We start from the raw sequence: 113449 nt of genomic DNA on the forward strand, positions 1-113449 counted from the left end.
CACTCGTTCCCGAGTAGGTCAGTGTATAAACGTGGGTCAAAATTCCATGCAAATCTCTATGGTTAGTGGGTCAGTTTTAAACGCAAATCAACAAGCTATCCCAACGAACCGGAACCAACCCAAAACCTTTTTTTGATAAAACAAAGCCGCAGGCCAGGCTGCTTTGCCTGGCTTACCTAATGAGCTAGGTGTAGATACCGAGGGGTGGGAAACATTTCTATCGGTTTTTACTTGTCTATAGTTTTTTACTATCGCCGCTTATGGCAAGGGTTCTAGTTTCATTACTCATCAGAAAATTCATCCAGGCTTGGCCTTCGTCTCTCAGACACCACAAACGCCAGCAATATGGCAACCGCAAATTCGTACCGTGTCCAGAAATCAAGCATCTCATCTTGATTATGGCTCTGCAAATCCTCTGTGAGCCGCTCTTCAACATCAATTTCAAAAAGTGCTAGCAAGCGGTTCAGCCCACCCATCACCAACTGGACATCCGACAACCGTTTTTCCTGCCCGTCCAACCAAAGATCTTTAACCGCGCCCATGCTTTTACTCCTCTAACATGAGCGCGCATCCTAGTACTTTTTCAGGCGCTTTTCCAGCAGACTTCTAGAACCGTTTTTATTAGTATCCAGGTTGAAATCCAATTCCGGATATTTAGATGCTGGCAGCGTCATTTCCATGCTACATTGGATCGGTTTGGCACTGTGGCAACACCGACTGCTACGTGCCAAGAACAGACTCCCAGAGAGATGGAGCGACCGACCGAAATGTATTGAAAGCTGCCCTACAGGGGAGGGCGTTATATGTTTTTGCCGTTACTCGGCGATTTTAAAGCGATTCCTGCCTGACTGCTTGGCCTCGTAGAGCGCCTTATCGGCACGGAGGAGAAGGGAATGGCCATTTTCATCCGGTTTTAGCTGCGCAAGGCCGCCGCTAAAAGTGGCCTCAATTCTTTTACCCTCATAAATCATGGGGGATTTCTGGATGACTTGTCTCAGGCGGTCTATTACGAAATTAGCGCCACGGATGTCGGAGTCCGGCAGGACAATGAGGAATTCCTCGCCACCGTAACGCACCAGGACATCGGCCTCGCGCATTACCGATTTGATTACGGTACTGAGGTGGACGAGCATTGCATCCCCGGCATCATGGCCATGCTTGTCATTGATGCGTTTGAAATGATCGATATCGAGCATCGCCATGCTTAGAGAAGTTTTGTTTCGCTTGGCACGGGCAATTTCCCGCGTAAGTGCCATGTCCATACCGCGCCGGTTTTGTGCGCCGGTCAGTGTGTCTTCCTGCAACCACTGACGCGTTTCCTTCATCTCCTCCTGGATGTGCTCCATGGTGAGGCGGGAGGCGATGATGTCTTCATGCGTATCTTCGACGCAGCTGTTGAGGGCGCCGGTTGCGGTAATGATCGAATTGAGCAACTGCTGGATGCGAGCCTTTTCTTCGGTAGCACAGAGATCCTCAAGCGATTGCTTGATTTCCCGGTTGCCGGTTTGGAGGTCAGACGCCAGACTGCCGGTTTTCTCTGACATGTGGACTAACATTTCCCGAATCATTTCCAGCAAGCCGGTGCAGCGCTCATTACTGACCTTCTCCTGTGGGGGCTGAGTGCCGGAAATTTCGTAGTAAGCCTTGGCGTAATTTTCCGGCGTGGGCGGCAGCGCTTCTTCTGTTAGTTTATGCAACGCTGCCCGCGCAATATCCGCAGGAGATTGGGGAACGCTACCAAGTTTGGAGGATAAGAGTGACATACTGGTAAGCATATTACTACGAGCAGTGAAAGTGGTCGAGCCAGGAATCAGCCGTAACCATCATGGTTGAGATGAACGGAGGTTAAGGAGGTTATAGTTGGGCGGGATTCCGGGCGGGGATTTGGTATTGATTGCTCCACGGATTGTCAGTGGCAGCCAGAGGTGGTTGAAGACAGGCATCCACACGTTTTTTCATTTCAATTCCAGGTTTAAAAAAAAAAACGGACTTGGCTGGAACCATGATCCTCTCACCCGTTTTAGGGTTTCTACCCATTCTTGGATTCTTGTGGTTGAGTGAAAATGAACCAAACCCCCTGATTTCCACCCGGCCACCGTTAGCCATAGCATTCTTGATGGCATCCAGGATAAGTGTCACGGAGACTTCTGCATCTTCGGATGTGAGATTTCGGAATTGGTTAGCGAGGTTGGTGATTAGTTGTGAGCGGTTCATTTTTAATTATTGTGGCCTAACAATTGTCATTCAAATACCTAGTGTGTGTTTTTCTGAAAGTGCGCTTGTAGTTCCAGTGCCAAATCAGGCTACCGCGAGTAACCACACGTAGCAAAACAGTCGTTGCGCCACGGGCAGTCTGGCTGATCGCACTCGCTGTTGAGAGCCGTAGCGAAGCAGTCAGCGTGGCCCTCCGACTGCTGGATTTTTCGGATCAGCTCTGTTTTAGATAAGCCGGTGATTTTTATGCGATGCTTATGCGCGATATCGCGTATTTCTTCTGGCGGCTTCATGAAATCACCATCAATAGTAAAGCCTAGAAAATGTTATGCTGAATTTAATCAGGTTGTATGGTCAGCCAATTCTCGCACCCCGGATCGGTTGCCCGCTTTTTCGATACCAGCGGGTTGCTTGGACTGACTTCGTCTAAAGATATTTTACATTCCCCAAGAAAATGTTGCCAACTCTTCGTGTAACCTTTTTGGATGACTCGATCCCCACCCCAATGAAGGCAGGTGTGGCAAAAAACCGACGTCAGCGACGTGAAGACAAATTGAGTGGAGTGCCCCATGATTCCTCCCGGCATTATTGGATCGTGTTAAAAGCCCCCTGACTCTTAATAACCCACTACGGGGAAACTCTGGAGGAGAGACCGGCCGGTTGTTTTGATTTGAGCCAGGGGGAATCTTCGACCACAGCTTCATTATGCAGATCACACGGAAAAACAATATCGGGGAAACTACTATTTATTTGTTGGTGGCAACCCTAGCTTGCTTTTTTAAGCATGTACAAAATTAGGGTTGATTCACGAAGCATCAGGTTCCCTGAACAAATAGGAAGTCTGCTTACGCTGCATTGGATACGGTGGCGCACCATGTGGTGACAGGCCGCACAGGGTCGAGAGTACTCAGTCATCTTTCTCCAGACCAGCCCTTGGCTTGGATTCCAGGCGCAATGGGTGCTCTGTGCCAAACCAACTGAAACGGCAGCCAAAAACTGCGCCGCTACGATGATATGAATTATCATTAGAAATGAAGGTGTCTACTAGAACTAGGGTAATCCAGAGAGACTTGAATATGCCCAGAAGAGTTCGTGGCACAATAGAACAATGATTCCTTCTTCCCCTCGGCTTACTTGGATATTCTTGCTGGTCAGTTCCCTGGCTTTTTATGGGCCGGGCCTTTTGGCGCCTGCGGCCTGGGACAAGAACGCGACCTATTTGCTGATTTACAATCTATACCAAGGTGTATTGGTGGTGGCGTGGTTCTGGTTCGGGCCAGCTATCTGCCGGGCACTTGTTGTGGAGAAGGTCGTTGCCGGGCCTTTACGCCAAGCGGTGGACCATACCCTGGCAGGGCTACATAAGAGCAAAGGGCAGATCCAACTGACCGAGATACCCGTCATTCTGGCGAAATATTCAGCCCCGTTCATCGTCACTGCCGGGTTGTTACCAGGGCAAAGCCAGGTGTTTATCTCCTCCGCCTTGGCGGAACAACTTGGGGTAAACGGGCTTCGCTTTCTCTTGGCGCGTGCCTTAGTGCATGGCAACTTGTCCCAGCGTCTGGCCTCTCTATTGCCGGTACTGGTTTTGACGGTGATGTTTCCAGATACGCCCTGGGACGCGATGACTTGGCTCGGCTCGGCTGGATTTCTCGTGTGCTGGCTGGCGATTCATTGGTTCTTCGAACTGTGCGCTGATCGTCAAGCGGCTCTAGCCTTGGGGCTTGGGGCAGAAGAGGGGCTGCGGGAAGTTTTGGTGGCCAATGCTTCGCCCGTCGGCTGGCTTTCCGTACAGCCACCCATCCGCTGGCGTTTGCACATGGTGGCGGGTGGATAAACCTGCCATTGGGCCATCGCTCTGGAACGTTAAACGGGGTGCGTTCGCTGGCTCTGCATTGAAATAGGGCGAAGGTGCATCGGGCAGTCAACACAAAGATCACTGTCATCTATTTTGTCAGATAAGCATTGCCCAATCATATTTGCATACTCACTACCCAATTCTTTTCTAAACCTTTCTGAGTGGTTAAATAAGTACACCGTGATTTGGGATTGAAGGCATTGGACGGACTTTGCAGCATTGGCACGAGAATACCTATCCCAGATAAACTCATCTGGTAATGTTGAACCAGTCATCCTCATTTCATCTGTGTAGCCTAATGCCCTATAAAATTCGTCAAAATCACTGATTTGGTGGAACACAACGCCATCTGCAACAATGCACCCAAAGTCCTTTTGCGACGGACTTGAAAGGTTGTATGAAAAGCGCGGTATTTGTTTTGGGCTATTCATAATTTAACTACGCTAGTAATTATGGATACTAATCTACGCCTATTCTGATTTTCTCAAATAGGGAATTCCCCTATATTGGTAGTAAGAAGTGGTCCCGGGAATTCAGGTAGCCGGATAAATGGCAGCCTTGCCAGATTAGGTAATAACCACTTCACCTCACCGGCTTAAGCATCTTCTTGTGCGCAGTAGATCGTCGGCAGTCCCCATCCCTGCCTGTATAATACGATCACTTCAATGTCCTAGCCAAACCGAGCCACATGCCAAAACGCCCAGGGTGGGTGACACTGCAAACGCGCGTCCCCCTCTCCGTCCACCAGCAACTTGCCGTGCGTGCGGAAGAAGCAGAAAGATCCGTCAGCGCCGAGGTCAAGCTGATGCTCCGTGGCGATCCGCCGGCAGAGCTGACCTTCGAGACGCCACGATCTGCAAGGGATCCGGAGTGGCTGAGGGTAAACGTTGAATTACTCCCGGAACAGGCCGAAGCTATCCGAGTTGCAGCTAAAAAGTCTGGGGTCAGCGTGGCATCTTGGATTTATGCAGTGATCCGAGGGAAGCTTCAAGCCTAACCGGTCGTCTGCCGGCCTAGGGTGCATCGTCGGCGCTCCGCCCTACCCTACCCCCTACATCCCCACACAAAACCCTCTCGCCGGCACCCCTGACGCCTACACCAACGCCCCAGGTCATAGGCACCACGATCCTACTCACCCAGACACCTTTGCTTGCCCATCGCAACAGCCAACCTAATCGTCTGATCCTACCCTTCAGCAGCCACCAATTCCGGTCTTTGAACACAACAATCCTAACCATCTGATAACAAAGCAATAGAAGAAAGGCCACCTCACTGCGAGGTGGCCTTTTTCATTTTTCTGTGTTGGTTTTTACAGAAAGAGCCAAATAGCTAAGAAACGGTTGCTATACCGTACTCACTATAAATAAATGTAGCGAACCAACCAACTCGAAAAAGGGTATACAGATGAAAAACGAATGCTCGATGGATGCTGACAAATACTTTATCAAGGCCAACAAACCCATAGAAAAATCACAGCCTCACTATTATGATTTTAGAGATCCTAATGGCCAGACTTTCTACATCTCAGAAGAATGGGTTAAAGATGAACCGGGCGGCCAGCCCTACATAATCCCTGTGAACCTACGCGATATTACCAAGCACTTGATACAGATGCGTGATGAGGTACGTTTATGGACTCCTGAGTGGGTACGCGGCGAGCCCAGCATAGGAGTCGTAAAGGCCATTCTCCTGCTAGATGGTGGCCTCACCGCTGCCGGAAAATTTGGCACTGATGATTGCTGGTGTGAGCAGGCTACAGGGTATCCCATTGAACCCCACGAAACCATCTATGCTTGGTCCCCTATCACCAGCCTGTCTAAACTAGCTTTTTTACCTGCGGGACTGCACTTCGAAGCTTTGACCAATCAATTCTATTGAGAAGACCATGCCCATAAAAACTAATGAAAGATTTCCAAATGGCGACTATCACTACCCGCATGCCTTACGTTAAATGCCTACCGATCTACAGGGACGGCCGCCAGAAAGCATCTGCCGCTATCGATAGCTACTTGCTCGGACTGGTGGATGCAAAAATAGGTGTGGCAGCCCGGATCTCTCTCGTGAAAACAGCGGCTAAAGACTACTGTCAAGCCGATATTGACGCTGGCATTACGATGACCCGGCATGTTATCCGGGCCCTGATCAAAAGCCTGATATAAGAAAATCGGACGCCATAAACAAGAGGGGGCCTGTCCAACGACAAAGCCCCGCCTCTTTTAATAACGATTTTAAAAGATCTTTAAAACCTGACCTTCCAGTCGAACCCATTTTAAACGTGCCGCAACAAGCACCCAACCCCTAAACACCACGTTCAGTTATTGTGCGGTTATTAAGTCATTTCGAGTCTTTTTGTGTCCTCTGCCGTCTCTATGAACTCAGTGTTTACGGCCTTGATAGGCGCCATGCAGGTATTTCGCACGGGACTCAAAAGCCAGCGCTAGAAAAAGCGTGCCGGTTTTGCCTTTGAGGTTCTGGGTAGCCTTGACCCTACCTGGCCAGCACCAGCGGCCAACCCCCATATTTTAGGACAAGTTCTGCCCGAAATTGCATAGACTTTCCGATCATTTCGCTGCCACCTTCCCGCGCCTCCGATTCCGGCCTGCAATTCGCCGGCGCTCTGCATCAACTGCCAATGCCTTGATGTCATCCACGGTAGGTATAGGCGGCGGAGTCAGTACGACATTGAGATAGCAAACTTTGTCGAGTTCGCGCTTCAAGGTCTTAACCCCCGCAATCGAGCCATAACTACCGCCGACACCTGGAGTTTTATGACCGGTGATCGCATCATGGATTTCGGTTAAAAGGGGAACATTCCGCGCAGCGGTTTTAAAAGTGTGGCGAAAACTGTGAATGTCTTGCATGAAGCCATTTTCGCCAATCCGCTTTTTGACATGGGGAATGAACCAATCAGCCAACCCATCCGAACGGACTAAGCCTGGAAACAGGTGTTCAGCGCCTGACGCCCTGACTGCCGCCACGTACTCTGGAAAACCAAGGCGCATAAGTTCAGCGTGCAGGGGGGTCATCCGCTCGCAGGTATCCTTTTTAAGCTTGCGCAGCTTGTTGTCCCTGAAGTGCAGGAAAAAGATTCCCTCAACCTCTCCGACTTCCTCTATCAGGAGGCCAGCAAGCTCTTCCCGTCGTGCGCCGGTGAACAGGGCCAGCAAGGGTATCCAGAGGGCGGCATGCTTGCCGGCCGACGCAGGGATATCGTTGAGTGTGGGAGGGTCGCGGAAGATTTCCCGCAATACGTCCACGGTAAATTCTTTCCGACTGCTCTTCGCCGTTTTTGCGCCCGCAACAGATACGCCATCGAATGGATCACGACGGTCACCCATTTTCTCGTTGCGCAGTCCATACAGATAGAGGGTATGAGCCGCGTTTAGCCGCGTCAAAGCGGTTTTTGCTTGAACCTTCTTCACCAGCAGGTCACGCCATGCGACTGCCTGCGTGCGCGTGAGGACTGAGGGAAGGCATTCAGCGAATGAGCCCAAATCGCGAATTGCCCTACCGTACAGCGCTACGGTACTGGCAGACAAATCCTTGTGGTGATCCAGGTAGTATTCCAGCAGCTCATCCCAAGTGCATGATGAGGTGTCGCTGCCACCCATTACAGACTTGGGCGCAGGAGGAGTCGGGATGGATTTGCCTTCTGCACGCTTGCTCAGGCTTTCGGCCACTTGGCGAAAGGCGGCCACGAATGGAATATAACGGGCATCTACTGGGCCGGCGGGGAGTTTGCCAGTCGCTTGCAGCATGAAAGCGGGAATGAGGGCTCGTAATTGGAGCAGTAGCTCTGCGTCACCCTTTACGCCTGGAGGGGGCAGTTCATCAGCGAGTCTGGCTTCCCGGTCTGGAGCGCGCTCTGCTTCTTTGCCAGATAAAACAGCCTCAAGTGCCGCCTTGTACACCGATTCGTCCGCAGCCAGCAGGGATGACTGCATGGTATCCGTAGCGAGTTGGATGTCCTCAGAGGTGATGGGCTGGCCTGAGGCCTTTTGGGTGCGGTTCAGATGCTCCAAGGCATCATCAACCTCAACAGCGTAACGACGACCGAGGCGTTCCGCCTCGCGTCGGTTACCTGTCCCAAGCGAAAAACGCAGATAGCCGTTCCTTCCGACTAACTGAGTTCCGGAGGCCAGTTGAATAAACTGCCCTGCCAAGTGTTTGAGATTCCGGGAAAACCAGAATATCTGTCCGCGTGGTATCACGTACATAATCTTTGAGTCCTTAGCTACGTTTTTAGCTACAGTATTAGCCACAACGATTAGCTACAACTCATTGATTTAATAAATACTCTCAAACAATACAGGCAGTTGAGTAAACTTGGCGGAGAGAGAGGGATTCGAACCCTCGGTAAGGCTATAAACCCTACGCTCCCTTAGCAGGGGAGTACCTTCGACCACTCGGCCATCTCTCCGAAGTGCGCAAGGATACCGACTTAGACCCAAAAGGTCAAACCGCTAGCAGCCTGTCGGGCAGGCTGCTAGACCCCCTGTTCCAGGCCGAACGCCTTGTGCAACACGCGAACAGCCAATTCCATGTACTTCTCGTCGATCACCACCGAAATCTTGATTTCGGAGGTGGAAATCATCTGGATGTTAATCCCTTCTTCAGCCAGAGTCCTGAACATGTTGCTGGCGATCCCGGCATGAGATCGCATGCCGACGCCAATCACGGAGACCTTGGCGATGCGGTCGTCGCCGGAAATCTCGCGAGCGCCAATGTGGGATTGCACGCCTTTCAGCACTTCCAGCGCTTTTTTGTATTCGTTACGGTGGACGGTAAAGGTGAAATCGGTGGAGCCGTCCGCGCCGACGTTCTGGATGATCATGTCTACGTCGATATTGGCCTCGCCCACCGGGCCGAGGATCTGGTAGGCGATGCCAGGGCGGTCCGGCACGCCAAGTACGGTGATTTTTGCTTCATCGCGGTTGAACGCGATACCCGAAATAATCGCTTGTTCCATGTTATCTTCTTCCTCAAAGGTGATCAGGGTACCCTCGCCTTCTTCATCGAAGCTCGAGAGAACGCGCAACTTGACCTTATACTTGCCGGCAAATTCCACCGAGCGGATTTGCAGCACTTTGGAGCCGAGGCTCGCCATCTCCAGCATTTCCTCAAAGGTGATGGTCTTGAGCCGACGTGCTTCCGGAACGAGGCGCGGGTCAGTCGTGTAGACGCCATCCACATCAGTGTAGATCTGACATTCGTCGGCCTTCAGCGCCGCGGCCAGCGCCACACCGGTGGTATCCGAACCGCCGCGACCGAGGGTGGTGATGTTGCCTTTTTCGTCCACCCCCTGGAAACCCGCCACCACGACCACATAGCCAGCGTCCAGGTCGGCGCGCATGTTGTGTTCTTCAATGTCGAGTATGCGCGCCTTGGAGTGCGCGCTGTCGGTGATGATCTTGACTTGGGAGCCGGTATAGCTCCGCGCCTTCAGCCCCAGTTCCATCAGTGCCATGGAAAGCAGCGCAATCGTCACCTGCTCGCCGGTGGAAAGCAACACATCCATTTCACGCAAATCGGGGTTGGGTTGAACTTCCTTGGCCAAAGCAATCAGGCGGTTAGTCTCTCCGCTCATGGCGGAAAGAACGACTACGACCTGATGGCCGAGCATCTTGAATTTAGCTACGCGCTGGGCAACGTTCTTGATTCGCTCGGGGTTGCCGACCGACGTGCCGCCATATTTCTGAACAATCAGTGCCATTGCACATCCCGCAAAAAATTGATGATTTTAATTGAATTACGGAAAGATGACGAGCACATGACGAATTCCCGCCAAATAAATTGATAAATATCAGGGTCGCCACCTCTAAGGGAACTCCCCATGAAACCCATTGTCATTTTAATGTGTATTATTAAAACAGTCGTGATAATATTACATCCTGAACTAGTAGTTTCCCCTATCTAACGATAGGGGTTTTATTTAGTCCCTTTATTAATAACTTACACTAACGCCATGAAAATATTTGAAAATATCTTAAACCCGAGAGAAATCCGGCGGAAGCTTGGTCTGAACCAGCAGGAGTTCTGGACCCAAATCGGTGTAACCCAAAGTGGCGGCTCCCGCTATGAAAGCGGTCGCAACATGCCGAAACCGGTAAGAGAGCTGCTGCGCCTCGTCCATGTGGAGCAGCTGGACTTGACCAAGGTCAAAAAAGAAGACTTCGAAATCATCAACTTCATGAAGGAAGAGCATTCAGATTTGTATAAAAGTCTGAAAAAAGCGGCTCGTGCCAAGAAAAAAGAAGCTTGACCCGGATAGAGCCTAGCAACTCAGCTTTACCGCAACACCCTGCTCCTCGATCTCAGCCGCGAAATTCAACATCCACTCTTGCGGCAATGCCGACAAGCGCGCCGCTTCGGGTTGCATCGAAGGGCGCGCGAGGCCGTATAACAATACGCCCCGAAACGGCACTTCTTCAGCCTGCAGACGACCGATAAAACTCAAATAAGCCTGCCGCTCCACATCTGCGGGAGGCTGGCCGTCAAACTCAAAAACACAGGTTTGCAGCCAGGTCGGGCATAACAGCGCAGCCGTCCGCAAGTTGTCATGCATTTTTTCTGCCGTCTGGCGAGTATTGTTAATCCTGCTCATCCCATTCGCCGTGGCGCTGTCCAGCTTGAACCACACCTCTCCGCCAAGACCGGCCATTTTTCGCAGACCTTTCTGGACCTTGGCGCGCTGAATCAGGCTGCCGTTGGTGATCAACACCAGCTTGATCTTACCGATCAGGTCGAATTCAGCCATGATCTCACCAATCAAATCGACAACCTGGACGAACTCCTTAGCACTGGTCGGTTCGCCATTGCCGGACAGGGCAATATCGTTAAGCCGCCGCGCCTCGGCCGGCACCCGTCGTTGCATGAAATCGCCCTGGATCAACTCCCGCAAAAAACCGCGCAACTCCCCTGCCAGCTTTTCCAGGTCTACCTCAGGGGCGCCACCGCGCTTGAGGTCGGGCACCTGACAATAAATGCAGCGCCAGTTACAGGCATTGTTGGTGTTCAGGTTGATCCCCACTGAAACGCCACTGGCTCGGCGCGAGATCACCGGATAGACATAGGTCATCCCTGCGCTGTCGCGGTCATGGTCGTAAATGTTCAGCACTTGGGACATAACGCCGATTTTAAGGCTTCGCCATCCCAGGCGCCAACAAATTCAGTGCAATGATATAATCCACCGGGAATCGACCACCACCCTTGGCCCTCAAATATGCTGATCACGCGCAGACTCGAATTCGACGCCGGCCACCGCATCCCGCACCATAAAAGCCAGTGCCGCCATATGCACGGCCATCGTTACGCCATCGAGATCACCCTGTCCGGCAGCATCATCAACACGCCCGGCTCGTCGGAAGAAGGCATGGTCATGGACTTTTCCGACATCAAGGCCATCGCCCAGAAGCATGTGGTGGAACCGTGGGACCACGCTTTTCTGGTGTATGTCGGCGACACCGTCGTTGCCGATTTCCTGCGCACCATCGAAGGGCACAAGACCGTTGTGCTCGACTGCGTGCCCACTGCGGAAAATCTTGCCGCCAAAGCGTTCCAGATTCTGGAACTGGCCTACCGCGACACCTACGGCAACAATCTGCGCCTCGAACGGGTGCGGATTTACGAAACCCCCAACAACTGGGCCGACGCAACAAGAGGTGGGATTTAGCACGTGAGCCGAGCCAGGGCTCCTGCTGATTTCGGCAACTCTCCCGGCTCCAAGGAAGAATGAAATATTTGAACTGGATTCCAGTGCTTATCTTCGGCTTGCTAACGCACGTGGCGGCAGCAGACGAGGTCCATGTCGCAGTAGCCTCCAATTTCGCCGCACCGATGGAAAAGATAGCAGCAGAATTTGCCCGGGATACCGGCAACATGGCGCTGGTTTCCTCCGGAGGAACGGGCAAACTCTATGCGCAAATCAAGAACGGTGCGCCCTTCGAAATATTCCTGTCCGCTGACGAAGCAACCCCGGCAAAGCTCGAAAAGGAAGGGCTGAGCGTAGCCGGCTCCCGCTTTACCTACGCCATCGGAAAGCTGGTGTTGTGGAGCCCGAAGCCGGGCTATGTCGGTCCCCAAGGCGAAGTGCTGAAGAAAGGCGACTTCCGCCACTTGGCCATCGCCAATCCCAAACTGGCACCCTATGGCCGCGCGGCGCAGGAGGTTTTGGAAAAACAGGGCGTGTGGCAACCGCTGCAGTCCCGACTGGTTTTCGGCGAAAACATTGCCCAGACCCACCAGTTCGTCTCCAGTGGCAACGCTGAACTCGGTTTTGTGGCGCTTTCCCAGATTAGGCAGGACAGCGCAGAACACCAGGGCTCGTTCTGGCTTGTACCTCAAACCCTGCATGCACCGATCCGCCAGGATGCGATCCTGCTTGCCAGAGGCAAGGGCAAGACCGCAGCAGAGCAATTGCTCAAATACCTGAAATCGGACAAGGCCACCACGATCATCAAGCGTTACGGCTATGGCCTGCCTGAATGAGGAGTCTGACTTGAACGCCTTCGATTTCGCCCCGGTCTGGCTGACCCTGCGTCTGGCGACAACCACCACTCTGTTTTTGCTCCTCATCGGCACGCCGCTCGCCTGGTGGCTGGCACGTACCTCGTCCTGGCTAAAAATACCCGTAGGAGCCCTTGTCGCCATGCCCCTGGTACTGCCACCAACGGTGCTGGGCTTCTATCTGCTGATGACCCTGGGACCTCAAGGCCCGATGGGGCAGTTGACTCAGACGCTCGGCCTGGGCACCCTGCCCTTCACTTTCGCCGGGCTGGTGGTAGGCTCGGTGTTGTATTCCCTGCCCTTCGTGGTGCAGCCCATCCAAAATGCCTTCGAAGCGCTGGGCACCCGCCCCCTGGAAGTCGCATCCACTTTGCGCGCCGGCCCTTGGGACCGATTTTTCAGCGTAGCCGTCCCTCTTGCCAGACCCGGCTTCCTCACTGCCACCATATTGGGATTCGCCCACACCGTGGGTGAGTTCGGGGTTGTACTGATGATAGGCGGCAACATTCCCGGAGCCACCCGAGTGCTTTCCGTGGCCATCTACGACCATGTCGAGGCAATGGAATATGCGCAGGCCCACTGGCTCGCCGGCGGCATGCTGCTGTTTTCTTTCCTGGTACTGCTGGCGCTGTATGGTTTCGGCCAGCGCACGCAGAGAGTTGGGCCATGAGTAACCTGTCTGCCCGGCTCGGACTGGCCCTCGGTAATTTCCGGCTGGACGCCTCGTTCGATGTACCCGGACGAGGAGTAACCGCCCTGTTCGGCAACTCGGGATCGGGCAAAACCACGGTGCTACGCTGCCTCGCCGGCCTGGAACGAGCGCCAGATGGCTGCCTCACAGTGAACGGCGAGCTCTGGCAGGATGAAAACAACGGTTTCTTCCTGCCTACCCACCGCCGCCCTCTGGGGTACGTGTTTCAGGAAGCCAGCCTGTTTCCCCACCTGAACGTGCGCCACAATCTTGAATATGGCTGGAAACGCATTCCGGCGGCGGAACGACGGGTGAGTTTCGAGCTGGCTGTCGAGTTGGTCGGCATCGGGCAACTTCTCAACCACAGCCCTGCGCATTTATCCGGCGGAGAACGGCAACGCGTGGCGATCGCTCGTGCGCTGCTGTCCAGCCCGCGCCTGCCCCTGATGGATGAACCCGTTGGCAGCACTGGACCTGGCCAGCAAGAAGGACATCCTTCCCTACCTGGAGCGCCTCCACGACGAACTATCGATCCCGGTCATCTATGTCAGCCACTCTCCGGATGAAGTAGCGCGGCTGGCCGACCACATGGTGCTGATGGACAGAGGTAAAACAGTGGCAAATGGGCCACTTCATGCAATGCTGGCGCGCCTGGATCTCCCACTGGCCCACGGCGACGAAGCGGGCGTGGTGGTGGATACCGTGATCGGGGCGCATGACGACGCGTTTCACCTCACCCGACTGGATTACAGCGGCGGCAGCATCAACGTCGCCCGGCAAACCCAAGCACCGGGGCACCCCATGCGCCTGCGCATCCATGCCCGCGATGTAAGCCTCGCGCTTGGGCGTCACGACGATTCCAGCATCCTCAACATCCTGCTGGCCCAAGTAGTGGAAATTGCCGACGAAAATCCCTCTCAGGTCATGGTTCGACTCGATACGGGAGGCGTCCCGCTGCTGGCGCGGATCACCCGCAAATCCTGCACCCTTCTAAAACTTCAGCCGGGAACAACCGTTTTCGCCCAGGTAAAAAGCGTTGCCCTGCTTGGATGAAGGCGTTGCGATAGGCGACTGCCACTCGTAGCGAGTACTACCCGATACACTTCAAGCTTTCCCTCTGATCAACATCAGCCATCCGGAAAGATTAATTTCCCTTCGCGACCCGGAGCGGACGGATGAGGCTTTCGGAATACAGAAGTTCAAGGTTGAGCTAACCGACGCGCGAGGCTTATGCGCGCATCCGTGTTGAACGCGGAGTTGGACGACGGATCACTCGATCAGTGAAATGCCTCGCCTCGTCCACTCATTTTTTCCAAGCGCCTTCTGTCGCCTATATTGGCAACTGCTGGGAAACTACTAAACATGGTAAGCGCTGACCGTGTCCCGGATGGATAGTGCCATATCATTCACCTGTTTTGCGACGGCGGCGGCACTGCTGGCACTCGAACTGTTCTCTTCGGTCATCTGGGCAATACGCTCAACTTGCTGCGCAATATGATCGCTCGCCTGCCCTTGTTCCAATACGGCGTCAGATATTTCCGACACCATGACCACGACATCCTGAGTTCCCGAGCGGATCTGTTCTATGGCCGCCCCTGCGCTCTTTGCCCCTTCGATTCCCTCTTCCACCAGGGCGACCATTGAGTTCATGCTGTCATGGGCATTGGTTGCGCTTGCCTGCACGCCACTGAGTAAATCGGAAATTGCCTGGGTTGAATTGGTCGTCTTTTCCGCAAGTTTTCTGACCTCGTCGGCCACCACGGCAAAGCCGCGGCCTTGTTCGCCGGCTCTCGCCGCCTCGATGGCGGCATTGAGGGCCAGCAAATTCGTTTGATCTGCCACTTCCTTGATGACCGTCACCACCGTGAAAATGCTTTCACTCTGCCTCTTGAGTTCGCTGATTTTTTCTGCGGCGAGCTTGGCCGAGCCGGCGATGTCATTGATCTTGGCAACTGACGAAACGATGACCTTGCTGCCGCTATCGGCCAAGTCGCCCGCTTTACTAGCAAGGGCTCTGGTGTCCTTCGCACGCTCGGCAATATGATTGATACTCACCGTCAATTGCTCGATGCTTGCCGCCATCGATGAAGCCGCCTCGCTCTGCACATTGGAGCCATAGGCAATCTGATCGGCTGCGGTGGTCATCTCCCCGGCGGATCGGCTAGCATGATCCACATCCGCCTTGATCTGTCTGAAGTTGGCGTGAAGGCGTTCCAGGAGCGCGTTGTACGCTTTTGAAGCCGCACCGATTTCGTCCGTGGAACTGGCGTCTATCCGCTTGGTGAAATCAAGGGCAATACTCACTTCCAGCATCGAGTTCTTCATGGCCTGGAAAGGTTTGACGATGGAGCGGCCTACCAGGTAGCCCGACACACCGACGGAAAGAATCATCACCAGCGCAACCACCCCCACCATGGTCAAGGTGAACTTGTAGGCCTTTTCCCCGTCCGCCGCGAGTTCGTCAGCATGTTTGGCATTGAATGTCGAGAGTTTATCCATGACGTCGGTGGCGCCGGAGCGCGTCTTGGTCGCCTCTTTGGCAAAGAGATCTATCGCCGCTTGTTTTTCTCCTTTCGCCGAGAGTTCCATCACCCGTTTAGCCATATCAAAATAGGCATCTAGGGCAGGGTGCAGCTGCGCCAGGTAGCCACGGTCGACATCGGAACTGATCAGGTTTTTCTCATACTCGGCAACGTTCTTCATGACGATGTCGCGGGTAGCCAAGATGCGCTTTTCGACTTCCTGAGTCTTCTCTGCGGGCGTGACAAGATGACGATATACGAGGGCGTGCATCAGGGTGAATTGGAACTGTGTGTTGGAGACATTTTTCATGCTCGGCACGGAATAATTATTGACTTCCTGGAGGTAGCCGTTGAGTTTATTTATGCCATAGACGGATAGCGCGCCGAAAGCAAACAACGCGAGCATCGGCAGCAGAACCAATAAAGCAATTTTTCTGAGAATAGACATGACGTGGGCACTCCTGACGTGCGACGAATATTGAATAAATCCTTTAGTATAACTTAATAGCTAACCTTTAAAGATCATGTTGTACCGACCAGATAATAATGGAGATGCCGAGATGAGCAGGTAAACACAGCTGTGTTCTTAACATGAAAACATTTCACGCTGCATATTTCTGCTATTAAGCATCGCCTTCATCAACAACCGCAACAGGAACAGCCCCTGATCCATCAGGATACGCGATCCATGGATATCAAAGGGTATTTGGGGAGTAGAGGAAGCAGCTATTCATTTCGAGCGATTGGGATAATACCTGTCAGTCCAACAACAGTGATGCGCCAGATTCTAACTCCCAGTTGGGTTGCGCGATTACATATGATGAAGGTCCGCTTTCGGGAATGGCTTGGAGGACCGCTTATGGCACTTTTGAGACTGTTACCTACCACCCAGCTCGGAACTCCTTCGCCATAAATCCCTTTCACCCAATTCCAGAGCCGGTTCCACTTTTTCCTGGTGTGCTCAAAAAAGCAAAAACAGTAGGTAGCATATCAATGAGGCAACCGCCTAAAGCACTGTCAAACCGAAACCACCGAGAAGCTCCGTTGCCTGAGAGCTCGAGATAATTGCACCACGTAACGCCCCTGCGTCACTAAAGTTTAGACTGCCGAGATCACATCCACGCAGATCAGCATTGAGAAACGAAGCTGTCCGTAGCGATGCCTCTCGCAAGCTGCACTCCGTTAACACGGCATCGCGGAAATCGGCGCCACCAAGGTCGGCGTCGGTGAAATCAAGCCCTATAAGTTCACTCTTACGGAATGACACGCCCCGAAGTATTGCGCTGACGAGCAGGCAGCGCTCGAAATGGATGCCAAGCAGACGAGCATCGCTGAAGTTTGCGCCCGTTAGCTTGCAGTCTTCGAAGCATGCAGACGAAAGCCTTGCACCGCGCCAATCAGTGTTTGCGAAATTGCACCGCAAGAAGCTTGCATCGCCGCAATCAGTCGCATGCAGGCTTGCTCCGACCCCTCTACACGCAATCCAGGTGCTGTCGCAAATGCTAGCTCCGCGCAGGTTAGCCCCAGCGATCTCGCAATTGGAGAACCCGATGGCCGACAAATCCAATCGGGACAAATCAGCATTGGAAAAATCGCATTCAGTGAATGTTCGTCGTCCGTCGCGAACCGCCGACTCGAGTGCGTCACGGTCGAAAATCTGCATTACGAAACCACCCCTAGACACCTGTTCATGATTTCGGGATTACCCACCCTTGCGCAGCTTGGCCATTGCCGCTGCCATCGCGCCTCCAACTTGAGGCGCCGGCTCGCGTTTGGCCTGTGGCTTGCGTGAATGTTCGTTGCGCACTGCCGACGCAGCAGGTGCAGTATCGTCGCTGAGGCGCATGGTGAGCGCGATGCGGCGACGGACCAGGTCAATTTCCAGTACCTTGACCCGCACCACGTCGCCTGCCTTGACGATACTGTGGGGGTCTTTGACGAATTTTTGCGCCAGCGCCGAAATGTGTACCAGACCATCCTGATGTACGCCGATATCGACAAAAGCGCCGAAGTTGGCGACGTTGGTCACCACGCCTTCGAGAATCATGCCGGGCTGCAAATCCTTGACCTCTTCCACCCCTTCCTGGAAAGTCGCCGTCCTGAATTCCGGGCGCGGGTCGCGACCGGGTTTTTCCAGTTCGGAGAGGATGTCCTTCACCGTCGGCAGACCGAATTTCTCGTCGGTGAATTCGGTCGGGGCGAGGCGACGCAGGGTGTTGCTGTCGCCGATCAACCCCTTGATGCCTACCTTGAGGCGAGCGACGATGCATTCCACCAGCGGATAGGCCTCCGGGTGAACGGCGGAGGCGTCGAGCGGGTTGTCGCCGTTCATGATGCGCAGGAAACCGGCGGCCTGCTCGAAGGTCTTGTCGCCGAGGCGCGGGACTTTTTTCAGTGCCGAGCGATTGGGAAAGGCGCCGTTCTGGTCGCGGTAGCTCACGATATTGCCGGCGAGCGTGGCATTCAGCCCGGAGATGCGCGCCAGCAGCGGCGCGGAGGCGGTATTCACGTCCACCCCGACCTTGTTGACGCAGTCCTCCACTACTGCATCCAGGCCGCGTGCCAGCTCGTATTGGTTGACGTCGTGCTGGTACTGGCCGACGCCGATGGCTTTGGGGTCGATTTTCACCAGTTCGGCGAGTGGATCTTGCAGGCGGCGAGCGATGGACACCGCGCCGCGTATGGTCACGTCAACGTCGGGGAACTCGCGCGCCGCCAGTTCCGAGGCGGAATACACCGAGGCGCCGGCTTCCGACACTACCAGCTTTTGCAGTTTCAGTTCGGGGTAACGCTTGATCACTTCGCTCGCCAGCTTGTCGGTTTCGCGCGAGGCGGTGCCGTTGCCGATGCTGATCAGCTCGGCGCGGTGCTTGGTGGCCAGCGCAGCAATCACCGCAACGGACTTGTCCCACTCACGTTTGGGCTCGTGCGGATAGATGGTGGCGAAATCGACCAGCTTGCCGGTGGTGTCCACCACCGCCACTTTCACCCCGCTGCGCAGCCCCGGATCGAGGCCGATGGTGGTGCGCGGCCCGGCTGGCGCGGCGAGCAGCAGGTCGTGGAGATTGCGCGCGAACACATGGATCGCTTCGGCCTCGGCGGCTTCGCGCAAACGGTTGGTCAATTCCAGGTCGAGGTGCAGGAAAATCTTCACCCGCCACGCCCAGCGCACGGCTTCGCTCAGCCACTTGTCGGCGGGGCGCCCCCGGTCGGCAATGTTGAAGCGTCGGGCAATCATCTGTTCGCAGCGGTTGGGCGGCGCGGCGCGTCCCTGCGCCTGCTCGTCTTCTTCCAGTACCAGTGCCAGTTGCAGGAAACCTTCGTTGCGCCCGCGCAGCTGCGCGAGCGCACGGTGCGAGGGTATGGCTTTCAGCGGTTCGCGGGATTCGAAATAGTCGCGGAATTTTGCGCCTTCTGTCTCCTTGCCTGCCACCAGGGTGGATTTGAGCACGCCGTTATCCCATAGGTATTCGCGCAATTTGCCGAGTAATTCGGCATCCTCGGAAAATTTCTCCATCAGGATATAGCGCGCTCCTTCCAGCGCGGCTTTGACGTCGGCCACACCTTTGTCGGCATCGACGTAAGCCAGCGCAACCTCTTCCGGCACCTGCATGGGGTCCGCCAGCAACGCCTCAGCCAGCGGTTCCAGGCCGGCCTCGCGGGCGATCATTGCCTTGGTGCGGCGTTTGGGTTTGTAGGGTAGATAGAGGTCTTCCAGGCGTACCTTGCTGTCGGCGTCGAGCAATTCCTTTTCCAGCTCCGGGCTGAGCTTGCCTTGCTCGGCGACACTTTTGAGGATGGCGCTGCGCCTTTCCTCCAGCTCGCGTAGGTAGCGCAGACGCTCTTCCAGATTGCGCATCTGGGTATCGTCGAGGCTACCAGTCGCCTCCTTGCGGTAGCGAGAAATGAAGGGAACCGTAGCCCCCCCGTCGAGCAGATCGACGGCAGCCTGGACTTGATTGGGATGAACGGAAAGTTCCTGGGCGATGCGTTGGGTGATGCTGGTAATCATGATGTTCCGGCTGTTGCGAAGAAAGGCGCTATTCTGAACTTCTTTTCAGGGTTCTGTCGCATTGGCTGAGCCACGCTGAAATCACGGTTGCGCCTGACTGACTGCCTTCAGCAGTTGGGACAGATCAGCTGAGGTTTGCGCTGCCGCTTGCGGCTCCCCTGTTTTCCCCTGGGTCCAGTCCACCGCCTCTCCCGCACCCCATGACACCAGGGAGGCGAATACAAACACCAGTATCCCGCGTGTCATGCCATTGGGGATTTCATGCTCATCCAGATAACGACGGATAGCCCAGGCAGCGATGAAGAACACGATGGTCGAGATAATCAGGTTCCACATGGAGGGCAACGTAAACATTATTGGGATTTCTCTTGGACTTGCTTGGTAACGAAAGGCGATATAGCAGCCCGTATTTACACGGGCCTGAGGACTTTTCTTGACGGCGTTGGATATTAACTTGGCGGAAGGTGTGAGATTCGAACTCACGGATCCTTTCAGATCGGCAGTTTTCAAGACTGCTGCCTTAAACCACTCGGCCAACCTTCCAATGGCCGTCATGATACCGTTTGCCACCAATATTGACCAGTGCTTGAAACTTTTACCCGAATTGCGTAGTCTTACTCATGTCTTTTTTTGTAACGAGGAGTTAACTGAATGCAACCTGAACTGCGAGTGACGTCACAAACAACCGAACTGGCCCTCTCGGCCAACAAGGTATTGCGCAACACCTACATGCTGCTCGGTTTGAGCATGGTTCCGACGGTGATCGGCGCGGTGATCGGCATTAACCTGAACTTCTCGTTCATGGCGCAAAGCCCGTTTATGGGCTTCATCCTCATGATGGCGGTGATGTTCGGCCTGTTCTGGGGAATCAGCAAAAACCGCGACAACGGCCTCGGGGTCGCGCTCCTGCTTGGACTCACCTTCTTCATGGGCCTGATGCTCGGACCGATCCTGCAAGTTGCTCTGCATCTGAGAAACGGCGCTCAGCTGGTCGGCATAGCGGCAGGCGGAACCGGCGTGATCTTCTTCTCCCTGGCGACCCTTGCCACGGTGACCAAGAAAGATTTCAGCTTCATGGGCAAGTTCCTGTTCATCGGGCTGATCCTGCTGATCGTCGCCTCGCTGGCCAACATGTTCTTCCAGATTCCGGTGATGCAGCTGACCATCTCCGCGATCGCCGTACTGATTTTCTCCGGCTTCATCCTGTTTGATGTGAGCCGTGTCGTCACCGGTGGGGAAACCAACTACATCATGGCGACCCTGGCGATTTACCTGGATATCTACAACCTGTTCGTCAACCTGTTGCAGTTGTTGATGGCACTGTCAGGCGAACGCGACTAAGCGTTACACAGCATCATGAGAGGGCGGCCGATTGGCCGCCCTTTTTTATTTCTCGAACAGGGCGATGGATTCGACGTGCGCCGTATGCGGGAACATGTTGACCACACCGGCGGCTTTCAGCGCATAGCCCTTATCGTGCACCAGCACTCCGGCATCGCGCGCCAGCGTGGACGGGCTGCACGACACGTAGACGATCCGATTCGGTCCGTCTTCCGTCAGTGACTTGATCACTTCAGCCGCGCCGTCGCGCGGCGGATCGATCAGCATCTTGTCGAAATGCCCCAATCTTTTCAGGCCGGTGGCATCCGTCTCAAACAGATTCGCCTCGACAAACCGTGCCCGCGCCGATAGCCTGTTGACCTCCGCATTAGCCTGCGCTCGCTGCACCAGGGCGGCGCTGCCTTCGACCCCCACCACGTCGGCGCCGCGCCGGGCGATCGGCAGGCTGAAATTGCCCAGCCCGCAGAACAGGTCGGCGATGCGCTCGCCCGGCTTCGGGTCGAGCAAGTTGATTGCGCGCCGCACCAGCACGCGGTTGATATCCGGGTTGACCTGGGTAAATTCAGTGGGCCGGAACGGCATCACGATGCCGAAATCCGGCAAGGTGTAGTTGAGCTCCGGCGCATCCAAAGGATAAAACGGGTGCACCGTTTCGGGACCCTTGGTCTGCAGGAAGAACTGGACCCGGTGCCGATCCGCGAATGCCCGCAGCAGTGCTTCATCCTGCTCATTCAACGGGTCCATGATGCGCAACACCAGCACGTCGACATCCTGACCCAGCGCCACTTCCACCTGAGGCAAACGCTCGCGGATGGAAAGCTGCTCGACCAATGCGCGCAGCGGCATGAGCAGGGCGGAAATGCGTGGAGGCAGCACTTCGCAGGTCTCCATGTCGGCGATAAAGCTGCTGCGTTTTTCATGGAAGCCGACCAGAACGCGCTCTTTCTTGCGCACATATTTAACCGACACCCTCGCCCGGTGGCGATAACCCCAAGGCGGACCATAGATGGCGGGCAGCATTTCCTCCGCCCGTACCTTGCCGATATGCCACAGGTTGTCTTCCAGGACGCGCTGCTTGGCCGCGACCTGCGCCCCGGCCTCCATGTGCTGCATGCTGCAGCCGCCGCACAGGCCGAAATTCGGGCAGCGCGGCGTGACGCGCATGAAGCTGGGCTTGAGGATTTTCGTTGCCGTGGCCTGCTCGTAACTGGGCTTCTTCTTGAAAGTGGAATACTCCACCGTTTCGCCGGGTAAGGCGCCTTCGATGAAGATGGTTTTGCCGTCGACATGGGCGACACCGCGCCCTTCGTGGTCGAGAGATTCAATGATGGTCTTGGGATTCAATTTGAAAAACCTGTAAATATAGGGTGCAGCACCGGTGCAAAAGATGCGTGAGACGCACCTTACTCCAGCTGCGGTTCAAAAGATTTTATTAGTCATTTCCACAGAGCCAGGAACTCCTGCCAGTGCGGCGCATCGGACTTGCTCAAGGTGGTGCGCACCAGATCGCACTCGGACTGATACGCCTCGCGCGTCAATGCACCGCGCATCAGCTGAAAACGCAGGTAAACCAGGTAAGTATTGGCGACGTCGGTTTCGCAATAATTGCGGATACCGTCGATCTCGCCGTTCTGAAACGCATCCCAGACTTTCGAGCCATCCATGCCGAGCTTGCCGGGCAGGCCGACCAGTTGCGCGATCTGGTCCAGCGGCGCATTGGCGCGCGGCTGGTAGAGTGCGAGCAGGTCCATCAGGTCGAGATGGCGGCTATGGTAACGGCTGATGTAGTTGTTCCACTTGAATTCGCGGTCATCCTCGCCCATGTCCCAGTAGCGCGGCGCCTGGATGCCGTGGATCATGGCCCGATAGTGCAGCACCGGCAGGTCGAAGCCGCCGCCGTTCCACGACACGATCTGTGGCGTGTATTTCTCGATGCCTTCGAAGAAGCGGCGGATCAGCTCTGCCTCGTCGTCCTCGGGGTTGCCCAGCGACCAGATGCGGAAGCTGTCGCGCTCGCGCAGGGCACAGGAGATCGCCACCACACGCTGCACGTGCAGTTGCAGGAAGTCGCTGCCGGTTACCTGGCGGCGTTGGTGAAAGGCCATCTCCGCCACCTGGGCCGAGTCGATTTCATCCCCGAGCCCGTTGAGTTTGCGCAGCCCCTCGATGTCAGGGACTGTTTCAATATCGAATACCAGAACGGGGGTCACTATTTTCGTACCCATGCCCCGGCGTGATTCTGATGCCACCATCCCGACGCGGCCTTCTGCACCCAGCGCTGGGCGAAGGTGGTGCGTATCTCCTCCTCCCATTCCGGATGGCCGTTGGCGCGTGCAATCTCGCGATACAGGGCCTGGCGATCCTGGTTCTCTGCCGCAACCAGGCCGTTCACCGCCTGCCGTTGCGCCAGCGGCACCAAGGCAGCATCGCGCATCGCAATCAGGCCGTCGTGAGTCAGGCCGACCGCGCCGCTGGCATAGTGGCCGGCAAGCTGGTCATGACGCTGCTGCATGGTCATTTTCAGGCTGCCGATGGCAGGCGTGTTGATTTCAAGGTCGGCTGCGGCAAATACCAGAAAAGGCATCCACAGCAGAGCAACAAGCATCCACAAACGAAGAATCTGGCTGTACATTGTGACCTCCTATTTCTGTTCGTCCGGTTTGGCCGGTGCCGGTGCTTCGCCCTGTTTCTTCAGCTGCCACACCTCATCAATGATCTTGTCGGCAGCCTTTTCTGCTGCCGCTGCGGGAAAATAGATGTTGATGGTGACGCACGCCGAAACCGTCGCAGCCAGCAACACGGCCATAGCCATGGGTAATGTTCTCATTAAATCTCCTTTGCTTCTTTACTGGATAACCGGCTTCACATTCTTCTGGGTGACCCGCTTCAGCCGCTCCAGCAACTCGTCCCAACTCACCTCGCGATTGTAACCGATTACGCTGATCGCCGGTATGCCGCCGCCCTTCACGATAACGTAGCCATGCGGCGCCGGCTCGACACCGTCCATCATGCACACCCCATTGCGCAGCACGCAGGAAAGGCCGATCCGGTCATAACCGAACTGCTCGAAGAAGCTCAGAAAGCTGCGCTGTATCGCGGCGGCCGCCCCGGCGCCACCCAGAGACGAAATGCTCTGCACTGCCTTCTGGCTGATCTTCTTCGGATAGTTTCCGGGGCTGCTTGCCACTTTGGCATCGAACTTCACCGGACGCCAGTTCGACAGCTCCAGCCCAGCCACCGCAACGTCGATGCGCCCCTGCATGTTGCCGAAGGAAAAGGCACTTGTCAGCAGATCGAGATCAAGGTTACGCATGTCGAGAGTAGCCGACAGGCGTGGAACGCGACCGAAAGGTTCTAACAGCGAGAGATCTTTGACCACGACAGTACCGTCGAACACCTTGAACAACAAGGCGCCATCCACCTTGAGATTGCCGCCGGCATAGCTGACGGCGGGGATGATGCCGGACAGCGTGCCATGCATGAGCGGCAGTTTCGATGCCTCGCTGAAACGCTCCATCGAAACAGGCGCGAGGCCCCCGCTGAAGCGCCACTGCCAGGCGCCATCGATACGGCTGGCAGTGAAGCCATCGACATTGATCCTGCCATCAAGCAGCGGAATGGAAAAGTCGGGTGTGATGATCTGCCATCCTCTCGTCGTCAGCGGCACCCTTGTTTCGCCCAGAGCCAGGCGCAAAACCTCACCGCTCCGGAAACCAAGCTCCGCCTGACGCTCTTCCTTGTTCGACCACGGAATATGGGCGCTCATGCCATGCAGCGCGAAGCGCTGGTCCTCGTCGACGAATTCGGCAGCGCGCAGGTTCAGGTCGAAGTCGGTGGTCACGCCGTCGCGGTAGAGCCACGCCAGATCGGCGGCGCCCTTGGCCTGCAGCTTGGCGAAGGCGGTTTTTTCCAGAAAAGGTTTGAGCAGCACCTTATACAGCCCGGCCACGTCGATGCCCGCCGCCTTAAGATCGAAATCCGTCAGGCCCCGGCCCGCTGTGCCCCATGCACCTGAAAGCTGAGCCTCTCCCACTCCCGCCAACCGCAGGTTGCCCTGGCTGACGCGCAACGTGTCCGCTTCCAGGCTGCCCTGCCCGGCAAAACGATGGCCACCATCGGCAAAATAAAGCGGCTGCCAGAAGGCCTCGCCGGACTTCCAGTCCACCTCGCCCCGCCATAGCCAGCTGTCTTTCCGGCGCGACGCATCGCATCGCACCCCGCCACCAATTTTCTCGCCGGCATGCAGTCCGCTGGCATCGGCAAAAGCAATATCCTTGAACACCGCATCGGCAATGACGCTTCCCAACCCAGTACGGCTGCCGTCCAGGCTGATGCTGCCACTCCACGTTCCCGCAGTGGGTCGAATACCACCCTGCGGCAGAAATCCGGCCAGCCGCATGACCTGCCCGTTGCGGGCCTCTATCCGGACTTTCCAGCCGGGCTTGCCCCATTGCGAGCCAAGCTGCCAAGTCTCACCATGAGGAAAATCCAGAGTCAGCCCCAGCGTTTTTGACTGCTGCTGATAAACGAAGCGTATCGGCAACTTTTCACCCAGATCCAGTTCGCCCTGGTCGCAGCGGATCACGCCATTATTCCATTGTGTCTTTACGCAGGTCAGGCGCACCTTGCGCCATGTCCGATCACGCAGGGAAAGCTCCCCGATGCGCGCCTCGAAACGGGAAAAATCCGGGCCGTCCAGCGTGGCGCTAATCGCCTTGGCGTGAAAAGCGGGTGAAGAGATGTCGTCGACGCTCAGCGTGATTTGCCCGGCCTGGACAACGGGAGAAAGCAACGCGAACAGAATCAGGGCTCGGACAGGCAGAGCCCACGGCCAGGAAGACTTCATTCCGTAGATTCAGGCCGGGAAAACGCCGGTGGAGAGGTAGCGGTCACCCCGGTCACACACAATGGACACGATGACTGCGTTTTCGGTTTCCGCCGACACTCTGAGCGCAGCCGCCAATGCGCCGCCGGACGAGATGCCGGCGAAAATACCTTCCTCCGCCGCCAGCTGGCGCGTGATTTCCTCGGCCTCCTGCTGGCCGACTTCGATCAGCCGGTCCACTCGCTTGAAATCGCAGATTTTCGGCAGATAGGCCAGAGGCCACTTGCGAATGCCGGGAATCTGCGAGCCTTCGGACGGCTGAACGCCGATGATCTGGATGTCCGGATTCTGTTCCTTGAGGTAGCGCGAGCAGCCCATGATGGTGCCGGTGGTGCCCATGCTGCTGACGAAATGGGTGATTTTTCCCTGAGTGTCGCGCCAGATTTCCGGGCCGGTGCCCTCGTAATGGGCTTGCGGGTTGTCCGGGTTGGAAAACTGATCGAGGATGATCCCCCGACCCTCGTCGCGCAAACGGTTGGCCGCGTCGATCGCGGCTTCCATGCTGCCTTCCTTCGGCGTCAGCACGATTTCCGCGCCGAAGGCGCGCATCACTTGACGCCGCTCCATGCTCATATGCTCCGGCATCACCAGTACCATTTTGTACCCGCGCATCGCCGCCGCCATCGCCAGGGCGATGCCTGTATTACCGCTGGTCGCCTCGATCAGGGTGTCGCCCGGCTTGATCTCGCCGCGCGCCTCTGCCTGCTGAATCATGAAAAGCGCCGGCCGGTCCTTGACCGAACCGGCCGGGTTGTTGCCTTCCAGTTTGACCAGCAGGGTGTTGCCGGTATTGCCTGGTAATCGTTTCAGCTTCACCAGTGGCGTATTGCCAACGAATTCCTCGATGCTTTTAAACATTCTTGCCTGTTCCTTGTGTGCTTTGTGGAGCAACCCCATATAGCTGGTCGCATTCGCTGATTACACCCGCCATGGTCACGCAATTCCCGCCGTTTTTCTTGGAATACCCAACCGCCCGCCCAGCCCTGGCATACAACTCTTGGCGGCTTTCCCCCGGTAACAGCATGGCTACACCAAAGCTGGCGGTCAGAGGGCGTGTCATGGGCAGGATAAACTGCCCTTCCAGCTCCATTCTCAGCCGTTCAGCCACAATCAGCGCGCCCATTTCGTTGGTTTCCGGCAGCAGCATGGCAAACTCCAATCCGCCGTAGCGTGCTGCCAAGTCGGTGGTGCGCACCGAGTGAGTGATAACCGTCGCTACATGGTGCAGCAGTTCATCCCCCACTTCACGGCCGTAGTTTTCATTGACCCCGCCGAAGTCATCCATCTCCATCAATATCAGTCCCAGCGGGCGGCGATACCGTTCCCATCGGCCGATTTCTTCGGCGATACGGTCATCCAGGCTTCTGCGGTTAGCCAAACCGGTCAGGGTGTCCTGGCGCTTGAGCGTTTCGACCTCCTCCAGTGCTTTTTGCAGCGCCTGATTGCGTCGCGCTAGAGTGCGTTCCGTATCCTCCAGTTCCCTGCCCAGCCGATCGATCACGCCATTGAGCTGGGGGAAAGCCGAAATGCCCACCTCGGCGGCGAGCAGCCATCCTGATCCGGTACGGTAGATGCTGCCGGACAGAGCACCCCAGCCATCCGACAAACCCGCAAGGACGATAGGTCCGCTGTATGCCTTGCCGTCCAGCCTGACTTCTGCCCGGCTGAGCTCTGCCCTATCCGGCTTGGCCAGGCGCACGCCGGCTCCCTCCGTCTTCGCTTCCGCTGCTACGGAAAGAAAACCCTGATTGAACTCGACAACCCCGCCTTCCTCATCCAGCACTGCTATGGCTATGGCATGAAGGCCCATCGCCCAGGACGGAATCAGCATTTCTCCTGCATCAGACAAACGCAGCTCACTTTCTATTTAATACCAATTTGTTCAATTTAAAGCATTTGCCCGAAACACTCAAACATACCCCGCAAATAACAACAGCCCCGCAAGCGGGGCTGTTTTAGTAATGCTTCGGTAGCAATTACTTCTTGTCAGCAGCTTTCTTGATGTCATCTTTCTTGGCAGCCTTGTTGTCCGCCTTGGCTGGCACCGCTTCCTTCCTGGCTTCCGGTTTGGCCTTTCTTTCAGCCTTGGAGGGTGTAGCACCACCGTTCACCGTCAGGTCGGCGCGCAGACTGTCCACCGTCTTTTTGCCAAAACCTGGCACCTTTTCCAGATCATCCACCGACTTGAACGGGCCATTCTTGACGCGATAGTCCATGATCGCTTTGGCTTTCACCGGACCGACGCCCTTCAGAGTATCGAGTTCAGATTCGCTGGCGGTATTCAGATTGACCGGACCGGCAAAAGCAGCAGTAACAAATGCTAAACAGGCGATCAGGATAAGAAACAGTTTTTTCATGAAAATCCCCTTGGGTTGATTAACAAAACAGACTTGCAACCCTCTTAACGCCGTAGCGCTACGCGCGTTGACGCAGATGACCCACATAGCGCTCCACACCCTGCTCCACGGTCAGGAATGGCTCATTATAGCCTGACGTGCGCAGCGCGGAAATGTCCGCCTGGGTGAAGCTCTGGTACTTGCCCTTGAGCGCCTCGGGAAAGGTGACGTATTCGACCAACCCCTGCGCCTGCATCTCCTTCAGGCCAAGCGGCGCTTCGCCCTTGGCCTTGCGGCATGAATTCACGGCCGCAACTGCCACGTCGTTGAAAGTTTGGCTGCTGCCGGTGCCGAGGTTGAAGATGCCGGATTGCTCGGGGTGATCGAGGAACCACATGTTGACCTTGACCACATCCTCCACCGACACGAAATCTCGCCGCTGCTCGCCGTTGGCATAGCCATCGCAGCCTTCAAACAGCTTGACCTTGCCTTCGGCCTGGTACTGGTTGAAGAAATGGAAGGCGACCGAGGCCATGCGCCCCTTGTGCTGCTCACGCGGTCCATACACGTTGAAATAGCGAAATCCGACGATCTGCGAGGTTTTGTGCTGCCACATGCGGCGCACGTACTGGTCGAGAAGGAACTTGGAATAGCCGTAGACGTTGAGCGGTCCCTCGTGCTCGCGCGACTCGCTGAACACCGTGCCGCCGCCGTAAACGCTGGCCGAGGAAGCGTACAGCAATGGCACATCCTCGTTCTGGCAATAATCCAGCAGCGACACGGTATAGCGGTAGTTATTCTCCATCATGTAGCGGCCGTCGGTCTCCATGGTATCGGAGCAGGCACCCTCGTGAAATACAGCGGCAACCTCGCCCTCGAATGCACCATCGAGGAACAGATCGAGGAAATCCTCCTTGTCCAGATAATCGGCGATCTCGCAATCCACCAGATTCTTGAATTTGTCAGCCTTTTTCATATTGTCCACCGCGATGATGTCGGTGATGCCGCGGTCGTTCAGACCCTTGACGAGGTTGGCGCCGATGAAGCCGGCCGCGCCGGTAACGATGTAGTACATGGCTTATCCTTTATTTATTCAATTCTGCAATCAGTTCTTCACGGCTCACCACCGCGGTGCCGAGCTTGCCGACCACGATGCCGGCAGCAAGATTGGCGACGCGCACCGCCTCCGGCAGGCTGGCGCCGCCCGCCATCATCACGCCCAAGGTGGCGATCACGGTGTCGCCTGCGCCGCTGACGTCGTAAACCTCTCGTGCCAGGGCATGTTCATGTACCGTGCCTGCTTCGCGGTAGAGCGTCATTCCTTCTTCGCTACGAGTCACCAGCAGCGCCTGCAAATCGAGCTCTTGACGCAGTTGCTGTGCTTTCTTCGCCAGTTCTTCCTCGTTTTTCCAGCTCCCCGCCACTTCGCGGAATTCACCCCGATTAGGCGTCAACAAGGTGGCTCCCTGGTAGCGCGCGTAATCATCGCCCTTGGGGTCGACCAGCACCGGTTTACCTGCCAGGTTGGCCAGCGCTATCATTTGCTTGATATGAGTCAACCCACCCTTGCCGTAATCCGACAGGATCACCACATCGGCGTCGGCCAGCATTTTCTCGAAATCCGCCAGCTTGCTGAGCAGCACCTCGTGACTTGGCTGAGTCTCGAAATCGATACGCAGCAGCTGCTGCTGCCGCCCGATCACGCGCAGCTTGATGGTGGTATCCAGACCCGCGTCGCGGTGCAGCACCACGTTGACGTTCTCGTTATGCAGCAGACGGGCCAGGCTATCACCCGCCTCGTCCTTGCCCGCCACCGACAGCAGGGAAACCCTGGCACCCAGCGCCGTGGCATTGCGAGCCACGTTGGCGGCGCCACCCGGCCGCTCCTCGGTGCGACTTACGTGCACCACCGGCACCGGCGCCTCGGGCGAGATACGGCTCACCTCGCCAAACCAGTAACGGTCGAGCATGATGTCACCCACGACCAGGACGCGGGCATTTTCGAAGTTAGGTAATTTCATAGATTAGCAATGAGTCATGGGCAATGGGTGATGGACTGAGGTTTTCATCACCCATCCCTCCTCACCCATTACGTTATTTACAACCGCCCGATGCCGAAATACTCGACCCCATGGGCACGCACATCCTTCGGATCGTACAAATTGCGGCCGTCGAAGATCACCGGGTTCTTGAGCTTGGCTTTGAGCGCGGCGAAATCCGGCGCGCGGAACACTTGCCACTCGGTGACGATGGCCAGTGCATCCGCCCCCTCCAGGGCCGCCATCTGTGTATCCACCAGTTTCAGGCGAGGATCGTTGCCAAAAATTCGCGTGGCCTCATGCATCGCCACCGGATCGTAGGCTGTCACGGTAGCGCCACGCTCCCACAACCCCTTGATCAGCACACGGCTGGGGGCGTCACGCATATCATCGGTGTTGGGCTTGAATGCAAGGCCCCAGAGAGCAATATTCTTGCCGCTGAGGTCGTCCCCGAATCTGGCGGTGATCTTGTCGAGCAGCACTTCCTTCTGGCGCTCGTTAGCCACTTCCACGGCATTCAGGATACGCAGCTCGCTGCCGTATTCCTTGGCGGTACGCTGCATGGCCTGCACGTCCTTGGGGAAACAGGAACCGCCATAGCCACAGCCGGCATAGAGAAAATGGTAGCCGATGCGCGGATCGGAGCCGATGCCGTGGCGCACGTTCTCGATGTCGGCGCCCATTTTCTCGGCCAGCAACGCCAGCTCGTTCATGAACGAGATGCGGGTGGCGAGCATGGCGTTGGCGGCATACTTGGTGAGTTCGGCGGACTTGATGTCCATCACGATCAGGCGGTCGTGGTTGCGGTTGAAGGGTGCATACAGCGAGCGCATCAGTTCCACGGCACGGGCATCCTCGGCACCGAGGACGATGCGGTCGGGACGCATGAAGTCATCCACTGCCGCACCTTCCTTGAGGAATTCCGGGTTGGATGCGATGCTGAATTCGAGCTGGGTACCGCGCTTGCTCAACTCTTCCTGAACTGCGACACGGACTTTGTCGGCAGTTCCCACCGGCACCGTGGACTTGTCCACGATCACTTTGTATTCCTGCATGTTCTGGCCGATGGCACGAGCCGCGGCAACCACGTACTGCAGGTCGGCGGAGCCGTCCTCGTCCGGCGGCGTGCCTACGGCGATAAACTGGATAGTGCCGTGCCTTGCACTCTCGGCCATGTCAGTGGTGAAGCGCAGACGGCCTGCGGCCACGTTGCGCTTCACCATGTCTTCCAGACCCGGCTCATAAATCGGGATCCCGCCCTGCTTGAGGATATTGATCTTGTTCACGTCCACGTCCAGGCACAATACATCGTTGCCCACTTCCGCCAGGCAGGTGCCTGTCACCAGGCCGACATAGCCGGTGCCGATCACGCTAACTTTCATTGTTTTTCTCCACTAGTAAGGTCAAGATTGATTTGCTGTAGAACCTGCAGGGGATCGGCCGCCTTGGTAATGGGCCGGCCGATCACCAGATAATCCGAGCCAAGGAGGATTGCCTCCAGCGGCGTAACGATCCGCACCTGGTCGTCCTGCGAGGAGTTCGCCGGACGAATTCCGGGCGTCACCAGGCAAAAATCTGCCCCCAGTTCTTGCCGCAGCGGCTGTGCCTCCTGCGCGGAACACACCACCCCATCCAGACCGCTGGCCTGCGCCAGCTTCGCCAACCGCAGCACGGTATCTCGCGGTTCGCCGGGTATGCCCAGTTCATTCAAATCCGCCTGGCCCATGCTGGTCAGCACGGTCACCGCAATCAACTTGGGCCGTGAGGCCACGTCTTCCAGGGCTACACGCGCAGCTTCCATCATGCGTCGCCCGCCCAGCGCATGGACATTGACCATCCACACGCCAAGCTGGGCCGCTGCCTTGCAGGCGCTTGCCACGGTATTGGGGATATCATGGAATTTCAAATCGAGGAAAACCTCGAATCCACGCTGGATGAGCGTCTCTACCAGCACCGGGCCGCAGGCGGTGAACATTTCCTTGCCGACCTTGAGCCGGCACAGTTTGGGATCGAGCCTGTCCACCAGCGCCAGTGCGTCCTTCTGCACAGAGAAATCGAGAGCGACGATGATTTTGGGATTGTTCATGATTACATTAAGTCCTGCATACTGGCCTTAACCAGCACTTCGGTTTCCTCGCTACGACGCGGAGGATAGGTTTCCCACTTACCGCAGGCAGGGCAATGCCAGAAATACTGGCGCGCTCTGAAACCGCAGTTCTCGCAGCGATACAACGCCAGTCCGGCGGAATGCTGATGAATTAAATTATGCACCAGCTGCAAATCCTGCCTGCGCTCGGCAGGGGCTTCCATCAGTTGCGCCTCCAGCAGCCGGTCGAGGCCGCGCATGCTGGGATTACGTCGCAACTCGTCGCGCGCCAATTGGTAGGCGACCTGCGGCCCCTCGGTTTCCAGTACTGCCTGGAAGATCACGTTCAGCATATCCAGCGAGCCGTAGCGAGCAAGGTAGCCGCGCAGCAGATCCATGCCTTCGGCAAACCGGTCAAGCGTACGATGGCTCGCCAGAAGGCGCTCTGCCACCAGAGCGAGGTGTGCCGGATTTTGCGTTTCGACTCGCTTCCAGCATTGGATCGCAGCCTCGTGCCGCCCTTCGGCGATTTCAATGTCGCCATGCAGAATGTTGGCGCGCACGCTGTCGCGATTCACCCGCAGCGCTTCATCCAGATGCTCGCGTGCCGCGGCATGGTCGGAATGGGCAATCTCGCTGGCCGCCAGTTCACAGTAAAAATGTGCGATCTCGATCTGGTAGGAGCGGCTGGAAATCTCGCCCAGCCTGCGCGCCGCCTCGACTGCCTTGAGCCAGTCTTTTTCCAGCACATAGATTTCCAGCAGGTATTTCAGCGCCCCACTAGAGTAGCGAGTTTGCTGCAACTCGCTGAAGACCTGCTCGGCACGATCCAGCAAGCCCGCTTTCAGGTAATCCTGACCCAGTTCGTTCATCGCGGTCAGTTTCTTTTCCTCTTCCAGGTCGTTGCGCTCCAGCAGGCTCTGGTGCATGCGAATGGCGCGCTCCACCTCGCCGCGCCGGCGGAACAGGCTGCCGAGTGCAAATTGCAACTCGACTGTTTCGTTATCGGCCTTGGCGATTTCGATGAAAGCCTCGATCGCCTTGTCGGTCTGCTCGTTGAGAAGGAAGTTCAGCCCCTGAAAATAGGAAGCGGGCAGCCTGCGTGATTCCGACAGGACATGCTTGATATCGATCCGCGCCGCCATCCAGCCCAGGCTAAAAAACAACGGGAAAGTCAGGAGCCACCAGTATTCGAATTCCATCTTTATTTGTTATGAGTAATGGGTAGGAGGAATAAGATGAGTATCACTCATTCCTCATCACTCTTGTCCGCCTGCGCCCTGGCCCGCATTTCCCGCTTCAGGAAAAAAATCTCGCGTCGCTGCCTGAAGATGAAACCCAGGCTGGCCGCCACACCGATCGCAACACCGGCGATGAGAAACACCAGCAGCACCAGAACCAGCGGCGCCTGCCACTGGTACCCCAAATAATAATTGACCACGACGGTGTCGCTGTTCTTCACTGCAAAGCCCAAGGCCAGCAGGAACAGAACGAAACCAAACAACCAGGACAAGTAGCGCATTATTTCTCAATCATTAAAACAATAAAAAGGCGGCATGATCTTTCGATTATGCCGCCTTGCCTTACGGTTAGTCAGTAACCCAACTTGCCCGCTTTAACTGGCATCAACCCGCTCGCGCAATTCCTTGCCGGCTTTGAAGTGTGGCACGTACTTTTCAGGCACGCTCACCTTGCCGCCGGTTTTGGGATTGCGACCAACTCTGGGTGGCCGGTAATTCAGGCTAAAACTGCCGAATCCCCGGATCTCGATCCGCTCGCCCTGGGACAAGCTATCGCCCATTGCGTCGAGGATCGTCTTCACCGCCAGCTCAGCGTCCTTTGTTACCAGTTGCGAGTAACGCATTGCCAGCTTCGAAATAAGCTCCGATTTTGTCATAAGCTTGACCTTCCGAGGTTTGATTGTTATTGGCCAGTTTGCTTAGTATCCATCTTGGCCTTCAACAACGCCCCAAGGTTGGTGGTGCCAGCAGCACCGGTATCGCTAGCCGACATCTTCTGCATCACATCAGCCTCGTCCGCCATATCCTTGGCCTTGATGGACAGGTTGATATTGCGGTTCTTGCGATCGATATTAATGATCTTGGCTTCGACTTCGTCGCCTTCCTTCAGGTGAGTACGAATGTCTTCGACACGGTCGCGAGACACTTCGGAAGCACGCAGGTAGCCTTCCACTTCGCCGTCGAGCGTGATGACTGCACCCTTGGCATCTGCCGACTTGACGATACCCTTGACGATGCTGTTTTTGTCGTTCATGGCAACGTAGTTGGTGAACGGATCGCCTTCCATCTGCTTGATACCCAGGGAGATGCGCTCGCGCTCGGCGTCAATCGCCAGTACCATGGCTTCGACTTCATCGCCCTTCTTGTAGTTGCGCACGGCTTCTTCGCCCGGCATGTTCCAGGACAGGTCGGACAAGTGCACCAAGCCATCGATGCCGCCAGGCAGGCCGATGAACACACCGAAGTCGGTGATGGACTTGATCTGGCCAGAGACTTTGTCACCCTTCTTGTGGGTAACGGCAAAATCATCCCAAGGGTTGGATTTGCACTGTTTCATGCCTAGGGAGATGCGGCGGCGCTCTTCGTCGATTTCCAGGATCATGACTTCGACTTCGTCGCCCAACTGCACCACCTTACCCGGATGCACGTTCTTGTTGGTCCAGTCCATTTCGGAGACGTGCACCAGACCTTCGATGCCCTGCTCGATCTCGACGAATGCACCGTAGTCGGTCAGGTTGGTGACCTTGCCGAACATGCGGGTGCCCTGCGGGTAGCGGCGGGACAGATTGACCCAAGGATCGTCACCCAGCTGCTTGACGCCCAGGGAAACACGGTTCTTCTCCTGGTCAAACTTGAGCACCACGGCTTCAACTTCATCACCCACAGCCAGCACTTCGGAAGGATGCTTGACGCGGCGCCAGGCCAGGTCGGTGATGTGCAGCAAACCGTCAACACCACCCAGATCCACGAACGCGCCGTAGTCGGTGATGTTCTTGACGATACCCTTGACGACCATACCTTCTTTCAGGTTGCCCAGCAGTGCCTGACGCTCTGCGCCCAGGCTCTGCTCCAGCACTGCCTTGCGCGAAACCACAACGTTGTTACGCTTGCGGTCCAGCTTGATAACCTTGAATTCCATTTCCTTGTTTTCGTAGGGGGTAGTGTCCTTGACCGGACGAATATCCACCAACGAACCCGGCAGGAAGGCACGAATACCATTGACCATCACGGTCAGTCCGCCCTTGACCTTGCCATTGACCATACCGCTAACCAGCGTACCCTCTTCCATGGCGGCTTCCAGATCCAGCCAGGCGGCGACGCGCTTGGCTTTCTCGCGCGACAGCTTGGTCGAACCGTAGCCATCCTCCAGCATTTCGATCGCAACCTTGACGAAATCGCCCGGCTTCACTTCGATTTCACCCTTGTCGTTCTTGAATTCGTTGGCGTCAATGACGCTTTCGGATTTCAGGCCGGCATTAACCACCACGCTGTCGTTATCGACACGCACGACCTCGGCGGTGATCACCTCGCCGGCGCGCATTTCCTGGTGGGACAAACTCTCTTCGAACAGAGAGGCGAAACTTTCAGTGGATGGTGAAACAGAAGGGGAAGCAGTAGTCATTGTTTAAAAAACCTGAAAAAGCCCGTCAATCAACGGGGTTAGTTATCACCCGCCAGAAGTTTCTAACAGCCTGAAAAGGGAAACATGCCGCGGCAGCGAAAGAAATGTTTCAACCGACAAAACTGTTGGAGCTTGAGGCGCCTATTCGGACACGAACCTGCTTGAACCTGGTCAGCACCTCGTCCACCGCTTCGACAATGGTCATGGAACTAGTATCCAGCAGGCTGGCATCCGCACATTTTTGCAATGGGGCCACACTCCGCGCGCTGTCGCGCTCATCGCGTTGCCTGATGTCATGCAAAATCTGTCTAATATTAGCATGCATTCCTTTTTCCTTCAACTGTTTATACCGGCGATCAGCCCGCACCTCAGCGCTAGCGGTCAGAAATATTTTGAGCATCGCCCCAGGGAACACCACCGACCCCATGTCGCGGCCGTCCGCAACCAGCCCCGGAGACTTGTGGAAGGCACGCTGCAGATCCAGCAGTGCCGCACGCACCCGGGGATAAGTAGCGATACGCGAAGCCCCGTTGCCGCACTCTTCGGTACGAATCGCATCTCCCACCTGCGCGCCATCCAGCCACACCTCATTGCCCTCGAAACGGATGACCAGCCCTTCCGCCAAGCGCACCAAACCCTCCTCCTCGTCGAACGACACGCCGTGCCGACCTGCCGCCAAGGCCAGCAACCGGTACAAGGCGCCGCTGTCGAGATAGTGAAAGTTCAGCGCCTGGGCGACGAGTTGTGCCACCGTGCCTTTGCCGGACGCGGAGGGGCCATCGATGGCGATGACCGGGATTTCAGGTGAGGGGTGAGGAGTGAGCGATGCGGGGCTGGTCATCATCATTTTTCTTCAGGTCGTTTTCGCAATTGAGCTCAGGCGTTCGAAATAATCCGGGAAAGTCTTGGCAACGCACTTGGGGTCGTTGATCCTGACCGGCACGCCGCCTAACGCCACCAGAGAAAAGCACATCGCCATGCGGTGATCGTCGTAGGTGTCGATGCTGGCGTGAGAGGTGAGGCGTGAAGCGTCAGGTGGGGTAACACGGATGTAGTCCGGCCCTTCCTCCACGGTTGCGCCGACCTTGCGTAGCTCGGTCGCCATGGCGGCGATGCGGTCGGTTTCCTTGACCCGCCAGCTGGCGATGTTGCGCAGGGTGGTCGTACCGTCGGCGAACAGGGCGGCCATCGCCAAGGTCATTGCGGCATCCGGGATATGGTTGCAGTCGAGATCGAGAGCCTTGAGTTTCCCGCTCGTGGGGGCGTGCGCCTCGATCCAGTTGTCGCCCATAGAAACTTCGGCGCCCATCTGCGCCAGCGCCTCGGCGAAGCGCACGTCGCCCTGGATGCTGGACTTGCCCACGCCTTCGACCCGCACCGGTCCACCGCCAATCGCACCAGCAGCCAGGAAATAGGAGGCAGAAGAAGCATCTCCCTCGACGTGGATCACGCCAGGGCTGAGGTACGTCTGACCGGCATGGATGGTGAACGCCTGCCAGCCCTGGCGCTCAACCTCGACACCGAAGCGGCGCATCAAATTCAGCGTAATCTCGATATACGGCTTGGAGATCAGTTCGCCGATCACCTCGATGGTCACCTCCTGCCGCGCCAGCGGAGCGGCCATCAGCAGTGCCGTGAGGAACTGGCTGGACACGTTGCCGCGCACCTGGACCCGGCCTGACGCCTGGATCGCTGCCGGCTTGACAGCAAGCGGCGGATAGCCATCGTTGCCAAGGTAGACGATATCCGCACCGAGCTGGCGCAACGCATCGACCAGGTCGCCGATCGGCCGCTCGTGCATCCGCGGCACCCCACTCAATCGGTATTCGCCGTGAGACAGCGCCAGAGCGGCAGTAAGCGGACGAAAGGCAGTGCCGGCATTACCCAGAAACAAATCGGCCAACTTCACCGGAAACTCGCCGCCCACGCCCTCCACCCGGTAATCCCGGCTGCCGTCGTGCTGCACCCAGTTGACGCCCAGTTGCTTGAGTGCAGCCAACATATGCTGGGTGTCGTCGGAGGCGAGCAGGGCCTTGACCTCAGTGACGCCCTCGGCCAGAGCCGCCAGCAGCAGGGTGCGATTGGAAATGCTTTTCGACCCGGGCAACAGTATGGTGCCGCTGACACGGGGAATGGGAGAAAGATCGATATATTCCATTTTAGAGTCCTAACCACAGAGGCACAGAAGCACAAAGGCAGAGTTTTTCATTCAATTTTCTCCATGTCTCTGTGGTTCAGGGTTTTTATTGTTTTGCTATCCACTTGTTGCGTACCGTACTGGCATGGCTGAAAACCTGCTCCAAACCCGCCCCATCACCCTGCTCCAGCATGGCATGCAGACGGTCAAGCTGCGCCTGGTAAACCTCGAGCTCCTTGAGCAACGCAGCACGATTGGCCAGGCAGATGTCGCGCCACATTTCCGGCGAACTGCCGGCGATCCGGGTGAAATCGCGAAAACCACCGGCGGCATAGCTGAACAGCTCCTCGCTGTTGGTGCGCGAAGCGATGTCCTCGACCAAAGCAAACGCCAGCAGGTGCGGCAAATGGGAAACCGCGGCGAAGACCTTGTCATGGGCCTGCGGTGTCATTTCCCTGACCGTCGCCCCGCAGGCCTCCCATAGGGCACGCACCGTGCGCACTGCCGAAGGGTTGATCTCGGACATGGGCGTAATCACCACGTTGCGGCCCCGGTACAGCCCGGCACTGGCGGCAGCCGCTCCGCTCTTTTCGGCACCGGCGATCGGGTGGGCTGGCACGAAGCGCGCAAGGTGACCCTGCAGATGCTGCTGCGCCAGCGCCACCACATCGCATTTGGTACTGCCGGCATCGGTGACGACGGTCTGCGCCGACAGATGCGGAGATATCAATGCCATCACCGCCGCCATCTGCCCGACCGGGACGGCCAGCATCACCAGATCTGCATCTTGCACCGCGCTGGCAGCGTCAACCGCAGCCCGGTCGATCACCCCAAGACGCAGTGCCTCCGCCAGATTTCCCGCAGTACGTCCGACGCCGACGATTTCCTTCACCGCTCCAGACTCGCGCAAGGCCAGTGCGAAGGATCCGCCGATCAGTCCGACGCCAAAAATGACGAGTTTATTAAGCTGGAAACCCATGTCAAACGCCTGGCCAAAAATAGGCGCCTCTAGGCGACTTGGATAAACGCGGACTGGCGCGTTGATGGGTTAATCGGCGTTCATCGGCGTTCATCGGCGGTAGTCTAAATCGTCCGTCCGATCGCCCCGGCAATCGCGCTCAGACTGACCATCAAGTCTTTCAGCTCCTGCGGGGTAAGCGCCTGATCCGCATCGCACCAGGCTTCGCAGGGATTGGGGTGCATTTCCACCAACAGGCCGTCGGCACCGGCGGCAATGGCCGCACGGGAGAGCGCCGGTACCATCCACGCCTTGCCGCCCGCGTGGGATGGATCGACGATCACCGGCAGGTGGGTTTCCTTTTTCAGCACCGGAATGGCAGTCACGTCCAGCACGTTGCGATAGTAGGTTTCATAGGTGCGGATGCCGCGCTCGCAGAAGATGATGTTGTGGTTGCCGCCCGCGGCAATATATTCCGCCGCCATCAGCCATTCGGAGATGGTCGCCGACATGCCGCGCTTGAGGATCACCGGCGTATTGACCTTGCCGACTTCCTTGAGCAACTCGAAATTCTGCATGCTGCGCGTGCCAATCTGGATCACTTCGACGCCGTACTCGAGGAAGGTATCGAGCTGGCGTGCATCCATCAACTCGGTAACGATAGGCAGGTTGTATTTTTCAGCTGCCGTGCGGAACATCGCCAGGCCTTCCACGCCATGCCCCTGAAAGGCATAGGGGCTGGTACGCGGCTTGAAAGCACCGCCGCGCATCAAGCGGCACCCTGCGGCATGCACTTCCTTCGCCGCTGCAGCCATCTGCTCCGGCGTTTCCACTGAACACGGACCGGCGATAATCTGTATCTGATTTCCACCCAGCGGGATGCCCTTGATGTCGATCACGCTGTCCTGTTTGTGCCATTCCCGCCCAACGATTTTGTAGGGCTTGACGATATGCATGGCCTGCTCAACGCCCGGCAGGGCTTCGAAATACTCCTGCTCCAGTTTGCGCTCGTCGCCGATGGCGCCGATCACAGTACGCTCGGTGCCTCGCGAAATATTGGCGTCCAGACCAGCTTCCTTGATTTTATTGACGACGCCGTCGATCTGTTGCTCGGTTGCGCCACTGTTCATTACGATAATCATTTTTCCATCTCCTTAAGTGCCCGTTCCAGGGCCTGCAAAAATACCTTGTTTTCCCCTTCCAGCCCGACGCTGACGCGCAGGTGTTCAGGCAATCCATAATTGGCGACCGGTCTCACAATCACGCCCTGCTTCAGCAAACTGAGATTGATAGCAGCGGCATTGCCCACTCGCACTGCGACAAAGTTGCCATAGGACGGAATGTAAGCCAGCCCCAAGCGCTTGAAGCCATCCGTCAGCTGCACCATGCCGGCACGGTTAATTGCCAGACATTCGTCAAGAAAGGCGTCGTCCTGCATCGCCATCACCGCCGCCGCCTGAGCCAGGCTGTTGACGTTGAACGGTTGCCGCACCCGGTTCAGCATATCCGCAACTGGTTTACCTGCCAGCGCATAGCCCACGCGCAAGCCGGCCAGACCGTAAGCCTTGGAGAAAGTGCGGGTGACGATCAGATTCGGAAAGCGTTTCAGCCAGCCGACACTGTCGCTTTTCATCGCATCGGGCAGATATTCGGTGTAAGCCTCATCCAGCACCACCAGGACATTCTCCGGCACGCGCTCGATCAATCCAAGCAGTTGCGCGGGGTCCAGCAGCGTACCCGTAGGATTGTTGGGATTGGCGATAAACAGAACGTGGGTATCGCGCTCGATGGCCGCTAGCAGCGCCTCGGGGTCGTGGCCGAAATCCTTCGCCGGCGCCTCGATACCGCGTGCGCCGACCGCCTGGGTCGCCAGTGGATAAACGGCGAAAGCATGCTGACTGTACACTGCTGAGGACTGGGGCGTCAGAAAGGCCCGTGCCACCAGCTCCAGTACGTCGTTGGAGCCGTTGCCCAGAACGATCTGCTCAAGTCCGACACCATGCCGTTCAGCCAGTGCGGATTTCAGCGTAAAGCCGTTGCCATCCGGATAGCGCGCGAGCTCCATGATCACATTTTCGATCGCCGCCAGCACGCGCGGACTGGCGCCGAGCGGGTTCTCATTGGAAGCCAGCTTGACGATGTCGCTTTCTGGCAGACCCATTTCCCGGGCCACTTCGGCAATCGGTTTGCCCGGCTGGTACGGCGCAATGGCGCGGATGTAACCTGGTGCTAGTTCACTCAAATCCATCTCAAAGTTCAGTCGTTTGATTTTTAATATGTTTAGTTTAAAGTACCGCCACGGGATAGGAGCCGAGGATTTTCAGGAAGGCCGCCTTGTCGGCGAGCTCAGCCAATGCTTGAGCAACCTTCTCATCCAGGCGATGCCCTTCCACATCCACGAAAAATACATACTCCCAAAGCCCCGAGTGGGAAGGACGGGATTCCAGCTTGGTCATGCTCACTTCGTGCCGGGCGAGCGGCGTCAACAGCTCGTACACTGCACCCGGACGGTTCCTGGAGGACATCGCCAGCGAAGTTTTATCCCGACCGGAGGGCGCGGCATCATGCTGGCCGATCACCAGAAAGCGGGTAGTATTGTCAGGCTTGTCCTCGATATTTTCCGCCAGCTTTTCCAGACCGTAATGCTCCGCTGCAGCCTCGCCCGCAATCGCTACCGCAGCACCATCCTCAGCAGCCAAACGCGCCGCCTCTGCATTGCTCACCACCGCCACGCGCTCCACGCCCGAAAGATTCTGGTTAAGCCACTCGTGGCACTGAGCGAGGGACTGCGCATGCGAATAGACTTTCTCTGCCTTGCCCGTTGCCCCCACCTTGCGCAGCAAAAACTGGTGCACCCGCAGATCGACCTCGCCACACACCTGAAGGGGCGTCTGCAACAGCAGATCCAGGGTAGTTCCGACCGCGCCGCCAGTGGAGTTTTCCACCGGCACCACGCCGTAATCCGCCAGCCCCGCTTCCACCTCGCGGAACACCTCGTCGATCGAGGCGCAGGGTCGAGTCAGTGCGGCATGGCCGAAATGCTTGATGGCCGCTGCCTGTGTGAAAGTGCCTTGCGGCCCGAGGAATGACACCGAGAGAGGCTGCTCCAGCGCCAGACAGGCCGACATGATCTCGCGGAACAGGCGCGCTACGGTCTCGTCTGAAAGGGGGCCGGAATTGCCTTCCTTGATCCGGCGCAGCACCTGCGCTTCGCGCTCGGGGCGATAAACAGTGCCATCTTTCAGGACGCCAATCGCTTTGGCATGCTCTGCGCGCTGATTCACAAGCTTCAGCATCTCGCTATCGATTGCGTCAATGCTGGCGCGGTGTTGTGAAAGTTCCTTATCCATGTTTCTGCTCAAACTCGCGCATGAAATCCACCAGGGCTTGCACCCCTTCCAGTGGCATGGGATTGTAGATCGAGGCGCGCATCCCGCCCAGCAGGCGGTGGCCCTTCAGCTGCGCCAGACCGCGCGCCTTGGACTGCTTGAGAAACTCCTCGTCCAGCGCCGCATCCTTGAGGGTGAAAGGCACGTTCATGCGCGAGCGACTGCCTTTTGCCACCGGGCAATGGTAGAAACCGCTGCTGTCCAGGTAACCGTAAAGCAGCGCGGCCTTGGCATTGTTGCGTTTGTCCAATTCTGCCAGCCCGCCGAGGCGCTTCAGCCACTTGAACACCAGGCCAGCGATATAGAACGAATAGGTAGGCGGGGTGTTGTACATCGAATTGTGGTCGGCATGGACCTTGTAATCGAACATCGTCGGCGTGCCGGGCAGCGTCTGGCCAATCAGGTCTTCGCGCACGATCACGATACACAAGCCGGCCGGACCGATGTTCTTCTGCGCGCCGGCATAAATCAGGCCGAAGCGGGAAACATCCAGCGGGCTGGACAGGATGTTGGAGGACATGTCCGCCACCAGCGGCACGCCGCCGGTTTCCGGTATCCAGTGGAACTCCACGCCGCCGATGGTCTCGTTCGGGGTGTAATGAACATAGGCGGCATCCTGGCTCAGGCGCCATTTATCCTGGGTGGGGGCATAGCTGAATTTGGCGTCTTCCGAGCTGGCGGCGACGTTCACCGTGCAGTACCGCTCCGCTTCCTCGATCGCCTTGCCCGACCATACGCCGGTATTGACGATGTCCACGGTTTTTTTGCCGCGCAGTAAATTCATCGGCACCATGGCGAACTGGCTGGAAGCCCCGCCCTGCAGGAACAGCACCTTGTAGTTGGCGGGAATACCCATCAACTCGCGCAGATCGGCCTCGGCCTGGGCGGCAATGCCCATGAATTCCTTGCCGCGATGGCTCATCTCCATCACCGACATGCCGCAACCCTGCCAGTTAAGCATCTCGTCGCGCGCCTGCTCCAGGACTTCCTCCGGCAATGCGGCGGGACCGGCACCAAAGTTATAAATCCGTTCCATACACTCAAATCCTTGTCTCACCGCAGAGGACGCGGAGGATGACGAGGTTAGATTTTAAATTCTTCCTCTGCGTCCTCCGCGTCTCCGCGGTTATATTTCTGCGTCTGTACCTTCCGAGTCCGCTTCCACCACCCGCTCCAGCCCGATCAGCTTCTCGCCCTTGTCGAGGTTGATCAGGGTCACGCCCTGAGTGGCACGACCCATCTCGCGGATTTCACTGACTCGGGTACGGATCAGCACGCCACCGGTGGTGATCAGCATGATCTCATCTTCAGCATTCACCAGCGTCGCCGCCACCACCTTGCCGTTACGCTCGGAGGTCTGGATCGCGATCATGCCCTGGGTACCGCGGCCATGGCGGGTGTATTCCGCGATCGAGGTGCGTTTGCCGTAGCCGTTTTCGGTAGCGGTGAGCACCGACTGGGTCTCGTTCTCCGCCACCAGCAGGGAAATCACCTTCTGTCCCTTGCCTAGTCGCACACCCATCACGCCACGCGAAACGCGACCCGTGGCACGCACGGCGGCCTCGTCGAAACGCACTGCCTTGCCGCCATCGGTAAACAGCATCACGTCATGCTGGCCATCGGTGATGTCCACACCGATCAAATAGTCGTTCTCGTCCAGATTAATGGCAATAATGCCCCGCTTCATCGGCCGGGAGAAGTCTGACAGAGGCGTCTTCTTGACGATACCGCTGGCGGTCGCCATGAAAATAAAATGGCCGTCGTCGAATTCCTTGACCGGCAGGATGGCGTTGATCTTTTCGCCTTCATCCAGTTGCAGCATGTTAACGAACGGCTTGCCGCGCGATCCCCGACTGCCCTGCGGCACTTCGTAGACCTTGATCCAGTAGACCTGGCCACGGTTGGAGAAGCACAAAATGTAGTCGTGGGTGTTGGCGATAAACAGCTTCTCGATGAAATCCTCTTCCTTCATCGCCGTCGCCTGCTTGCCGCGCCCGCCGCGCTTCTGGGCGCTATAGTCCTCGAGCGGCTGAGATTTGATGTAGCCGCTGTGCGACAAAGTCACCACCATGTCCTGTGGCGTGATCAGGTCTTCCATGCTCAAATCCTGAGCGTGAACGATGATCTCGCTGCGGCGCTTGTCGCCGAACTGCGCCTTGATCGCGGTGAGTTCCAGGACAATGATTTCGGTGATGCGTTGGGGCTTGGCGAGGATGTCGAGCAGATCGGCGATCTTTTCCATCACCTCCCTGTACTCGGACACGATCTTGTCCTGCTCCAGGCCGGTCAAGCGCTGCAGGCGCAGCTCCAGGATCGCCTGCGCCTGGGCGTCGGAAAGACGGTAGCCCTTTTCAGAAAAACCGAATTCGGGCGCCAGGCCTTCAGGGCGCGAGGCATCGGCGGCGGACCGCGCCAGCATTTCTTCCACCAGCGGCGAGCGCCAGACCTGCCCCATCAGCCCCTGCTTGGCGGCTGACGGTGTGGCCGCCGCCTTGATCAGGGCGATCACGTCGTCCACATTGGACAAGGCCACCGCCAGTCCTTCCAGAATATGGCCACGTTCGCGCGCCTTCCTGAGCTCGAACACGGTGCGCCGCGTCACTACCTCGCGCCGATGGCGCAGGAAAGCATCGAGCATCTGCTTCAGATTGAGCAGGCGCGGCTGACCATCCAGAATCGCCACCATGTTCATGCCGAAGGTGTCCTGCATCTGGGTCTGCTTGTACAGGTTGTTCAGGACCACTTCCGGTACTTCGCCACGCTTCAGCTCAAGCACCATGCGCATACCGGACTTGTCCGACTCGTCGCGCAGGTCGGAAACCCCCTCGAGCTTTTTCTCGCGCACCAGCTCGCCGATCTTGATCAGCAGGTTGGCCTTGTTCACCTGGTAGGGCAGCTCGTCGACGATAATCGCCTGCCTGCCACCGACCTTGTCGATATCCTCGAAATGGGTGCGGGCGCGCATGATCACCCGGCCGCGACCGGTACGGTAGCCCTCCTTGACGCCGATGGTGCCGTAAATGATGCCCGCCGTCGGGAAATCAGGCGCCGGCACGATCTCGATCAGCTCCTCGATATCGGTCTCTGGCTTTTCCAGCAACAACAAGCAGGCATCCACGATCTCGTTCAGGTTGTGCGGCGGGATGTTGGTCGCCATGCCCACCGCGATGCCCGAGCTGCCGTTGATCAGCAGGTTGGGGATCTTCGACGGCAGCACCAGCGGCTCGTGCTCGGAACCATCGTAGTTCGGGCCGAAATCCACCGTTTCCTTGTCCAGGTCAGCGAGCAATTCGTGAGCGATCCGCGCCATGCGGATCTCGGTGTAACGCATCGCGGCAGCATTATCGCCATCGACCGAGCCGAAGTTACCTTGGCCGTCCACCAGTGGGTAGCGCAGGCTGAAATCCTGGGCCATGCGCACGATGGTGTCGTACACTGCGGTGTCGCCATGGGGGTGATATTTACCGATCACGTCGCCGACGATACGCGCCGACTTCTTGTAAGCCTTGTTCCAGTCGTTGGACAGCTCGTGCATGGCGAACAGTGCACGCCGGTGCACCGGCTTGAGGCCGTCGCGCACATCGGGCAGCGCCCGTCCCACGATCACGCTCATGGCGTAGTCGAGGTAGGAACGGCGCATTTCTTCTTCGAGGCTGACCGGGAGGGTTTCTCTGGCGAATTGTTCCATGGATGCTCAGTTTCTTTAAAACTTACTTGTTGATATACGAAAACAAAATGTTAGCGATTTTAGCATACCGGCGCATCTCAGGCCAATCTGAAGGGCCACCGTTGTTTTGGCAGTTTCCATATCTATGGTGTATGATAAGATCATCATTATGGTTAGATATCTGATCCCGATAATAAAGCAAGCCCAAACAACAATAGTGCTAAATTTTTTAATGGAGAACTAAATAATGAAAATCTCGCTGGTAAAACAACTTGTTTTAGGCCTCACGCTTGCAACTGGCATTTCTGCCGTCAGCGCCGCTTTCGCGCACGACGTACCTAACGCCGGCTACCTGAACGACACCCGCGGCAACGTGGTCAAGAACAACTACAACCAGTGCTGGCGTACCGGCTACTGGACCCCGGCCATGGCGACTGCCGAATGCGATCCTGATTTGGTGGCGAAGGCAGAGCCGAAGAAAGAGGCGCCGAAAGCCGTAGTACCCGCACCCGTTGCAGGCCCTGAAGCCCCTGCTGTAAAGGCGTCATTCAAGGCTGAAACCCTGTTTGATTTCGACAAGGCTGTGGTCCGTGCAGAAGGCAAGAAGGAACTGGATGACAAAGTGGTCGCCAGCATGAAGGCCCACCCCGAAGTGGAACTGCTGCTGGTAACTGGCCATGCCGACCGCATCGGCACCGACAAGTACAACCAGAAGCTTTCCGAGCGCCGCGCTGCCGCCGTCAAGACCTACCTGGCTGACCAGGGCATTGCTGCCGACCGCATCAAGGCTGTAGGCAAGGGTGAATCCGAGCCTAACCCCGATGCTGACACTGTCAACAAGTGCAAAGGTAAGAAAAAGACCAAGAAGCTGATCGAGTGCCTGCAACCCGATCGCCGTGTTACCGTCGAGCCTGAAATCCAGGTCCCGACCAAGAAGTAAGCTTCCCAGGTTAGAAAAAAGCCCCGCCTAGTGCGGGGCTTTTTTTTATGCTAGATTCTGCCGATGCAACCCATGCCTGATAACACCGTAGACACCCTGATCGATGCGCGCTGGATCATCCCCGTCGAACCCGCCCGGCAAACCCTGTCCCGGCACTCCATCGCCATTGCCGACGGCGTGATCCGCGACATCCTGCCCACCGAGGAGGCGCATGTAAAATACAGCGCCAGACAGCATTTCCGGCTTGACGATCATGTCCTGATCCCGGGCCTGATCAACCTCCACACCCACGCCGCCATGTCGCTGCTGCGCGGCTTGGCGGATGATCTGCCTCTGATGGACTGGCTCAACAATCATATCTGGCCTGCCGAGGCGAAATTCGTGTCACCGGAATTCGTACGCGACGGCACCCTCCTTGCCTGCGCGGAGATGCTCCGGGGCGGCATCACCTGCTTCAACGACATGTATTTCTTCCCCGAAGCGGCAGCGCAAACGGTGCTCAGCACCGGAATGCGCGCTGCCATCGGCATAATCGTGGTCGACTTCCCCACCGCCTACGCCGCCGATGCCGACGATTACTTGAGCAAGGGGCTGGCGGTGCGCGACGAATTTCACGGCGAGCCACTGCTGACCTTTACGCTCGCTCCCCATGCGCCTTATACGGTGAGCGACAAGACCTTCGCCAAAGTATTGACCTACGCCGAGCAGCTCGACCTGCCGATCCACATTCACCTGCATGAAACCCACGACGAGATCGAGGCCAGCCTCAAGCAATACCAGATGAGGCCGATCGAGCGGCTGCACCGCCTCGGCCTGCTCGGTCCCAACCTGATCGCAGTACATGCGGTGCAGCTCAACACCGACGAAATTCGCCTGCTCGCCGAACACGGCTGCCATGTGGCCCACTGCCCGAGTTCCAACCTGAAACTCGCCAGCGGGATCAGCCCGGTAGTGGAAAAACTCGAACAAGAGATCAACGTCGGTCTGGGCACCGACGGCGCAGCGAGCAACAACCGCCTCGACATGTTCGCTGAAATGCGCCTCGCCGCCCTGCTCGCCAAGGGCCAGAGCGGCCATGCCGCCGCGCTGCCCGCCCATCAGGCACTGGCCATGGCCACCATCAATGCCGCCAAAGCGCTGGGCATCGACCACCTGACCGGCTCGCTCGCCATCGGCAAGGCGGCGGACATCACCGCGGTGGACTTGTCCGCCCCGGAAACCCAGCCATGCTATGATGTTACCTCGCATCTGGTGTATACCGCCGGACGGGAAAACGTCAGCCACGTATGGGTGAACGGCAAGCTGGTGCTGGACGAACGGCACCTCACCACCATCGACATCCATGAACTCAATGCCAGAACCAGCTTCTGGCACGAAAAAATCAGCAACCAAAAAAGTTTCAGCGAAGGGCAACCTTGAGGTTAGTCGGAACTCAAACTTTTTTTTGTGGGGGTTAACCTTACGAGTTAACCGGAGCCAAAAATGAACGAACCAAACTTGAACGTCGATGCACAGGAACTGGACAAATTCGCCCAGCTCGCCCATCGCTGGTGGGACCCCAACAGCGAATTCAAACCCCTGCACGACATCAATCCGCTGCGCCTCGACTACGTCGACCAGACAGCCGGGCTGACCGGCAAGAAGGTACTCGACGTCGGCTGCGGTGGCGGCATCCTGTCCGAAAGCATGGCAACGCGCGGCGCCCAGGTTACCGGCATCGACCTTGGCGAAAAAGCACTCAAGGTCGCCAAGCTGCACCTGCTGGAAAGCGGCCAGAAAGTCGACTACCGCTTGATCGCGGTGGAAGAACTGGCCAAGGAGCAGCCGCACCAATATGACATCGTCACTTGCATGGAAATGCTCGAACATGTACCCGATCCGGCCAGCGTGGTGCGAGCCTGCGCCGAACTGGTCAAACCCGGCGGCCATGTATTCTTTTCCACCCTCAACCGCAACCCTAAATCCTATCTTTTCGCAGTAATCGGCGCCGAATATGTGCTCAACCTGCTGCCCAGAGGCACCCATGAATATGCCAAGTTCATCAAACCTTCCGAACTGGGCGGCTACTGTCGCGCCGTCGGCCTTGGCGTCGCCGGCATTACCGGCATGAGCTACAGCCCCTTCTCCAAAACCTACACCCTCGGCGCCGACACCAGCATCAACTACCTGATCCATTGCCGGCAGGAATAATGAAGGCGGTACTGTTCGACCTTGACGGCACGCTGGCCGATACTGCGCCCGACCTCGGCCATGCCCTCAACCTGCAGCGCGAACGGCACGGACTGCCGCCATTGCCGCAGGAAACCATCCGTCCTTACGCCTCGCACGGCACCGTCGGCCTGTTCGATATCGGCTTCGGCCTGACGCCACAAGACGAGCGCTTCGCGCCCATGCGCGAGGAATACCTGGCGCTCTACACAGCCAACCTGTGCCTGCATACCACCCTCTTCCCCGGCATGGCCGAACTTCTGGACCAACTCGAAGGCAAAGGCATCGCCTGGGGCGTGGTCACCAACAAACCGGCACGCTTCACCAATCCGCTGCTGGAATTGCTGGGACTGTCCAAACGCGCTGCCAGCGTCATCAGCGGCGACACCTGCTCCCATCCCAAGCCCCACCCCGAACCGCTCCTGGCCGCTGCCCGCGAGATCGGCATCGCACCGCAAGGCTGCCTCTACGTCGGCGACGCCGAACGCGACATGGAAGCCGCCCTTGCCGCCGGAATGACCGCCCTCATCGCCAACTACGGCTACCTCAGCACCGCAGACCGCCCCGAAACCTGGGGAGCCCACGGCCGCATCGACACCCCCCAAGACATCCTCGCCTTCCTTGCCTAATTTCTGAATTGTCTATAATGAGTTAGGCATCGTGATGCATCGCCTCAAATGCCACATACTCAAGGAGTAACCTCATGTCTAGGCTCATTGTTTGTGTAGGGGGTTCTGTACTTCACGCGATCCTTGCATCTGTTTTGTTTTCACTTCCCTTGGCTGCTCAAGCTGGTGGCTTGGTTCTAAACGACCTTAAGGCACAGAACGGGGTTCAGCTATCTGCGGACGAGCTAAAGCAGCTTATGCCGAATGCCAAAGTCGTCAGTTATCACAAGGAAGGGAGCACCCGCCGTTGGACGAACGAACCCGATGGTAAATTCGTGGCTTCAAGCGACAACCGTCGTGATATCAGCAAGCTAATGAGGTCAGCAACCGGTCAAGGCACATGGCATGTTGGCGACAATGGAACTTATTGCGTTACGCTTGATTGGCGTGAACGATCTGAAAATTGGTGCCGGTACATATTCAAAGTTGGTGAGAAATATTACGGCGTTAAGACTGTCAACGATGGAGCTACAATAGCGCATGAGTTTGAGTTTTCAAAATGACCCCCTAACATTTGTGAAGCTCTCGCCTATCACATAGGCAATAGAATCAAAGGGACCAAGGTTGAATTAACCGGCCTATTTTTACAACCAACCCGGGCTGGCGCGATACAGCCGCGCTAGCTGGTTAATTCAGACGTCCAGCATAGATCTCGTCAAGCGACATGCTGGCCGACGCCGTCGCAAGCATCACTTCTCCAATTTACGTAATTAACTGATACCGGAGGGATTGCGCATGATCACTTTCACTGTCAACGGCAAACCACGCAGCGTCGATGCTGCGCCCGACACGCCCCTGCTCTGGGTGCTGCGCGATAATCTGGGTCTGACCGGCACCAAATATGGCTGTGGCGTGGCCCTGTGCGGCTCCTGCACCGTGCATCTTAACGGGGCACCGGTGCGCGCCTGCATGACGCCGATTTCCGCTGCCGCCGGGCAGAAGATCACCACCATCGAAGGCGCCCGGAGCAAGGCCGTGAAAGCCCTGCAGGATGCCTGGGTTAGCTTGGACGTGCCGCAATGCGGCTACTGCCAGTCGGGGCAGATCATGTCGGCAGCGGCGCTGCTCGCGCGCAACCCCCATCCGACCGATGCCGACATCGACGCGGCGCTGGACGGCAACCTGTGCCGCTGCGCCACCTATCAGCGCATACGTGCGGCGGTGCATCAAGCTGCCAGAACGATGAGGGGGTGAACCATGGAAAAGATAATCGACCCAAGCCGACGTGAGTTCCTGAAAACCGGCGCCACCCTGGGCGCCGGCCTCACCATCGCGTTCTACCTGCCTGTCGGCGCCGCCAGGATGATGGCGGGCCAAGACGCGGGCAAACCCTTTGTGCCCAATGCTTTTATCCGGATCGCGCCCGACGACACCGTGACGGTCATCGTCAAACATCTGGAGATGGGACAAGGAGTCAACACCGGCCTGCCGACCCTGGTTGCCGAGGAACTGGATGTACCCTGGGAAAAGATCCTGGTCGAATCGGCACCGGCCGACGCCAAGCTATATAACAACCTGCTCTGGGGACCGATGCAAGGAACCGGCGGCAGCACCGCCATGGCCAATTCATTCGATCAGCTGCGCCGGGCGGGTGCCACTGCGCGCGCCATGCTGATCGCGGCAGCGGCGGACAACTGGAAAGTGGACGCCAGTACCCTCTCCACCCAGAACGGCATGGTGCTGCACCGTGCCAGCGGCCGCAAGGCGAGCTACGGCAAGCTGGCGGACAAGGCGGCGACAATGCCCCAGCCAGCCGAAGTACAACTCAAGTCAGCCAAGGATTTCAAGTACATCGGCAAGCAGTTCAAGCGCACCGACTCGAAAGCAAAATCCGACGGCAGCGCCCAGTTCGCATCCGACCTGCGCCTGCCCGGCCAGCTCACCGCCTTGCTCGCCCGCCCGCCGCTATTCGGCGCCAAGGTCAAACGCATCCAGGCTGACAAGGCTAAAGCGGTGCCCGGCGTACGCGCCGTGGTCGAAGTGCCGCGCGGCGTTGCGGTAATCGCGACAGACTTCTGGAGCGCGAAAAAGGGGCGAGATGCGCTGCAGGTGGAATGGGACGAATCGGGCGCTGAACGGGTCAGCTCCGCCGCACAGCGCGAACATTACCTGGGATTGCTGAAGCAGCCCGGCATGGTAGCCCGCAACGAAGGAGATGCTGCGAAAGCCCTGGTCCCGGCCACGAAAAATCTGGAAGCCACGTTCGAGTTCCCCTATCTCGCCCACACGCCGATGGAGCCGCTCAACTGCATCGTGCAGCTGAAAGACGGCGGCTGCGAAATCTGGGCCGGCTCCCAGTCGCAGACCGGCGACCAGGCCACCGCCGCGAAAATTCTGGGGCTCCAGCCGGAACAGGTACAAATTCATACCATGCTGGCCGGCGGCAGCTTCGGCCGGCGCGCCAACCCTACCTCCGACTATATCGCGGAAGCGGTCTCGGTGGCCAAGGCCGCCAGCCATCTCAACGCGCCGATCCACCTCATGTGGACGCGCGAGGACGACCTCCACGGCGGCTATTACCGGCCCATGTTCGTCCATGCCGTCAGCGGCGGACTGGATGCGCAAGGCAATCCGGTAGCCTGGAGCCAGCGACTGGTCGGCCAGTCGATTGCTGCCGGCACGGCGTTCGAAGGCGGAATGGTCAAGGACGGCATCGACATGATTTCGGTCGAGGGCGCATCCAACCTCGCCTACAAAATCCCCAATCTGCATGTCGAGCTGCATTCGCCCAAACTGGGCGTGCCGGTGCTGTGGTGGCGCAGCGTCGGCCATACCCATACCGCCTTCTCGACCGAGGTTTTCATCGACGAACTGGCGGTGGCCGCAGGCAAGGACCCCTACGAATTCCGCCGCGCCCTGCTGGACCACCAACCCCGCCACAAGGGCGTGCTCGAACTGGCCGCCGCCAAGGCAGGCTGGGGCAAGCCGCTGGCGCCAAAAAGCGGCGTCCGGCGCGGGCGCGGCATCGCGGTGCATGAATCGTTCCGGTCTTTCGTCGCCGAGGTGGCGGAGGTGAGCGTCAAGCCGGACGGCTCATTCACCGTCGACCGGGTGGTGTGCGCCGTAGACTGTGGCATCGCGGTGAATCCGGACCAGATCGGGGCGCAGATGGAAGGCGGCATCGGATTTGCCCTGTCGGCGGCCCTGCACAGCGCCATCACCTTCAAGGATGGGCGCGTCGAACAATCCAACTTCAATGATTATCCACTGCTGCGCATCAGCGAAATGCCCAAGGTCGAAGTCCACATCGTACCATCCGAGGCGGCACCCACCGGCGTCGGCGAGCCGGGCGTGCCGCCGCTTGCCCCGGCAGTCGCCAACGCGCTATTCGCCGCAACCGGCAAGCGCCTGCGCAAACTGCCCTTCGAAACCGCCGAACTGCGGAGCGTATGATGGACAGCGCGGATCTGGAAGTCCTGCAGAAATGCCTTCAATGGCAAAATGAAAGCCATCGCGTCACCCTCGCCACCGTAGTCAAAACCTGGGGCTCTTCACCGCGGCCGGTCGGCTCCCTGCTTGCGCTGCGAGACGACGGTCTGCTCGCCGGATCGGTTTCCGGCGGCTGCATCGAGGCCGATCTGATCGAACGGGTGCACGCCGCGCCGCCCTCCCGCCCGGAAATGCTCACCTATGGCGGCACGGCCGAGGAGTGTCACCGCTTTCGCCTGCCCTGCGGCGGCACGCTGCAACTGGTGCTGGAACCGGCGCCCAACGCACTCGTGCTGCAAGCCATCCTGGACGCCCTCATCCAGCGCCGGCTGATCGGCCGCCGTCTCGATCTAGCCATCGGCCGCACCACGCTTTACACGCCACACATCGATGAAACCACGCAGTTCGACGGGCAGACGCTAACCGCCGTGCATGGGCCGCGCTGGCGGCTGCTCCTGATCGGCGCTAACCAGATTTCCCGCTTCCTGGCGCAGATGGCACTAGCCCTGGATTACCAGGTGCTGGTGTGCGACCCGCGCGAGGAATACAGCGCGGCCTGGGAAGTCGCGGGCGCCGAACTCGTGCCAGGGATGCCGGACGATGCCGCAATCGCCTTCACTCCCGATGTTCGCAGCGCGGTGATTGCCCTGACCCACGACCCCAAACTCGACGACATGGCCCTGCTGGAAGCGCTCAAGTCGCTGGCATTCTACGTCGGCGCCGTCGGCTCGAATGCCAACAACCTGAAGCGGCGCGAGCGCCTGCGCCTGTTTGATCTTTCCGAAACCGAAATCGGCCGCCTGCACGGGCCGGTCGGCCTTCCTATCGGCAGCCGCACGCCGCCGGAAATCGCCGTGTCCATCCTGGCGGAATTGACCGCGGTGCGCCACGGCATCGAATTGGGCGTTATGCCTGCCGCGGCGAGCATGCCGCTGGCACGCGAACCACTGGCGGCCGTCTCATGATCACCGGCATCCTACTGGCTGCGGGGGCTGGAACGCGCTTCGGCGGAGACAAACTGCTGGCACCGCTGCGAGACGGCACCCCGATGGGAATAAAGGCGGCGCGCAATCTGCTAAGCGCTGTTGACCATGGCATTGCGGTAGTGCGGCCGTCTGACCGGCCGCTTGCCCGTCTGCTGGAAAAGGAAGGTTTTCAGGTGGCGTACTGCCCCAATGCGGACGCTGGCATGGGGATCAGCCTCGCTTTCGGTGTCACCGCCGCGCAGGACGCGGACGGCTGGCTGATCGCCCTGGCCGACATGCCGTTCATCCAGCCTGAAACCATCCGCGGCATAGCCGGCCTGATCAGGGCCGGCGCGCCGATCGCCGCACCGCGCCACCAAGACAGCCGCGGCCACCCAGTCGGCTTCGCGCGCGAGTTTTTCCACGACCTGGCCCAACTCAGCGGCGACCACGGCGCACATCCCTTGCTCGCCGTCCATGCTGCACGCATAGAAGCGTTCGATTGCGCAGACCCTGGCATTTTCACCGACATCGACACCCGATCCGATCATGCCATGGCGTATCATGTATAATTAAAACACTATCGGCTTGGCACAGGAACTTTTTCTCCAGTGCCCAGTCTATGGTTAGCATGGGGGCGACCCGGTTTCGACGTGGGTTGCAAAGCAGTGTAGGGCATACCGAGGCTCAGTTACCTCGTAAATCCATCTGAAAAAAACTAGTCGCAAACGACGAAAACTACGCTCTAGCCGCTTAATTGCCGGTTAGACTCTGCACCGGTTGGTCTCTGGGCCGGCTTCGATCCGCAAGGTGAAAAGAGCAGAGTCATTCACAGAGACTCGTGTCGGTCCGGGTTGCTTGAACCGATACTAAACTTAAGGCAACTAGCGTGAATTCAGCCTGTTCGGTTGGCGTAATTCGGGCGAAATCAAATAATCGGACTAAGTATGTAGAACTGCCTGTAGAGGGCTTGCGGACGGGGGTTCGATTCCCCCCGCCTCCACCAAACAAACGAAAACGGCACCCTTGTGGTGCCGTTTTCGTTTGTTGGAGGCGAGGGGATGAGAACCCCCACTGGTTCGACTAGGCGAGCACTGCTCGCCTGGACGCAGGAGCGAAGCGACTGCGGTTCCGAAGCGTAGCGCAGGGATGATTGGATCGCCCTAAGGCGAGACAGACACATCCCCCCCACCTCGCAGCCGATAGGCTGCACAAGACAATGTATATTTAGTTGAAAACCAGCGAGCACTGCTCGCGCAGGACGCCATGCTCAGCATGGCGGGCCCGAAGGGCCGAGGCTTTCGCGGATGCAACGCGAAAGGCGAGCAATCCCCCCGCCACCACCAGAAACAAGAAAACCCGTTGAGAAATCAACCGGTTTCTCTTTTCTACCTGTCGAACTGGTTTGGTGTCCCAAACCAGATCCCAAACCAGATCCCAAACATGAACTGAACATCCATTGCTTCTGAAGAGATCGACCGGCTGATTCGGGTCGCAAGCCATCTTGGGCCAAAAACAGTCCCGCACGCAGATCGCGAAGGGCAGATATGCGCATCACACCCAGGAAACTTTGTAACTATACTAAAACAGTAATTTTATTACCTGCGTAGACGGGATAAACGGCGGTGTGGCCCAGGGACAAAACAAATCGCTGACGACGGAGGAAAGGGAAATTATGACTCGCCTTATGCGCAAATCTTTGCTGTGGCTGGCCTGCTCGATGCTAGTGCTGGTTGTCTCCGGCTGCACCGAGGAAAAGGCGCTGGCGCTTCAGTCGGCTGCCGTGCAATACCGCGATCAGGCGGTCCGGGCCTTGGCCCTGACTGCTAGCGGCATCCGCGCAGCCACGGCGATGCCCGCCGGCACCGCCGACGAGCTGGCCGTCAAGCTGAAGGCAATGAACAGGCCGATGGATGTGGATACCCTCGAATTCCTGCTCACCGGCGACGCCGAGCTGGCGCGTGCGGCCGGGGAGGCGACTCGACCGCTGGATGAGTTGCGGGACCGAGTGGTCGCCTTTTCGGCCATCTTCGACAACCTGCCCCGGGGGAGCTACCTGGCGAGGGAGGAAGTCAGGCGCGTCATCCCCGTCGCCTTTCGGATGAACCAGTCGCTGCTGAACGTGGCGCAGCAGATCGAGACGGGCACCATCCGTATCACCGACAACGCCCGCCGGATCGAAATCATCGAGGACAGCAACGCGGCCATCGCCATGCCGGTCGGCGCGCAGCGGGATCTGGCGCTGCAGCGCGCCGCCAGGTCGGTGATGGATCTTTCCGCCCGCGAGCGCCAGATGCGGATGGACGCCAGTGTGAACCTCCTGCAGGCCGCCGAGATCGGCAACACGCTCATCGGTCTGGCCAGGAACTACGACCAGGTCGAGCTGCGGGATGTGCTCAACGCCTTGAATGACGCGCTAACTCTGACTGGGAGGATCAGCCCCGAGTCGAAGTCGATCAAGCAGGCCCTGACACGGCTGCATGGCGCGACCAAGGCATGGGAGGAAGATACGGTACTGAAGCCGCTGCTCAGCCAGCAAATCACGCGGAATGAATGATTAGAGGGACACCATGGACAACGATGCCGAAATGCTCAAGCAGATGGGCAACCAGATCACGAATTTGCAGGTGAAGTACCGCGGGCTGCCTCTCGACGAACAGATGTCGGTGCACCCGGCCTTGGTGCAGCTTTTGGAAGAATATGGGCGCTACCAGGCCAAGCTGCTGATGATAGGCATCATCACCAAAGAGGAGGACCTCAAGGAGATCCGGGAGATCAAGAAGTCGGTAGACGACGCAGCGGACAAGATGGACCTGCTCGCGGCGATCGGCAAGCTTATCAGTTTCATCGTGGTCCGGGTGTGAGCAGGGCCGCCGGGAGGAGAGAGACATGCGGAATGCGAAAGAGTCCATAACGCCCGAAGTCGTGATCAGAATGCTCGCCTACGGCACCTTGGCGGGCATAGCGGTCATAGTGATCTACTCGGCCCAAGCGCTCTACGTACAACCGGCGGCAAAGGCGCCGCCGCCGGCCAGTACGGCCCAGACAATGCCCGCGGCTGCCACGACGGCGCCGGCCGCGAGCCCCGCTGCCCCACCGGGCCAGCCAGCAGCCCCGTCAGACAAGCCCTTGCAGGCAGGAAAGGCCGCCCCGGCCGGGGCTGCAACGCCGGAGGCGGCACGGCCTGAGGACACCAAGACGATTAAGGACGCACCCAAGCCGGAGTCCGCACCTGCAGGCAAGGCGGCCCAGAAGCCTGCCCCCGAACCCGAGGCAGCAGTCCGGCCGGCCCCCATGGCTAAGGCCATGGCAGTATTGGGCACAGGTCTTCTCCTCGCTGGGTCAGCCCTTCTCGGAGGTGCGTTCCTCGGCTTTCTGTTTGGCATCCCGCGTTCACTCCAGCAGCAAAGCGTGCCGGAATCAGCATCTTCCCAGAGCGCCTCCGCTACCACGCAAGGCTTATCCGGCCGTGCAACCTACGGTGCCAACACCAGTCTCGAGCAGATCTCGGACTGGCTGACAAAGATTCTCGTCGGAGTTGGGCTAACCCAACTAACGTCGCTCCCTTCCGCGCTGACGCAATTCGCCGACTTTGCAAACCCCGGCCTCGGCGGGTTTGAGACCAGCGGCGTGTTCGCAGTCGCGCTCCTGGTCTACTTCCTGATCTGTGGGTTTCTCATGAGCTATCTCTGGACACGCCTTCGCCTTGGCAAGGCTTTCAGCGAGGCGGACACACTCGCAGTGATCCGTAGCGAGATTGCCATAGTGTCAGAGTCGCAAAAGAAGGCACAGGAACAACTGACCATCGACTACGAGGCACTCAGACTGACAGAAAAGCAGCTTGAATCTGGGGATGTATCGCAAGAGGAGCTTGATAGAGCGTTACGCGGGACGAGCGACCTCTATCGGACGAATATCTACCAACAGGCAGGCAACGTACGACGCAACAATTGGCGCGACCCGAAGAAGAAGGCGAAAATGGAGCGCACCATCCCGATCTTTCGCGCGCTCATCGCTACCGACGAGAAAAAGGAAAAAGAGCGCTTCCACCAGAACTATGCCCAACTTGGCTATGCCCTTGCAGAGGCATCAACGCCGGATTACAAAAACGCATTAGGGGCGCTAAACAAAGCGATCGAATTGCGCGGTCCAGCGGAAACTCAGGGCTATCTAATGTACGAGTTCGTTCGTGCCAAGTGTCTGGCCGACCCAGACCACCCTGATCCCAATACCAAAGAGCAGGTGCTCAAGGATCTCCGAGTCGCCCTGCAATGGCCTGAGCTGACCAGCGCCATCGGGCAGGATGAACGTTTATCCGCCTGGCTGAAGGCGAACCATGTTTCCATGAAATCGCTGCTCCAACATACCTCGTAACCTCGTTTGGTGCGATGCATGGCAAGAACCTCTTGCAGCACCTCTCCATTCGGCGGTCTAACTGACGTAAAGTCTTTGCTCAACGCTTAGCGCAGAGCTGTTTTGACCGGCTTGCCCTCGCCAAAGGAAAACCAACCCGAGACGGCATTCTTCACTTTGAGCAGGTGGCCGGCGACGCCGGTGCCAGTCGCGGCAACCCACTGGAACGCCGGCGGCTGCCAGGTCTGCTGGCCCGGCGGCGGGCGCTCCACCAGCGCGCGCTTGTAGGCAGTGACGAGATCGGCATAGGTCTCCGGCGGGAAGCGCGACAGGTCCACGAACAGCATGGGCGAGCCGCTCTGCACCAGCTGCATGGGCTGCATGGTGGTGAGCAGGAACGGTCCAGGCGAGTCCTGGATCACGCCGAGAATCTCGCTACTGCGCACGGCGCCGCTGCCGGCAGTGGAAAGAGTAGCCAGCGCCAGACTGGATGCGTAATTGTCGAGCGCGGGGAATTTGTCGCCGCCTTCATCCAGGGCCGCCAAGCCTTCGTCCCATTCGGTCTTGCCGGGAATGCAAAACAGGTTGAGTTTGGCGTGCGGAATATTCGGGGAGACCTCGGTGCGGTGTGGCGTCGAGCCGATGACGGCATCGAGCAGTGCCGCGTAGCTGCGTTGTACCTGCGGAGCCAGCTTGCTCCCGAGACGCCGCCCGAACAGCACATAGGTGTAGGCGCCGTAGCCTTTGGCTTCATGCGCGGACGCGGTGAAAAACTCCCAGGCGTGAGCCTCGACCTGCCACCTCGGCGACATCATGGAGGCGGTAGGCTCAGGCCGCGGAGCCGGCTCCGCCGCCATCGTTTTAACTTCCTCGCCCCGCCGCGGCTGACCGTATGCCGCGAGATAAGCGGCATCGGCGGCCCGTTTCGCCTGTTCATAAGCCTCTGCCGCGCGCTGGTAATCGCTGAAAGCCGCCACGCGCACTTTCTCGGCAAGCGCCTCACCTGCGGCTGCGCTTGCCACGGCTGCATCCAGCGTTCGCGGGTCGGCCTCCGCCACTTCGGCGTATTCGTCGATGCGGCGCCCGATATACACGGTGGCATCAATGCTGGCCATAGCGCTACGCAGCCGTGCCGCCGCCTCGTCACGCGCCGCCAGGCGCAACTTGGCGGCCGCGGCAAGCTCTTCATCCAATTGCATGCGGCAGGCACTGCCGCGCTGGCAGCGCTTGAGACTGGCGAGGCTCACCGCGGCCGCGTAGCTATGCGCATCGGCCTCGATGACCGCGTTCAGCGCGGCTTCGTAATAACCCTGCAGCGCGGCGGCGTGGGCCGGCTCCTGCTCCTGCGCGAGCTTCATCTCCCCCGAGAGGTCGCGCACCAGTTTCAGGCGCCCGGTCAGCGCACCTGCTTCGTCACGCAGTTGCACGGCGCGTTCAGCCACTTGGGCGGAATCGCTCATCACTTCGCGGGACAGGGTATTCGGTCTGGCTTTGTTTATCGCATCGACAAGCTCGCCGCCTTTCGCAGCAAACGCATCGGCGGTCGCGCGCGCCTGGGGCAGGCCGGCGCTGAGCTGCGCGCTATGGTAGCCGACACTGGAAAGCGCGGAGCGCAGAGAATCGCTCGCCCACACCGCCGCTTCGCGCGCCGCCTGGGCCTGTTGCAGCGCCTGCACCTTGCGTGCTGCCGCGGCATCTGCTGCCTGCGCACGTGGCCCTCGCTGCGTACCGCGCGCCTCGGCAAACGCGGCGGCGGCCTGCAGCGCCTTTTCCGCCGCCTGCGTGTAGTCTGCGACAGCCGCCACTGCGGCGCGCTTGGCTTGCTCCGCCTGCAGCGCCGCCTTCGACACCCGCGAAAAAGCCTCACTGCGCGCCTGCGCCGCGTCCTGCAACGCCTTGAGCTTATCTCTGTGGCGCGCTGCGGCAGCGCGCGCATCCCGGGCGTGGTTCTGCACTTGCCACGCGGCAGCGCGCAACGCGGCCTGCTCTTCCTCGCGCTTGAGCGCCCGCTCGTACAAGGCCGTTTCGGCAAGGGTGGATCCGCTCTCTACCCGTTTCTCCTCGGCTTGGGCCGCGTTCGCGGCGAGCGCAAACCAAACCAGCATTCCGCTGATGATGCCAGCCAGCACGCCACTGCAGTGCGTCCGCTTCATGCCTTGTCCTTCCCAGCAAAACGGGTCCACAGCCAGTCCACCACCCACGCCACGATGACGCCGATCAGACCCGCCAGCAGATAGGTATCGTCGGTAACCGGCGTATTCGGAAGCGCTCGCTCGTAGACGAGAACCACGGCCAGCCCCACGATGATGGCGAGGATGGCGATGCGCGTTGCGTGTCCCAACATGTCATGTCCTCCGCGTTAGCGCTTCCATACGGCTGGCCACGTCCTCGATCTTGACGTCGCCATCGAGGGAAATGGTGTCACCCAGCCACAGGCTCGCCGCCTTGAAGCCGGAATTCCTGAGAAAATCCACCCATGGAGAAAAAGACTTCGAAGTGTCGCTCCAGCCGTGGACAATTAGCACATCTCGATTTGACATCGCATCAACCCTGTTCAACGCTAATTTTCTTGATCCGTGTTACCACTCCGTCGGCATACCCAAAGAATAGCGCGCCATAATTGCTTTATAGACCAATTTTCATGTTACGTAGGGTTCAACCTGGCAATTACATAACTATTTCTACAGGAATTATTATGTGCTATTATTTCTGTAGAAAGGAAGTTTTCATGTCAAAAGCCGCTCAACAACCCACCCCGAAGCCAGAAACCGCAACCGTTCTGAGCAAGGCTGTTGCTCGTGCCGCCGAGCGGCTGGATATCTCACGATCCCTGCTGGCCAAGGTGCTGGGAGTAAGCCCGGCAACGATTACCCGGTTGTACGGAGGCGAATACCAGCTTGACCAGAATCGCAAGGAGTGGGAATTTGCGCTGCTATTCGTTCGCGCCTTCCGCTCGCTCGATTCCATCGTGGGTGACGAAACCACCGCGCGCCAGTGGCTCAATAGCGAAAACCGGGGCCTGAACGGCCGTCCGATCGAGCTCATCCGCAACACAGAAGGACTGGTACGTGTCGTTCAATATCTGGACGCCTCTCGCGGTCTCGTCTGAGGCGCACGACTGGCGCGGGTCGGTTTGGCGCATAGTGGAAGCGCAGCACATCGCTTCCACCATGAAGATCGTCGACAGCCAGGCCGAGCAGGATCTGCTCGAAACGCTGCTGGAAGGCAGCAAGCCAGCCCAACCGGCCACCGCCGAGGCGCTCGATTACCTTCTGGCCACACCGTTCCGCTATGGTCCGTTGCGCGGCGGCTCTCGTTTCCGTTCGCTCATCGATCCCGGCGTATTCTACGGCGCGGAGTCGGTACGCACCGCCAGTGCCGAACTGGGCTACTGGCGCTGGAAATTCCTGAAAGATGCAGTCGACCTGGAAAAACTCGAACCCGTCGCGCACACCGCTTTTCGTGCCGATGTCAGCACGCTAGCCGTCGATCTTCGGCAACCACCCTTCAGCGCGGATGCCGCAGCCTGGACGCACCCGACCGACTATAGCGCCACCCAGGCCTTTGCCCGCGTGGCACGCGAGGCCAACCTCGGTGGCATTGTCTATCAATCCGTCCGCGACCCGCATCCCGCATGGTGCATGGCGCTGCTGACGCCGCAAGCTTTCGCAAAGCCCAAGCCGCACCCGACGATGCAAACCTGGTGGCTCGCCGTGCATCAGGACCAAGTCATCTGGCGCCGGGAGAACAAGTCCATGACGTTTTCAGCCGCCCCCTGGGAGTAGCAGAGAATCGAACCCTGGTTCGCAGAAAAAATGCGAGACAATAAAATTAATCCTCAAAATTTGCACTTCTTAAAATCTGTGCTAATTTTTAATTGTGAAGCGCCGATTTGAATTTAAAGAAGCAAACAGATTGCAGGGCGCTCAATAAATACTGCTAAAGCGGAGAAAATACAGAAACCCGTTCCGGCGAGAAAAAGCTGAAACGGGTTTCTGCTTTTGGGCCTTCCTGCCCGGCCCGGTCACGGCCGTGAACCGGGGTCGCCGCCCCCTTTAAGAAACATATCGAAGCTGACTCCTTTAGTTGATGGAGCATGACAGAGATACAACTTTTGGGTGATATTGGCGTATTCTGTTGCCCCAATAACCTCAACACTGACCAACCGCATGGCCCATCATTTGTGCCGTGATTCAGATGGAACTCGCTGGTCTGAAATGGTCAGTGCCAAAGTAAGCCGAGCCGGTACAATTTGAGTGATAAATATGACCACGCTAACCCAACTCCATGCCGATATTGATGTGCGCGTACTAACTATCCGGGAGGGTCATTCCGACTGGCTGTGCGGAAAGGGCTGCGACAGTTGTTGTCGGCAGCTCGCCGACGTACCTCAACTGACGGTAGCAGAATGGGACTTGCTGCGTGAGGGCTTGGCAACCCTACCACCGGAACGTATCCAGGAAATCCGCATAAACATAGCCGCCTTGTCCGGCCAGCGGTCGCGCCCCATCATCTGCCCACTGCTGGATCTTTATACCGGCTCCTGCCCTGTCTATGCCCAGCGTCCGGTGGCATGCCGCACCTACGGCTTCTACGTGCAGCGCGACCTGGGGCTTTATTGCCACGACATCGAATCCCTCGTAGCCGAAGGCGCCTTGGCCGACGTGGTTTGGGGCAATCACGATGCCATTGATCATCGGCTCGCCGGCCTTGGCGAAATTCGCGCGTTGACCGGCTGGATCGAGCGTTGGGATAGTGGAAAATAAGTAGCGGGAAATCGTCTTTCGCAGATGCGACGCGAAAGACGAGCACCCCCCCATTTAAAGCAGCCGCCTAGAGACTACTCAACCCGCCAAATTTTTTTCGCAAAATTTGCACTTCTTAAAATTTGTGCTAATTTTTAATTGTGCAGCGCCGATTTGAATTAAAGAAGCAAACAGCTTGCGGGGCGCTTAATAAATACTGCTAAAGCGGAATAAACACAGGAACCCGTTCCGGCGAGAAAAAGCTGAAACGGGTTTCTGCTTTTGGGCCTTCCGTCCCGCCCGGTCACGATCGTGAATAAGGGGGGCACCACTCCATCTGCATGTAAATCCCGCCATCTTGCACCAGCCTGAATCCCAGCCGTTTATACAAACGCATAGCCGGGTTGAGTTGTTCAACGTGGATTGAAACGCATTTGTCTGTGGAGGCCGCCTCATCCAGTAACTTCTGTAATAAAGCACTGCCAATACCTTGCCCGCGAAACTCGGGCAACAGGGTGATATCTATGATGTGGATTTCGTGTTGATGTCGATCAGTGTAGAGACGCCCAATTGCTTCATTGTTCAGCTCAAGAATCTCAAAATGGGCATGGGGAAATTGTGAAGAGTAATATTGGTGCTGGGCATTAAATTGCATTGTCAGGAATGCCTGCTTCTGCGTGTCATCCAAGTTAAGCAAGTCCATTTCGGCGGCACGCGTGCTGCCATAGACGTGGTACAGGAACGCACGGTCTTCAGGTTGAATTGGGCGCAACTGAACGGCTTGCGCCAAAGAGCCTGTCACTGGCATCAAAAACAAAACGGTAGAAAAATCCCGCGCTGCCCCATTCCATTGATATGCCAGTATCAGGACCGAGGGGGAAAAATACCCTGCAATGCAATTACGAAGTTAAGCACTTCGTAAGGCTGCATGTTGTTATGGGGTTGGCCGCCACCGACCACTTCCCCCATGGGCACCATGTTATTCGCTGCTCCATAGGTGTTAGCGGTCCCGGCTGCCAGGCTGTTGGCCCCGGACGGGGTACCGGTCGTGGCACTTCCGCTTGCTGGTCTGAGTTCATGGTTATGCTGGGGCATTGTGGCTTGGGACAAGGTTTCGTTTTTAGTTCCCCCGGTTTCGCCAAGTTGCCTGGGAGTCAGGCCTGGCCCCTGGCTTGGGTGCATGGCGGCGCGCCCCTGAAGGTTGGGCAGTCCGAAAGTAGAGCGTCCATCTCCTCCATAAGTTGTTCCCAGGAGGGAAAATAGCGCGGTATTTTGTGCGATCGGGAGCAATTGCCCGTTGCACAACGCCCACCCTCTTGGCTCGAAATTAAAGCCCACAATTCGAATCTCTCCGACAAACGGGTCCATGGATGTTTCTCCTTAGTTCTGGGACGGAAAAATCCCGAACAGGCTGATAATAAAATTAACGCACTGATAAGGCATCAAGTTGTTGTGGGCCTGACTGCCACCGGCATTCACACTTGCTTCTGGGGCCATGGCGATATTGCCAGCGCCTGCCCCGTACATTGTCGTCGCACCGGTGTTGGCCACGGCAGCGCCGGTTGGGTCGCCCAACGTCGCAGCATTCCCTGAGGCTAGCCGATGAGTATGGGTCGGCAACTGGGCGGTGGTGAGGGTGACCGCCTCCGATCCTCCCTTCTCGCCTATTGTGCGCGGCGATAACGCAGGGCCCTGGCCTTGATGGATCGGGATGCGGCCGCGCAGGTCGGGCAGGGCGAAGGTGCTTTGGCCGTCTCCGCCGTAGGTAGTGCCAATCAAGGTAAACAAGGTTTCGTTCCCTGAGATGGGCAGCAGTTGACCGTCGCAGAATGCCCAGCCATTGGGTGCAAAATTTCCCCCAAACATTCGAATTTCACCGACAAAGGGTTGTGACATGAGAGACCTCTACTTTTTTCTGGATACGATCAATTGCGGCTAGGGAATATGCCCTGAAGCGCGATCACAAAATTGAGTGCGAGATACGGCTGCATATTGTCATGCGATTGACCTCCTCCGGCGGAACCTTGCCCGGCCAGTTGCACCGGGTTTGCGACAGGTACGTACACATTGCTCCCGCGCCGGGGTTTTGCAGCCAGAACGCTGTTGGCCGGATTGTTTCCGGTTGCCTGGGCAACCGAACCTTGCGAGTGGCTGTGCGCAGGTATCTCGGCAGGGGAAAGGAGATGCGTTTCTTCGCCCCCTGTTTGTCCTTGAGAGAAAGTCGAGCCGTTATGCAGGGGAGTGCGCCCCCGCAAATCCGGCAAGGCAAAGTTATTTATGCCATTTCCCCCATAAAAGGTGCCCAGCAATGCAAACAACGCCTGGTTCGTGCTGATTGACAGCAACTGTCCGTTGCACATGGCCCAGCCCCTTGGCGCAAAATTGAAGCTGGTAACCCTGATTTCCCCCAGAAATGGTTCTGCCATAGCGGCCTCCAAAAATATCTAAGCTGTTGATCCGCCTTCAGGCGAGCAGGTTGAATGTGGCATGGTAGTGCAGCCCTGTGTCATTCTTTTGGCCGCGTTCGAGGTAAACCTGAAACCAGCCGTCGCGGGAGTGTTTGACATGGTATAAGCCCGGCGGCAACGGCGCCCCCTGGTCAGCGCGGAATACAGTGGTAAATTGATCCAACCCATTGGATTGCGGGCCGTCTGCCACTGCCACCAGTTCCATTCGGACACCTTGCCAACCGTTGTCATCCAGATGAAATTGGGTATTCAAAGCCTGCTGGAACCATTGCTTCGTATACTTTGCAGCACCCGATTGCTGGATGGCTGCCGCCATCACGTTGGGTGCAGTGAAGCCGAGAGCGACACAAGCTGCCGCTCCGGTTGATAGGAATTGACGTCGATCCATGAGGTGACCCTCCGAACAGAATATGTATGAAAGCGCTTAGCGGCCGCCGTACCCAAAGAGCTTGCCCCGGCGCAAGGCCAATGTTGCCAGGCCGAGCCCGAATAAAAGCAGCGTGCCTGGTTCCGGTACAGTTTGTTGCGAGGTCTGGAAGTTGAGGGCGATTTGACCATGGTCACGGATCGAGGATCCCAGGATGCCCAGGTTGCCAAGGTTGTTCAGAGTGAGCGAGCTGGCAGTGAAAACGACATCTGCATTGGTCAGGCCGGTTGCACCGGTCAAAACCAGGTTGATCCCGTTCAGGATGTCTGGCGCGAAGCTGAAGCCGGTGAATTCAATGCGCGCCCCCGGGAACAGATCAAAACCCGCATTTGAATAACCGCCTCCCATAGGGGTGCCGCCACCGCTGAGTTGAATAACGATACTGCTTCCATTGATGTCAATGAAGTCGGCAGAGAACAATATTGCATCGATGACGAGGTTTTTTGTATTGTCGCTGCCTGGTATCTCAACACCTGCTCCGACGGTGACTGTATCGCTACTTGAGAATGGCGTGTTGTCCAGGTAGGTAGCGGTAACCGATTGACCGATCAGGGTGGCGTGGCTTAATTGTGGCAGAGCGAAAAACAGGGCAATAAAACCTAGAAGAACAGCCTGTTTTCGCAGGGATTGTGCGGAGAAAAATTTATACATGCCTGTTGCTCCTAATGTTTTACTGTCGGTCTCGTTATTATTTCGCTGCCGAACCGAACTTCTGAATCATGAACATAACATTAATGTTTCTTGCATAAGCAATGTTAATGCCACTTTTTTTTGTTGTTTATAAACAGGTTGTTGTGCCTATTTCTCTTGGAAAAGCCGGGGTGGGTGTAAAAATTCCCGACGAAATGTTGCGTGTTTTTCGTTCTGGAATACCATGCAAGCAAGTTTTTGATATGCAGCATCAATAACGACGCGGCAATCGGACGTGTAAAAATAACCGACACCGTTCATGATTATGGCAGGGTGTTGAATGTCTCAAGTTGGCATAACGTATTGAAACACTATGTTTTTATGGTTCAGAAAAATTTACAGCGTCTTTTGGATCATGCGTCGATCGCGGACATGGGGAACTATGCATTTCACTATTGTTCAGGCAGGCACCACGATCAAGCCCTCCGTAGCGTCGCCGTAGGTCTTGTAGCTACCAGCAAGAAGGGAATGGGCTGCAATGGCGCATAGCGCGGCATCGACGGTGTCGATGTTGGTCAGCGGTGCCGTGTCGATCCCCGTCTTGCGCAGCAGTTCGCGCCGCACGGCACTCTTTCGTTTTGCGGAAACAACCCTCCCGGCCAGCGCGCAAGCCACTGCCTGGGGGAAGGTCTCGAAACACACCGGGCCCGATGTTGCGTTGCCCCCGTCAAATAGTGGGTAATGCGCCTCGAGAAGGCGGAACAGCTCGGCGCCATTGATCATCCAGCGGTAGAAATCCCGGCTTTCCGCCGCTGCGCGGCCGGGTGTGGCAAAGGAGTGTATGCCCTCGGCAGCCAGCGCGCGTTCGGCGGGCCTCGCCCGGCCAGTCAGGCTCCAACGGCAAGGCGCATCAACGCCGACGGCCCGCGCTTCGATTTGCTGACACCACTCAGCCATCGACGCCGCATCAGGGGTAGCGAACTTCTCCCAGTAGCGACCCGCATTGAGCGCCACCGCATGAAACCCCTTCTTCGGCCCCCCGACATCGATACCGATGACTATGCTGCTCTCGTCGAACAAAGGCCAACTCCTTCAGTCGATAAACAGTTGAGGAATAGCTTCGACAAAGCTGTGTTCCTCCTCATCCCGATCAATAGGGAGTGCACCACAAAGCCTCATCGATAATCTTATGGTCAATTTTTCCACTTAAGGCAAATGAATAATCACAACATGTGACCCATAGTCCGTAGACCTATAAGTCACACCAAAGCATGATTAGTCCACAAAATCACATGGGCTAGCATATGGCGAATCAATTACTGATTGGCTTTGGACTTCATTTAAAAAAATTACGTTTGGAAAGAGGTCTGAGCCAAGAGCGATTAGGAATGATTGCTGAACTGGATCGCACCTACATCAGCGGTATAGAGCGCGGCGTCCGTAATGTAAGCCTCACCAACATCTTCCGCATTGCTCAAGCGTTAAATGTACCTGCTGCCGAACTATTCCATTCGGACGCTGAATAATTATGTCGCATCGCGCCTATTATTCAGCAGAAGTCGTGCACTTTCTCATAGAGCCTGTTGATTCGATCATTGGTAAAATCACACAAAATCATCCGCAGAGTTTGGAACATTTGCAAACTGGTGCATGGGCACGACAAATTGAAATTTTACAGGATGCTATACAGCCGTTGAGAGAAGGTCATATCCTTTTCGAAGTGCAGATTCCCCGAATGGGGAAGCGTGCAGATGCCGTCTTAATCTACAAAAATTTAATCTTTGTCATTGAATTCAAGGTGGGGGCCAATCGATATCTACCGCAAGATATTCGACAGGCTCATGGCTACGCTATTGATTTACACCATTTTCACGAAGGTAGTCACGACAAAACGATCATCCCTATTTTAGTTGCCACAGAAGCTAAGAAAACGGAATTAAAAGCGCCAGTCGAAGTGGATCATGTCTATGAACCCATCACGACCAACAAGAACGATTTGTATGCGGCGCTTGAATATTGCGTACGGCACATTCAATCGCGTCAGCCTATCCAGTACGAAGAATGGTTGCATTCTGCGTATAAGCCAACGCCTACCATCATTGAAGCAGCCCAAGCCCTATATTCAAATCATGGCGTGGATGACATTACTCACAATAATGCCGGCAATCAAAACTTACATATCACTTCAAAAACCATTCAAGACATCGTTCACGCTGCCCGTATAAATAAACGCAAGACTATCTGCTTTGTTACTGGCGTACCCGGTGCTGGAAAAACTTTGGTTGGGCTAAATATAGCCACCTCAAATACAAATATATCTGATGACGAACACGCAGTTTTTCTTTCGGGGAATGGCCCTTTAGTTGACGTATTACGTGAAGCCCTTGCAAGAGACCGGGTCAAACACAATGCAGGCACAACGAAAGCAAAAGCTTTGAGAGACGTTGTACCAATGATCCAAAATATTCATCACTTTAGGGATGAATCGCTAAAGAACTTAGATAAAGCGCCTAATGAGAGAGTAGTAATTTTTGACGAAGCGCAACGAGCATGGGATTTGCCGAATACGTCGAAATTTATGATGCAAAAGAGAGGGCAAAAAAGTTTCAATCAGTCAGAACCAGACTTCCTAATCAGCGTGATGGATAGGCATGAAGACTGGTGCGTTATCGTAGCCCTGATTGGCGGCGGGCAAGAAATTAACACGGGCGAAGCAGGACTACAGGGTTGGATTGACGCTTTATCCGCTAAATTTTCAGATTGGGATGTGCATTACTCAGACAAACTATCCCAGATCGAATATGCGGGCAGTGATGTCCATTTCTCTGATGTTAAGCATGCCTATATGCAGCCGAGTTTGCACTTGGCCACCTCTATGCGGTCTTTTCGTGCCGAGAAGTTGTCGCATATGATTCACCATCTGATCCACAATCAAGCAAAAGCTGCCGCTGAATACTACCGACAATTCAAGCATAAATTTCCCATCAAAATTACCCGAGATCTCAATCAAGCGAAGGCTTGGATAAAAGCGCAAGCCCGCGCCAATGAAACCAAAGGGCTGATTGCATCGTCTGGCGCGATGAGACTCAAACCTGAAGGCGTTTTTGTTAAGAATAAGTTGTCGGCGGCAGATTGGTTCTTGAATGATCAAGACGATGTCCGCTCCTGCCATTTCTTAGAAGACGTTGCCACTGAGTTTGATATTCAGGGCTTGGAGTTAGATTGGTGCTTAGTGGGATGGGATGCGGATTATCGCTATCGGGATGGACAATTTGAACACTGGAAATTTACCGGTACAAGTTGGAAACAACGCCATCAAGAAGAGCAAAAGCGCTACCTAGAAAATGCCTATCGAGTTTTATTAACGCGTGCACGCCAAGGAGTGGTGATATTTTTGCCACATGGCAAAGATGAAGACGCGACACGACAGTCAGCATTTTTTGATGACACCTTCGCCTATTTGGTGAGTTGTGGCATCGAAGGCTTAAATAGTTGAATAAATCCTAATAGTAGCAAGGAAAAGACCACGGTTTCTTAACGCACAGCTAATATGGAGTAAGCCTCATGGCCAAAAAAAGAAAACAAAGCCCGTTCGAAGACTTGATCGACATTACCGCCTTGTTCCCATGGTGGGTAGGCGTACTCTTGGCGATCATTATATATTTCGTCCTCCACCACTTTGCAACCGCAGTAGTAGCGCCGCCTGTGTCGCCAGGTCAAATGGGCTCTATGGTCGCAAACCAACTCGGCAAGACTCTTGCCCTATTTGGGCAATACCTGATCCCTCTAGCTTTCTTGATTGGTGCCGGTGTTTCCGCCTATGGGCGGCATAAACGGGCCGCGTTATTCGAAGACGTACAAGAAGGCTCATCCCCTTCTGTACTAAATGGCATGACTTGGCAGGAATTTGAGATGCTGGTGGGCGAGGCATTTCGACGTGGGGGGTACACGGTTACCGAAACTGGCGGTGGCGGCACCGATGGTGGCGTTGATCTTGTTCTGAAAAAAGATGGCGAGAAATTTCTGGTCCAATGCAAGCAGTGGAAAGCCTTCAAAGTTGGTGTTACAACAATTCGTGAATTATATGGCGTAATGGCCGCCGGGGGCGCTACTGGCGGGTTCGTGGTGACGTCTGGCGTTTTTACGCAGGAAGCAAAATCCTTTGCGGAAGGAAGAAACATTGACCTAATCGATGGCGCTGAATTGACGACCATTATCCAGAAAGTACAACAACCCCAAGCCACTGCCGCCATTGCACAGCCCGCGCATCCAAGCTCCCTGACGGCAACTGCCGACCCAAGCTGCCCGAAGTGTGGCAGCTCCATGGTAAAGCGGACTGCCAAGCAAGGCTCCAATACTGGCAAGGCATTCTGGGGCTGTACCACCTTTCCGCAATGCCGCGGGACAGTTCAGATTAACTAAAGAACCATTTCGTTGCCCCTATGAAAAAATCATTCGAAGCCACTTCCCTTTAGCTAGCGATAGCTCGCGCAGGATGTATAGCCTCCCCTTCCCCGTTTCATTCCTATAATGAATTTAGCTCTGCGCTCGGAGGGATGGGCCATGTTCCGGAAAGACCTGATCGAGCTCCTGTTTCATCACCCCATGGGGCTCTACGATATCGACTAGCCTTTGGGCATCGACCCCAAGGATGTGGAGGACGATATTCGCCATCTCGCCCGCACCCTGAAACGCTCCTCCGAATACCGGCTGGTGGTGCACCCGGCGACTTGTCATAAATGCGGCTTTGTTTTTTCTGCCGAGCACCTGCACAAGCCCGGCAAGTGCCCCCACTGCCGGGAAACGTGGATTATCGCGTAATAGGGGACGTAGCCCGATTAATCGAGGACTTTCCATAATCCTCATTCCTACGATGGCGCAGCAACCTCAAGGGAAAACCGTCATCACCTGGATCTTGGAATTCAGGCAAGATTTCAACTTGGTTACCGTTTTTAAACATTTAGAATCCCTTCGGTTTCTGACAGGTTTCGATTGTATTTTTTGCCCCAATCACTAAATTTGATAAGGGACACGAACACCGGGTTCGTCCTTCGAAAAATCCTTCGTGTTCCGCGTGACCAGTATTCTTTTGTGCACCAGAGCAGTTGCCCACACGATGGCATCAGGTAATTTGATTTTGTGTTTCTTGCGGAGTGCTACGGCCAAATGACTGACCTGCTCATCTATAGGCAAATTGACGAAGGCACCCAAAAAATTCTGGATGATTGCCTCGGTCTCTGGCGTTGCTCCCACCATGATTTCCATCCAGGTTATCAGGCTGATGGCTTTGTCGGTGTACCTGTCCAGTTCAATTTTTGCCTGTTCGATCCCATTGAGGTAGTCGACCAATATATTGGTATCAAATAGCGCGCTTACCATTCGGAGCGTGCCTGCTCTTGATAGGTTAAACCATCTACCTTGCGACCCTTCCAAAGACCGAACGCCTCAGCGACACCCGGCTTTTTCTTTTCCAGGTAATCAGAAATTGCCCGACGGACGACTTCAGCACGAGAGACCTTCTCGGCTTCGCATATAGCCGTCAAATCTTTGATCTGCCTGTCTGGGATATCGACCAATGTTCGCATATCATTTTCCTTGTTGATGATGTTATCTACATCATATATCACTATATGCAATAAATCTACTCAGGCGATTTTTAACTGGAAAGTGCAATACAAATTAGTTTCTGAGTCTGCAGACAGCCAAATGGGTCAGCTTCAGATCGATTTTCTTTGCCGGTTCCATTTCGTTGTCTCCTTTGAAAAAACCATTCGAAGATGGCCCCTTTGTTCGGCGAACGTCTATATTTTGATATCAAAACGGCGCGCGGAGGCATCGATGACACAACATGGAAACGAGACATCCACGGAAAACAACATCTGGTTGCGCGGTGGTTTCATGATCCTGCTTGGCATACTCTACAGCTTGGCTGGGACGGTGTTGTTGGTGGTGGCGGTGCTACAGTTCATCTTTGTTTTGCTTGGCAGCGCGCCCAACACCAGGCTGCTCACCTTTGGTCGCAGCTTGGGAAGCTACGTTCAACAGATTGTTAACTTTCAATCCTTCAATACCGAGGAAAAGCCTTTTCCTTTCAACGATTGGCCGTCGTAACGTCGACCTGTATTACCACCGAATTCACTACTTCCCTCTCCCTAACCCTCTCCCGCAGGCGGGCGAGGGGACTTATATGCATGGGGAAGGAACTATTTTATTAACCATAGGTGGCGTACCACGATTATCTTTCACGACAATGCATAAATCTTGATAATTCCCTTAATGGGTATTATCATTCCCTATATGGGAACGACAAAAGCCAGTCTATCAGACGCCTTATTTACAAAAACACAGCAGCGCGTAGTCGGGCTGCTGTTCGGCAATCCGGACAGAAGTTACTACGCGAATGAAATCGTCCGCTTCGCAGGCGCTGGTACGGGTGCGGTTCAACGGGAACTGGAAAAGCTGACAGCAGCCGGGCTGCTTTCGGTAACGAAGATCGGCAACCAGAAGCACTACCAGGCTGATCGTCAATCGCCGATTTTCGAGGAGCTGCGCGGCATTGTCTTGAAAACTTTCGGCGTGGCAGATGTGCTGCGTGAGGCATTGGCCCCATTGCAAAACAGCATCCGCGCTGCTTTCATTTATGGATCGGTCGCCAAGGGCAGCGATACTGCACGTAGCGATATTGACGTGATGGTGATTGGTGAAAATTTGTCCTATGCCGATGTGTTTTCTTGCTTGGCTCAAACGGAAAGCCGAATCGGCCGTGCCATTAACCCGACTGTTTATAGTCCGGATGAATTCAAACGCAAACTTTTGGATGGCAGTGATTTTCTGTTACGGACACTGGAACAGCCGAAGATATATTTAATTGGAGCGGATGATGACCTCCCAAAACCTGGCGAACCTGGCAAAGACCGGCCAGCTTAAAGCGGAAGCACCAAGTCGGAAGGAATTCGAAGGCTTGGTACGTTCCGCCCGCGCTCGGCTGAAAGATGCGCATATAAAAACGCTATCTATCGAGAGCCGCTTCGATCTGGGCTACAACGCTTCCCATGCACTGGCACTGGCGGCCTTGCGCTGGCATGGCTACCGCTCGGAGAACCGTTACATTGTTTTTCAATGTCTGCAACATACGCTGGATTTTGCCCTGAGCATTGGCGGATATTGGCGCTGTGCCATGAGCGCCGCAACCTTGCGGAATACGAAGGACATCTGGAAATCGATGAACAACTGGTAAAGGATCTCGTTCAAGTGGCGGACTTGTTGCTGGAAAAAGTTTTTGCCTTGGTACCCCTGCCTTAGTGAAGCCGCCCCCTTTGGTTCATCACCAATCAAAAGGGGGCGGCTTCGGATTATTTTTCTTGAACAGATTCATTTCGTTGGCCATTTGGAAAAAATTTCGAAGCCGCCCCCTTTAGTTGCAACCCCCAACCACTGCCTCAGGCAGATTTTTCTTCCGCTCTTTTTCGCTCCAGAGATGCCCGAACCAGATTGATGTGCTCGCGCAGGGTATATCGGAGATGAGCATATGCAACGGGAATCGGGCGATTGTTGGCACGGTCTTCCATGCTTTCAATTTGCGCCAGAAAATTTGCGTAACGGGCGGGTTCATACTGGCTTTTAATCTCGTTTTCCAGCGCCGAGAGTTCTCCATACCACCGATAAATCCGTGAAGTAATGCGCCATCGATACAGGGCGGGAATGGCTCGCAGAATGGGGATGAGCACCAGTAACGGCAGGGCCATGACCAAGATGCGGTCTACCAGCACAGCTGCCCAGAATGGCAGGTAGCGCTGAAGGAAAGGCGGGCCGGATTTATAGTAACGTTCGGCGTCCTTGCTGATTTCAAACGTCACATCCTTAAATGCAGGAAACTCCTTTGCCTGCTGGAACATCCCTGCCTCGCCATGCACCTGGGACGTGGCTTGAGCCAAAAGGCTAACCAAAGCGGGATGGATATCGTTCCGCGCGACCAGATTGGCGGTAGCTGCGATCAGCGTTACATCCTGTTCGGGTATATCCCGCACCAGATCCACTGCGCCGCGCGGCAAGGTGACTTGCGAAAGAAAAGGGAAGCGTTTTACGTAAGCGCCGGCTTGTGCGAAGTGCATGAGGCGGACGCCGTCCATACTCAGCAGTTTGTGTACCACTGCCGAATCGGCTCCAGCAATAATAAAAGCGGCGTCCACCGTGCCTTGCCGGATGGCTTCTGCGACGGCATCCCCGGCAAGAGGGGCAAGGCTTTCGCCTTCTTTGTTCATGTCATTGGCGGCCAATATTTGCAATGCGAGTTTGCGCGTGCCGCTGCCTTCTGCGCCCCCCGCGAGTTTTTTACCCCGGAGTTGGGCTACCCGATCGAGAGGGGCTTTGCTCCTGTAGAACACCCACAAGGGCTCGTAGTACATGCTGCCCAGTGACATCAGATCTTTGCCGTCTTCAGCCGTGGCGGTTCCGCCCTGAATGAAACCAATGGTAATGTGGCTGCTGCTGTCTTTCAGGCGCTGCAGGTTTTCCAGCGCACCGGATGAAGTTCGCAGTTCCAGCGTTATGCCGTGACGGGCCAGAATTTCTTTATATTGTTTGGCATAGGCATGATACGCGCCACTCTCCGACCCGGTGGTCATGTAGAGCAGTTTGGGGGGCGCCGGTTGCACGAACATGGACGCAATCCAGAACAAGGCGATAATCAGCGCAAGGGCGGGCAAAGCAACGACGAGCATTTCCCTGAGCGATTTATTGCTAAATGGATTTTTCATACAGATTCCGTGATGAGCTGCCTGACTCAGGTGCTAAGGTATTCATAACTCCTGAGTTTTAAAAGTATTGCACTGTTTGGGATCCCCGCTTTCAATACCACGTTTAAACCATCGCACACGTTGTTCAGAAGTGCCGTGGGTAAACGTTTCAGGCACTGCGTAACCTCTGGCCTGTTTCTGCAATCTGTCATCACCGATGGCGGTGGCCGCAGTCAAGGCCTGTTCGATTTCCCCCGGTTCAATAATGTGTCTCATGGTGTTGGCACGGTTGCCCCATATCCCTGCATAACAATCGGCTTGCAGTTCGAGACGAACGGACAGCGAATTTGCTTTGGCCTTGCTGCCCGCTCGTTGCTGGGCAGCATGAACCTTATCCGAAGTGCCGAGTAATTTTTGCACATGGTGGCCCACCTCATGTGCGATCACGTAGGCTTCTGCAAATTCGCCCGGCGCATGAAAGCGTTCTTTCAGGTCGCGGTAGAAGGCGAGATCAATATAAACTTTCTGATCAAGCGAGCAATAAAACGGCCCCATGGCGGTGGCGCCGGTGCCGCATGCGGTCGGGGTTGAACCTGTAAACAGGACGAGTTTCGGAACTTTATATTCTTTGCCCGCTTCAGAAAAAACGCCTGTCCAGGTATCTTCGGTATCTGCCAGCACTTTTGAAACAAACGTCGCCATTTCATCGTTGGCTGGCGGTTTATGGGACTGCACCGACCGGGGTGAAGGCTGAGTACCATTTGAAAGCAGGCCAAGTACAGCAGATGGGTCTATCCCAAAGAAATAGCTGGCAACCAGTGCCAGCACGACGCCACCTATGCCCAACCTTCCTGAGCTGAAGCCGCCGCCGTCTGAGCCGCGCCGATCTTCTACATTGTCACTTAATCGTTCATCATCCAGACGCATAATTATCCTCGTAAAGAAATGATCGTGGTTACTGGTGCGGCTGACCGGCAGCCTTCAGCAGACTCGACAAATCATCTGGGGTTAGTGCCGCCGGTTGCGGCCCCTCTATTTTTCCCTGGGTCCAGTCCACCACCGCACTTGCACCCCATGCCACCAGGTAGGCGAGTACAACACCATTATGCCGCGAGTCATGCCCTTGGGGATGCCATGTTCATCGAAAACCCCATGAAACAAGGTCGCCCCCTTTGGTTCATGGGGTTTTCCAGGGATAGCGGCCCAGCATTCCGCTGCCTTGTTCCATGGTGGTCTTCTGTAGCAGCAGAACATTGAACAGAAGATGATGAACTGATGTGCCGACTTTTTCCCAGCCGGTAGTCAAGAAACCCACGTTGCCATATTGGCCGGGGATGTTTTCCGGTGGGTCTGCGCGTGTTCGGTCATCCTGCAGGTAGAGGTGGACTTCGACCGGCAGGGGTTTTTCCATTTCAAGCTGCACCAGAAGCAGCCCGTAGGCATTTTCAACGGCAAAACGCTGGCCGGCCACTTTGTTGAACCGTTCTTTTTCCGGGGTCATGTGGCCGTCGACGGCAAGCCCCTTGGGTGTGTCACCGCCATGAATGCGTAACCCGGGCAAGGCGGGATCGTCATTCCAGTCTATGCTGGTAAAGGTCTTTATGTCGGAAAAGAACCAACCCAAGGGGAAGGGAAAGTCGATGGTGGTGTCCATCTGAAAACCATTGGCGTAAGCCACGTAATCGACTGTCACTGAAGGGCTCTGCAAATAGCCGATGACGCGCACTGAATTGACTGTTCGTCGAATGATGCGTACATGGCCCTCTTTGACAGCGACGATGCGCGACACATAATCGTCCTGGGTACGGGTGAAGCCGATGTTGCCGAAGAGTTTTCCATGGTGGCGGATCTTCATGGTGTCGAGCAGGTTCGGGCTCCATTTACTTGCTTCGCCGGTATGCCATTGCAGGCTGCTGACCATGAAAGGGTGATCGCTTGAAAAGCCGATCCGGTAGGCATTGGTTTCAATGACATCACGGAGGGGATCGTAAGCTACATAGTACTTGCTTGGTGGGGTCGGCAGGTTTTGTGCGCTATTTGTTACCAGCAGATAGACCCACTTCTGCGCCCCGCTTTTCGGGTCAACCAGGGCAATTTCAACGGCGGGTTGCTGTGCGTATTGTTCAGGTATGAGTGTGATGCGCTCCCCCGCGTCGGCGGTCATGAATACACACTCGTCGGCAGCCCCGAGCATTGAGGTGTTAACGGTAACATTCCTGGCTAGTTCATAGCTGCCGTTGGCATCTTTTCGGTCGATCTGAAAGGGTATTGCTTCCAGCGCATTGCCATGCCGGGCTATCGCACGTATTTTTGCAGCGGGTACGCCCAGCAATGTTTTGACTTCGGCTCCGCGAACGATGACGGGATAGTACGGAGATGACAGCGAGACTTTGACGGTCATTTTCGGGATCGCAACGGTCTCGGCAGCGCGAGCCGGGGAGGCGCAGAGGGCTATTGCCAGCAAGACAATATTTGCACACCGGGGGAACGCATGAGGTGATGTTTTCATTTTTTCCTGGATTTTTACGCGCCGAATCGGATCAAACATAAAGTAGTTAGTCTGCGAAAGCAAAGGAATCAGCGGACCCCTTCAGTTTAATTCGTTTGTTCTAACGGTCCAGGTAGTCATTCAGGGTGATCTCTGGCGCCACTTTTGGGTGTGAATGGGTATGCTATTGCTTACCAGTAAAAAAGAAGCCGCCATCCGGCGGCTTCACTTCAACACGATTTATTGCGACTCTGGCCCTGAAGGTGGTTACTTTTTCTCGCTGGGCTGACTTTCAAGCGCCGCACCGGGAACGGTGAATCGACGATCTCCTGCCGGGCTCGCGTAGCGCGCGGAAAGTTTCCATGCATCACCCGACTTGCCCCAGACATCCACGATAAAAACATCGTGTCGCGCCCCCCGCTTCCACAAGTAGCTGACAACAGCGGCAGATCCATAGTCATGCACCGCCATTTGTTCAATCGGCGCTGCCGCTTGTCCGTGCGAGCGCCGCAACCACTCGGCGCGCGGCGTCGGAGTGCCCGGCATGGCGCCGCTACGCAGTTCGAAGTCATCAGCCAGCATTTTGTCGATTGCGGTTGTATCCCCCTTTTGCAGCGCTGCCATCAACTCGCTTTCCAGCGTGCTGAAGAGCTGCACCAGCCGCGTGACTGTTGGAATCCGCTGCTGCTGATCTCCGGCCGCCTGGGCCGGCGCCGACAGGCTGGCTATCAGTGTAAGCAGCGGAAGCAGGCGTGTTTTCATATCGCCCCTGGAAAGCCCATTGCTCAAGGATAAGACAAGGTGCAAGAACCGCCGTTGGCATTCACCCAGTTCTGCTGTATCAGGTAATCCATGCCGCCGAGTTTCATGTTGGCCTGTGCGCCATTGGGGGTGGTATAGGTGGCGCCGAACTTCCATGAACATTTATCGGCGTTTTCCATCCCCTGGCTATCGTACCAGGCGTTAAGATTAGGGTCTGTCACTGCTTCTGCCAATTCATGGGCAATAACGCTGGCCATGCCACCAGCGCCGGCATTCCCGCTTGGGCTGGTTGTCTGGGCAGAGCAGGCGCTGGGGCAGCGGTCCGGGTTGCCGACAAAGGAATATTTGATATTCGCTCCGGCGATGCTGCCATAGGTATGCCAACCGCAGTACTGGGTGCAAAAGCCGGAGGTCTCATTCACGTCAGCAGAAGTCAGCACGAAATAGACGGCATTCGTATCGCGAGGCAGCGCGCCCGAGCTGATTTGATTGGCAACGATGGTTTTTACGCTGGCATCAGTTAATGCCGCGCCTTGGGAATAGTTGTCCGTTGCAGCACCCATGAACTGGACAGCATTGGTCACATAACGCTTTTGGCCGTCGTAGTAGGTCGTGTTGATGCCGTAATAAGGCGAGCCACCAATCGAAGAGGCCAGGTTATTGAGGATGGAAGGGGCTGTATTCCCGCTCCAGTTTCCGTACCAGATATAGTAAACATTCGTGGTGCCAAGAATCAGCGGGCCATTGTGATAATTGATGCCATTTGTGTACTTGGTGGTTCTGCTCGGGCCCGCCTTACCATTTACCGGGCGTTGCCCCCATCCCTTCCCGCTGGGCATCAACTCAGTCGCATCGATGGGAGGCATTGATTCAACCGTCATGCCGCTTTCATCACGCGCCGCATCTGAAGGGCGATGGCCCCACCCCTTTCCGCTGGGCACCGGATCAGTCACATCGACGCGAGGCGTTGGCTCAACCGCCTTGCCCTTTCCATCGTGCACCACACCGGCCTGGGATGTTGCAACGAACATCACATTGATCACACATAGCAACAGCACAAGCTTGGTCTTGAAATACATAGTTGTTCCCCCCGTTTTTCTCTGATTGGCAGACTCAAGATTTTTTATAACTTCTAACTTGTAGCGCACCGCATTTGTCTGTCTTCTGCGATGAATGGCTCTGACTGATTTTTCTATCTAGATTAAATTTTAAGAGAAATCCCTGAAAATAATAAGCAATAATCATGCTTGTTGTGGGTTTTTACCATAAAACCTGTCACCAGCTTGGCTTTCATGGGTGCGCAGAAAAAGACTCGGGAGATTGAAGGCCAGGAAAATGTAAAGTTTTCCGTCTTGCTTGTTCGGGTGAGCCGGTTGCCATGGACGCCCCTGCACTCATGCCTCTACTCTCCAAGCCTGCATTTTCAGGCCATTCCGGAGCATCTGGCGGCACAATATGCTCTGCACCCAGTCAGAAAAATGGGGAATAAAGCGCTAATTTCAGGAACAATTGCCTGTAAAGATTGCCGACAAATATCAATGTTTTTCATAATCAGAAGCTTGAATGCCTAAAATTGGCATGGTGATGGCGCTACGATGGCCGCACCCTGATACACGAGAGTAGACTTGGCACGCCCGGCATCTGGCCGCTGATCCAGATGCCGGGCGTAACCGGCTCCAATAGCTCAGACTAGAAATTGATGCGCAATTCCCCGAACATCGCGTGAGCCCGATAACCCTCCCGTATTTCCCCCTGATATCGGAGTGAGGCCGTCATCCCATGCTGGTCGACGTAACTGAGCCCTGCTCCGAAGGTGGCACCGTTGCGTTTGACGTTCTTCCCTTGTAAGGCGAAGGAGGTACCTGGCGCCCCTGCATAGGCGGCAGTGATCACCCGGTTGTCGATGTCGAAATCGTGAGTCCAGGCAGCGTTCAACTCGGTGACGAGGTCTCCGTTGTGCCATTTCACGCTATGCAAAGCGCGCAAGCCCAACTCTGCACTCAGGCTATTCGTGCTTTTCGACCCCACCAGCATATCCACCCCTCCCGCCCCGGTTTCGCGGAAATTTTCTTCGTCGATCCGGGCATAGTTCAAGGTGGCGTACGGGCCTTGGCTCCATTCGCCCGATTGGGACATGAAGCCGCCTGACAAGGATGTCGCCAGGACATTGCCACCGTGATTGCTGACGGCTAGACGGTCGATACCTCCCACAACCACCCTGCGCTGCTGGTCGTAGTGGTTGCGGCCATAGGACAGAATTCCCTGCGCATAGGTGCCGTCCTTATTCCAGCTGCCATACAGCGACAGGTAACGCCCGTTGATGTCGCCATTTCCTCGTGCCGCGTCGAAATCAATATCCGTCAGGCTGTAACCCAGGGCGGCGCCGACCACCCAGTTGTCCCCAAATTCACGGTCATAGCCCAGGGTGATGCCAGCCGTCCGGTAGTCGAAACCGGTATAGCCATCAGCATCGCCCCCCTGATCCCCATTTTTGCCGAAGGCTTGGAGCCAGAGACCATGCTTGCCTGACAGCGTCTTCTCCCCGTCGAACAGGCTGGCAAGCGATTGGCTGTCTCCTCCATAAGCCAAGTGAACCGGCGCGAAACTGGATGCCCTGCTGCCGGATATCTGGTTACTCGCGCGCAACGCGCCGAGCCGGGTGAACAACTGTGCTGTCTGGGCTGCCGTAGCGACGGATGCGGCTCGGGTAAGGCCATCGAAGGATTCGGGACTGAGACTGGTGAATGCGGCGGCAAGGTCGGAGTGGGTGGCCAAGGACTGGATTTCAGCCAGCACGTCGGCAAGATCTCCGGTGGCACTGGAAGCAATCTTGTCCAGATGCAGCGCCACGGTTTTGCCTACAGGATGCATGGCGACCGAACCGAAACCGGCCACGAGAGTCTTCAACTGTACGGTGTCGGGCTGGTAGGCCAGGCTATAGTTGAGCAGTACCGAACGAGGCAATGTTTCGGTAGTGAACACGCCGCTGACGCCTTCGGCAGCTGTGAGGATACCGATCCCATAGGTGCCGGGTAGGAGCAGCCCGCGCCTGAAGATGCTGACCTCGGCCTCGCCAGAAAGTGTGGCCATGTTGGAGAAGGCGACATGGTCTGCGGCGAGGCTGCGGGTATCGACATCGACCCTGTATTTGCCCGAAGCGATTTGTTCCAGGCCGCCGATCACATTCGTGTTCTGCAGCGCACCGGCGCCGCCAGGCGAGAGGATGCCCGCATTGCTGAGCAGTTTGCCGTTACCCAGCACGACAGTCTCACCGCTGTTGAACTGGCCACCGGGCCGGTTGTTAAAGGCATTGCTGCCACCCCCCAGATCCACGTTGCCCGTGACGATGCCATAATTGTTCACCGTCTCGCTGCCGACCCCACCCACGATGGCCGTCTTGCTCAACGCCATAATCGTGCCGTTGTTGGTCAGGACATTAGCCGCCCCGTCGATGAAACGCACCCCGGCTCCCGAGGCGGAACCGCCGCGTACCCTGCCTCCGGCAACATCGATGCGGATGTTGTCTGCGCCATCGATGCCGATGCTTTGCGCGAGAATCCCGTCAGCATCGGCGCCGCCCACGATAATATTGCCATTAAGTTTGACCGTGACCTTACCACCGACGCCCAAATAGCTGACCCCGCCGGCGTCATCCAGTTTCTTGCCGCCGGCGCTTTGCGCAAACAGGCCGTGGGACGCATAGCCGTAAGTGATAATATCACCGGTGTGAGTGACATCGACCGTGCCGCCCGAACCATGGCCGCCGACGCTGCCGGCTAGACCGATGAGCGGCATGATCAGATCGGGCAAGGTGCTCAGGCTGCTGGCCATCCCGCCACCGCCACCCACGCTCTGCGCCAATATGCCGTAAGCGTCGGCGCCACGCGTGACGATGCCACCGGCGCTGGTCACGAACACTGCCCCGCCATTGCCCGCGCCGCCACCGCTTTGGCCAAAATCGAGCCCCAGGCCGATGTTCAGGGATTTCGACAGCGCCCGATCGACATTGCCTGCAATACCGCCACCACCTCCTACACTTTGCGCGAAGATGCCATGAGCCGCATCGCCATAAGTGTTGATCAGGGCATTGCTGTTGACACGTACTTCGCCACCGTTGCCAGCTGCACCGCCGGCACCGCCGATGGCAATCTTTCCGAATGCGCCCCCTACCGCCCTGCCCCCGGCATCTTCACCGCTGGCGAAGCTCTGGGCCTCGCCGCCTCCGCCACCGACGCTTTGCGCCAGGATGGCCGTGGCCCCGTAGCCATAGGTTGTGATGTTGCCGGCGTTGTCGACCTTTACGGAGTTACCGTGACCCTGGCTGCCGGCACTGCCCCCCACGGCGACAGAGAGATTGCGCAACTGCCCCTTGAGGAACTTCGTAATCACGTTACCTCCTCCTCCCGGGTCTTCCAGGAGCGTCGCCAGAAGCAGGTAATCATCGGCGGCCGTTCCGGTACCGAGAATGCCATCCCCACCGCTTCCACCGCCGCCGCCGATACTCTGGGCGTAAATACCGCGTGACAGAGCCCCCATGGTAACGATATTGCCATCGTTGATTGCATGAACTATGCCACCATCGTTGCCGTTGCCGCCATCGCCGCCGACGACGATCTGGGTTTTGACATTGGTGCCGGCGGTCTGGTCTTTCTCCAGCTTCGCGCTTCCGGCCTTGAACAGATAGTTGATGGCACGAGCGGAGCCCCCGCTCCCGCCGCCGCCGCCGATGCTTTGCGCCCGGATGCCGTCGGATATGTCACCGTAGGTCAGTATCGCGCCATGGTTGTCCACATCGACCTTGCCTCCCAAGTTCCCGCTTCCGCCATGGCCGCCAACCGAGAGGTTACCGTTGAAGCTGCGACCCTCATTGGCGGCGCCCAGGCCGACCGTCGCGGTGAAGCTGCCCCCCCCGGCACCTCCGCTGCCCCCCACGCTCTGGGCAAAGATGGCATGGGAGTCGTTTTCCCGCGTGGTAACCTTGCTTTCATTGGTTATGCTGACCACACCACCGATGTTGCCCGTGCCGCCGGAACCGCCGACGGCGATCGCGCTGTTCACATTCCAGGTGTCTTTCGCGCCACCGAAACCGGCACCCACCGAGACGCTGGTTCCACCCGTGCCACCGCCGCCACCGATACTCTGGGCGAAGATGCCGTAAGCATTGTAGGTCGCGTAACGCTCGATCAGGAGTGCCTCGGGTTGGTCAGGAAGTTCGGGAGGCAGCGGCGGTTCCGGCAATGGCGGAAGGTCCGACGCATTCAGTGCCAGCAGACCCGGCGTACCCATCGACAGCATGGTTACCTTGCTCGGAGGAACCAATCCAGTCTCGATCACGCCGGTATTCATCACGGTCACATTCTGGCCCTTGCCACCGGCGCCGCCAAAACCGCCCACTGAAACGGCCAGATCCTTGGCCTGAGCGCCAGCAAAGGAACCGGCAAAGGAGAAACCACCGTTGCCGCCGCCACCACCCAGGCTCTGGGCGACGATGCCGCTGGCGCTTGCGCCCTGGGCGTGGATAGCATTACTGTTGGACACATTCACGTTCCCGGCATCACCGCCGGCGCCGCCGAAACCGCCCACGCTGACGGACAGATCCTTGGTATTGGTGCCCTTGGCCAGCACGCCGGTGGCGCTGAAGCCGCCATTGCCACCGCCGCCACCGACGCTCTGGGCGACGATACCGTGCGCTTTCGCTCCGGTAGTGGTGATTTCACCGGCGTTGTCGACGGTCACCAGGCTGCTCTTGCCAGCGGCACCGCCAAAGCCCCCCACGGAGACGGCCAGGTTCGCGGCACCGTCATGTTTCCCGAGCGCGACGGCCAGACTGCCGCCGCCATCGCCTCCGCCCCCGCCGAGGCTTTGCGCGAACAGGCCATAGGCGGCTGTACCATCCGTGAACAGGGCGGCATCGTTTTCAAGATTGACGCTTCCCGCATCGCCCGCGGTGCCGCCGAAGCCGCCGACCGAGATCCCGACATTGGGCTTGCTGCCCGCACTGGCGCTGAGAGAGCCGCTGAACCCACCAGAACCACCTCCGCCCCCGATGCTCTGGGCCACGAGCGCGTGGGCGTCACCTGAGGTCGTGCTCACGCCGCCGTGGTTGACCAGATCCACGTGCCCACCATTGCCCCCCGTGCCGCCAAAGCCACCGACACTGGCATTCACGGTGAAACCCTCCGTCGTCACCCCACCGGAGAAACTGAAGCCGCCGGCTCCGCCGCCACCGCCCACGCTCTGGGCGATGACGCCAAAGGACCGCATGCCATAGGTGGTGACAGACTCGTCGTTGTGCACGCTGACCGAGCCAGCAGCGCCTCCATCACCCCCACCGCCACCGAGGCTCAAGCTGACGGAACCGGACTTCGCGCCGCTGCCGACGATGCTGAAGCCACCGGTGCCACCGCCGCCTCCCACACTCTGGGCGAACAGGCCGGCAGCCCCTGCGCCGTAGGTGTAGATCTTGCCGCTATTGGTGGCCGTCACCGCCTTGCCGTCACCCCCGCCACCAGCGAAGCCGCCGATACCCAAGCTGCCGGCACCGGTTCCAGCTCCACTGCCGGTGATACTGAAGCCGCCGTTGCCACCGCCGCCACCCACGCTCTGGGCGAGCAGGCCATAGGCATACTGGCCTTGGGTGACGATGCGCCCGGCATTGTCCACGGTGACGATATCCGCGTTGCCGCCACCCGCACCAAATCCGCCCAGGTTCAAGGTGCCCGCCCCGGTGCCCGCGCCGCTGCCGGCCAGACTGAAGCCGCCGTTCCCGCCGCCACCGCCTACACTCTGGGCGAACAGACCGACGGCACGGTCACCCTCGGTGTCGATCGCCCCGTCGTTGGTCACGTCAACACTCTTGCCATCACCGCCACCGGCCCCAAATCCGCCAATGCCCAAGCTGCCGGCCCCAGTGCCGGCGCCGCTGCCGGTGATGCTGAAGCCGCCGCTGCCACCGCCGCCGCCAACGCTCTGGGCCACCATGCCGTAGGCGTCTTCGCCGCGGGTGTGGAGGTTGCCGTAGTTATTCACCGTGACGATGGCAGCCTTCCCGCCGCCGTTGCCGGCACCACCCACACTGATGGTGGCCGCACCCGTGCCCGCGCCGGCGCCGGTGATGACGAAGCCGCCGCTACCGCCGCCACCCCCCACGCTCTGGGCGAACAGACCCACGGCGCGATTTCCCCAAGTATCAATTGCGCCATGGTTAATTACGTCCACATTTTCACTGTCGCCGGCATGACCGCCGGCGCCACCGACGCCGATGGCGGCGGCCCCCGTGCCGGCGCCAGCCGCAGCAATGCTGAATCCGCCGTTGCCGCCGCCGCCTCCCACGCTCTGGGCAAGCAGCCCGTGGGCATCGTCCCCTTTGGTGTCGATTCCGCCCTGGTTTTCGACATACACGGTTGCCGCCTTGCCACCGCTGCCGCCGACCCCACCGACGCCGAGCGTGAAAGCGCCAAGGCCAGCCCCTGAACCGGCGATACTGAATCCGCCGCTGCCGCCGCCGCCACCCACGCTCTGCGCCTGCAGCCCGATGGAGCGGTTGCCGCTAATCAGCTTACCAGTCAGATCGACGACGCCAGTCTCTATAGTTCCAAAATTGCGCACATCCACCGCCTTGCCATCCCCACCGCTCCCGCCCTTGCCACCGAAGTTGAAGGTAATGGCCACCCCATCGCTGGCCGCGCCGGATATGGCAAACCCACCCGTGCCGCCACCGCCGCCAATGCTCTCGGCGAAGACTCCATCGGCATCGTTGCCCTTGGTCACGATATGGCTGTGGCTGACCACGTTGACCAACCCGGAATCACCTCCGCCGCCAGCGGCGCCACCAACGCCAATGGAGAGAGAACCACCGACCCCGGCCGAAGCCGAGACGGCAAATCCGCCGTCACCCCCGCCACCCCCGATGCTTTGCGCGAAGATGCCATAGGAACGATCGCCGGACGTCAGAATTTGGCCAGAAAGGCTGTCGACGCTCACATTGTCACCCTTGCCACCCGCTGCCCCGCTGCCGCCAATCGCCAGACTGACGAAGGCACCCACCGCGACACTGTTCCCACCCTTGCCGCCCCCGCCGCCCACGCTCTGGGCAAAGACGGCGCTGGCATCAGCCGCGGCAGTCTGAAGCTTCGTGCCGCTGTTGTTCACCACGACCTGACCCGCGTTGCCGCCGCCACCGCCCGTGCCGCCGATAGAGAACCAGCCCGTGCTTGAGCCACCGCTGCCACCCCCGCCACCGATGCTCTGCGCGAAGATGGCGTTGGCACCGATGCTTGCCGTATCGATCACGCCGCTGTTGGTAACGGTCACGTTCCCGCCGTCGCTGGTGCCGCTGCCACCTCCGCCCACGGCGACCAACCCCGCTGAATTGCCGCCATCGCCGCCGCCCCCGCCGACGCTTTGCGCGTAGATACCGCGGGCACTTTCGCCGTAAGTCTGGATCAGGCCGGCGTTGTCGACCTCGACTGTGCCGCCGAAACCGCCGGCCGCACCGCTGCCGCCTACGCCCACGATGCCGGCTCCCCCGCCGCCGGCCCCGCCGCCGCCGCCGACGCTCTGCGCGTACACGGCGTGGGCACCTGTGCCGTGGGTGATGACCTCGCCGCCGCTTAGGTTGGCGACTGAGACCGTGCCGCCGCTGCCGGCGCTGCTGCCATTGCCGCCGCGTGAATAGAAGATGCTGCCGCCACTGCCACCGCTGCCGCCGAATCCGCCCACACTCTGGGCGAAAAGGCCGTAGGCATCGCTGCCCCAGGTCGTGATCGCACCTCCGCTGATCAGCGTGACGGGGCCACCGTCGGTGGCCTGGCCACCCGGAGCCGGAGCGCCCGCCAGCCAGCCACCGCTGCCACCGGTGCCGGCGTTGCCGCCCATGCTCTTCGCCCAGATGCCGTGTGCATTGTTACCCCGGGTCGTGATATCCCAGTTGCCATCGACGTACACAGTGCCACCTTTGCCGCCAAAACCGCCAGCTCCACCACCAGTCACGTCGGCGCCATCGCCACCGTTGCCGCCGTTGCCTCCTTCACTCAACGCGAGAATCCCGCTGGTGTAATGGCCATAGGTATTGATGACGGCGTTGCCGAATACTTCCACTAGGCCGCCGTCACCGCCGGTGCCGCCGCGCCGGCCATAGTAATAAGTGCCACCGTTGCCGCCGCGCCCGCCGTTACCGCCCGAACTTATGGCGAAAACACCGATGCTGGCCTTATTCATCTGTTCAATCTGCTTGTAGTACTGATCAAGCGGATCAAACGGGTTGAACGGAATGAGCGGATTTATCGAAATGAAATTCGGTAGAAATTCGGTGGTGATGTTCCCGTCGACATGAACGGTCACGTGACCGCCCGAGTTGCCATCGCCACCTTGGGTGGGTTTTTTGGAACCAAAGGACCAGAAACCGCCACCATTCTTCCCGTTAGCGCCCACTCTGCCCTGGCTCTCCGCAAATACGCCATGGGAAGACGCGCCCGTGGTGGTGATCGTTCCCGCACGGTGATAAACCTCAACACTGTTGCCGGAGCCACCAGCCCCCTTGGCCTCGTCGACCAGCCCCGCCACGTAGCTATTGAGATCGGGCAATGCCTTGCCATCTGTCTGCGGCTTTGCGCTATCTCCGAAATCCTCGAAAAAGGCCGACTTCACGACTGCCAGGCCGCTATCTGTCCTGGTCACCTGGGCGATCAACTCGCCTTGCACGCCGCTGCGTTTCAGGACGTTATTCCGATATCCGTCCAGGACATAGTTCACGGAGACGATGCGCGATCCGCCGACGGCCAGATCGTTAAAGCCCGTGCCCGGGTCGAAGCTGACGGTGCCATCCTGGCTGATCGTGAAGCTCCCGGCTTCGCCGGCATAACCGTCGAAGATCTTCAATCCATCCGCCCCTTCATGAACCACCGCTATCCGCGCGCTCACCGAAGTATTCAGGCCCCCTTCAGTGCCATCCGGTTTTTTCACCGAGGTCACCTTGAAACTGATGCCGGCATCGGAGAAGCTTTCCAGCGCGGTGATGACCGAGCCTGGGTAGCCAGTGGTATTGCTTTTAGCATAAATGCCATGAGCGTTCGTACCACCGGTAGTGATGTCGCTATAGCTATCGACTCGCACGACACCACCGGAAACCCCGGGATTGCCGGGGATGGGAATGTTCAGCAACGGGTCGTTCTGAGGGCTGGGCGGCGATCCCTGGCTCGACACGGCAATGCCCGGGGCCTGCTGCGTTTCAATGCTGACATTGACCTGACTGCTACCGCTGTTGATGATGAGATCCGAACCGCCATCGCTGTTCAGGCGTATCCCTGATGTTCCCGACAAAGGATGAATCGGACCCGACAGGTTGTAGACATTCAGAGTACTCGGCGGCGCGGTGATGTTTATTCCCGCCGATTGATTGCCCTGGCAATCGCCACCGGGACAAGCATCTGGCCCGGAAATCGCCACTTGGGGGAGTGCTGCAAGAAGGAATAGGAGTTTTGTGATCAGATACCGCTGATCTGGTGTGAGAGTAAACATGGCGACGCCTTCCAGTTTAAAATTTCGGCGATTCCAAAACTTTAAATACTCTTGTCACCGCAATATTTGGATGCCGTTATCTTTTTATAGCCCACCAATCATTAAATACAACGCTAATCCACATTGACACCGTAGATAGACCAACTGCTTAGTGGTAAAAGAGGAAAACAATCTGAAGATCAATCACCAAAATCAGAACCATCACACAGAGCTTCATCTCGCTTTATTCAGTGTTTGGCACGCCGAATCCGGTTGGTGCGGTAGCCCACCGTGATCACCTCGTTTTGCAAGTCAAGCACGGCGTACATATCCGCCCAGCGGTCGATCTGCTTTGGCGGCAGCGATTTGGACAGTGCGGCCTTCCCCACGCTGCTGAAATACACCACCCGACTGCCGTGAGGCGCATGCTCGATCCGGCCATAGGCGAACAGCGTTTCCAGGGCCTGGGGCGGGATGCCACGGCGCTTCATGCTCATTCTGGCGTGGCTGCTGACGATGCCTAGTTTCATTTTTTTCTCCTTGCTCAATGCTACGGTGTCAAAACAGGCTTGCGGTGTAAGCCTTTTCGGATAGCCCGGCTTTGAGGGTTTTGCGCATCCGGCTGATCTGCTTGTCCATCTGGCGCAGCGTAGCCGGGCGCACGGTGGTTTTTCCTTCCGCTGCCGCACGGTTGCAGATCCGGCGTATCGCCATCATCAGTTTCAGTCCGTTATGGTTTTCCATTTCCATGCCCTTTCAAGTCAAGTTGTGCAGTTTTTCAGATAGGTGCTCTCGTTCTTTCATGCATTGTGAGGTATAGTGTGGCTCACAGAATGAGCCACTAGAAATTCATTTCAGGAAATTTCATGGACCGCACGGAACGCTTCTATCGCATCGACCAGCTGCTGAATGAACGCAGGATTGTTCCCATTGAGGTTTTTCTTGGCGAACTGGAAATTTCACGCGCCACGTTCAAGCGCGATATCGAATACCTGCGGGACAGGCTGAATGCGCCCATCGTCTGGGACCGGGAAGCCGGGGGATACCGCTTCGACAAGCCGATGGCCGGGAATAAGTACGAGCTGCCCGGCCTGTGGTTCAATGCTTCGGAAATTCATGCGCTGCTGACCATGCAGCACCTGCTGCAGAACTTGGGGCCGGGACTGCTTTCTCCCCATGTTGACCCGCTGCTCACCCGCTTGAAACTGCTGCTGGAGTCGGCCGATATCCCGATGGATTCGGTCGAAAAGCGCATCCGCATCCTGCGCGTCAACGCCCGCTCCTACGAACCCGAACATTTCTCCCCGATCGCGACTGCCGTCCTCCAGCGCAAGAAGCTGGAGATCAGCTACTACACCCGCAGCCGGGACGAAACACAGGATCGGCTGCTGTCGCCCCAACGTCTGACGCATTACCGGGACAACTGGTATCTGGATGCCTGGTGCCACCTGCGCAACGGCATCCGCAGCTTTTCGCTTGACGCCATCCGCAAGGTGCGGCTGATCAACGAGCAGGCGCTGGATGTCAGCGAACAGGAGCTCGATGAGATATTAGGCACTGGCTATGGGATTTTCTCCGGCAAGGAGGTGAAGTGGGCGGAACTGCGTTTCACGCCGCAACGTGCGCGCTGGGTGAGCCGAGAAGCCTGGCACCCGGAGCAGAAATCGCACTTCGACGATCAGGGCCGCTATTGTTTAAGCGTGCCATACAGCGACGACCGAGAACTGGTGATGGATATCCTGAAATTCGGCCCGGAGGTGGAAGTGCTGGGGCCTGATACGCTACGCCGCAGGATCATCGATCTGGTCAACCAGACAGCCGGTATTTACGGCGGCACAGGCTCAAGCCGTGCTAGGATAGAGCATCAATAAACGACAGGAAATGCCACCATGAAAAAACTGACCGTCCGCATCCATGCAGAGCTGGAAATTCCGGACGACTGGGAGGTTGTCGAACACAAGTCGGGCATACAGGCGCTGAAAATCGGCGATCGGTTCATCGATTTCGACATCGTGCCGCTGGCAACCGAGGAAAATGACATGGATGCGACCTGGACCGACGAGGACGAGGAATTGACCAACGATATCCTCATGACCGTGACCGGGCTGGATACCACGCTGGAAACCGGCTGATCAGCCGGCAGGGCTGGCCGGCCGAAGCTTAGAGACGCCTAAAGATGCTTCAAGCCTTCCCAATCGGTTAAGACCGACTCATCCTGAGTTTCCGTAACAACCTGGGTGTGACTTTTGCCCATTAATGCCTCCCATTCTTCCAAAGAACCTTCAGCCACTTCTGGCTGCCGTTTCTCGGTGGAAAGGCGACGCTCCTTCCAGCCAGGAGGTGGGCCTGATTCTTTGTTTCGCCGGCTTTTAGCACGCCGGTCTTCCCCATTTCCTGGCTTGGTGTTTTTATTGCTCATCACATATCCATGTATCCACTAAAGGCATTCACTATTTATTACGAAGCCCGCCAATTGTCAAATACGCCCTACCAGGTCAGCCCTTGATTGATACATCAGGAAAGCCGCTTTTGAAGCTGCGGAAGCCAAGGCATCGCGGACCCTGACTATGCTACAGCAGCCATGCGCCGCGCGAGCTCGGAGTCACGGCTTTTAATGAAATTCATGAGTTTCTGCGGGTAGTCGGCAGCTACCGCATTCCTGACTGAAGGGCGCATCGCCAGGGCTTGCCGCCATGCGCGCACCTTGGGCGTGTTGGCAAATACACCAAAGTCGGCAATACCGTCATACACGTCGAAATAGCGGAAGATCGGGCCAAAAGCCGCATCGACCAGCGAGAAGTTCTTGCCGGCGAAATAAGGCCCTTCCTGCAAAACATTTTCAATCATTTCGAACCGGGATTGCAGCTCCTTGCGCTTTTCCTCGAAGACTTCCGCGTCTTTTGTGGTATTGAACTCCCAGATCGTGCCCAGGAGCACCGAGCCGAACTCGATCCATGCACGGTGCTGCGCGCGCTTCAGCGGATCTTCAGGATGCAGGCGCGGAGCAATCGTTTCGTCCAGGTATTCGCAGATGACGGCGGATTCGAAAATGACCTCGTCGTCGACCTGAAGCAGCGGCACCTTGCCGAGCGGAGAAATTTTGCCAAACCAGTCCGGCTTGTTGTTGAAGTCGATATTGGTGCGCTCATACGGGGCGTTCTTTTCGATTAGCGCGATGGCTGCACGTTGTGCATACGGGCAAATTTCATGGCTTACCAGATGTAATTTCGGCATGACCTTAATCTCCTGTCAGGGTTGGCGGCAACTCGCCTAAACAAAAGCACGGTTGCTCAGTAATATTAAAATATTCATGTCAGGCGGATTGCTCAGGGGTCGCCTTCTCGGTCGCACCATCCCCTTCAAGATCTTGAACGCCGGGCACCCGGAAGATGCCCTGCAGCTTCAGCAGTTCATCGCGGTGCAGGCGAGCGAGCTTCTCCACTGTTTTTTCACCCTTAGGGGTGAGATGCACTTCCACCTCGCGCCGGTCCACCTTGCCTTGCTCACGGTATACCAAGTCCAGTTTCTCGCAGCGCGACACCAGGGAAACAACACCGTGATGATGTGACTGCAGCCGTTCGGCCAGTTCTCCGATGGTCGCCCATTCCCGGCCCTGATAGCCTTTGATGTGGAGTAGCAGGAGGTATTGAAGATGGGTAATGCCATCGCCGTGTGTCACCTCCTCGCTGAAGCGCAGGAAACGGCGCAGCTGGTACCTGAAATGGGAGAGGGTTTCAAATTCTCTCTTGCTGAGAACGTCTTTAGCCATAAGGTAATACTACCCGTTTTATTAACACCCACAAAATAGCATGTTGTGATAATATCAAACTGTGATATATAATTCCTCTGGGCATTTGATTCCTTTTTTTCATAGAGGTGAATGATGGATGCATTTGTACAATTACCGGCCATCGATGACGAGGGTTATTTGATTGACCCGCAGGACTGGAGCGAGGAACTGGCGGAAGAATTTGCCCGCCAGGAAAACATCCAGTTGACGGAAGACCACTGGGACGTGATCCGCTTTATGCGCGGGTTTTACGAGGAGCGCCAGATCGCGCCCGACGCCCGCTATGTGATCAAGCATCTGGCGGAGCGGTTGGGAACGGCGTCGCGCAACAAACTGTTCGAGATGTTTCCCTACGGTTATGTGAAGCAGGCATGCAAGATCGCTGGCATGAAGCGGCCGCGGGGCTGGAGTACGGGCTGATTGGCTGGTTGGTTCCGTCGGGTTGCGGCTACAGGCATTTTGTTCCAGACGGTTGTTCCGGCCGGTCGATTCTGGCGTCAATCGCGACGCGCAAGCACCCGAAGGCGTCCTGATCGGTTGCAATGAGATTGCCTAGGCCGACGCTCTTACTCAGATTGGTTCGATCCATCGAACCAAACGGGTTCAGCTTCGATTTGTTATCAGTTCTCTCTCCATCTCCATCCCTCCCTCAAAACCAAAAATCCATTTGTGTTCCGCTTCGTCCTGATATCACTATCCCGGCCAGAAGGCTCAAGGTATGATTCCGTCTGAAATTATTGCCATTCAACAGGATATGCATGGAGACCGTAGCGGTCATCGACTTTGAAACAACGGGGCTATCGCCTGCCATGGGAGACCGGGCGACCGAGGTCGCGGTGGTTATCGTGGATGACGGCAAGATCGTCGATCGCTACCAAAGCCTGATGAATACAGGTGCGCGCATTCCTGCGTTCATCGAAGCGCTGACCGGGATATCCAACGCCATGATCCGCAAGGCACCGCCGGCAACTGAGGTGATGGGTGCGCTGGCGGAGTTTGTCGGCGACGTGCCCCTGGTGGCGCACAATGCTTCGTTCGACAGCCGGTTTCTGGATGCCGAGTGGTTGAGGATCAACCAGCGGCGGCGACAGGAGTTTGCCTGTTCGATGTTGCTGGCTCGCCGGATTTATCCGGCTGCGCCTGATCACAAGCTGGGAACGCTGGTCAGGCATCTGGGGTTACCCTCGGCGGCCCGCCATCACCGTGCCCTGGCTGACGCGGAAATGACCGCCCATCTGTGGGTAAAAATGGTGTCGGATATCCAGCAGCAATACAGCCTGAGCGCCGTTCCGCACGAATTTTTGCGTGCGCTGCAGAAGGCGCCGAAGGCGCAGATGAATAGCTGCGTTGAGCGCGCCAAATGCAGGCTCGGCCTGTAATCAGCTATCAGGTTTGACCAAGGGCCATCACCCCTTCTTCCCTTCCAGCTTCGCTTTCAGGTCGGCAAATGGATTATGGGTTGCCACGGACGCCTGATCTCCGGAGTTTCTCCCCCTGACTGCCTCATCCATAACGCGGGAATGCTCGTTGTCGTGGCAATACAGGCAGAGCAATTCCCAGTTGCTGCCATCCAGCGGATTGTTGTCGTGATTGTGGTCTTTGTGGTGCACCGTCAATTCTTTCAGGCGCACCCCGGCAAATTCTCGACCACACCGCCCGCAAATCCATGGAAATAATTTGAGTGCCCGCTCGCGATAAGTAGCCTCACGCTCGCTGCTGTGCCGGCGGGCTTCGGCGATAACGCGGTCGAGCCGCGCGTGATCCGGAATAGTATGTTTGGTCATGGCTGTTGGCTGGCTGAATTGTTGGCTGAAACTATATCAGCAATATCAGTTGCCCTTCAATCGGGTCAGGTCGTCCACGATCTCCCCGGAATGGCGGGAAGTGTCGACCTTGAGGTAGCTCCTGGCGACCCTGCCCTGCGTATCGATCAAGAAAGTGTAGCGCCTGGCAAACTTGATCAGGCCAAGATTCCACAGAGCGCCGTAACTGTTGGCGACTCTGCCGTCCTTGTCGGCAAGCAGCGGAAACGGCAAATGGTATTTCCTGGCGAATTCAGCGTGCGAGGCGCTGTCGTCAACACTCACGCCGATGACCTGCGCCCCGAGTGCGGTGAGCTTGTGAAGATCGTCACGAAACTCGCAAGCTTCTTGCGTGCACCCCGGCGTATCGTCCTTGGGATAAAAATAGAGCACCAGCCAGCGCCCCTTGTAATCGTCCAGCGTATGCACCTTGCCGTTCTGGTCGGGAAGGCTGAACAAGGGGGCAGGCTGTCCAACCTGAGGCAGTTCGCCCGCGTAAGCAAAGCGCATCCACAACACGACAACTGCAAGCAATGCCAGTGAAACAGCAAGTATTTTCACAGAAATTCTCCATAACCAGGCTCAATTACTTAAGATTGTAGATCAGTACGCGTAAGGTGGAGCACCCCATTGCGCAAGCCGCAGAGATCAGGAACTCGCGCCCCCAAGGCCAGACCGCCTGGCACCTGTGTACATCCGCTCAAACTCCCTGATGAATTCCTGCTTGGCCACATCCGGCGGCATGGGCAATATCGCCTCCTCCATTGGCTCCACCCCGATCAGATTAGCCCATTCTTCAACGGAATACGGCATCAGGTCGCGTTTTTCCGTGGCCAGCGCGATCAGGTCGGCTTTCTTGACGACGGGATTGTGGTTCAGGTCGACCCCGAAGCGCTCGCCGATGATGCGGCTGACGTTATCCTCGATTTCCGAAAAGGCGGGCAACAGCACCTTGAGCGGCTTCACCATGTCCCCGAGGTAGGCCTCGGCGGAGTCATGGAGCAAGGCGGCGAAGCGCAGCTTTTCCGGCACCAGCGAGGCGACGATCAGGCTGTGCTGGGCGACCGAATAGAAGGCTTTGGTCTGGCCGTTGAAACGGCACTGGTAGGCGAGGCCGTGCGCGATGTCTTCGATATCCACATCGTCGATGCGCGGCTCCAGCGGATAGAACCGGTTGCCCAGGTAGGTCGAGACGTAAAGTTTGCTCATTGATAATCCAGGTGGTGGCTATTCGATTTAATTTAAAGTATGCCACTCTTCAGGCTCACCACGTGAGCCACAAGGGGGCTGATCGATGGATAGCCAGAAAAGGCCAGGTTGGATTAATCTATATATAGTAAATAACAGAGTGCGCGGTACGGCATGGCTGCAACTGCAATCCAGATACGATGAGCACCCACATTAAAAAAATCCCGGCAGCAACCCCATGGGCGCCGCTGCAGCACCGAGTGTACCGGATGCTGTGGATAGCCTCGGTTTTCTCCAACACTGGTTCGTGGATGCACGAAGTCGGTGCCGGCTGGCTGATGACATCGCTCGCACCCACTCCCCTGATGGTGGCACTGGTTCAGGCAGCCACGGCAGCGCCGGTATTCCTGCTGGCGCTGCCCGCAGGTGCGCTTGCAGATATCGTCGACCGGCGGCGCTACCTGATCGCAACACAGGTCTGGATGATGATCGTTGCGGCAATTCTGGGTGCACTGACCTTGGCCGGATTGACGACTGCACCCCTGCTGCTGGTTTTTACTTTCGCGCTTGGAATAGGCTCCGCAATGATGATGCCGGCATGGGGTGCGATCACGCCGGAACTGGTTCCGCGTGCCGAACTCCACGCCGCTATCAGCCTCAACACCATCGGCATGAACCTGTCCCGATCCGTCGGCCCGGCGCTGGCCGGGTTGATCGTTGCCGTAGCCGGGTCTGGATTCGTCTTTATCCTGAATGCGATTTCATTCCTCGCCACCATAGCCGCACTGAAAAGCTGGCAGCGCCCGACCAGGGAAAGCGAATTACCCGCAGAACGACTCATCGGCGCGATCCGCGCCGGATTGCGCTATGCGCGACATTCCCCGGAATTGCAGGCGGTGCTCGCTCGGGGTATTGCCTTTTTTGTGTTCGCCAGCGCTTCCTGGGCGTTATTGCCCCTGATCGTTCGACAGGAGTTGAACAGCGGCCCCGGTACTTACGGGCTGTTCCTGGCTTGCGTGGGCGTAGGCGCCATCGGCGGCGGGTTGCTGCTGCCGCATCTTCATGGACGTGCATCACGGGACAGGATCGTGGCAGGCGCCACCGTGCTTTATACGGTTGCCATGCTGGCCCTTGCCCACAGTGGAAACGTGGTTGCAGCCGGGGCTGCCATGCTGATTACGGGCGTATCCTGGATCAGTATCGTTTCGTCGCTGATGACGGCAACCCAGACCGCCCTGCCGGGGTGGGTGCGGGCGCGCGGACTGGCTTTCTTCTGGGTCGTATTCACGGGAGGCATGGCGGTGGGTAGCGCACTCTGGGGGCAGGTTGCCTCGTGGATCGGCATTCCAGAAACTCTGACGGTGGCAGCCATCGGAGCGCTGGCCGGGATCGGCGCAACGTGGCGATACCGAATCGGCCTGCACGATGTCGCTGACCTTACGCCGTCGATGCACTGGGCTACGCCGATGATGGCCGATGACCTGGAACTGGATCGCGGGCCGGTGATGGTGACGGTGGAATACCAGATCGATCCGGCAAGAACGCATGAGTTCACGCCTGTCATGCAGCAAATGCGCAGGATCCGGCGACGCGACGGTGCATTCATGTGGGAGCTATTCAACGACATCGAAGACCCAGGACGCTTCGTTGAATGCTTCATGGTCGAATCATGGCTTGAACATTTGCGCCAGCACGAGCGGGTGACCGTTGCAGATCGGGATATCAGCGAGAAGGCGCGGGTGTTTCATATCGGCGCCGAACCTCCCAAGGTGACTCACCTGGTTGCAGGGAATGCATGGCCACGACGAACAGCCGATATACTTTCCTGAACAATCATCAGGGCAAGGTTGCCAGGGTTTAATCTTATGGTAAACACTTCGCGCCATTCCGGAGGAAGGTGGTGGACGATCTCATGAAGCTGGCAAAAAGAGGACCTTATAACCTTACCGGTGCTTCCAGCCGAATAGACACGGCGACAGCACTGCAAAAAGTATCACTTCAGCATTTTTTCAATGACGATTGGCTTGCTGTCAAATTTCCCCTACAATGTGTTTGCTTTAATCAACCACAACGGGAGCTAACACCATGAACAAAGCAGAACTGATCGATGCCGTAGCAAAATCCACCAAACAAACCAAGGCCCAGACCGAAGACACCCTGAACGCACTGATGGCCACTGTCCAGAGTGCCATGGCCAAGGGCAACAATGTCCAGCTGATCGGCTTCGGCACCTTTGCCGTTGAAGAGCGCGCCGCACGCACTGGCCGCAACCCTGCCACCGGCAAGGAACTGAAGATTCCTGCAAAGAAAGTCGCCAAATTCAAGGTTGGCAGCAAGCTGAAAGATGCTGTTGCCGGCGTCAAAGCCAAGAAGAAGTAATAAAAAGTGTTCATGAGGGCGGCCTCTTCGGCCGCCCTTCTTCTTTCAGCAACACCCCTCTTGCGCAGCATCTCCGCAACCCGCGTTACCCGATCATGCCGCTTCAAAACGCAGTAACAAGTACAGAATCCAGCCGTTTCGACTTCACGGCAACAGCATTCTCCCTATCGCTTCAACCATTTCGCCTTCCATGCGCTTCGATGTCATCGTAATCGGCGCCGGTGCCGCCGGCATGATGTGTGCCGCACAGGCCGGACGCCGTGGCCGGCGTGTATTGATCATCGACCACTCGGCCAAACTCGGCGAGCGCATCCGTATTTCCGGCGGCGGGCGCTGCAATTTCACCAACCGCAACGTCGGCGCAGAGAATTATCTCTCGCAGAACCCGCATTTCTGCCGCTCGGCGCTCGCCCGTTTTTCGCAGCGCGACTTCATTACGATGATTGAAAAGCGCCGCATCGCTTACCACGAGAGGGAGCACGGCCAGCTTTTCTGCGACGAGTCGGCGCAAGACATCATAGCCATGCTCAAGGACGGCTGCGACGACGCGGGGGTACAGTGGGCGATGCCGTGCGCAGTGCTCCACATCGAGCGCATCGAAAACCATGAGGAAGGCTTGCGCTTTGCGGTCGCCACCGAACTCGGCAGCTTTCGCTGCCAGTCGCTGGTTATCGCCACCGGCGGCCTCGCCGCCCCGAAAATCGGTGCCAGCCCCTTCGGCTACAAGATCGCGGAACAATTCGGCCTGCGCGTGGTGCCTCCCAAGCCCGCGCTGGTGCCGCTGGCGCTCGCGCCGGAGACGCTGGGCCCGCTCAAGCCGCTTGCCGGCGCATCGCTTGATGCCGGCACCCACTGCGCCGGCGGCTCATTCCGTGAAAATGTGCTGATCACGCACCGCGGCCTATCCGGCCCGGCCATCCTGCAGATTTCGAGCTACTGGCAGATGCAGGAATATGGCGGCGGAAAGAAGCAGCCGGTTGAAATCGACCTGCTGCCGGATCTCGACGCGGCTGCCTGGCTGGCGGAGCATCACCGCAGCAAGGCGTTGCTGTCCAATCTGCTTGCTGAACGGCTGCCGCGCCGCTTTGCGCATGAATGGTGCGCGCTGTTCGGCTGGGCCAAGCCGGTGAACGAACTTTCCCAGCGTGAACTCGATGCCGCCGCGCAGGCCCTTAAGGGATGGGCGCTGCTGCCATCCGGCACGCTGGGCTACGCCAAGGCCGAAGTCACGCTGGGCGGCGTAGACACCGTCGAACTTTCGTCGAAAACCATGGAGGCCAAGCCGGCGCCAGGGCTCTATTTCATCGGCGAAGTGGTTGACGTCACCGGCTGGCTAGGCGGCTACAACTTCCAGTGGGCGTGGTCTTCGGGCTGGGTGGCGGGCCAAGTTGCGTAGTAAATTACGCGCACCGGAATGAACATGCGATAAGATAATGAATAATGTCATTCAGACTATGACCCTTTCCCTCTCTCCTAGCTCTCTCCCGGAGGGAGAGAGCTAGGAGAGAGGGACGAAGTCTCGCTTCGCGAGTTTCAAATTAGCCAGCAAGGAGGCGAAAGTTTTGGAGCAATCCCCGGAAAACCTGGTCGAGATCAGCGATCTCCATTTCGCATACGGCAGCAGACCGATACTTAAAGGCATCAACCTCACCATTCCGCGCGGAAAAATCGTCGCCATTCTGGGGGTGAGCGGGTGCGGCAAGTCCACGCTGCTTCGCCATGTCGGCGGGCAGCTCAGGCCATCGAGCGGCAGTGTCAAGGTTGAAGGCAAGGTCATCCACGAACTCGACAATGATGGTCTGTACGCCATGCGCCGGGAAATGGGCATGATGTTCCAGGTGAGCGGGCTATTCAGCGATCTGTCGGTTTTCGACAATATTGCGTTCCCGATGCGCGAACACACTGATCTCCCGGAGGGGGTGATCCGCGATCTGGTGTTGATGAAACTCCATGCAGTCGGCCTGCGCGGCGCTCACGCCCTGATGCCGAGCGAGTTGTCGGGCGGAATGGAGCGGCGTGTGGCTCTGGCGCGCGCAATCGCCCTGGACCCGACGCTGATCATTTACGACGAGCCCTTCGCCGGCCTCGACCCGATCTCGCTCAACACCATCGCAAACCTGATCCGGCGCCTGAACGATGCGCTGGGCGTAACCTCGGTAGTGGTGACCTACGACGTATCGGAATCCCTGAAGGTCGTCGACTACGTCTACTTCATCAATGACGGCGTGGTGGTGGCCGAGGGTGCGGCGGCAGAAATGCTGGCTTCTACCGACCCGTTCGTCCACCAGTTCGTCCATGCGGAACCGGACGGACCCGTCGGCTTCCAGTACCCGAGCAGCCCTTACTCCAAGGATCTGGAGTTCAAGAATAAAGGCGCTTGAGACAATACATCCGGCTCATCAGTCGGCGGTGGGTGCCTTGATTTCTTCCTGGTTGTGCCGGCTTTGCTCTTCCATCACCAGCAGCGACAGTTCTTTCTTCAGCTCGTTGAACTCGGCTGAACTGGGGTCGCGCGAGCGCGGCATGGCGACGCTGACATCCTTCTTGATCTTGCCGGGGCGATAAGTCATGACGACGATCCGGTCGGCAAGGTAGATGGATTCCTCGATGCTGTGGGTGACGAAGATGATGGTCTTCTTGTATTCCGTCCAGATCCGCAGCAGCTCATCCTGGAGATTGCGCCGGGTGAGCGAGTCAAGCGCGCCGAACGGCTCGTCCATCAGCATGATCGGCGAATCCAGCGCCAGCACGCGGGCGATCGCGACGCGCTGGCGCATGCCGCCGGACAGGTCTTTCGGGTAGCGGTCGCGGAAGTCCTGCAATTTCAGCATTTCCAGAAGCGCCCCCACTTTCTCCCTGATCTGCGCCTTGGGCTTCTTCTTGATCTCGAGGCCGAAGGCGATATTCTTCTCCACCGTCATCCACGGGAACAGGGCATATTCCTGAAACACCATGCCGCGATCCGGCCCAGGCGCCTGCACCGGCTCGCCATCGACGAGGATGGTGCCGGTGGTGGGCGGCGAAAAGCCGGCGACAGCGTTGAGCAGGGTGGACTTGCCGCAGCCGGAAGGCCCGAGCAGGCAAACGAACTCCCCGCGCCGGACATCCAGGTTGATGTCGTCCAGCGCCACCACTTCGCGGTCGCCGGTGCTGAATACCTTGCTTACTTTGCCGATCTGGATATGGGGTTGCATGGTCAGTTGCTTTCGATACCCCGGTGCCACTTGAGCAGATAATTATTGAGACGGTTCATGCCGGTGTCGATGGCCAGCCCGAGCAGGCCGATACTGAACATGCCGGCGATGATCTTGTCCGACCAGAAGAACTCGCGCGCTTCCAGAATCCGGTAGCCGAGGCCATTGTTGACGGCGATCATTTCCGCCACGATCACCACGATAAAGGCGGTGCCGACGCCGATCCGGGCTCCGGTCAGGATGTAGGGCGTGGCGGCCGGCAGCATCACGCGCAGGAACATGGTGGTCTGGCTAGCGCCCAGGCTGCGCGCGGCGCGGATGTAGATGCCGTCGACATGGCGCACACCGGCGATGGTGTTCATCAGGATCGGGAAAAATGCGCCGATGACAATGAGGAAAATCGCCGGCGGGTTGCCCAGACCGAACCACAGGATCGACAGCGGGATGAAAGCAATCGGCGGAATCGGCCGAAACACCTGGATCAGAGGATTGAACAGCTTGTAGATGCGGTCGTTCGCACCCATCATGAGACCCAGAGGCAACGCCAGAACAGCGCCGACAAGAAACCCCACCACCACGCGGTAGAGGCTGGCGTAGGCGTCACGGATCAGCTCGCCGGAAAATAACCATGCCAGATAGCTCGATTGTGCCGGATCGAAAAGCTCCTGTGGCTTCAGATATTCCCACCACTTCGCCAGCACCGCAGTGGGTGCTGGCAGAATTTGTGGATTGACGATCGCTTGCGTCGACAGCCACTGCCACAACGCCAGCAACACGATAGGCACCAGGAAGCCTTGCAGGGTCTCGAACATTTTTGCCTGAAAGGAATTTTTCATCGTTGCCCGCACCACCTTATTTTACCTTCAACTCTTTCTTCGCCTTGTCGAGCAGATCGAGCCGCACCCAGTCCTTCGCCAGCGGCGGATTGGCCATCCTGCCGACGCCGTATTTTTTCATCAGGTCGGTAGTAATCTGGACGTGGTCGAGGCTGATATCATAAGTGAAGGAAGCATTGCTCATGGCGTCCTGGTAGTCTTCGCTGCTGATCTGATTCTTGAACATCTGCTCGCGCACGTATTTTTCCGCCAGCTTGGGGTTGTCCAGGAAAGTCCGGGTCGCTTCCACGAACAGCTTGAGGACCCGCTCGGCGATGTCGCGCTTCTCGTTATACATCTTCTCGGTCATCACCAGCGCTCGCACCGGCTCGCCCATGGCCGTGTCGTAAGGCTTCAGCACTTCCACCCCGTAACCCTTGTTGATGGCCTGGGAGGATTGCGGCTCGGACTGGCACATGGCGTCAATATTTTTCTGCATCAGAGCCTGGTTCAGGTCGGCGAACGGCATGAAGAATATCTGCACGTCCTTGCCAGGCTGATCGGACCAGGTCAAATTGTGCTTGGCCAACTCGGCTGCCAGCAGCAGTTCCTGCGCCCCGCCACGCGCCACGCCCACCTTCTTGCCCTTGAGGTCAACCACCGACTTGATGTTCAGGTCGGGGCGGGCGACGATACGCGCCCCACCCTTGGCAAATCCCGCCACCACGTATATCGGCACGCCACTAGAACGGCCGGCGACGGCCGCATCCAGCGCGCTCGCCGCAATGTCGATCTCGCCGGCGATGGTTGCCGGCAGGATGTCCAGACCCTTGGCAAATACCCGCTCCTCGATCTTCAGGTTGTATTTCGGCGCCAGTTCCTTCATGTAGGAAACCGCCCCATAATGGGCGAACTTGAGATTGCCGAGCCTGACCACATCCGGCGCGGCCTGCGCGCCGAGCGCGAAAAACAGGGTGCATGCCAGCAGAATTAATTTCGATAATTTCATGTATACCCCCTCACAAATTTGAAACAAAAGCGCGCCGCGCCGCCAATAAAGATTATACCCTCAGCCATCCTTCTCGCCCTAGCAGGGGACTTATTACGCCGGCCTGGCCCGTTCATATTGCAACGGCCACGGCACTTCCGCCCCCAGTTTGCGCGCCGCATGCAGCGGCCAGTAGGGGTCGCGCAGCAGTTCGCGGGCGAGGAAAACCACGTCGGCCAGGCCGGTCGCCACGATTTGCTCGGCCTGTTCGGGCGCGGTGATGAGACCGACAGCCCCGACAGCGATCCCCGCTTCCTGCCGGATGGCGGCCGCGAAAGGAGCCTGAAAGCCGGGGCCGGCCGGAATTCTGGCATCAGGAGTCAAGCCGCCGCTGGAGCAGTCGATCAGGTCGATACCCTCCTCTTTCAGCCAGCGGCAAAGCTGCTGCGACTGGGCCAAGTCCCAGCCGCCCTCCACCCAGTCGGTCGCGGAAATGCGCACGAACAGCGGCAGATCCTGCGGCCACGCCGCGCGCACCGCCTGCGCTACCCGCAATGGCAAGCGGGCGCGGTTTTCCAGGCTGCCGCCGTAGGCATCGTCGCGGCGATTGCTGAGTGGCGACAGGAATTGGTGCAACAGGTAGCCATGCGCCATATGGATTTCAGCTACCTTGAAGCCCGCTTCCAGAGCGCGGCTGGCGGCATCGACGAAATACGTCACGATCCCGCTCAGTTCAGCTTCCGCCAACTCGCGCGGCAACGGCGAGCCGGGCGCAAAAGGAATGGCGCTGGGAGCAACCACCTGCCAGCCGCCCTGTTCCGGCCCGAGCGGACTGCGGCTGAGCCAGGGCGCATCGGTCGACGCCTTGCGCCCGGCATGGGCAAGCTGGATGGCGGGTGCCGCGCCCTGCTCGCGGATGAATCGTGCGATCGGCGCGAGCGCCTCGGCATGGTGCTCTGACCAGAGGCCAAGATCGTAGGGCGAGATGCGCCCCTCGGGCGCGATTGCGCTGGCCTCCACCATCACCAGGCCGGCCCCGCCGACGGCGCGGCTGCCCAGATGAACCAGATGCCAGGTATCCGCCATGCCGTCCTGCGCCGAATACTGGCACATAGGGGAAACGAAAATCCGGTTTTTAAACTCCAAACCGCGCAACTTGAAGCGCGAGAATAACTTGCTCATTTTTGCACTCCTGAAAGCGACAAGCCAGGCAACAGCCTGGCTTTGTCCGTGACCGCCCTTGTCCAGCGATCAGGCAATGGACACATCCCCGGACAAGTATACGTCCTGTATCGCGTTGAGCAACATCACGCCATCCTGCATCGGCTTCTGGAACGCCTTGCGGCCGGAGATCATCCCCATGCCGCCGGCACGCTTGTTGATCACCGCGGTGCGCACCGCCTGACCCAGGTCGTTCTCGCCCGAAGCGCCGCCGGAGTTGATCATGCCCGCCCGGCCCAGATAGCAGTTGGCGACCTGGTAGCGTACCAAGTCGATGGGGTGGTCGCTGGTCAGCTCGGAGTAAACCTTGGGATGGGTTTTGCCGAACTTGATTGCGGTATAGCCGCCGTTGTTCTCGGCCTGCTTCTGCTTGATGATATCGGCCTCGATGGTGGCGGCGAGATGGTTGGCCTGGCCGGTCAGGTCGGCACTGGTGTGGTAATCCACCCCGTCCTTCTTGAAGCCTGAATTGCGCAGGTAAGCCCACAGCACCGTGGCCATGCCGAGTTCGTGCGCATGCGCAAAGGCCTCGCTGATCTCGATGATCTGCCGCCGCGACTCGACCGAGCCGTAATACACCGTAGCACCCACCGCCATCGCGCCCATGTCGAAAGCCTGGTCAACGCTGGCGAACAGGGTCTGGTCGTGGATCTCCGGGTAGGTAAGCATCTCACTGTGGTTGATTTTGACGATGAACGGGATCTTGTGCGCATACCTGCGCGCCACTGATCCCAGCACGCCCAGGGTCGAAGCCACCGCGTTGCAGCCGCCCTCGATGGCCAGCCTGACGATATTTTCCGGGTCGAAGTAGATCGGGTTGGGGGCGAAAGAGGCACCGCCCGAATGCTCCACCCCCTGATCAACAGGCAGGATCGACATATAGCCCGTCCCGGCCAGCCGGCCATGGTCGAACAGCGTCTGCAGAGCGCGCAACACACCGGGCTTCCGGTCCTTCTGTGCCACTACCCGATCGACATAGTCCGGCCCCGGCAGGTGCAGCATGTCCCTGGGAATTCCCTTGCACTGGTAGGCCAGCAAACTCTCCGCTTCGTTGCCCAGCAACTTGATGATATCGGTCATTTTCGTTTTCCTTACTGATCAAAGTGATTAAGGTTCATCGTTTTTAAATATAGCAGTAACGATCGACCATCCCCGAAATGCCCGCTTAAGCTGGCGAATCGGCATGAATTTCGGCAAAATGCATGAATACCAATTCAAAACAATGAGGAACTGCCATGGGATTTCTTGTCCTGCTTGCCATTCTGGCTGTCGTCGCGATTTATTTCATCATGCTCTACAACGGCCTGGTCAACCTCAAACACAACGTCGCTAAGGCCTGGGCCAACATCGACGTACTCCTCAAGCAGCGCCACGATGAGTTGCCCAAGCTGGTGGAAACCTGCAAGCAGTACATGAAATTCGAGCAGGAAACCCTGGAAAAAGTGATGAAGGCGCGCTCCCAGGTCGCTGCCGCCAGCGCGAGCCACAACATGGGCGCGCTGGGTGCCGCAGAAGGCACGCTGCGCGGGCTGCTCGGCAACCTGTTCGCGGTGGCCGAGGCCTACCCCGAACTGAAAGCCAACGAGAATTTCCAGCACTTGCAGGGGCGCATCACCGGCCTGGAAAACGCCATCGCTGACCGGCGCGAGTTCTACAACGACAGCGTCAACCTCAACAACGTGCGCATCGAGCAGTTCCCAGACGTGGTCGTGGCGCGCATGTTCAATTTTCAGCCTGCCGATCTGCTCGAATTCGATGCCGCGGAATTAACCGACGTCAACGTCAAACAGCTGTTCAATAGCTGAGCCCCCAGCCGGTCCGATGTTCGAAGGACTGAAGCAACACTACGTCAACCTGCTGACTTCTGGCGGGCATTTGGTGCTGCTCTTCGCCGGCTGGCAAATCGACAGCAGGGAAGCGTGGCCCATCATACTGGGGCTGATCAGTGCCATCAGCTTTTTCGCCTGGGTCGGCAACCAGCGCCGCAGCCGCCTGATTCTCGACACTCCCACTTCCCGAATTGTTTCAGCCGCCCAGGGCTATGTCGAACTTACTGGCAGAGCCAAACAGGCGCATGACGTCCCGCTGCTAAGCAAACTAACCCTGCTGCCCTGCGTGTGGTACCGCTATATCATCGAGCAGGAGCGCAACGACGACAAGGGATACGAAATCGTGGAGCGGGGCTCGAGCGACGACACCATCCTGATCGACGACGGCAGCGGCCAGTGCTTCATCGATCCGGACTACGCAGAGATCATCACCAGCCACAAACAGGTGTGGAAAAAAGGCGACTACCGCTACACTGAATACCTGCTCTCCCCGCTCGACACCCTATATGCCATCGGTGAATTCACCACCCTGGGCGGGCCAAACAGCGATCTTGATTTCAAGGGCGACCTCAGCGCCCTGCTCACCGAGTGGAAGCGCGACAAGGCGAGCCTGCATGAGCGTTTCGACCTCAACAATGACGGCCAGATCGATCCGCGCGAGTGGGAACTGGCTGTACTCGCAGCCAAGCGCGAAGTGGCGAAGCAGCATGGCGAAATTCGCCTCAAGGACGGCGTACACCTCTTGCGCAAGCCGAAGGACGGCAGGCTGTTCCTGCTTTCCAACCTGCCGGAAGAACGCCTGGCAAGGAAATACGTGCTGTGGGGCTGGTTCCACCTGCTGACATTCGTGGGAGCCACAGGCGGCACGGCCTACTGGCTGGGTGTCTGAGTCAGCTCGAGGCACATTTTCAACATTACGAATGACTTAAAAGTGCCAATTCTGTCGAAAAACTCAAATTTATTGAAACGCTGAAATCTTGCCCAAGAGGCTTAAGTTTTTTCAAGCACACCATGAAAGGTGAACCGGCGGAAAGCAAGGACTATGGAATGAGCCCGGTTGGCTTGTCGGCAGGCAAGGTGGAGACGTAAAAATAGTGCGGTTCTTCGTCGATGAAGCGATCGATCACGGCGGATTGAGAACGGCTTTCTCCGGAAGCGAGGTCAGCACGACCGGCGACCTCGGCGCTGCCTATCTGGACGCCGTAGCGATCGAACAAAAATATTCTGGCTGCGGGGCGGACCGTTCTGGCCGTACTGTTTTCCATCACCAGCTTGTATTCGTAGCTCTTCGCGCCGTTTTGATTCAGTACCGTGAAGACGATGTTCTTGAGGTAGGGGCCATTGATCCGGAGCACCTTATCCGGCACCAGGTCGAGCAGGTGCGGAAGCCGCCCTTTCGTCATCTCCGATATATTCTTCCTGGTTCGCTCCAGTTCAGGACCCGTTAGGCTCAGCTCCAGCCGGGTCTTGGTGAGTTCGGCTTGCAGCGCGTCGTTTGTCTCCACAAGGCCGTCGATTCGTATGACGGAGAATATAATTACGAAAAGCAGCACCAACAGGGAAACAGAAAGGGCGACCGTCAGCGCCAGCCTACGACTCACCTTGTGAAGCTCCGAGCTCGAACGGTATGAACGACTACGCGCAGAATGGCGCGCGCCGGGCGCGCGCGAGGAATCGGGCCACGCGTCTTCAACGACGGGTTTATCGATCGTTTTGTCATCCATTGCCCAGCCTCAGTGTCAAAGAAAGTCCTGTTACCGCCCGAGCAGCTACGGGGCCGCTTGCAAAATACGGATCGCTTCCACTCTAGCGTTGCCGGTTTTTAGTCTAGCACATGCCTGCCGCATGTGCCCGTCACGCCCCGGCGAACAATATCAGGGGGACTGATTTATTTTACCAGACCTTGCCAATATTCCTTCCCTTCTCTGACCCACTTTTACGCGGCCTTCCGGAACCGTGCCGCTCTACCCTGCATGGTCAAATGAGTGAGATTCGGATTGCTTTTCCTGGACTCTTTCATTGCGTTGGCTCATAGGGAAATATTTTTCGAAGCTACCCCCTCGAATCCGCCCCCCATTTAGTCCTCTTCAGAACTGGCAATTCGCATGTAGAATCCCTGTAACCGCATTTAATCTGTATGGTTCTTTACAAAAATCACAACAGAGGCAATCATGAAAAAAATGATCGATCAACACTTATCAACCCCGCAAGATGCCATGCAGATGCTCAGAGATCTGGACACCGGCATCATGAACCATATGACCTGGATGAAGACACTGCACCGCGCCCTGATCTGCGAGGAAAAGCCTGAACCGTTCGATTTATCTGAAGAAGCGCATTGTCACTGCAAATTTGGCCGCTGGTATTACCAAGGCAATAATTATCCCGCGTTGCGCGAAAATCCGGTGTTCCTGAAAATCGGCGCACTGCACAAGATGATGCATGACGATGCCAGAGCCCTGTTGCAGGCAAAAGCCGCTGGGAACGAAATCGGACTTGCCGAATACGATAAATTCATGGACGGCGCCATCAGCTTCAAATGGGAAGTTCGCTGTTTGCAGTTCGAAATCGTGAATACTATCTGCACCACTGATTACCTGACCGGTGCCTGGAACCGCCAATCGATGATGTCAAAACTCACCGCGGAAATGGAGCGCATGACCAGAAGCGGGCAACCCTGCTGCATCTGCATGATGGATATCGATCACTTCAAAGAGGTCAACGACAACCACGGCCACTCAGTCGGAGATCAGGTGCTGCAGGAGTCGGTGCAGTTCATCGCTGACCGCTTGCGCAAATACGATTCCATCTTCCGCTATGGCGGCGAGGAATTCCTGATCTGTCTGCCTGAAACCCAGCTGGATGAAGCAGAATTGATTCTGAACCGGATACGCACCGAACTCTCAGAACATACCATCCCATTGCAGAGCGGAAATTCGACAGTATCTATAGCGGCCTCTTTCGGGGTCGCCATCATGACCACGGAAATGTCCATTCAGGACGCCATCAACATGGCTGACCATGCGTTGCTATGCGCCAAGGCCACCGGCCGAAATCGGGTCTGTCTATGGCGGATCGGCGATTAACCGGGGGATGGGTAACCGGCTTGTTAAACAGTGGCGCAGGATCGCGCAGGAGCATGTCCGGCGCGGAAAATGGCGCCAGCCGTTCGAGAAAATCCAGCAGCTCCAGCACCGGCGAATTGCGGAAAAACCTGGCTTGGGGAATCTCCATCCAGATGCGGTCGGCATAAGCGTAAATGTCATAGGGGGTATCACCGATGCCGTCATGGTTGCGGTCGAAACCCTGATAGTCGTCCCAGTAGTTGCCGCGCCAGTCGTTTTTTCCCGCATCGCCGCTGCCAAACATCATCGCAACATGGGTAAGATTGCTCTCGAAGCTGTTGCCATGCAGAACATGTCCGCCCCGCTCTCCGGTGAACTGGATGCCGATAGCATTGTGAGCAAAGCGGTTGCCTCGCAATATGGTCTTGTCAGCCGGTTCGATGGGCGAGTCGGCCAGCACACCCACCGCACAGTGGACAACTTCATTACCCTCCGCCAGTCCTTCAGCGCTCATCTTGAAAGCCAGCCCCGCCCCGCTTACTCCCAGGGAATGAAAAATCCGGTTACGCAGAAGCTTCACCCGGTCTGAATTCAGCACAATGACGCCGGTGGCATTGTGGTCGAGGTGGTTGCTCTCGACCACGCTGTCCGGCGAAAAAAACAGGTGGATGCCATAGCGGCTGTTGCGGATGAGGTTACCGATGAGGCGATTGCGTGGCGAATTCATCAGGGTGACGTCGCGCGCCTGGTCGATGTCGTTGCCTTCGACCAGATTGTCCATGCTGTACCACAGGCGGATCGCCTCGCCCCGCATCGCCAGCTCCGCCGGTTTGGAGCGGATCCGATTACGCCGCAAAGTGTTCTGATTGGCCTGCTTCAGGCTGATGCCGAAGAGCGTGCCGTCAATCACGTTGTCCTCGATACTGTTGCCGTTACCGGTCAGCGCGATGCCGGAATCCAACCGATCATGGGAGCTACCCGAGTTCGTCAACCGTAGCCCCCTCACCACCGCCCCGTTGGCGTTAATGACCAGCACCGAGCCGGTGCCGCCGCCATCCACTGTGACCTTGCTGCCGCCATCAACAATGATCTGGCGCGAAATCAGCGCTGGCCCGGCATATACGCCTGGCTTGGGATGCAAGGTTCCCCCGGTCGGTGTGGCGTCGATCAGGGTCTGAAAGGAAGGATAGGCGGCAGACACAGCCAGGGAACACGCCAGCAGAAGCAGGAAAAGGAAAATTCGGGTCACAAGTGAGCACGCATTAAACGATCTTCGCTATGTAACAATAATTTCCCTGCGCTGGCAATGCGCTATATCAATAGGCACGCAAAACTCGTCATTCCGGCGAAAGCCAGAATGACGGCTTCTATCTTTTCCGACTATTTCAACCGCCTCTCAATTCAACTCATTCCTTCTTCGCTTCCAGCTCTTCCCAGCGCACCATGACGCTCAGCAGCGCCTCCTCGATCTCGGCGTTACGCGCCTGCAGACGCTTCACCTCATCGGGATCGACGCGATAGAGTTCACCGTCCGCCAGCTTTCCGCCGAGTGTGGACTGCTCCTGCTCCAGCGCCTCGATCTGCCCCGGCAAGGTTTCCAGTTCGCGCATTTCCTTGAACGAAAGCTTGGTCTTGGTCGCCGGCTTTTCCTGCGCCGGTTTCGGTTTGGCCGCAGCCGCCTTCTTCTCAGCTTCCGATTCAGGGCGGGGACGGTAGCGCAGCCAGTCCTCGTAGCCGCCGGCATACTCGGCCAGTCGACCATCGCCTTCGAAGGCGATGGTCGATGTCACCACGTTGTCGAGGAAAGTCCGGTCATGGCTGACCAGAAACAGGGTGCCGGAATATTCCAGCAGCAGTTCTTCAAGCAGTTCCAGGGTTTCGATATCGAGATCGTTGGTCGGTTCGTCCAGCACCAGCACGTTGGCGGGGCGGGTGAACAGACGCGCTAGCAGCAAACGGTTGCGTTCGCCGCCGCTGAGTGAAGAAACCTTGGCGCGTGCACGTTGCGGCGGAAAGAGGAAATCGCCGAGATAGCTGATGACGTGTTTCTTCACCTCGCCGATTTCGACGAAGTCGTTACCCTGGCTGATGGTGTCGATCAGGGTCGCCTCCTCGTCAAGCTGCTCGCGCATCTGGTCGAAATAGGCCACGGCGAGCTTGGTGCCGCTCTTCACCGTGCCGGAATCGGGCTGCAACTCGCCCAGAATGAGCTTGAGCAGAGTAGTTTTCCCGGCTCCGTTCGGGCCGATCAGGCCGATGCGATCGCCACGCATGATGCGCGTAGTGAAATCGTGGATGATGACCTTGTCGCCGAAAGACTTGGATACATGCTCCAGTTCCGCCACCAGCTTGCCGGAACGATCACCCGCGTCGACCGCCAACCGGGCCTTGCCGGTCTGGTTGATGCGCGCCGTATGCTCGCGGCGCAGCTGTTCCAGCCGCCGCACGCGGCCTTCGTTACGGGTACGCCTGGCTTTGATACCCTGGCGTATCCACACCTCTTCCTGGGCCAGTACCTTATCGAATTTTGCGTTCAGCACCTCTTCAGCTTCGAGCATCTCCTGCTTTCTGCGCTGAAAAGCGGAGAAATTGCCGGGAAAACTTGCCAGCTGCCCGCGATCCAGTTCAATGATGCGGGTGGCGACATTGTCTAGAAAACGCCGGTCGTGGGTAACGAACAGTACGCCGCCGCCAAAGGATTTGAGCAGCTCTTCCAGCCACTCGATGGCAGCCAGGTCGAGGTGATTGGTGGGCTCGTCCAGCACCAGCACATCCGGCTCGGCAACCAGCGCCCTGGCCAGCGCAACGCGCTTCTTCCAGCCGCCGGAAAGCGATGAAACCAGCGCATCTTCAGGCAGTGCCAGACGGGTCATCACCGCATCGATACGGCTCTGCTGGCGCCAGCCATCGCGCGCTTCAAGTTCAGTCTGCAAGTGCTGCATCTGGTCCAGCAGCGCATCGGTATCCGCACCTTCCTCCCCCAGCGCATGGGAAACGGCATGGTAGTCGATCAGCAGCTGGCTCAAGCCCACTAGTCCCTCCGCCACCGCCTCGAATACGGTGTGATCGGGATCGATCTGCGGCTCCTGCGGCACATAGGCCAGATTCAGCCCGGGCGCGCGCCAGACCTTGCCGTCATCGGGCATAGCCACGCCGGCAATGATTTTCAGCAGACTGGATTTTCCGCCGCCGTTGCGACCGATCAGGCCCACCCGCTCGCCGGGGTCGAGCTGTAAATCCGCCTGATCCAGCAAGGGATGGTGGCCATAGGCGAGAGAGAGTTTTTCCAGGGTAATGAGGGGCATAATCGAATAGCGGGGAGATTTTAACGAAAGGCGGATTTTACACTGTGCAGGTCGAACCGGGCGATTTAACCCGGATATTTCAAAGACTTTAGCTTAAAGGCTTGGAGACACGCCCATTCCAGCCGTCTTTGGGGCTCAATGGAGTTTTTCAGGCTTGAACAGGCTAACGATTTCTTCGGGCGGGATCGGGCGGCTGAAATGGTAGCCCTGATATTCGTCGCATTTCTGTACACCCAGAAATTCAAGCTGATCTTGGGTTTCCACCCCTTCGGCGAT

At 57.3% G+C, this 113449-nt stretch carries 113 protein-coding genes, 2 tRNA genes and 1 other RNA gene (1 of these 116 cut by a window edge); 45 read left to right on the forward strand and 71 right to left on the reverse strand.

The genetic code is table 11. The features are described from left to right. Positions 1–281 precede the first annotated feature (281 nt). The 3 genes from SCT_RS07095 to SCT_RS07105 form a co-directional block, all read right to left on the reverse strand. On the reverse strand, positions 282–542 hold the full coding sequence (locus SCT_RS07095) for a hypothetical protein (RefSeq protein WP_059420955.1): 261 nt from the start codon (positions 540–542) through the stop codon (positions 282–284). Between the two features lie 273 nt (positions 543–815). Further along, on the reverse strand, positions 816–1697 hold the full coding sequence (locus SCT_RS07100) for a GGDEF domain-containing protein (protein ID WP_059420961.1): 882 nt from the start codon (positions 1695–1697) through the stop codon (positions 816–818). Positions 1698–1854: 157 nt separating this feature from the next. Next, positions 1855–2214 carry an integration host factor subunit beta gene (locus SCT_RS07105; protein WP_059420963.1) on the reverse strand — a complete coding sequence of 120 codons (360 nt, stop codon included), beginning with the start codon at positions 2212–2214 and terminating at the stop codon, positions 1855–1857. 1144 nt (positions 2215–3358) lie between these two features. Between SCT_RS07105 and SCT_RS07110 the strand changes: the two genes are divergently transcribed. The 3 genes from SCT_RS07110 to SCT_RS07125 all read left to right on the forward strand — a co-directional run bounded on the left by SCT_RS07110 (position 3359) and on the right by SCT_RS07125 (position 6231). Further along, positions 3359–4051 (forward strand): hypothetical protein, encoded by a 693-nt coding sequence (locus tag SCT_RS07110; protein ID WP_059420966.1) that lies wholly within the window; start codon positions 3359–3361, stop codon positions 4049–4051. A gap of 1425 nt (positions 4052–5476) precedes the next feature. Continuing rightward, positions 5477–5950 carry a hypothetical protein gene (locus SCT_RS07120; RefSeq protein WP_144408239.1) on the forward strand — a complete coding sequence of 158 codons (474 nt, stop codon included), beginning with the start codon at positions 5477–5479 and terminating at the stop codon, positions 5948–5950. 23 nt (positions 5951–5973) lie between these two features. Then, positions 5974–6231 carry a hypothetical protein gene (locus SCT_RS07125; RefSeq protein WP_059420977.1) on the forward strand — a complete coding sequence of 86 codons (258 nt, stop codon included), beginning with the start codon at positions 5974–5976 and terminating at the stop codon, positions 6229–6231. Positions 6232–6633: 402 nt separating this feature from the next. On the opposite strand, the gene SCT_RS07130 is transcribed toward SCT_RS07125, so the two are convergent. From SCT_RS07130 to SCT_RS07140, 3 genes are all read right to left on the reverse strand, one after another. After that, positions 6634–8289, reverse strand: coding sequence for a hypothetical protein (locus SCT_RS07130; protein ID WP_144408240.1), 1656 nt, complete (start codon positions 8287–8289; stop codon positions 6634–6636). Positions 8290–8399: 110 nt separating this feature from the next. Next, a tRNA-Ser gene (locus SCT_RS07135) sits at positions 8400–8492 on the reverse strand. A gap of 66 nt (positions 8493–8558) precedes the next feature. Further along, positions 8559–9785: an aspartate kinase gene (locus SCT_RS07140; protein ID WP_059420981.1), complete on the reverse strand. Its 1227-nt coding sequence runs from the start codon at positions 9783–9785 to the stop codon at positions 8559–8561. Between the two features lie 252 nt (positions 9786–10037). Here SCT_RS07140 and SCT_RS07145 point away from each other — a divergent pair, with 252 nt between their 5' ends. Further along, a complete protein-coding gene (locus SCT_RS07145; RefSeq protein WP_059420983.1) occupies positions 10038–10334 on the forward strand; it encodes a DNA-binding transcriptional regulator in 297 nt (98 codons plus the stop codon). 12 nt (positions 10335–10346) lie between these two features. Here SCT_RS07145 and SCT_RS07150 read toward each other — a convergent pair whose 3' ends face one another. Beyond that, on the reverse strand, positions 10347–11198 hold the full coding sequence (locus SCT_RS07150) for a radical SAM protein (protein WP_059420985.1): 852 nt from the start codon (positions 11196–11198) through the stop codon (positions 10347–10349). A 96-nt stretch (positions 11199–11294) separates the two neighbouring features. Here SCT_RS07150 and queD point away from each other — a divergent pair, with 96 nt between their 5' ends. The 5 genes from queD to SCT_RS17650 are packed head-to-tail and all read left to right on the forward strand — an operon-like array spanning position 11295 to position 14321. Beyond that, positions 11295–11744 (forward strand): 6-carboxytetrahydropterin synthase QueD, encoded by a 450-nt coding sequence (gene queD / locus SCT_RS07155; RefSeq protein WP_059420988.1) that lies wholly within the window; start codon positions 11295–11297, stop codon positions 11742–11744. Positions 11745–11803: 59 nt separating this feature from the next. Next, on the forward strand, positions 11804–12559 hold the full coding sequence (gene modA / locus SCT_RS07160; RefSeq protein ID WP_059420990.1) for a molybdate ABC transporter substrate-binding protein: 756 nt from the start codon (positions 11804–11806) through the stop codon (positions 12557–12559). Continuing rightward, positions 12543–13247 (forward strand): molybdate ABC transporter permease subunit, encoded by a 705-nt coding sequence (gene modB, locus SCT_RS07165; protein WP_059420992.1) that lies wholly within the window; start codon positions 12543–12545, stop codon positions 13245–13247. Before modA ends, modB begins: the two co-directional genes overlap by 17 nt. Next, on the forward strand, positions 13244–13834 hold the full coding sequence (locus SCT_RS17645; RefSeq protein ID WP_237759622.1) for an ATP-binding cassette domain-containing protein: 591 nt from the start codon (positions 13244–13246) through the stop codon (positions 13832–13834). Before modB ends, SCT_RS17645 begins: the two co-directional genes overlap by 4 nt. Beyond that, positions 13728–14321, forward strand: a complete 594-nt coding sequence (locus tag SCT_RS17650) for a TOBE domain-containing protein (RefSeq protein ID WP_237759623.1) — start codon at positions 13728–13730, stop codon at positions 14319–14321. Before SCT_RS17645 ends, SCT_RS17650 begins: the two co-directional genes overlap by 107 nt. Positions 14322–14624: 303 nt before the next feature. Here the strand turns inward: SCT_RS17650 and SCT_RS07175 are convergent, their stop codons facing one another. The 5 genes from SCT_RS07175 to SCT_RS07195 form a co-directional block, all read right to left on the reverse strand. Continuing rightward, positions 14625–16238: a methyl-accepting chemotaxis protein gene (locus SCT_RS07175; RefSeq protein ID WP_059420994.1), complete on the reverse strand. Its 1614-nt coding sequence runs from the start codon at positions 16236–16238 to the stop codon at positions 14625–14627. 558 nt (positions 16239–16796) lie between these two features. Next, complete coding sequence (locus tag SCT_RS07180; RefSeq protein ID WP_059420997.1) at positions 16797–17453, reverse strand: pentapeptide repeat-containing protein; 657 nt, start codon at positions 17451–17453, stop codon at positions 16797–16799. Positions 17454–17492: 39 nt separating this feature from the next. After that, a complete protein-coding gene (locus SCT_RS07185; RefSeq protein WP_059420999.1) occupies positions 17493–19802 on the reverse strand; it encodes a Tex family protein in 2310 nt (769 codons plus the stop codon). 81 nt (positions 19803–19883) lie between these two features. Next, a complete protein-coding gene (locus SCT_RS07190; RefSeq protein ID WP_059421002.1) occupies positions 19884–20156 on the reverse strand; it encodes a hypothetical protein in 273 nt (90 codons plus the stop codon). A gap of 101 nt (positions 20157–20257) precedes the next feature. After that, positions 20258–20345, reverse strand: a tRNA-Ser gene (locus SCT_RS07195). Between the two features lie 108 nt (positions 20346–20453). Here SCT_RS07195 and SCT_RS07200 point away from each other — a divergent pair. Next, positions 20454–21143: a Bax inhibitor-1/YccA family protein gene (locus SCT_RS07200; RefSeq protein ID WP_059421003.1), complete on the forward strand. Its 690-nt coding sequence runs from the start codon at positions 20454–20456 to the stop codon at positions 21141–21143. A gap of 45 nt (positions 21144–21188) precedes the next feature. On the opposite strand, the gene rlmD is transcribed toward SCT_RS07200, so the two are convergent. From rlmD to gyrA, 24 genes are all read right to left on the reverse strand, one after another. After that, a complete protein-coding gene (gene rlmD / locus SCT_RS07205) occupies positions 21189–22487 on the reverse strand; it encodes a 23S rRNA (uracil(1939)-C(5))-methyltransferase RlmD (protein ID WP_059421005.1) in 1299 nt (432 codons plus the stop codon). Positions 22488–22579: 92 nt separating this feature from the next. Beyond that, positions 22580–23353 (reverse strand): 3'-5' exonuclease, encoded by a 774-nt coding sequence (locus SCT_RS07210; RefSeq protein ID WP_059421407.1) that lies wholly within the window; start codon positions 23351–23353, stop codon positions 22580–22582. Then, positions 23353–23775, reverse strand: coding sequence for a YdbL family protein (locus SCT_RS07215; protein WP_059421007.1), 423 nt, complete (start codon positions 23773–23775; stop codon positions 23353–23355). Before SCT_RS07215 ends, SCT_RS07210 begins: the two co-directional genes overlap by 1 nt. A gap of 9 nt (positions 23776–23784) precedes the next feature. Further along, the gene (locus SCT_RS07220) at positions 23785–23970 is read right to left on the reverse strand and encodes a hypothetical protein (RefSeq protein ID WP_009206165.1); all 186 of its coding nucleotides are present in this window, start codon (positions 23968–23970) and stop codon (positions 23785–23787) included. A gap of 18 nt (positions 23971–23988) precedes the next feature. Continuing rightward, positions 23989–25989 (reverse strand): hypothetical protein, encoded by a 2001-nt coding sequence (locus tag SCT_RS07225; protein ID WP_059421010.1) that lies wholly within the window; start codon positions 25987–25989, stop codon positions 23989–23991. A gap of 9 nt (positions 25990–25998) precedes the next feature. Next, a complete protein-coding gene (gene cysM / locus SCT_RS07230) occupies positions 25999–26886 on the reverse strand; it encodes a cysteine synthase CysM (RefSeq protein WP_059421012.1) in 888 nt (295 codons plus the stop codon). Next, the gene (locus SCT_RS07235; protein ID WP_059421016.1) at positions 26879–27859 is read right to left on the reverse strand and encodes a GGDEF domain-containing protein; all 981 of its coding nucleotides are present in this window, start codon (positions 27857–27859) and stop codon (positions 26879–26881) included. Before SCT_RS07235 ends, cysM begins: the two co-directional genes overlap by 8 nt. Positions 27860–28004: 145 nt before the next feature. Beyond that, positions 28005–28385 (reverse strand): ComEA family DNA-binding protein, encoded by a 381-nt coding sequence (locus SCT_RS07240; RefSeq protein WP_059421019.1) that lies wholly within the window; start codon positions 28383–28385, stop codon positions 28005–28007. A 58-nt stretch (positions 28386–28443) separates the two neighbouring features. Beyond that, on the reverse strand, positions 28444–29439 hold the full coding sequence (rfaD, locus tag SCT_RS07245) for an ADP-glyceromanno-heptose 6-epimerase (protein WP_059421020.1): 996 nt from the start codon (positions 29437–29439) through the stop codon (positions 28444–28446). Positions 29440–29449: 10 nt separating this feature from the next. After that, positions 29450–30385 carry a D-glycero-beta-D-manno-heptose-7-phosphate kinase gene (rfaE1, locus tag SCT_RS07250; protein ID WP_059421021.1) on the reverse strand — a complete coding sequence of 312 codons (936 nt, stop codon included), beginning with the start codon at positions 30383–30385 and terminating at the stop codon, positions 29450–29452. 77 nt (positions 30386–30462) lie between these two features. Continuing rightward, positions 30463–31785, reverse strand: coding sequence for a UDP-glucose/GDP-mannose dehydrogenase family protein (locus SCT_RS07255; protein ID WP_059421023.1), 1323 nt, complete (start codon positions 31783–31785; stop codon positions 30463–30465). Next, a complete protein-coding gene (gene pyrF, locus SCT_RS07260) occupies positions 31782–32489 on the reverse strand; it encodes an orotidine-5'-phosphate decarboxylase (RefSeq protein WP_059421025.1) in 708 nt (235 codons plus the stop codon). Before pyrF ends, SCT_RS07255 begins: the two co-directional genes overlap by 4 nt. A 2-nt stretch (positions 32490–32491) precedes the next feature. Continuing rightward, positions 32492–33691 (reverse strand): lipopolysaccharide assembly protein LapB, encoded by a 1200-nt coding sequence (gene lapB, locus SCT_RS07265; RefSeq protein ID WP_059421026.1) that lies wholly within the window; start codon positions 33689–33691, stop codon positions 32492–32494. A gap of 47 nt (positions 33692–33738) precedes the next feature. Next, entirely contained in the window at positions 33739–34011 is a 273-nt protein-coding gene (locus SCT_RS07270; protein ID WP_059421028.1) for a lipopolysaccharide assembly LapA domain-containing protein, read from the reverse strand. Positions 34012–34104: 93 nt separating this feature from the next. Beyond that, positions 34105–34386, reverse strand: a complete 282-nt coding sequence (locus SCT_RS07275) for an integration host factor subunit beta (protein ID WP_059421030.1) — start codon at positions 34384–34386, stop codon at positions 34105–34107. 26 nt (positions 34387–34412) lie between these two features. Next, positions 34413–36131 carry a 30S ribosomal protein S1 gene (gene rpsA, locus SCT_RS07280; protein WP_059421032.1) on the reverse strand — a complete coding sequence of 573 codons (1719 nt, stop codon included), beginning with the start codon at positions 36129–36131 and terminating at the stop codon, positions 34413–34415. 109 nt (positions 36132–36240) lie between these two features. After that, the gene (cmk, locus tag SCT_RS17485) at positions 36241–36978 is read right to left on the reverse strand and encodes a (d)CMP kinase (protein ID WP_305809666.1); all 738 of its coding nucleotides are present in this window, start codon (positions 36976–36978) and stop codon (positions 36241–36243) included. A 6-nt stretch (positions 36979–36984) separates the two neighbouring features. Next, the gene (gene aroA, locus SCT_RS17490; RefSeq protein ID WP_059421034.1) at positions 36985–38289 is read right to left on the reverse strand and encodes a 3-phosphoshikimate 1-carboxyvinyltransferase; all 1305 of its coding nucleotides are present in this window, start codon (positions 38287–38289) and stop codon (positions 36985–36987) included. Positions 38290–38374: 85 nt separating this feature from the next. Further along, entirely contained in the window at positions 38375–39247 is an 873-nt protein-coding gene (locus SCT_RS07295; RefSeq protein ID WP_059421036.1) for a prephenate dehydrogenase/arogenate dehydrogenase family protein, read from the reverse strand. A 104-nt stretch (positions 39248–39351) separates the two neighbouring features. Continuing rightward, positions 39352–40368 carry a 3-deoxy-7-phosphoheptulonate synthase gene (aroF, locus tag SCT_RS07300; protein ID WP_059421038.1) on the reverse strand — a complete coding sequence of 339 codons (1017 nt, stop codon included), beginning with the start codon at positions 40366–40368 and terminating at the stop codon, positions 39352–39354. Then, positions 40365–41474 (reverse strand): histidinol-phosphate transaminase, encoded by a 1110-nt coding sequence (hisC, locus tag SCT_RS07305; protein ID WP_059421040.1) that lies wholly within the window; start codon positions 41472–41474, stop codon positions 40365–40367. Before hisC ends, aroF begins: the two co-directional genes overlap by 4 nt. A gap of 37 nt (positions 41475–41511) precedes the next feature. Next, positions 41512–42576, reverse strand: coding sequence for a prephenate dehydratase (gene pheA / locus SCT_RS07310; protein ID WP_059421042.1), 1065 nt, complete (start codon positions 42574–42576; stop codon positions 41512–41514). Next, positions 42569–43651, reverse strand: coding sequence for a 3-phosphoserine/phosphohydroxythreonine transaminase (gene serC, locus SCT_RS07315; RefSeq protein WP_059421044.1), 1083 nt, complete (start codon positions 43649–43651; stop codon positions 42569–42571). Before serC ends, pheA begins: the two co-directional genes overlap by 8 nt. Before the next feature lie 90 nt (positions 43652–43741). After that, complete coding sequence (gene gyrA, locus SCT_RS07320; protein ID WP_059421046.1) at positions 43742–46303, reverse strand: DNA gyrase subunit A; 2562 nt, start codon at positions 46301–46303, stop codon at positions 43742–43744. A gap of 226 nt (positions 46304–46529) precedes the next feature. Here gyrA and SCT_RS07325 point away from each other — a divergent pair, with 226 nt between their 5' ends. The 13 genes from SCT_RS07325 to SCT_RS07385 all read left to right on the forward strand — a co-directional run bounded on the left by SCT_RS07325 (position 46530) and on the right by SCT_RS07385 (position 58866). Then, positions 46530–47222 carry an OmpA family protein gene (locus tag SCT_RS07325; protein ID WP_059421048.1) on the forward strand — a complete coding sequence of 231 codons (693 nt, stop codon included), beginning with the start codon at positions 46530–46532 and terminating at the stop codon, positions 47220–47222. 72 nt (positions 47223–47294) lie between these two features. Continuing rightward, complete coding sequence (locus tag SCT_RS07330; protein WP_059421050.1) at positions 47295–48641, forward strand: TRZ/ATZ family hydrolase; 1347 nt, start codon at positions 47295–47297, stop codon at positions 48639–48641. A gap of 63 nt (positions 48642–48704) precedes the next feature. Next, positions 48705–49412, forward strand: coding sequence for a bifunctional 2-polyprenyl-6-hydroxyphenol methylase/3-demethylubiquinol 3-O-methyltransferase UbiG (ubiG, locus tag SCT_RS07335; RefSeq protein WP_059421052.1), 708 nt, complete (start codon positions 48705–48707; stop codon positions 49410–49412). Further along, the gene (locus SCT_RS07340; RefSeq protein WP_059421054.1) at positions 49412–50059 is read left to right on the forward strand and encodes an HAD family hydrolase; all 648 of its coding nucleotides are present in this window, start codon (positions 49412–49414) and stop codon (positions 50057–50059) included. Before ubiG ends, SCT_RS07340 begins: the two co-directional genes overlap by 1 nt. 74 nt (positions 50060–50133) lie before the next feature. Beyond that, entirely contained in the window at positions 50134–50601 is a 468-nt protein-coding gene (locus SCT_RS07345) for a DUF995 domain-containing protein (protein ID WP_059421056.1), read from the forward strand. 232 nt (positions 50602–50833) lie between these two features. Beyond that, positions 50834–51292, forward strand: a complete 459-nt coding sequence (locus SCT_RS07350; RefSeq protein WP_059421058.1) for a (2Fe-2S)-binding protein — start codon at positions 50834–50836, stop codon at positions 51290–51292. A gap of 3 nt (positions 51293–51295) precedes the next feature. Continuing rightward, positions 51296–53491: a xanthine dehydrogenase family protein molybdopterin-binding subunit gene (locus SCT_RS07355; RefSeq protein ID WP_059421060.1), complete on the forward strand. Its 2196-nt coding sequence runs from the start codon at positions 51296–51298 to the stop codon at positions 53489–53491. Next, positions 53491–54492: an XdhC family protein gene (locus tag SCT_RS07360; protein WP_059421061.1), complete on the forward strand. Its 1002-nt coding sequence runs from the start codon at positions 53491–53493 to the stop codon at positions 54490–54492. Before SCT_RS07355 ends, SCT_RS07360 begins: the two co-directional genes overlap by 1 nt. Further along, positions 54489–55064: an NTP transferase domain-containing protein gene (locus SCT_RS07365; protein WP_059421063.1), complete on the forward strand. Its 576-nt coding sequence runs from the start codon at positions 54489–54491 to the stop codon at positions 55062–55064. The genes SCT_RS07360 and SCT_RS07365 overlap by 4 nt, the downstream gene beginning before the upstream one ends. A 61-nt stretch (positions 55065–55125) precedes the next feature. Next, positions 55126–55498, forward strand: a transfer-messenger RNA (tmRNA) gene (gene ssrA / locus SCT_RS07370). Positions 55499–56179: 681 nt separating this feature from the next. Continuing rightward, the gene (locus SCT_RS07375; RefSeq protein WP_059421065.1) at positions 56180–57049 is read left to right on the forward strand and encodes a hypothetical protein; all 870 of its coding nucleotides are present in this window, start codon (positions 56180–56182) and stop codon (positions 57047–57049) included. Between the two features lie 13 nt (positions 57050–57062). Next, entirely contained in the window at positions 57063–57356 is a 294-nt protein-coding gene (locus SCT_RS07380; RefSeq protein WP_059421067.1) for a hypothetical protein, read from the forward strand. 25 nt (positions 57357–57381) lie between these two features. Next, entirely contained in the window at positions 57382–58866 is a 1485-nt protein-coding gene (locus SCT_RS07385; protein ID WP_059421070.1) for a hypothetical protein, read from the forward strand. Between the two features lie 86 nt (positions 58867–58952). Here SCT_RS07385 and SCT_RS07390 read toward each other — a convergent pair whose 3' ends face one another. From SCT_RS07390 to SCT_RS07400, 3 genes are read right to left on the reverse strand one after another with little or no spacing between them, the layout of a single operon-like run. After that, on the reverse strand, positions 58953–60998 hold the full coding sequence (locus SCT_RS07390) for a hypothetical protein (protein ID WP_059421073.1): 2046 nt from the start codon (positions 60996–60998) through the stop codon (positions 58953–58955). Next, a complete protein-coding gene (locus tag SCT_RS07395) occupies positions 60995–61189 on the reverse strand; it encodes a hypothetical protein (RefSeq protein ID WP_059421077.1) in 195 nt (64 codons plus the stop codon). Before SCT_RS07395 ends, SCT_RS07390 begins: the two co-directional genes overlap by 4 nt. A 1-nt stretch (position 61190) precedes the next feature. Then, complete coding sequence (locus SCT_RS07400) at positions 61191–61385, reverse strand: hypothetical protein (protein ID WP_059421079.1); 195 nt, start codon at positions 61383–61385, stop codon at positions 61191–61193. A 188-nt stretch (positions 61386–61573) separates the two neighbouring features. On the opposite strand from SCT_RS07400, the gene SCT_RS07405 reads away from it, so the two are divergent. From SCT_RS07405 to SCT_RS07415, 3 genes are all read left to right on the forward strand, one after another. Next, entirely contained in the window at positions 61574–61954 is a 381-nt protein-coding gene (locus SCT_RS07405) for an antitoxin Xre/MbcA/ParS toxin-binding domain-containing protein (protein WP_059421081.1), read from the forward strand. Then, a complete protein-coding gene (locus SCT_RS07410) occupies positions 61914–62630 on the forward strand; it encodes an RES family NAD+ phosphorylase (protein ID WP_237759624.1) in 717 nt (238 codons plus the stop codon). Before SCT_RS07405 ends, SCT_RS07410 begins: the two co-directional genes overlap by 41 nt. A 480-nt stretch (positions 62631–63110) precedes the next feature. Continuing rightward, positions 63111–63611: a YkgJ family cysteine cluster protein gene (locus SCT_RS07415; protein WP_059421083.1), complete on the forward strand. Its 501-nt coding sequence runs from the start codon at positions 63111–63113 to the stop codon at positions 63609–63611. A 283-nt stretch (positions 63612–63894) separates the two neighbouring features. Here the strand turns inward: SCT_RS07415 and SCT_RS07420 are convergent, their stop codons facing one another. The 6 genes from SCT_RS07420 to SCT_RS07445 all read right to left on the reverse strand — a co-directional run bounded on the left by SCT_RS07420 (position 63895) and on the right by SCT_RS07445 (position 67136). Then, positions 63895–64380: a GNAT family N-acetyltransferase gene (locus SCT_RS07420; protein ID WP_082098239.1), complete on the reverse strand. Its 486-nt coding sequence runs from the start codon at positions 64378–64380 to the stop codon at positions 63895–63897. 74 nt (positions 64381–64454) lie between these two features. Then, positions 64455–64958, reverse strand: coding sequence for a phage tail protein (locus SCT_RS07425; protein ID WP_059421087.1), 504 nt, complete (start codon positions 64956–64958; stop codon positions 64455–64457). A gap of 12 nt (positions 64959–64970) precedes the next feature. Further along, positions 64971–65486, reverse strand: a complete 516-nt coding sequence (locus tag SCT_RS07430; RefSeq protein ID WP_059421089.1) for a phage tail protein — start codon at positions 65484–65486, stop codon at positions 64971–64973. A 29-nt stretch (positions 65487–65515) separates the two neighbouring features. Then, positions 65516–66016: a phage tail protein gene (locus SCT_RS07435; RefSeq protein ID WP_059421091.1), complete on the reverse strand. Its 501-nt coding sequence runs from the start codon at positions 66014–66016 to the stop codon at positions 65516–65518. Positions 66017–66053: 37 nt separating this feature from the next. Then, on the reverse strand, positions 66054–66446 hold the full coding sequence (locus tag SCT_RS07440) for a twin-arginine translocation signal domain-containing protein (protein WP_082098231.1): 393 nt from the start codon (positions 66444–66446) through the stop codon (positions 66054–66056). Between the two features lie 36 nt (positions 66447–66482). Then, a complete protein-coding gene (locus SCT_RS07445) occupies positions 66483–67136 on the reverse strand; it encodes a PEP-CTERM sorting domain-containing protein (RefSeq protein ID WP_059421095.1) in 654 nt (217 codons plus the stop codon). A 107-nt stretch (positions 67137–67243) separates the two neighbouring features. Here SCT_RS07445 and SCT_RS17305 point away from each other — a divergent pair, with 107 nt between their 5' ends. After that, the gene (locus SCT_RS17305) at positions 67244–67393 is read left to right on the forward strand and encodes a hypothetical protein (RefSeq protein WP_159107886.1); all 150 of its coding nucleotides are present in this window, start codon (positions 67244–67246) and stop codon (positions 67391–67393) included. 181 nt (positions 67394–67574) lie between these two features. Here the strand turns inward: SCT_RS17305 and SCT_RS07450 are convergent, their stop codons facing one another. Continuing rightward, a complete protein-coding gene (locus SCT_RS07450; protein ID WP_189799651.1) occupies positions 67575–68195 on the reverse strand; it encodes a DUF429 domain-containing protein in 621 nt (206 codons plus the stop codon). Positions 68196–68419: 224 nt separating this feature from the next. On the opposite strand from SCT_RS07450, the gene SCT_RS07455 reads away from it, so the two are divergent. The 4 genes from SCT_RS07455 (at position 68420) to SCT_RS17085 (ending at position 71936) form a co-directional block, all read left to right on the forward strand. Then, positions 68420–68641, forward strand: coding sequence for a helix-turn-helix domain-containing protein (locus SCT_RS07455; protein WP_059421097.1), 222 nt, complete (start codon positions 68420–68422; stop codon positions 68639–68641). Positions 68642–68643: 2 nt separating this feature from the next. Continuing rightward, complete coding sequence (locus SCT_RS07460) at positions 68644–70611, forward strand: DUF2075 domain-containing protein (RefSeq protein WP_059421100.1); 1968 nt, start codon at positions 68644–68646, stop codon at positions 70609–70611. A 68-nt stretch (positions 70612–70679) separates the two neighbouring features. Then, on the forward strand, positions 70680–71537 hold the full coding sequence (locus SCT_RS07465; protein WP_059421102.1) for a restriction endonuclease: 858 nt from the start codon (positions 70680–70682) through the stop codon (positions 71535–71537). Positions 71538–71747: 210 nt separating this feature from the next. Next, positions 71748–71936, forward strand: coding sequence for a hypothetical protein (locus SCT_RS17085; RefSeq protein ID WP_144408243.1), 189 nt, complete (start codon positions 71748–71750; stop codon positions 71934–71936). Between the two features lie 192 nt (positions 71937–72128). Here SCT_RS17085 and SCT_RS07475 read toward each other — a convergent pair whose 3' ends face one another. Then, positions 72129–72494, reverse strand: coding sequence for a type II toxin-antitoxin system VapC family toxin (locus SCT_RS07475; protein ID WP_059421105.1), 366 nt, complete (start codon positions 72492–72494; stop codon positions 72129–72131). Next, positions 72488–72700 (reverse strand): ribbon-helix-helix protein, CopG family, encoded by a 213-nt coding sequence (locus tag SCT_RS07480; protein WP_059421415.1) that lies wholly within the window; start codon positions 72698–72700, stop codon positions 72488–72490. The genes SCT_RS07475 and SCT_RS07480 overlap by 7 nt, the downstream gene beginning before the upstream one ends. Positions 72701–72953: 253 nt before the next feature. On the opposite strand from SCT_RS07480, the gene SCT_RS07485 reads away from it, so the two are divergent. From SCT_RS07485 to SCT_RS17655, 3 genes are all read left to right on the forward strand, one after another. Further along, positions 72954–73226 (forward strand): DUF4389 domain-containing protein, encoded by a 273-nt coding sequence (locus SCT_RS07485; RefSeq protein ID WP_059421107.1) that lies wholly within the window; start codon positions 72954–72956, stop codon positions 73224–73226. Positions 73227–73391: 165 nt separating this feature from the next. Then, positions 73392–74042: a nucleotidyltransferase domain-containing protein gene (locus SCT_RS07490; protein ID WP_059421109.1), complete on the forward strand. Its 651-nt coding sequence runs from the start codon at positions 73392–73394 to the stop codon at positions 74040–74042. Beyond that, on the forward strand, positions 73996–74352 hold the full coding sequence (locus tag SCT_RS17655) for a hypothetical protein (RefSeq protein WP_237759626.1): 357 nt from the start codon (positions 73996–73998) through the stop codon (positions 74350–74352). The genes SCT_RS07490 and SCT_RS17655 overlap by 47 nt, the downstream gene beginning before the upstream one ends. Positions 74353–74554: 202 nt before the next feature. On the opposite strand, the gene SCT_RS07500 is transcribed toward SCT_RS17655, so the two are convergent. The 8 genes from SCT_RS07500 to SCT_RS07535 all read right to left on the reverse strand — a co-directional run bounded on the left by SCT_RS07500 (position 74555) and on the right by SCT_RS07535 (position 90347). After that, complete coding sequence (locus tag SCT_RS07500; protein WP_059421110.1) at positions 74555–75871, reverse strand: TAXI family TRAP transporter solute-binding subunit; 1317 nt, start codon at positions 75869–75871, stop codon at positions 74555–74557. Between the two features lie 42 nt (positions 75872–75913). Then, the gene (locus SCT_RS07505) at positions 75914–76777 is read right to left on the reverse strand and encodes a neutral zinc metallopeptidase (RefSeq protein ID WP_059421112.1); all 864 of its coding nucleotides are present in this window, start codon (positions 76775–76777) and stop codon (positions 75914–75916) included. Between the two features lie 250 nt (positions 76778–77027). Beyond that, positions 77028–78251, reverse strand: coding sequence for a hypothetical protein (locus SCT_RS07510; protein ID WP_059421115.1), 1224 nt, complete (start codon positions 78249–78251; stop codon positions 77028–77030). 354 nt (positions 78252–78605) lie between these two features. Then, entirely contained in the window at positions 78606–79100 is a 495-nt protein-coding gene (locus SCT_RS07515) for a nuclear transport factor 2 family protein (RefSeq protein ID WP_059421116.1), read from the reverse strand. 23 nt (positions 79101–79123) lie between these two features. Then, positions 79124–80179 carry a hypothetical protein gene (locus SCT_RS07520; RefSeq protein WP_059421118.1) on the reverse strand — a complete coding sequence of 352 codons (1056 nt, stop codon included), beginning with the start codon at positions 80177–80179 and terminating at the stop codon, positions 79124–79126. Positions 80180–80789: 610 nt separating this feature from the next. Beyond that, entirely contained in the window at positions 80790–89618 is an 8829-nt protein-coding gene (locus SCT_RS07525) for an autotransporter outer membrane beta-barrel domain-containing protein (RefSeq protein ID WP_059421121.1), read from the reverse strand. A 227-nt stretch (positions 89619–89845) separates the two neighbouring features. Further along, entirely contained in the window at positions 89846–90127 is a 282-nt protein-coding gene (locus SCT_RS07530; protein ID WP_059421124.1) for a hypothetical protein, read from the reverse strand. Positions 90128–90155: 28 nt separating this feature from the next. Beyond that, the gene (locus SCT_RS07535; protein ID WP_059421125.1) at positions 90156–90347 is read right to left on the reverse strand and encodes a hypothetical protein; all 192 of its coding nucleotides are present in this window, start codon (positions 90345–90347) and stop codon (positions 90156–90158) included. 116 nt (positions 90348–90463) lie between these two features. Between SCT_RS07535 and SCT_RS07540 the strand changes: the two genes are divergently transcribed. Together SCT_RS07540 and SCT_RS07545 are read left to right on the forward strand one after the other, a co-directional pair. Next, complete coding sequence (locus SCT_RS07540; protein ID WP_059421127.1) at positions 90464–91468, forward strand: YafY family protein; 1005 nt, start codon at positions 90464–90466, stop codon at positions 91466–91468. An 18-nt stretch (positions 91469–91486) separates the two neighbouring features. After that, positions 91487–91729 (forward strand): hypothetical protein, encoded by a 243-nt coding sequence (locus SCT_RS07545; RefSeq protein WP_059421129.1) that lies wholly within the window; start codon positions 91487–91489, stop codon positions 91727–91729. Between the two features lie 38 nt (positions 91730–91767). Here SCT_RS07545 and SCT_RS17095 read toward each other — a convergent pair whose 3' ends face one another. The 3 genes from SCT_RS17095 to SCT_RS07555 all read right to left on the reverse strand — a co-directional run bounded on the left by SCT_RS17095 (position 91768) and on the right by SCT_RS07555 (position 93366). After that, complete coding sequence (locus tag SCT_RS17095) at positions 91768–92016, reverse strand: hypothetical protein (protein ID WP_144408247.1); 249 nt, start codon at positions 92014–92016, stop codon at positions 91768–91770. Between the two features lie 146 nt (positions 92017–92162). Next, positions 92163–92831 carry a glutathione S-transferase family protein gene (locus SCT_RS07550; RefSeq protein WP_009206214.1) on the reverse strand — a complete coding sequence of 223 codons (669 nt, stop codon included), beginning with the start codon at positions 92829–92831 and terminating at the stop codon, positions 92163–92165. Positions 92832–92910: 79 nt separating this feature from the next. Continuing rightward, entirely contained in the window at positions 92911–93366 is a 456-nt protein-coding gene (locus SCT_RS07555) for a MarR family winged helix-turn-helix transcriptional regulator (protein ID WP_059421134.1), read from the reverse strand. Between the two features lie 111 nt (positions 93367–93477). On the opposite strand from SCT_RS07555, the gene SCT_RS07560 reads away from it, so the two are divergent. Continuing rightward, on the forward strand, positions 93478–93807 hold the full coding sequence (locus SCT_RS07560) for a TusE/DsrC/DsvC family sulfur relay protein (protein WP_059421135.1): 330 nt from the start codon (positions 93478–93480) through the stop codon (positions 93805–93807). Positions 93808–94145: 338 nt separating this feature from the next. Then, positions 94146–94766, forward strand: coding sequence for a PolC-type DNA polymerase III (locus tag SCT_RS07565; protein ID WP_059421138.1), 621 nt, complete (start codon positions 94146–94148; stop codon positions 94764–94766). 27 nt (positions 94767–94793) lie between these two features. Here SCT_RS07565 and SCT_RS07570 read toward each other — a convergent pair whose 3' ends face one another. The 3 genes from SCT_RS07570 to SCT_RS07580 all read right to left on the reverse strand — a co-directional run bounded on the left by SCT_RS07570 (position 94794) and on the right by SCT_RS07580 (position 96398). Continuing rightward, the gene (locus tag SCT_RS07570; RefSeq protein ID WP_059421140.1) at positions 94794–95171 is read right to left on the reverse strand and encodes a YajD family HNH nuclease; all 378 of its coding nucleotides are present in this window, start codon (positions 95169–95171) and stop codon (positions 94794–94796) included. 45 nt (positions 95172–95216) lie between these two features. Then, on the reverse strand, positions 95217–95750 hold the full coding sequence (locus SCT_RS07575) for a peroxiredoxin (protein WP_237759627.1): 534 nt from the start codon (positions 95748–95750) through the stop codon (positions 95217–95219). Positions 95751–95837: 87 nt separating this feature from the next. Continuing rightward, complete coding sequence (locus SCT_RS07580) at positions 95838–96398, reverse strand: phosphohydrolase (RefSeq protein WP_059421150.1); 561 nt, start codon at positions 96396–96398, stop codon at positions 95838–95840. A 179-nt stretch (positions 96399–96577) separates the two neighbouring features. Here SCT_RS07580 and SCT_RS07585 point away from each other — a divergent pair, with 179 nt between their 5' ends. From SCT_RS07585 to SCT_RS07600, 4 genes are all read left to right on the forward strand, one after another. Then, complete coding sequence (locus SCT_RS07585) at positions 96578–98206, forward strand: MFS transporter (protein ID WP_059421152.1); 1629 nt, start codon at positions 96578–96580, stop codon at positions 98204–98206. Between the two features lie 256 nt (positions 98207–98462). Next, entirely contained in the window at positions 98463–98756 is a 294-nt protein-coding gene (locus tag SCT_RS07590) for an HU family DNA-binding protein (protein WP_059421156.1), read from the forward strand. A 190-nt stretch (positions 98757–98946) separates the two neighbouring features. Continuing rightward, entirely contained in the window at positions 98947–100152 is a 1206-nt protein-coding gene (locus tag SCT_RS07595; RefSeq protein WP_059421161.1) for an NAD(P)/FAD-dependent oxidoreductase, read from the forward strand. A 166-nt stretch (positions 100153–100318) separates the two neighbouring features. After that, positions 100319–101137, forward strand: a complete 819-nt coding sequence (locus SCT_RS07600; RefSeq protein ID WP_059421165.1) for an ABC transporter ATP-binding protein — start codon at positions 100319–100321, stop codon at positions 101135–101137. 18 nt (positions 101138–101155) lie between these two features. On the opposite strand, the gene SCT_RS07605 is transcribed toward SCT_RS07600, so the two are convergent. The 5 genes from SCT_RS07605 to SCT_RS07625 form a co-directional block, all read right to left on the reverse strand. Next, positions 101156–101950, reverse strand: a complete 795-nt coding sequence (locus tag SCT_RS07605) for an ABC transporter ATP-binding protein (RefSeq protein WP_059421167.1) — start codon at positions 101948–101950, stop codon at positions 101156–101158. Between the two features lie 2 nt (positions 101951–101952). After that, complete coding sequence (locus tag SCT_RS07610; protein WP_059421169.1) at positions 101953–102786, reverse strand: ABC transporter permease; 834 nt, start codon at positions 102784–102786, stop codon at positions 101953–101955. A 16-nt stretch (positions 102787–102802) separates the two neighbouring features. Beyond that, on the reverse strand, positions 102803–103774 hold the full coding sequence (locus SCT_RS07615) for an ABC transporter substrate-binding protein (RefSeq protein WP_059421171.1): 972 nt from the start codon (positions 103772–103774) through the stop codon (positions 102803–102805). A 93-nt stretch (positions 103775–103867) separates the two neighbouring features. Next, entirely contained in the window at positions 103868–104935 is a 1068-nt protein-coding gene (locus SCT_RS07620; protein WP_059421176.1) for an NADH:flavin oxidoreductase/NADH oxidase, read from the reverse strand. 69 nt (positions 104936–105004) lie between these two features. Continuing rightward, positions 105005–106054, reverse strand: coding sequence for a class I fructose-bisphosphate aldolase (locus tag SCT_RS07625; protein ID WP_059421178.1), 1050 nt, complete (start codon positions 106052–106054; stop codon positions 105005–105007). 155 nt (positions 106055–106209) lie between these two features. On the opposite strand from SCT_RS07625, the gene SCT_RS07630 reads away from it, so the two are divergent. After that, positions 106210–106779 carry a LemA family protein gene (locus tag SCT_RS07630; protein WP_059421180.1) on the forward strand — a complete coding sequence of 190 codons (570 nt, stop codon included), beginning with the start codon at positions 106210–106212 and terminating at the stop codon, positions 106777–106779. 16 nt (positions 106780–106795) lie between these two features. Next, positions 106796–107692, forward strand: a complete 897-nt coding sequence (locus tag SCT_RS07635) for a hypothetical protein (protein ID WP_059421182.1) — start codon at positions 106796–106798, stop codon at positions 107690–107692. A 151-nt stretch (positions 107693–107843) separates the two neighbouring features. On the opposite strand, the gene SCT_RS07640 is transcribed toward SCT_RS07635, so the two are convergent. Next, a complete protein-coding gene (locus SCT_RS07640) occupies positions 107844–108527 on the reverse strand; it encodes a hypothetical protein (protein WP_059421188.1) in 684 nt (227 codons plus the stop codon). Positions 108528–108974: 447 nt separating this feature from the next. On the opposite strand from SCT_RS07640, the gene SCT_RS07645 reads away from it, so the two are divergent. Further along, positions 108975–109889 (forward strand): diguanylate cyclase, encoded by a 915-nt coding sequence (locus SCT_RS07645; RefSeq protein ID WP_059421192.1) that lies wholly within the window; start codon positions 108975–108977, stop codon positions 109887–109889. Here the strand turns inward: SCT_RS07645 and nosD are convergent. The 3 genes from nosD to SCT_RS07660 all read right to left on the reverse strand — a co-directional run. After that, on the reverse strand, positions 109810–111117 hold the full coding sequence (gene nosD / locus SCT_RS07650; RefSeq protein WP_237759628.1) for a nitrous oxide reductase family maturation protein NosD: 1308 nt from the start codon (positions 111115–111117) through the stop codon (positions 109810–109812). The genes SCT_RS07645 and nosD overlap by 80 nt on opposite strands. Before the next feature lie 157 nt (positions 111118–111274). Beyond that, positions 111275–113173, reverse strand: coding sequence for an ATP-binding cassette domain-containing protein (locus SCT_RS07655; RefSeq protein WP_059421195.1), 1899 nt, complete (start codon positions 113171–113173; stop codon positions 111275–111277). Positions 113174–113308: 135 nt separating this feature from the next. Next, positions 113309–113449 carry the end of a bifunctional diguanylate cyclase/phosphodiesterase gene (locus SCT_RS07660; protein ID WP_059421197.1) on the reverse strand. The gene runs 1467 nt beyond the window's last position, so 141 of the gene's 1608 nt are visible here — the last part of the coding sequence; the start codon falls outside the window, past its right edge — the gene reads right to left on this strand; its stop codon occupies positions 113309–113311.

Origin of the sequence: Sulfuricella sp. T08, assembly GCF_000971475.1 — a bacterium.
In the GTDB taxonomy this organism is placed as follows: domain Bacteria; phylum Pseudomonadota; class Gammaproteobacteria; order Burkholderiales; family Sulfuricellaceae; genus Sulfuricella.

Coding starts and splice junctions, on each gene's coding strand:
- SCT_RS07595 (WP_059421161.1), top strand. CDS start 98,947: ATGCGCTTCGATGTCATCGTAATCGGCGCCGGTGCCGCCGGCATGATG.
- SCT_RS07345 (WP_059421056.1), top strand. CDS start 50,134: ATGTCTAGGCTCATTGTTTGTGTAGGGGGTTCTGTACTTCACGCGATC.
- SCT_RS17305 (WP_159107886.1), top strand. CDS start 67,244: ATGCCACTTTTTTTTGTTGTTTATAAACAGGTTGTTGTGCCTATTTCT.
- SCT_RS07275 (WP_059421030.1), bottom strand. CDS start 34,386: ATGACAAAATCGGAGCTTATTTCGAAGCTGGCAATGCGTTACTCGCAA.
- SCT_RS07215 (WP_059421007.1), bottom strand. CDS start 23,775: ATGTACAGCCAGATTCTTCGTTTGTGGATGCTTGTTGCTCTGCTGTGG.
- SCT_RS07340 (WP_059421054.1), top strand. CDS start 49,412: ATGAAGGCGGTACTGTTCGACCTTGACGGCACGCTGGCCGATACTGCG.
- modB (WP_059420992.1), top strand. CDS start 12,543: ATGGCCTGCCTGAATGAGGAGTCTGACTTGAACGCCTTCGATTTCGCC.
- SCT_RS07095 (WP_059420955.1), bottom strand. CDS start 542: ATGGGCGCGGTTAAAGATCTTTGGTTGGACGGGCAGGAAAAACGGTTG.
- SCT_RS07220 (WP_009206165.1), bottom strand. CDS start 23,970: ATGAGAACATTACCCATGGCTATGGCCGTGTTGCTGGCTGCGACGGTT.
- SCT_RS07645 (WP_059421192.1), top strand. CDS start 108,975: ATGAAAAAAATGATCGATCAACACTTATCAACCCCGCAAGATGCCATG.
- SCT_RS07415 (WP_059421083.1), top strand. CDS start 63,111: ATGACCACGCTAACCCAACTCCATGCCGATATTGATGTGCGCGTACTA.
- SCT_RS07635 (WP_059421182.1), top strand. CDS start 106,796: ATGTTCGAAGGACTGAAGCAACACTACGTCAACCTGCTGACTTCTGGC.
- SCT_RS07500 (WP_059421110.1), bottom strand. CDS start 75,871: ATGAAAAATCCATTTAGCAATAAATCGCTCAGGGAAATGCTCGTCGTT.
- SCT_RS07400 (WP_059421079.1), bottom strand. CDS start 61,385: ATGTCAAATCGAGATGTGCTAATTGTCCACGGCTGGAGCGACACTTCG.
- SCT_RS07520 (WP_059421118.1), bottom strand. CDS start 80,179: ATGTATTTCAAGACCAAGCTTGTGCTGTTGCTATGTGTGATCAATGTG.
- SCT_RS07510 (WP_059421115.1), bottom strand. CDS start 78,251: ATGACCGTCAAAGTCTCGCTGTCATCTCCGTACTATCCCGTCATCGTT.
- SCT_RS07480 (WP_059421415.1), bottom strand. CDS start 72,700: ATGCGAACATTGGTCGATATCCCAGACAGGCAGATCAAAGATTTGACG.
- SCT_RS07145 (WP_059420983.1), top strand. CDS start 10,038: ATGAAAATATTTGAAAATATCTTAAACCCGAGAGAAATCCGGCGGAAG.
- aroA (WP_059421034.1), bottom strand. CDS start 38,289: ATGGAATATATCGATCTTTCTCCCATTCCCCGTGTCAGCGGCACCATA.
- ubiG (WP_059421052.1), top strand. CDS start 48,705: ATGAACGAACCAAACTTGAACGTCGATGCACAGGAACTGGACAAATTC.
- SCT_RS07565 (WP_059421138.1), top strand. CDS start 94,146: ATGGAGACCGTAGCGGTCATCGACTTTGAAACAACGGGGCTATCGCCT.
- SCT_RS07180 (WP_059420997.1), bottom strand. CDS start 17,453: ATGCAGATTTTCGACCGTGACGCACTCGAGTCGGCGGTTCGCGACGGA.
- lapB (WP_059421026.1), bottom strand. CDS start 33,691: ATGGAATTCGAATACTGGTGGCTCCTGACTTTCCCGTTGTTTTTTAGC.
- SCT_RS07525 (WP_059421121.1), bottom strand. CDS start 89,618: ATGTTTACTCTCACACCAGATCAGCGGTATCTGATCACAAAACTCCTA.
- SCT_RS07590 (WP_059421156.1), top strand. CDS start 98,463: ATGAACAAAGCAGAACTGATCGATGCCGTAGCAAAATCCACCAAACAA.
- SCT_RS07455 (WP_059421097.1), top strand. CDS start 68,420: ATGGCGAATCAATTACTGATTGGCTTTGGACTTCATTTAAAAAAATTA.
- SCT_RS07610 (WP_059421169.1), bottom strand. CDS start 102,786: ATGAAAAATTCCTTTCAGGCAAAAATGTTCGAGACCCTGCAAGGCTTC.
- SCT_RS07385 (WP_059421070.1), top strand. CDS start 57,382: ATGCGGAATGCGAAAGAGTCCATAACGCCCGAAGTCGTGATCAGAATG.
- SCT_RS07255 (WP_059421023.1), bottom strand. CDS start 31,785: ATGAAAGTTAGCGTGATCGGCACCGGCTATGTCGGCCTGGTGACAGGC.
- SCT_RS07445 (WP_059421095.1), bottom strand. CDS start 67,136: ATGTATAAATTTTTCTCCGCACAATCCCTGCGAAAACAGGCTGTTCTT.
- SCT_RS07140 (WP_059420981.1), bottom strand. CDS start 9,785: ATGGCACTGATTGTTCAGAAATATGGCGGCACGTCGGTCGGCAACCCC.
- SCT_RS07615 (WP_059421171.1), bottom strand. CDS start 103,774: ATGAAATTATCGAAATTAATTCTGCTGGCATGCACCCTGTTTTTCGCG.
- SCT_RS07585 (WP_059421152.1), top strand. CDS start 96,578: ATGAGCACCCACATTAAAAAAATCCCGGCAGCAACCCCATGGGCGCCG.
- SCT_RS07545 (WP_059421129.1), top strand. CDS start 91,487: ATGAAAAAACTGACCGTCCGCATCCATGCAGAGCTGGAAATTCCGGAC.
- SCT_RS07175 (WP_059420994.1), bottom strand. CDS start 16,238: ATGTCTATTCTCAGAAAAATTGCTTTATTGGTTCTGCTGCCGATGCTC.
- SCT_RS07460 (WP_059421100.1), top strand. CDS start 68,644: ATGTCGCATCGCGCCTATTATTCAGCAGAAGTCGTGCACTTTCTCATA.
- SCT_RS17095 (WP_144408247.1), bottom strand. CDS start 92,016: ATGAGCAATAAAAACACCAAGCCAGGAAATGGGGAAGACCGGCGTGCT.
- rfaD (WP_059421020.1), bottom strand. CDS start 29,439: ATGTACTACATCGTTACCGGCGCGGCCGGCTTCATCGGCGCCAACCTC.
- SCT_RS07530 (WP_059421124.1), bottom strand. CDS start 90,127: ATGAAACTAGGCATCGTCAGCAGCCACGCCAGAATGAGCATGAAGCGC.
- cysM (WP_059421012.1), bottom strand. CDS start 26,886: ATGTTTAAAAGCATCGAGGAATTCGTTGGCAATACGCCACTGGTGAAG.
- SCT_RS07240 (WP_059421019.1), bottom strand. CDS start 28,385: ATGAAAAAACTGTTTCTTATCCTGATCGCCTGTTTAGCATTTGTTACT.
- SCT_RS07570 (WP_059421140.1), bottom strand. CDS start 95,171: ATGACCAAACATACTATTCCGGATCACGCGCGGCTCGACCGCGTTATC.
- SCT_RS07330 (WP_059421050.1), top strand. CDS start 47,295: ATGCCTGATAACACCGTAGACACCCTGATCGATGCGCGCTGGATCATC.
- SCT_RS07505 (WP_059421112.1), bottom strand. CDS start 76,777: ATGCGTCTGGATGATGAACGATTAAGTGACAATGTAGAAGATCGGCGC.
- SCT_RS07150 (WP_059420985.1), bottom strand. CDS start 11,198: ATGTCCCAAGTGCTGAACATTTACGACCATGACCGCGACAGCGCAGGG.
- SCT_RS07125 (WP_059420977.1), top strand. CDS start 5,974: ATGAAAGATTTCCAAATGGCGACTATCACTACCCGCATGCCTTACGTT.
- SCT_RS07360 (WP_059421061.1), top strand. CDS start 53,491: ATGGACAGCGCGGATCTGGAAGTCCTGCAGAAATGCCTTCAATGGCAA.
- SCT_RS07435 (WP_059421091.1), bottom strand. CDS start 66,016: ATGGCAGAACCATTTCTGGGGGAAATCAGGGTTACCAGCTTCAATTTT.
- SCT_RS07605 (WP_059421167.1), bottom strand. CDS start 101,950: ATGCAACCCCATATCCAGATCGGCAAAGTAAGCAAGGTATTCAGCACC.
- SCT_RS07475 (WP_059421105.1), bottom strand. CDS start 72,494: ATGGTAAGCGCGCTATTTGATACCAATATATTGGTCGACTACCTCAAT.
- SCT_RS07225 (WP_059421010.1), bottom strand. CDS start 25,989: ATGAAGTCTTCCTGGCCGTGGGCTCTGCCTGTCCGAGCCCTGATTCTG.
- SCT_RS07465 (WP_059421102.1), top strand. CDS start 70,680: ATGGCCAAAAAAAGAAAACAAAGCCCGTTCGAAGACTTGATCGACATT.
- SCT_RS07425 (WP_059421087.1), bottom strand. CDS start 64,958: ATGGACCCGTTTGTCGGAGAGATTCGAATTGTGGGCTTTAATTTCGAG.
- SCT_RS07120 (WP_144408239.1), top strand. CDS start 5,477: ATGAAAAACGAATGCTCGATGGATGCTGACAAATACTTTATCAAGGCC.
- SCT_RS17655 (WP_237759626.1), top strand. CDS start 73,996: ATGACCTCCCAAAACCTGGCGAACCTGGCAAAGACCGGCCAGCTTAAA.
- SCT_RS07350 (WP_059421058.1), top strand. CDS start 50,834: ATGATCACTTTCACTGTCAACGGCAAACCACGCAGCGTCGATGCTGCG.
- gyrA (WP_059421046.1), bottom strand. CDS start 46,303: ATGGAACAATTCGCCAGAGAAACCCTCCCGGTCAGCCTCGAAGAAGAA.
- rfaE1 (WP_059421021.1), bottom strand. CDS start 30,385: ATGAAATTACCTAACTTCGAAAATGCCCGCGTCCTGGTCGTGGGTGAC.
- SCT_RS07535 (WP_059421125.1), bottom strand. CDS start 90,347: ATGGAAATGGAAAACCATAACGGACTGAAACTGATGATGGCGATACGC.
- pyrF (WP_059421025.1), bottom strand. CDS start 32,489: ATGAACAATCCCAAAATCATCGTCGCTCTCGATTTCTCTGTGCAGAAG.
- SCT_RS07295 (WP_059421036.1), bottom strand. CDS start 39,247: ATGGGTTTCCAGCTTAATAAACTCGTCATTTTTGGCGTCGGACTGATC.
- SCT_RS07105 (WP_059420963.1), bottom strand. CDS start 2,214: ATGAACCGCTCACAACTAATCACCAACCTCGCTAACCAATTCCGAAAT.
- SCT_RS07430 (WP_059421089.1), bottom strand. CDS start 65,486: ATGTCACAACCCTTTGTCGGTGAAATTCGAATGTTTGGGGGAAATTTT.
- SCT_RS07620 (WP_059421176.1), bottom strand. CDS start 104,935: ATGAGCAAGTTATTCTCGCGCTTCAAGTTGCGCGGTTTGGAGTTTAAA.
- SCT_RS07405 (WP_059421081.1), top strand. CDS start 61,574: ATGTCAAAAGCCGCTCAACAACCCACCCCGAAGCCAGAAACCGCAACC.
- SCT_RS07390 (WP_059421073.1), bottom strand. CDS start 60,998: ATGAAGCGGACGCACTGCAGTGGCGTGCTGGCTGGCATCATCAGCGGA.
- SCT_RS07130 (WP_144408240.1), bottom strand. CDS start 8,289: ATGTACGTGATACCACGCGGACAGATATTCTGGTTTTCCCGGAATCTC.
- SCT_RS07630 (WP_059421180.1), top strand. CDS start 106,210: ATGGGATTTCTTGTCCTGCTTGCCATTCTGGCTGTCGTCGCGATTTAT.
- serC (WP_059421044.1), bottom strand. CDS start 43,651: ATGGAACGGATTTATAACTTTGGTGCCGGTCCCGCCGCATTGCCGGAG.
- SCT_RS07270 (WP_059421028.1), bottom strand. CDS start 34,011: ATGCGCTACTTGTCCTGGTTGTTTGGTTTCGTTCTGTTCCTGCTGGCC.
- SCT_RS17645 (WP_237759622.1), top strand. CDS start 13,244: ATGAGTAACCTGTCTGCCCGGCTCGGACTGGCCCTCGGTAATTTCCGG.
- SCT_RS07235 (WP_059421016.1), bottom strand. CDS start 27,859: ATGCTGATTCCGTCCTGGGCGATGGGCCTTCATGCCATAGCCATAGCA.
- SCT_RS07550 (WP_009206214.1), bottom strand. CDS start 92,831: ATGCCGAAATTACATCTGGTAAGCCATGAAATTTGCCCGTATGCACAA.
- SCT_RS07560 (WP_059421135.1), top strand. CDS start 93,478: ATGATGGATGCATTTGTACAATTACCGGCCATCGATGACGAGGGTTAT.
- pheA (WP_059421042.1), bottom strand. CDS start 42,576: ATGGATAAGGAACTTTCACAACACCGCGCCAGCATTGACGCAATCGAT.
- cmk (WP_305809666.1), bottom strand. CDS start 36,978: ATGATGATGACCAGCCCCGCATCGCTCACTCCTCACCCCTCACCTGAA.
- SCT_RS07555 (WP_059421134.1), bottom strand. CDS start 93,366: ATGGCTAAAGACGTTCTCAGCAAGAGAGAATTTGAAACCCTCTCCCAT.
- SCT_RS07380 (WP_059421067.1), top strand. CDS start 57,063: ATGGACAACGATGCCGAAATGCTCAAGCAGATGGGCAACCAGATCACG.
- SCT_RS07655 (WP_059421195.1), bottom strand. CDS start 113,173: ATGCCCCTCATTACCCTGGAAAAACTCTCTCTCGCCTATGGCCACCAT.
- SCT_RS07355 (WP_059421060.1), top strand. CDS start 51,296: ATGGAAAAGATAATCGACCCAAGCCGACGTGAGTTCCTGAAAACCGGC.
- SCT_RS07580 (WP_059421150.1), bottom strand. CDS start 96,398: ATGAGCAAACTTTACGTCTCGACCTACCTGGGCAACCGGTTCTATCCG.
- SCT_RS07515 (WP_059421116.1), bottom strand. CDS start 79,100: ATGAAAACACGCCTGCTTCCGCTGCTTACACTGATAGCCAGCCTGTCG.
- SCT_RS07395 (WP_059421077.1), bottom strand. CDS start 61,189: ATGTTGGGACACGCAACGCGCATCGCCATCCTCGCCATCATCGTGGGG.
- SCT_RS07625 (WP_059421178.1), bottom strand. CDS start 106,054: ATGACCGATATCATCAAGTTGCTGGGCAACGAAGCGGAGAGTTTGCTG.
- queD (WP_059420988.1), top strand. CDS start 11,295: ATGCTGATCACGCGCAGACTCGAATTCGACGCCGGCCACCGCATCCCG.
- SCT_RS07540 (WP_059421127.1), top strand. CDS start 90,464: ATGGACCGCACGGAACGCTTCTATCGCATCGACCAGCTGCTGAATGAA.
- hisC (WP_059421040.1), bottom strand. CDS start 41,474: ATGGATTTGAGTGAACTAGCACCAGGTTACATCCGCGCCATTGCGCCG.
- rpsA (WP_059421032.1), bottom strand. CDS start 36,131: ATGACTACTGCTTCCCCTTCTGTTTCACCATCCACTGAAAGTTTCGCC.
- SCT_RS07190 (WP_059421002.1), bottom strand. CDS start 20,156: ATGTTTACGTTGCCCTCCATGTGGAACCTGATTATCTCGACCATCGTG.
- SCT_RS07440 (WP_082098231.1), bottom strand. CDS start 66,446: ATGGATCGACGTCAATTCCTATCAACCGGAGCGGCAGCTTGTGTCGCT.
- SCT_RS07365 (WP_059421063.1), top strand. CDS start 54,489: ATGATCACCGGCATCCTACTGGCTGCGGGGGCTGGAACGCGCTTCGGC.
- modA (WP_059420990.1), top strand. CDS start 11,804: ATGAAATATTTGAACTGGATTCCAGTGCTTATCTTCGGCTTGCTAACG.
- SCT_RS07325 (WP_059421048.1), top strand. CDS start 46,530: ATGAAAATCTCGCTGGTAAAACAACTTGTTTTAGGCCTCACGCTTGCA.
- SCT_RS07185 (WP_059420999.1), bottom strand. CDS start 19,802: ATGATTACCAGCATCACCCAACGCATCGCCCAGGAACTTTCCGTTCAT.
- SCT_RS07490 (WP_059421109.1), top strand. CDS start 73,392: ATGGGTATTATCATTCCCTATATGGGAACGACAAAAGCCAGTCTATCA.
- aroF (WP_059421038.1), bottom strand. CDS start 40,368: ATGATTATCGTAATGAACAGTGGCGCAACCGAGCAACAGATCGACGGC.
- SCT_RS07375 (WP_059421065.1), top strand. CDS start 56,180: ATGCGCAAATCTTTGCTGTGGCTGGCCTGCTCGATGCTAGTGCTGGTT.
- SCT_RS07485 (WP_059421107.1), top strand. CDS start 72,954: ATGACACAACATGGAAACGAGACATCCACGGAAAACAACATCTGGTTG.
- SCT_RS07200 (WP_059421003.1), top strand. CDS start 20,454: ATGCAACCTGAACTGCGAGTGACGTCACAAACAACCGAACTGGCCCTC.
- SCT_RS07640 (WP_059421188.1), bottom strand. CDS start 108,527: ATGGATGACAAAACGATCGATAAACCCGTCGTTGAAGACGCGTGGCCC.